97 protein-coding genes, 4 tRNA genes and 8 pseudogenes are annotated in these 109,205 nt (G+C 71.7%); 57 read left to right on the plus strand and 52 right to left on the minus strand.

The window, feature by feature from the left end; all coding sequences use genetic code 11:
- The 4 genes and pseudogenes from KYY02_RS21490 to KYY02_RS21505 all read right to left on the minus strand — a co-directional run.
- Window positions 1-372, minus strand: a pseudogene (locus KYY02_RS21490) (site-specific integrase); the annotation flags it as partial.
- Window positions 323-1,057, minus strand: a complete 735-nt coding sequence (locus KYY02_RS21495) for a replication initiator (RefSeq protein WP_371240275.1) — start codon at window positions 1,055-1,057, stop codon at window positions 323-325. The gene KYY02_RS21495 and the pseudogene KYY02_RS21490, both read right to left, overlap by 50 nt.
- Window positions 1,002-2,688, minus strand: a pseudogene (locus KYY02_RS21500) (ISAzo13 family transposase). Before KYY02_RS21500 ends, KYY02_RS21495 begins: the two are co-directional and overlap by 56 nt.
- A gap of 137 nt (window positions 2,689-2,825) precedes the next feature.
- Entirely contained in the window at window positions 2,826-3,344 is a 519-nt protein-coding gene (locus KYY02_RS21505) for a winged helix-turn-helix transcriptional regulator (RefSeq protein ID WP_371240277.1), read from the minus strand.
- 161 nt (window positions 3,345-3,505) lie between these two features.
- On the opposite strand from KYY02_RS21505, the gene KYY02_RS21510 reads away from it, so the two are divergent.
- The 3 genes from KYY02_RS21510 to KYY02_RS21520 all read left to right on the plus strand — a co-directional run bounded on the left by KYY02_RS21510 (window position 3,506) and on the right by KYY02_RS21520 (window position 6,514).
- Window positions 3,506-3,862, plus strand: coding sequence for a nuclear transport factor 2 family protein (locus KYY02_RS21510; protein WP_371240279.1), 357 nt, complete (start codon window positions 3,506-3,508; stop codon window positions 3,860-3,862).
- Window positions 3,863-3,915: 53 nt separating this feature from the next.
- Window positions 3,916-4,776: an SDR family NAD(P)-dependent oxidoreductase gene (locus tag KYY02_RS21515; protein WP_371240281.1), complete on the plus strand. Its 861-nt coding sequence runs from the start codon at window positions 3,916-3,918 to the stop codon at window positions 4,774-4,776.
- Window positions 4,777-5,848: 1,072 nt separating this feature from the next.
- Window positions 5,849-6,514 (plus strand): maleylpyruvate isomerase family mycothiol-dependent enzyme, encoded by a 666-nt coding sequence (locus tag KYY02_RS21520; protein WP_371240283.1) that lies wholly within the window; start codon window positions 5,849-5,851, stop codon window positions 6,512-6,514.
- 15 nt (window positions 6,515-6,529) lie between these two features.
- Here the strand turns inward: KYY02_RS21520 and KYY02_RS21525 are convergent, their stop codons facing one another.
- The 5 genes from KYY02_RS21525 to KYY02_RS21545 all read right to left on the minus strand — a co-directional run bounded on the left by KYY02_RS21525 (window position 6,530) and on the right by KYY02_RS21545 (window position 11,134).
- Window positions 6,530-7,099: a DM13 domain-containing protein gene (locus tag KYY02_RS21525; protein WP_371240285.1), complete on the minus strand. Its 570-nt coding sequence runs from the start codon at window positions 7,097-7,099 to the stop codon at window positions 6,530-6,532.
- Between the two features lie 124 nt (window positions 7,100-7,223).
- Entirely contained in the window at window positions 7,224-7,892 is a 669-nt protein-coding gene (locus KYY02_RS21530) for an SDR family NAD(P)-dependent oxidoreductase (RefSeq protein WP_371240287.1), read from the minus strand.
- Complete coding sequence (locus tag KYY02_RS21535; RefSeq protein ID WP_371240289.1) at window positions 7,889-8,368, minus strand: cupin domain-containing protein; 480 nt, start codon at window positions 8,366-8,368, stop codon at window positions 7,889-7,891. The genes KYY02_RS21530 and KYY02_RS21535 overlap by 4 nt, the downstream gene beginning before the upstream one ends.
- On the minus strand, window positions 8,365-8,967 hold the full coding sequence (locus KYY02_RS21540; protein ID WP_371240291.1) for a GNAT family N-acetyltransferase: 603 nt from the start codon (window positions 8,965-8,967) through the stop codon (window positions 8,365-8,367). Before KYY02_RS21540 ends, KYY02_RS21535 begins: the two co-directional genes overlap by 4 nt.
- Complete coding sequence (locus tag KYY02_RS21545; protein WP_371240293.1) at window positions 8,960-11,134, minus strand: penicillin acylase family protein; 2,175 nt, start codon at window positions 11,132-11,134, stop codon at window positions 8,960-8,962. Before KYY02_RS21545 ends, KYY02_RS21540 begins: the two co-directional genes overlap by 8 nt.
- A gap of 76 nt (window positions 11,135-11,210) precedes the next feature.
- Between KYY02_RS21545 and KYY02_RS21550 the strand changes: the two genes are divergently transcribed.
- The 3 genes from KYY02_RS21550 to KYY02_RS21560 all read left to right on the plus strand — a co-directional run bounded on the left by KYY02_RS21550 (window position 11,211) and on the right by KYY02_RS21560 (window position 13,451).
- Window positions 11,211-11,933 carry a siderophore-interacting protein gene (locus KYY02_RS21550; protein WP_371240441.1) on the plus strand — a complete coding sequence of 241 codons (723 nt, stop codon included), beginning with the start codon at window positions 11,211-11,213 and terminating at the stop codon, window positions 11,931-11,933.
- 474 nt (window positions 11,934-12,407) lie between these two features.
- Entirely contained in the window at window positions 12,408-12,704 is a 297-nt protein-coding gene (locus tag KYY02_RS21555; RefSeq protein ID WP_004943146.1) for a type II toxin-antitoxin system VapB family antitoxin, read from the plus strand.
- A 135-nt stretch (window positions 12,705-12,839) separates the two neighbouring features.
- Window positions 12,840-13,451, plus strand: coding sequence for a LytR C-terminal domain-containing protein (locus KYY02_RS21560; protein ID WP_371240443.1), 612 nt, complete (start codon window positions 12,840-12,842; stop codon window positions 13,449-13,451).
- A 37-nt stretch (window positions 13,452-13,488) separates the two neighbouring features.
- On the opposite strand, the gene upp is transcribed toward KYY02_RS21560, so the two are convergent.
- Complete coding sequence (gene upp, locus KYY02_RS21565; RefSeq protein WP_217128816.1) at window positions 13,489-14,124, minus strand: uracil phosphoribosyltransferase; 636 nt, start codon at window positions 14,122-14,124, stop codon at window positions 13,489-13,491.
- A gap of 137 nt (window positions 14,125-14,261) precedes the next feature.
- Between upp and KYY02_RS21570 the strand changes: the two genes are divergently transcribed.
- From KYY02_RS21570 to KYY02_RS21605, 8 genes are all read left to right on the plus strand, one after another.
- Complete coding sequence (locus tag KYY02_RS21570) at window positions 14,262-14,465, plus strand: hypothetical protein (protein ID WP_371240295.1); 204 nt, start codon at window positions 14,262-14,264, stop codon at window positions 14,463-14,465.
- A gap of 347 nt (window positions 14,466-14,812) precedes the next feature.
- Window positions 14,813-15,352 (plus strand): tRNA adenosine deaminase-associated protein, encoded by a 540-nt coding sequence (locus KYY02_RS21575; protein WP_371240445.1) that lies wholly within the window; start codon window positions 14,813-14,815, stop codon window positions 15,350-15,352.
- A 56-nt stretch (window positions 15,353-15,408) separates the two neighbouring features.
- On the plus strand, window positions 15,409-15,840 hold the full coding sequence (gene tadA / locus KYY02_RS21580) for a tRNA adenosine(34) deaminase TadA (RefSeq protein ID WP_030820370.1): 432 nt from the start codon (window positions 15,409-15,411) through the stop codon (window positions 15,838-15,840).
- A gap of 45 nt (window positions 15,841-15,885) precedes the next feature.
- Window positions 15,886-15,970, plus strand: a tRNA-Ser gene (locus KYY02_RS21585).
- Window positions 15,971-16,060: 90 nt separating this feature from the next.
- Window positions 16,061-16,237, plus strand: a complete 177-nt coding sequence (locus tag KYY02_RS21590; RefSeq protein ID WP_371240297.1) for a hypothetical protein — start codon at window positions 16,061-16,063, stop codon at window positions 16,235-16,237.
- Window positions 16,237-16,530, plus strand: coding sequence for a Dabb family protein (locus tag KYY02_RS21595; RefSeq protein WP_371240299.1), 294 nt, complete (start codon window positions 16,237-16,239; stop codon window positions 16,528-16,530). Before KYY02_RS21590 ends, KYY02_RS21595 begins: the two co-directional genes overlap by 1 nt.
- 177 nt (window positions 16,531-16,707) lie before the next feature.
- Window positions 16,708-17,634 (plus strand): RNA polymerase sigma factor SigF, encoded by a 927-nt coding sequence (locus KYY02_RS21600; protein ID WP_371240447.1) that lies wholly within the window; start codon window positions 16,708-16,710, stop codon window positions 17,632-17,634.
- Between the two features lie 247 nt (window positions 17,635-17,881).
- The gene (locus tag KYY02_RS21605) at window positions 17,882-18,784 is read left to right on the plus strand and encodes an RNA polymerase sigma factor SigF (protein ID WP_371240301.1); all 903 of its coding nucleotides are present in this window, start codon (window positions 17,882-17,884) and stop codon (window positions 18,782-18,784) included.
- A gap of 189 nt (window positions 18,785-18,973) precedes the next feature.
- On the opposite strand, the gene KYY02_RS21610 is transcribed toward KYY02_RS21605, so the two are convergent.
- The gene (locus KYY02_RS21610) at window positions 18,974-19,168 is read right to left on the minus strand and encodes a hypothetical protein (protein ID WP_371240303.1); all 195 of its coding nucleotides are present in this window, start codon (window positions 19,166-19,168) and stop codon (window positions 18,974-18,976) included.
- A 287-nt stretch (window positions 19,169-19,455) separates the two neighbouring features.
- Here KYY02_RS21610 and KYY02_RS21615 point away from each other — a divergent pair, with 287 nt between their 5' ends.
- From KYY02_RS21615 to KYY02_RS21625, 3 genes are all read left to right on the plus strand, one after another.
- On the plus strand, window positions 19,456-19,947 hold the full coding sequence (locus tag KYY02_RS21615; RefSeq protein ID WP_371240305.1) for a MarR family winged helix-turn-helix transcriptional regulator: 492 nt from the start codon (window positions 19,456-19,458) through the stop codon (window positions 19,945-19,947).
- 85 nt (window positions 19,948-20,032) lie between these two features.
- Complete coding sequence (locus KYY02_RS21620) at window positions 20,033-22,525, plus strand: MFS transporter (RefSeq protein WP_503167870.1); 2,493 nt, start codon at window positions 20,033-20,035, stop codon at window positions 22,523-22,525.
- A 108-nt stretch (window positions 22,526-22,633) separates the two neighbouring features.
- A complete protein-coding gene (locus KYY02_RS21625) occupies window positions 22,634-23,452 on the plus strand; it encodes a YceI family protein (protein ID WP_371240309.1) in 819 nt (272 codons plus the stop codon).
- Between the two features lie 9 nt (window positions 23,453-23,461).
- Here KYY02_RS21625 and KYY02_RS21630 read toward each other — a convergent pair whose 3' ends face one another.
- Window positions 23,462-24,193 (minus strand): ANTAR domain-containing protein, encoded by a 732-nt coding sequence (locus KYY02_RS21630; RefSeq protein WP_371240311.1) that lies wholly within the window; start codon window positions 24,191-24,193, stop codon window positions 23,462-23,464.
- Between the two features lie 246 nt (window positions 24,194-24,439).
- On the opposite strand from KYY02_RS21630, the gene KYY02_RS21635 reads away from it, so the two are divergent.
- Window positions 24,440-24,796 (plus strand): STAS domain-containing protein, encoded by a 357-nt coding sequence (locus KYY02_RS21635; protein ID WP_371240313.1) that lies wholly within the window; start codon window positions 24,440-24,442, stop codon window positions 24,794-24,796.
- A 9-nt stretch (window positions 24,797-24,805) separates the two neighbouring features.
- Complete coding sequence (locus KYY02_RS21640; RefSeq protein WP_371240315.1) at window positions 24,806-25,288, plus strand: PPOX class F420-dependent oxidoreductase; 483 nt, start codon at window positions 24,806-24,808, stop codon at window positions 25,286-25,288.
- 47 nt (window positions 25,289-25,335) lie between these two features.
- On the opposite strand, the gene KYY02_RS21645 is transcribed toward KYY02_RS21640, so the two are convergent.
- The 12 genes and pseudogenes from KYY02_RS21645 to KYY02_RS21700 all read right to left on the minus strand — a co-directional run bounded on the left by KYY02_RS21645 (window position 25,336) and on the right by KYY02_RS21700 (window position 35,613).
- Window positions 25,336-27,459, minus strand: coding sequence for an ArnT family glycosyltransferase (locus tag KYY02_RS21645; protein ID WP_371240317.1), 2,124 nt, complete (start codon window positions 27,457-27,459; stop codon window positions 25,336-25,338).
- Window positions 27,456-28,958, minus strand: a complete 1,503-nt coding sequence (locus KYY02_RS21650; protein WP_371240319.1) for a bifunctional glycosyltransferase family 2/GtrA family protein — start codon at window positions 28,956-28,958, stop codon at window positions 27,456-27,458. Before KYY02_RS21650 ends, KYY02_RS21645 begins: the two co-directional genes overlap by 4 nt.
- 14 nt (window positions 28,959-28,972) lie before the next feature.
- Window positions 28,973-30,544: a sensor histidine kinase gene (locus tag KYY02_RS21655; RefSeq protein ID WP_371240321.1), complete on the minus strand. Its 1,572-nt coding sequence runs from the start codon at window positions 30,542-30,544 to the stop codon at window positions 28,973-28,975.
- Complete coding sequence (locus KYY02_RS21660) at window positions 30,541-31,281, minus strand: response regulator transcription factor (RefSeq protein ID WP_371240323.1); 741 nt, start codon at window positions 31,279-31,281, stop codon at window positions 30,541-30,543. The genes KYY02_RS21655 and KYY02_RS21660 overlap by 4 nt, the downstream gene beginning before the upstream one ends.
- A gap of 386 nt (window positions 31,282-31,667) precedes the next feature.
- A complete protein-coding gene (locus tag KYY02_RS21665; protein WP_371240325.1) occupies window positions 31,668-32,540 on the minus strand; it encodes a DUF2797 domain-containing protein in 873 nt (290 codons plus the stop codon).
- Between the two features lie 754 nt (window positions 32,541-33,294).
- Window positions 33,295-33,705 (minus strand): VOC family protein, encoded by a 411-nt coding sequence (locus KYY02_RS21670; protein ID WP_371240327.1) that lies wholly within the window; start codon window positions 33,703-33,705, stop codon window positions 33,295-33,297.
- Between the two features lie 76 nt (window positions 33,706-33,781).
- A complete protein-coding gene (locus KYY02_RS21675) occupies window positions 33,782-34,141 on the minus strand; it encodes a helix-turn-helix domain-containing protein (protein ID WP_371240329.1) in 360 nt (119 codons plus the stop codon).
- Window positions 34,142-34,225: 84 nt separating this feature from the next.
- Window positions 34,226-34,354: pseudogene (locus tag KYY02_RS21680) on the minus strand (transposase family protein); the annotation flags it as partial.
- Window positions 34,351-34,500 (minus strand): annotated as a pseudogene (locus KYY02_RS21685) (transposase); the annotation flags it as partial. The pseudogenes KYY02_RS21685 and KYY02_RS21680, both read right to left, overlap by 4 nt.
- A gap of 45 nt (window positions 34,501-34,545) precedes the next feature.
- The gene (locus KYY02_RS21690) at window positions 34,546-35,097 is read right to left on the minus strand and encodes a YcxB family protein (RefSeq protein WP_371240330.1); all 552 of its coding nucleotides are present in this window, start codon (window positions 35,095-35,097) and stop codon (window positions 34,546-34,548) included.
- Between the two features lie 163 nt (window positions 35,098-35,260).
- Window positions 35,261-35,333, minus strand: a tRNA-Arg gene (locus KYY02_RS21695).
- A gap of 189 nt (window positions 35,334-35,522) precedes the next feature.
- Window positions 35,523-35,613, minus strand: a tRNA-Ser gene (locus KYY02_RS21700).
- Window positions 35,614-35,843: 230 nt separating this feature from the next.
- On the opposite strand from KYY02_RS21700, the gene KYY02_RS21705 reads away from it, so the two are divergent.
- A complete protein-coding gene (locus KYY02_RS21705) occupies window positions 35,844-36,326 on the plus strand; it encodes an SSI family serine proteinase inhibitor (protein WP_371240449.1) in 483 nt (160 codons plus the stop codon).
- A gap of 274 nt (window positions 36,327-36,600) precedes the next feature.
- Window positions 36,601-41,280: a hybrid sensor histidine kinase/response regulator gene (locus KYY02_RS21710; protein WP_371240331.1), complete on the plus strand. Its 4,680-nt coding sequence runs from the start codon at window positions 36,601-36,603 to the stop codon at window positions 41,278-41,280.
- 12 nt (window positions 41,281-41,292) lie between these two features.
- Here KYY02_RS21710 and KYY02_RS21715 read toward each other — a convergent pair whose 3' ends face one another.
- Entirely contained in the window at window positions 41,293-41,871 is a 579-nt protein-coding gene (locus KYY02_RS21715; RefSeq protein ID WP_371240332.1) for a TetR/AcrR family transcriptional regulator, read from the minus strand.
- Window positions 41,872-42,001: 130 nt separating this feature from the next.
- Between KYY02_RS21715 and KYY02_RS21720 the strand changes: the two genes are divergently transcribed.
- Complete coding sequence (locus tag KYY02_RS21720) at window positions 42,002-43,237, plus strand: MFS transporter (protein ID WP_371240334.1); 1,236 nt, start codon at window positions 42,002-42,004, stop codon at window positions 43,235-43,237.
- A 133-nt stretch (window positions 43,238-43,370) separates the two neighbouring features.
- Here the strand turns inward: KYY02_RS21720 and KYY02_RS21725 are convergent, their stop codons facing one another.
- The 3 genes from KYY02_RS21725 to KYY02_RS21735 form a co-directional block, all read right to left on the minus strand.
- Window positions 43,371-45,026 carry a long-chain fatty acid--CoA ligase gene (locus KYY02_RS21725; protein ID WP_371240336.1) on the minus strand — a complete coding sequence of 552 codons (1,656 nt, stop codon included), beginning with the start codon at window positions 45,024-45,026 and terminating at the stop codon, window positions 43,371-43,373.
- Window positions 45,027-45,151: 125 nt separating this feature from the next.
- Entirely contained in the window at window positions 45,152-45,718 is a 567-nt protein-coding gene (locus KYY02_RS21730) for a SigE family RNA polymerase sigma factor (protein WP_371240338.1), read from the minus strand.
- Window positions 45,719-45,985: 267 nt separating this feature from the next.
- The gene (locus KYY02_RS21735; protein WP_371240340.1) at window positions 45,986-46,309 is read right to left on the minus strand and encodes a hypothetical protein; all 324 of its coding nucleotides are present in this window, start codon (window positions 46,307-46,309) and stop codon (window positions 45,986-45,988) included.
- Window positions 46,310-46,665: 356 nt separating this feature from the next.
- On the opposite strand from KYY02_RS21735, the gene KYY02_RS21740 reads away from it, so the two are divergent.
- The 3 genes from KYY02_RS21740 to KYY02_RS21750 all read left to right on the plus strand — a co-directional run bounded on the left by KYY02_RS21740 (window position 46,666) and on the right by KYY02_RS21750 (window position 49,670).
- Window positions 46,666-47,538 carry a bifunctional DNA primase/polymerase gene (locus tag KYY02_RS21740; protein WP_371240342.1) on the plus strand — a complete coding sequence of 291 codons (873 nt, stop codon included), beginning with the start codon at window positions 46,666-46,668 and terminating at the stop codon, window positions 47,536-47,538.
- Window positions 47,539-47,614: 76 nt separating this feature from the next.
- Window positions 47,615-47,875: a hypothetical protein gene (locus KYY02_RS21745; protein ID WP_371240344.1), complete on the plus strand. Its 261-nt coding sequence runs from the start codon at window positions 47,615-47,617 to the stop codon at window positions 47,873-47,875.
- Between the two features lie 538 nt (window positions 47,876-48,413).
- Window positions 48,414-49,670 (plus strand): hypothetical protein, encoded by a 1,257-nt coding sequence (locus KYY02_RS21750; protein ID WP_371240346.1) that lies wholly within the window; start codon window positions 48,414-48,416, stop codon window positions 49,668-49,670.
- Between the two features lie 296 nt (window positions 49,671-49,966).
- On the opposite strand, the gene KYY02_RS21755 is transcribed toward KYY02_RS21750, so the two are convergent.
- Both KYY02_RS21755 and KYY02_RS21760 read right to left on the minus strand, forming a co-directional pair.
- Window positions 49,967-50,392 carry a hypothetical protein gene (locus KYY02_RS21755; RefSeq protein WP_371240348.1) on the minus strand — a complete coding sequence of 142 codons (426 nt, stop codon included), beginning with the start codon at window positions 50,390-50,392 and terminating at the stop codon, window positions 49,967-49,969.
- Window positions 50,393-50,537: 145 nt separating this feature from the next.
- Window positions 50,538-51,137 (minus strand): annotated as a pseudogene (locus KYY02_RS21760) (tyrosine-type recombinase/integrase); the annotation flags it as partial.
- Between KYY02_RS21760 and KYY02_RS21765 the strand changes: the two are divergent.
- Both KYY02_RS21765 and KYY02_RS21770 read left to right on the plus strand, forming a co-directional pair.
- Window positions 51,138-51,368 (plus strand): annotated as a pseudogene (locus KYY02_RS21765) (YdcF family protein); the annotation flags it as partial.
- 475 nt (window positions 51,369-51,843) lie between these two features.
- On the plus strand, window positions 51,844-52,038 hold the full coding sequence (locus KYY02_RS21770; protein WP_371240350.1) for a hypothetical protein: 195 nt from the start codon (window positions 51,844-51,846) through the stop codon (window positions 52,036-52,038).
- Window positions 52,039-52,159: 121 nt separating this feature from the next.
- On the opposite strand, the gene KYY02_RS21775 is transcribed toward KYY02_RS21770, so the two are convergent.
- The 3 genes from KYY02_RS21775 to KYY02_RS21785 all read right to left on the minus strand — a co-directional run bounded on the left by KYY02_RS21775 (window position 52,160) and on the right by KYY02_RS21785 (window position 55,006).
- Window positions 52,160-52,978 (minus strand): hypothetical protein, encoded by an 819-nt coding sequence (locus tag KYY02_RS21775; RefSeq protein ID WP_371240352.1) that lies wholly within the window; start codon window positions 52,976-52,978, stop codon window positions 52,160-52,162.
- Between the two features lie 386 nt (window positions 52,979-53,364).
- A tRNA-Ser gene (locus tag KYY02_RS21780) sits at window positions 53,365-53,451 on the minus strand.
- A gap of 64 nt (window positions 53,452-53,515) precedes the next feature.
- The gene (locus KYY02_RS21785; protein ID WP_371240354.1) at window positions 53,516-55,006 is read right to left on the minus strand and encodes a S1C family serine protease; all 1,491 of its coding nucleotides are present in this window, start codon (window positions 55,004-55,006) and stop codon (window positions 53,516-53,518) included.
- 288 nt (window positions 55,007-55,294) lie between these two features.
- Between KYY02_RS21785 and KYY02_RS21790 the strand changes: the two genes are divergently transcribed.
- The 3 genes from KYY02_RS21790 to KYY02_RS21800 all read left to right on the plus strand — a co-directional run bounded on the left by KYY02_RS21790 (window position 55,295) and on the right by KYY02_RS21800 (window position 58,289).
- Window positions 55,295-56,125, plus strand: a complete 831-nt coding sequence (locus KYY02_RS21790; protein WP_371240356.1) for a glycerophosphodiester phosphodiesterase — start codon at window positions 55,295-55,297, stop codon at window positions 56,123-56,125.
- A 295-nt stretch (window positions 56,126-56,420) separates the two neighbouring features.
- Entirely contained in the window at window positions 56,421-56,936 is a 516-nt protein-coding gene (locus tag KYY02_RS21795) for an ATP-binding protein (RefSeq protein ID WP_371240451.1), read from the plus strand.
- Between the two features lie 387 nt (window positions 56,937-57,323).
- Window positions 57,324-58,289: a DUF5926 family protein gene (locus KYY02_RS21800; protein WP_371240358.1), complete on the plus strand. Its 966-nt coding sequence runs from the start codon at window positions 57,324-57,326 to the stop codon at window positions 58,287-58,289.
- A 498-nt stretch (window positions 58,290-58,787) separates the two neighbouring features.
- Here the strand turns inward: KYY02_RS21800 and KYY02_RS21805 are convergent, their stop codons facing one another.
- Window positions 58,788-59,453: a bifunctional DNA primase/polymerase gene (locus KYY02_RS21805; RefSeq protein WP_371240360.1), complete on the minus strand. Its 666-nt coding sequence runs from the start codon at window positions 59,451-59,453 to the stop codon at window positions 58,788-58,790.
- A gap of 504 nt (window positions 59,454-59,957) precedes the next feature.
- On the opposite strand from KYY02_RS21805, the gene KYY02_RS21810 reads away from it, so the two are divergent.
- On the plus strand, window positions 59,958-61,472 hold the full coding sequence (locus KYY02_RS21810) for a PP2C family protein-serine/threonine phosphatase (RefSeq protein WP_371240362.1): 1,515 nt from the start codon (window positions 59,958-59,960) through the stop codon (window positions 61,470-61,472).
- A 109-nt stretch (window positions 61,473-61,581) separates the two neighbouring features.
- Window positions 61,582-63,039 carry an aminopeptidase P family protein gene (locus KYY02_RS21815; protein ID WP_371240364.1) on the plus strand — a complete coding sequence of 486 codons (1,458 nt, stop codon included), beginning with the start codon at window positions 61,582-61,584 and terminating at the stop codon, window positions 63,037-63,039.
- Between the two features lie 43 nt (window positions 63,040-63,082).
- Here the strand turns inward: KYY02_RS21815 and KYY02_RS21820 are convergent, their stop codons facing one another.
- A complete protein-coding gene (locus KYY02_RS21820) occupies window positions 63,083-63,556 on the minus strand; it encodes an ATP-binding protein (RefSeq protein WP_371240366.1) in 474 nt (157 codons plus the stop codon).
- Between the two features lie 220 nt (window positions 63,557-63,776).
- Here KYY02_RS21820 and KYY02_RS21825 point away from each other — a divergent pair, with 220 nt between their 5' ends.
- From KYY02_RS21825 to KYY02_RS21865, 9 genes are all read left to right on the plus strand, one after another.
- Window positions 63,777-64,574, plus strand: coding sequence for a hypothetical protein (locus KYY02_RS21825; protein WP_371240368.1), 798 nt, complete (start codon window positions 63,777-63,779; stop codon window positions 64,572-64,574).
- Between the two features lie 180 nt (window positions 64,575-64,754).
- Window positions 64,755-65,507: a YcnI family copper-binding membrane protein gene (locus tag KYY02_RS21830; RefSeq protein ID WP_371240370.1), complete on the plus strand. Its 753-nt coding sequence runs from the start codon at window positions 64,755-64,757 to the stop codon at window positions 65,505-65,507.
- Between the two features lie 90 nt (window positions 65,508-65,597).
- Window positions 65,598-66,254: an SCO family protein gene (locus KYY02_RS21835; RefSeq protein ID WP_371240372.1), complete on the plus strand. Its 657-nt coding sequence runs from the start codon at window positions 65,598-65,600 to the stop codon at window positions 66,252-66,254.
- The gene (locus KYY02_RS21840) at window positions 66,251-66,700 is read left to right on the plus strand and encodes a copper chaperone PCu(A)C (protein WP_371240374.1); all 450 of its coding nucleotides are present in this window, start codon (window positions 66,251-66,253) and stop codon (window positions 66,698-66,700) included. The genes KYY02_RS21835 and KYY02_RS21840 overlap by 4 nt, the downstream gene beginning before the upstream one ends.
- 13 nt (window positions 66,701-66,713) lie before the next feature.
- Window positions 66,714-68,618, plus strand: a complete 1,905-nt coding sequence (locus KYY02_RS21845) for a copper resistance CopC/CopD family protein (protein WP_371240376.1) — start codon at window positions 66,714-66,716, stop codon at window positions 68,616-68,618.
- A gap of 6 nt (window positions 68,619-68,624) precedes the next feature.
- Window positions 68,625-69,911, plus strand: coding sequence for an iron uptake transporter deferrochelatase/peroxidase subunit (gene efeB, locus KYY02_RS21850; protein ID WP_371240378.1), 1,287 nt, complete (start codon window positions 68,625-68,627; stop codon window positions 69,909-69,911).
- A gap of 72 nt (window positions 69,912-69,983) precedes the next feature.
- Window positions 69,984-70,916 (plus strand): prephenate dehydratase, encoded by a 933-nt coding sequence (pheA, locus tag KYY02_RS21855; protein ID WP_371240380.1) that lies wholly within the window; start codon window positions 69,984-69,986, stop codon window positions 70,914-70,916.
- 548 nt (window positions 70,917-71,464) lie between these two features.
- Window positions 71,465-72,742 (plus strand): serine--tRNA ligase, encoded by a 1,278-nt coding sequence (gene serS, locus KYY02_RS21860; RefSeq protein WP_371240382.1) that lies wholly within the window; start codon window positions 71,465-71,467, stop codon window positions 72,740-72,742.
- Window positions 72,739-73,551: an HAD family hydrolase gene (locus tag KYY02_RS21865; protein WP_371240384.1), complete on the plus strand. Its 813-nt coding sequence runs from the start codon at window positions 72,739-72,741 to the stop codon at window positions 73,549-73,551. The genes serS and KYY02_RS21865 overlap by 4 nt, the downstream gene beginning before the upstream one ends.
- 381 nt (window positions 73,552-73,932) lie before the next feature.
- Here the strand turns inward: KYY02_RS21865 and KYY02_RS21870 are convergent, their stop codons facing one another.
- The 4 genes from KYY02_RS21870 to KYY02_RS21885 all read right to left on the minus strand — a co-directional run bounded on the left by KYY02_RS21870 (window position 73,933) and on the right by KYY02_RS21885 (window position 77,679).
- Window positions 73,933-74,652, minus strand: a complete 720-nt coding sequence (locus KYY02_RS21870; RefSeq protein WP_371240386.1) for an ABC transporter permease subunit — start codon at window positions 74,650-74,652, stop codon at window positions 73,933-73,935.
- Window positions 74,653-74,662: 10 nt separating this feature from the next.
- A complete protein-coding gene (locus KYY02_RS21875; RefSeq protein WP_371240388.1) occupies window positions 74,663-75,574 on the minus strand; it encodes an ABC transporter ATP-binding protein in 912 nt (303 codons plus the stop codon).
- Window positions 75,575-75,797: 223 nt separating this feature from the next.
- Window positions 75,798-76,715 carry an ABC transporter permease gene (locus KYY02_RS21880; protein ID WP_371240390.1) on the minus strand — a complete coding sequence of 306 codons (918 nt, stop codon included), beginning with the start codon at window positions 76,713-76,715 and terminating at the stop codon, window positions 75,798-75,800.
- Window positions 76,705-77,679: an ABC transporter ATP-binding protein gene (locus tag KYY02_RS21885; RefSeq protein ID WP_371240453.1), complete on the minus strand. Its 975-nt coding sequence runs from the start codon at window positions 77,677-77,679 to the stop codon at window positions 76,705-76,707. Before KYY02_RS21885 ends, KYY02_RS21880 begins: the two co-directional genes overlap by 11 nt.
- A gap of 200 nt (window positions 77,680-77,879) precedes the next feature.
- On the opposite strand from KYY02_RS21885, the gene KYY02_RS21890 reads away from it, so the two are divergent.
- From KYY02_RS21890 to KYY02_RS21905, 4 genes are all read left to right on the plus strand, one after another.
- A complete protein-coding gene (locus KYY02_RS21890; protein WP_371240392.1) occupies window positions 77,880-79,664 on the plus strand; it encodes an SDR family oxidoreductase in 1,785 nt (594 codons plus the stop codon).
- Between the two features lie 160 nt (window positions 79,665-79,824).
- On the plus strand, window positions 79,825-80,373 hold the full coding sequence (locus KYY02_RS21895; RefSeq protein ID WP_371240394.1) for an RNA 2'-phosphotransferase: 549 nt from the start codon (window positions 79,825-79,827) through the stop codon (window positions 80,371-80,373).
- Window positions 80,374-80,436: 63 nt separating this feature from the next.
- Window positions 80,437-81,339 carry an LLM class flavin-dependent oxidoreductase gene (locus tag KYY02_RS21900; RefSeq protein ID WP_371240396.1) on the plus strand — a complete coding sequence of 301 codons (903 nt, stop codon included), beginning with the start codon at window positions 80,437-80,439 and terminating at the stop codon, window positions 81,337-81,339.
- Between the two features lie 87 nt (window positions 81,340-81,426).
- Window positions 81,427-82,314, plus strand: coding sequence for an HAD family hydrolase (locus KYY02_RS21905; RefSeq protein ID WP_371240398.1), 888 nt, complete (start codon window positions 81,427-81,429; stop codon window positions 82,312-82,314).
- Window positions 82,315-82,325: 11 nt separating this feature from the next.
- On the opposite strand, the gene KYY02_RS21910 is transcribed toward KYY02_RS21905, so the two are convergent.
- The 5 genes from KYY02_RS21910 to hisC form a co-directional block, all read right to left on the minus strand.
- Window positions 82,326-83,384, minus strand: a complete 1,059-nt coding sequence (locus KYY02_RS21910) for a M23 family metallopeptidase (protein WP_371240400.1) — start codon at window positions 83,382-83,384, stop codon at window positions 82,326-82,328.
- 150 nt (window positions 83,385-83,534) lie between these two features.
- Window positions 83,535-87,029: a thiol reductant ABC exporter subunit CydD gene (gene cydD / locus KYY02_RS21915; protein ID WP_371240402.1), complete on the minus strand. Its 3,495-nt coding sequence runs from the start codon at window positions 87,027-87,029 to the stop codon at window positions 83,535-83,537.
- A 12-nt stretch (window positions 87,030-87,041) separates the two neighbouring features.
- Entirely contained in the window at window positions 87,042-88,046 is a 1,005-nt protein-coding gene (gene cydB / locus KYY02_RS21920; protein WP_371240404.1) for a cytochrome d ubiquinol oxidase subunit II, read from the minus strand.
- A gap of 20 nt (window positions 88,047-88,066) precedes the next feature.
- Window positions 88,067-89,572 carry a cytochrome ubiquinol oxidase subunit I gene (locus KYY02_RS21925; RefSeq protein WP_371240406.1) on the minus strand — a complete coding sequence of 502 codons (1,506 nt, stop codon included), beginning with the start codon at window positions 89,570-89,572 and terminating at the stop codon, window positions 88,067-88,069.
- Between the two features lie 239 nt (window positions 89,573-89,811).
- Window positions 89,812-90,891, minus strand: coding sequence for a histidinol-phosphate transaminase (gene hisC / locus KYY02_RS21930; protein WP_371240408.1), 1,080 nt, complete (start codon window positions 90,889-90,891; stop codon window positions 89,812-89,814).
- Between the two features lie 439 nt (window positions 90,892-91,330).
- Between hisC and KYY02_RS21935 the strand changes: the two genes are divergently transcribed.
- The 3 genes from KYY02_RS21935 to KYY02_RS21945 all read left to right on the plus strand — a co-directional run bounded on the left by KYY02_RS21935 (window position 91,331) and on the right by KYY02_RS21945 (window position 95,052).
- The gene (locus KYY02_RS21935) at window positions 91,331-92,443 is read left to right on the plus strand and encodes a LacI family DNA-binding transcriptional regulator (protein ID WP_371240410.1); all 1,113 of its coding nucleotides are present in this window, start codon (window positions 91,331-91,333) and stop codon (window positions 92,441-92,443) included.
- Between the two features lie 476 nt (window positions 92,444-92,919).
- The gene (locus KYY02_RS21940) at window positions 92,920-93,999 is read left to right on the plus strand and encodes a metallophosphoesterase family protein (RefSeq protein WP_371240412.1); all 1,080 of its coding nucleotides are present in this window, start codon (window positions 92,920-92,922) and stop codon (window positions 93,997-93,999) included.
- 183 nt (window positions 94,000-94,182) lie between these two features.
- Entirely contained in the window at window positions 94,183-95,052 is an 870-nt protein-coding gene (locus KYY02_RS21945) for a hypothetical protein (protein WP_371240414.1), read from the plus strand.
- An 80-nt stretch (window positions 95,053-95,132) separates the two neighbouring features.
- Here the strand turns inward: KYY02_RS21945 and KYY02_RS21950 are convergent, their stop codons facing one another.
- Window positions 95,133-96,548 (minus strand): VWA domain-containing protein, encoded by a 1,416-nt coding sequence (locus tag KYY02_RS21950; RefSeq protein WP_371240416.1) that lies wholly within the window; start codon window positions 96,546-96,548, stop codon window positions 95,133-95,135.
- Window positions 96,549-96,659: 111 nt separating this feature from the next.
- On the minus strand, window positions 96,660-98,456 hold the full coding sequence (gene thiC, locus KYY02_RS21955) for a phosphomethylpyrimidine synthase ThiC (RefSeq protein ID WP_371240419.1): 1,797 nt from the start codon (window positions 98,454-98,456) through the stop codon (window positions 96,660-96,662).
- A gap of 254 nt (window positions 98,457-98,710) precedes the next feature.
- Here thiC and KYY02_RS21960 point away from each other — a divergent pair, with 254 nt between their 5' ends.
- Window positions 98,711-100,141, plus strand: coding sequence for a YibE/F family protein (locus KYY02_RS21960; RefSeq protein ID WP_371240421.1), 1,431 nt, complete (start codon window positions 98,711-98,713; stop codon window positions 100,139-100,141).
- 67 nt (window positions 100,142-100,208) lie between these two features.
- Here the strand turns inward: KYY02_RS21960 and KYY02_RS21965 are convergent, their stop codons facing one another.
- From KYY02_RS21965 to KYY02_RS21980, 4 genes are all read right to left on the minus strand, one after another.
- Window positions 100,209-100,643, minus strand: coding sequence for an SsgA family sporulation/cell division regulator (locus KYY02_RS21965; protein WP_371240423.1), 435 nt, complete (start codon window positions 100,641-100,643; stop codon window positions 100,209-100,211).
- Between the two features lie 98 nt (window positions 100,644-100,741).
- Window positions 100,742-101,455 carry an IclR family transcriptional regulator gene (locus KYY02_RS21970; RefSeq protein ID WP_371240455.1) on the minus strand — a complete coding sequence of 238 codons (714 nt, stop codon included), beginning with the start codon at window positions 101,453-101,455 and terminating at the stop codon, window positions 100,742-100,744.
- Between the two features lie 307 nt (window positions 101,456-101,762).
- Entirely contained in the window at window positions 101,763-101,975 is a 213-nt protein-coding gene (locus tag KYY02_RS21975) for a DUF5326 family protein (RefSeq protein WP_003991465.1), read from the minus strand.
- A gap of 149 nt (window positions 101,976-102,124) precedes the next feature.
- Window positions 102,125-102,442, minus strand: a complete 318-nt coding sequence (locus KYY02_RS21980; RefSeq protein ID WP_030820180.1) for a cupin domain-containing protein — start codon at window positions 102,440-102,442, stop codon at window positions 102,125-102,127.
- A gap of 60 nt (window positions 102,443-102,502) precedes the next feature.
- On the opposite strand from KYY02_RS21980, the gene KYY02_RS21985 reads away from it, so the two are divergent.
- The 5 genes from KYY02_RS21985 (at window position 102,503) to KYY02_RS22005 (ending at window position 106,227) form a co-directional block, all read left to right on the plus strand.
- Window positions 102,503-102,880: a phage holin family protein gene (locus KYY02_RS21985; RefSeq protein WP_371240425.1), complete on the plus strand. Its 378-nt coding sequence runs from the start codon at window positions 102,503-102,505 to the stop codon at window positions 102,878-102,880.
- Window positions 102,881-102,885: 5 nt separating this feature from the next.
- Window positions 102,886-103,377, plus strand: coding sequence for a low molecular weight protein-tyrosine-phosphatase (locus tag KYY02_RS21990; RefSeq protein ID WP_371240427.1), 492 nt, complete (start codon window positions 102,886-102,888; stop codon window positions 103,375-103,377).
- On the plus strand, window positions 103,374-104,543 hold the full coding sequence (locus KYY02_RS21995; protein WP_371240429.1) for a cystathionine gamma-lyase: 1,170 nt from the start codon (window positions 103,374-103,376) through the stop codon (window positions 104,541-104,543). Before KYY02_RS21990 ends, KYY02_RS21995 begins: the two co-directional genes overlap by 4 nt.
- Before the next feature lie 210 nt (window positions 104,544-104,753).
- Window positions 104,754-105,659, plus strand: a complete 906-nt coding sequence (locus tag KYY02_RS22000; protein WP_371240431.1) for a LysR family transcriptional regulator — start codon at window positions 104,754-104,756, stop codon at window positions 105,657-105,659.
- A gap of 85 nt (window positions 105,660-105,744) precedes the next feature.
- Entirely contained in the window at window positions 105,745-106,227 is a 483-nt protein-coding gene (locus KYY02_RS22005; RefSeq protein WP_371240433.1) for an NUDIX domain-containing protein, read from the plus strand.
- Window positions 106,228-106,237: 10 nt separating this feature from the next.
- Here the strand turns inward: KYY02_RS22005 and KYY02_RS22010 are convergent, their stop codons facing one another.
- A complete protein-coding gene (locus KYY02_RS22010; RefSeq protein ID WP_371240435.1) occupies window positions 106,238-106,867 on the minus strand; it encodes an HAD family hydrolase in 630 nt (209 codons plus the stop codon).
- A gap of 203 nt (window positions 106,868-107,070) precedes the next feature.
- On the opposite strand from KYY02_RS22010, the gene KYY02_RS22015 reads away from it, so the two are divergent.
- A complete protein-coding gene (locus tag KYY02_RS22015; RefSeq protein WP_371240437.1) occupies window positions 107,071-107,937 on the plus strand; it encodes a GNAT family N-acetyltransferase in 867 nt (288 codons plus the stop codon).
- A 46-nt stretch (window positions 107,938-107,983) separates the two neighbouring features.
- Here the strand turns inward: KYY02_RS22015 and KYY02_RS22020 are convergent.
- A pseudogene (locus tag KYY02_RS22020) lies at window positions 107,984-108,177 on the minus strand (heme-binding protein); the annotation flags it as partial.
- 30 nt (window positions 108,178-108,207) lie between these two features.
- Between KYY02_RS22020 and KYY02_RS22025 the strand changes: the two are divergent.
- Together KYY02_RS22025 and KYY02_RS22030 are read left to right on the plus strand one after the other, a co-directional pair.
- Window positions 108,208-108,671: pseudogene (locus KYY02_RS22025) on the plus strand (MarR family winged helix-turn-helix transcriptional regulator).
- 9 nt (window positions 108,672-108,680) lie between these two features.
- Window positions 108,681-109,133, plus strand: coding sequence for a GNAT family N-acetyltransferase (locus KYY02_RS22030; RefSeq protein WP_371240439.1), 453 nt, complete (start codon window positions 108,681-108,683; stop codon window positions 109,131-109,133).
- Window positions 109,134-109,205: the final 72 nt, after the last annotated feature.

A 109,205-nucleotide genomic window follows, 5' to 3' on the forward strand; every position in this document is an offset into this window, starting at 1 on the left:
CCGCTCGGGGCAGTAGTCGGCCTTCCGGTCACACGGCTTGGCGCCGCAGCCGTGCGCGTACTCGGGGCGCAGCCGGTTCCTACGGACACGGACGTACCCCGCGTCCAGGTCGACGTCTTCCCAGTGCGGGCCAAGCGCCTCGCCCTGGCGGAGACCGAGCGCCAGGGCGACGGCCCGACGCACGCTGCTGCGGAGCTCGGCCGCTTCGACGAGCAGGCTCTCTACCTCTTCGATCGTGCACGGCTCGATGTCCTCCCCCTCGAGGCGGGGAGCCTTGGCGATCTCGGCCGCGTTCATGACGACGTGCCCACTCCGGACGGCTTCACCGAGGGCGACCGGCTCCTGGCCGTCGTTGAAGTCGGCGGAGCGCATGGTGCGTACGTCGGGCCGGCGGCCGGGGGCGAGAGTGTGGACGCGGCCGTCGATCACGGGACCGTCGACCCGGGGGGGCGGTGGCGGCGGCGCGGGTGGCGTCGGTGAGCAGCTCGGCGGTGGCCCAGACCGGGAGCGGGGTGTCACCGCCTTCCGGGCCGTCGCTGCGGATCACGGCGTGGGAGTGGACGGCGCCGCGCTTCTGGTACTCGGCGACCTTGGCGAAGGAGACGCGCGCGTACTCGCGGAAGGCCCGCTGAGCGAGGCCCGCACGCTTGGCGTCCTCCCGGCCGAGGCAGATCGAGAAGCGCCGTCGGAGCAGGCCGGCGTGCGCGTTCCACGGAACGGCCGTCTCGTAGTCGTAGGTGTCCGCATCGAGCGCGGTGCCGAGAGCGGGGTCGTCGGGGGTGTGGAGGGTGCCACAGCGGCAGGGGCAGCGGCAGCGGCAGCGGCAGCGGCAGCGGCAGACGATGCGGGCTGGGCCCGGCTGGACCAATGGGGCGGTTGTGGACGGGGCCGAAGCCGGGTCGTGGCCCTTCCCGCGCCGGAAGCTGTCGTCGTGCTTCAGCAGGAGGGCCGGGACGTAACGCCGTACGCAGGGCAGGCAAGCCTTTAGGGCTTGCCGGGAATCAACACGTTGATTTGATCTTGATGCTGCCGGGGGCAAGGAACCGGGCGATGTCATCTGGTGTGCGGAAGCGGGCTGTTGAGGCGAAGACTCGAACGCCTTGGGCGGCCAGGAGCGGGCGGACGTCTTTCGCAGCCCGGCTGACCGTCATGGCGGTGGTGTTGAAGAGCTGACCCAGGAGGTCCATGGTCGCGCTCTTCCGCAGGTGGAGCACGGTGACCAGGACCTTATCGGCTGGGGTGAGCTTGGCCTTGGCGCCCGCGCCGGGGGCCACCAGGCGCTCGTGGCCTCGACGTGTGCGGAGCACTTGCTCGCGTTGAATCTCCATCGCCGGGGTCAATGCGTCGATGAGTTCGCTGAGGTGCTGACGGGTCGTCCCGGTCAGTTCCGGGTCCTGGAGCGCACGCCGGGAGATGCACGTCGGTCTGTCTGTCTGGCAGGGCATTGTCTGGAGGGCTGCCGGTGGTCGCGGCGTCCATCGGACGCTGGGGGTGGAGGGTGTAGTTCCAGTCGCCGTGGAAGCGATGGCGAGTGATGGGCAGGGCGGCGATCTCGTCGTCGCTGATGCGGATGCCGGTGGGGTACTCACCGTGGTCAAGTTCGGCATGGACGGTGAGGCCGGTGCGGCTGGTGGTCGCGGCGATCGTCTGGAGCATGACTTCGTGGCTGGTCAGGGGTCTGCCGCGCCAGTTCATGGTGATGTGGGAGAACAGCCGGTGCTCGATCTTGTTCCACTTCGAGGTGCCTGGCGGTAGGTGACACACCGTGATCTCAAGGCCGCTCTCGGCAGCGAGGTCGGCGAGCTGGGTCTTCCAGCCGCGGGTGCGGTAGCCATTGGAGCCTCCGCCGTCGGCGGTGATGAGCAGTCGGCGGGCGCGGGGGTAGTCGTGCCGGCCGCGGGCCTGCCACCAGTTCCGGATCGAGGCGACGGCGAACGCCGCGGTGTCGTGATCGTTTCCGATGCTGACCCAGCCGGCGTTCGCGGCCATGTCGTAGATTCCGTACGGGATCGCCTTCTCGGCCTGGCCGGGGAAGTCGTGCGTCTTGACCTTCACGGGTTGTGCTGCGGGCCGCCATTCCTGCCCGGCGTTCTTGCAGTCGCCGATCAGCTCCTTCTTCTTGCCGTCCACGCTGATCACCGGGTCATCGGCGTCCCGGTGCTCTCGGGCCTGCTCGTTGAGGTATCGGAACTGGGCATACCTGTCGGGGTGTTGAGCGCCCTCGATGGTCTTGGCGTTGGCCTGCAGACTGAAGCCTTCCTCCCGCAGCAGGCCGGCGACCGTGTCGGCGGAGACCCGGTGGCCCTGCCGGGTCAGCTCCGCTGCCAGTTTCCGCGTCGACTTCGTCGTCCACCGCAGCGGTGACATCGGGTCACCGCGTTCGTCGGGCTCGACCAGCGCAAGCAGAGCCGGTCGCAGCCCTGGATCAAGGTCCACGGCTTTCTTCCGACCCCCGCCAGGCCGGCGGATCCGCCCCAGCGGGGCCTGCCCGGAGTCCAGTTCAGCCGCTCCGCGAGAGACCGTGCCTTCCCGAACCCCGGCTGCGGCAGCGACGAGCCGGATCCCGCCATGCCCCAGCGACAGTGCCTCCGCACCTATGGCCAGCCGACGCTGGCGCTCATCCAGATGCGGCAGCAACGCCTGGAACTTCGCAGCCAGGACGTCCTCGATCCCCTCCGGTCTCCCCATACCAGAACAACGAGTTCCGCAGCAGGAAGCCACGACTTGTTTCCCGGCAAGCCCTTAGAACTCCTAACGAAATGATCTTCTGGGTGGTGTGGGGCCGGTTTCCTGCGCTTGAAGGTGGTGGTGAGGACCGGGCGCGCCTACTGCGCGTCAGCCTTGCTCATGCGCTGGCTCCGCAGCTCCGCATACCTCGAGCGCATAGCGGCGCTCGCGGCGGGGCCGGCAGCGAAGAAGAAAGCCTCGCTGTCATCGAGGCTTCTCCCTGTGCGGGCGTCGACCAGGACCGGCTCGACCTCTTCACCGCTGGCGGCGTCCACCAGGATCATGGATCGCTCCTGCGGTGCCAGGCGCTGGTTCCCCCAGGCCGCCAGGGCCACGATCACCGGCCGGAGGGATCGGCCCCGCTCGGTGAGGACGTACTCGTAACGGGGTGGCTTGTCCCGGTAGAGCCGCCGTTCCAGCAGATCGTCCTCGACCAGCGTCTTCAGCCGTGCGGTGAGCATGCTCGTGGAGATGTCCAGATTCCGCTGGAACTGGTCGAAGCGCGTGAAGCCGTCGAAGGCGTCATGCAGGATCAGCAAAGTCCACCACTCGCCGACATGCTGCACCGTCGTGGACAACGGACACTCCCGGTCCTCCAGCCGTATGCGACTCGGCATGCCACCCTCCCGAGGTTACTGCTAATGTAGAAGTTACTAACTTTCATTTTAGCAGTTTCCGAGTGCTGTGATGATGCGCGCACGCCGGGCAAGGCATGCGCATATCCGGCATCGGCAGCAGCCGCCTCCCGCACTGCTTGCACCGGCATACAGGAGAACCAGTGACCGAGGGCCCGACGTCGATCGACCTCACCGACCTGCCCGAAGCGATCACCCGATACCTGACGGGCCGCGCCGCCAAAGACGCCTCCGCCGCCGCGCCGGCCTTCGCGGCGCACGCCACTGTCACCGACGACGGACACACCTACGAGGGGAGCGAGGCCATTACCCGATGGCTCGGGCAGACCGACACCGAGTACAGCTACACCACCACGACCACCGGTGCCGAACGCAACGCACCCGACCGGTACACCCTCCACCAGCACCTCGAAGGGAACTTCCCCGGCGGGACGGTTGACCTGCGCTGCCGCTTCGTCCTGACTCACGGACTGATCAGCGAACTCAGCATCGCCCCCTGACCGGCAGCCCGCCACCCCTTGCGCACCCGATTCCCGACAGGAGCACGCACAGCATGAGGACCTGGCTCATCACCGGCGGCACCCCCGGCGGATTCGGCATGGCCTACGCCGACGCCGCCCTGGAACTGGGCGACAACGTCGTCCTCACCGCCCGCCGCCCCCACCTGCTCGACGACTGGGCCGCCCGCCACGGCGACCGGGTGCTCGTCCTCCCCCTGGACGTCACCGACGCACCGCAGACCCACCAGGTCGTCCGGGCCGCCGAAGACCGCTTCGGCCGTATCGACGTCCTGGTCAACAACGCCGGCCGGGGATGGTACGGCTCCGTCGAGGGCACGCCCGACAGTGACGTCAGGTCCTCCTTCGAGCTGAACTTCTTCTCCGTGACGCAGATGCTCCGCGTCGTCCTGCCGGGCATGCGAGAGCGCCGCAGTGGGTGGATCATCAATATGTCCTCCGTCGCCGGACTGCGCAGCGTGCCGGGCTTCGGCTACTACAGCGCCGCCAAGTACGCCGTCGAAGGGCTCACCGAGGCACTGCGCCACGAGGTCGCCCCGTTCGGCATCAAGGTCCTGGCCGTGGCGCCGGGCGCTTTTCGCACCCACGCCTACGCGTCATTCACCGACGAAGCCGTGAGCGAGACGGTCGACGCCTACCTGCCTTTGATCCACTCCGTCCGTTCCTCCATGATCGAACAGGACGGCCAGCAGCCCGGTGACCCTCACCGCGGAGTGCGCGCCGTACTGGACGTCATGAACAGCCCCACCCCGCCTCGCCGTATCGTCCTGGGCGCCGACGGCCACGCCGCCGTCCAGGAACAACTGACGGACATGGTGGCAGAACTGCGCTCTTTTGAAGCCGCCTCGCGCAGCGCGGACTTTCCCCAGTACTCCCCGGGGGCCCTACAGGACTAACTCGAGGCGCCGCCAGCAGATGAGTGCACGTCCGAGAGTGAGAAGGGCCGCGTCGTGCCCTCTCAGGCTAACCAGACGAAGCGGGATGTCCCACCCAAGGCCGACAGAGAGGGCGGCACCGGCCGCGAGTCGCTCCCGCTCCTGGGCCTCCTTGTGCTGCCGCGGGATTTTGATCAGCGGGACGGGTCGGCCGATGGTGCGCCGTCCGGCTCGGGACCTGGTGGACTCGCGTTCGCGCCGGGTCTGCTCCCGCGCCGGGCATCCGCACCGCGTCCATGACCTCGACTCGACCGGCGACGGCGGCACGTGCTGGGTGTTCCGCACGTCCTGGTCCGGCACCACGCGGACGACGTCCGGTGGCGGGCTTTCTGGGCGGTGACGCCGCCTCCGGAGCCCACGGCACCGGTCGAGGCCACCCCACCGAGTGAGCCCGCACCCGCACCCGCCCCCCGAAACGCACCGCGCCACCGCCTGCCAAGCCCTCGGCCGCGTCGAACCCCCGCCTCGCCCTCTCCGGCGCCGACCGCAACGCCCTCGTCGGCCCGGTCGTGCCCTGGCCCGGACGAGGGGCCGGTCCCGTCTCCCCGATGCAGGCCCTCACCACCGGCCTGCCCGACCCCGTGCACGCCCCGCGCGGGTTCGCCGCTCACCGCCTGCGGAACAAGCCGCCGCCCGTGCCGCAGCCCTCCGCAGCCCCGGAGACGTAGCCCGACGCCTCCGACCCCGCCTCCTCGGCCGTCTCATGCCGGAGTGCGCCGGGTGTGGCGTCCCGGGCCGTCCGGCCGCCTTCGTCGGCGGCCTGTGCCGGGGCTGCCGTGCCACCCCGCCGGGCCACGGAACGCGGCCCGGCGTCCCACGGCCCCGCCGCCCTTGCCCGCGAAGCCGTACTCGCCGCCCACGACCGCCGGCGACCGGCCGCACACCGCCAGTCCACGGCCCTGCGGTGGAAGACCGCCCACCCGCGATGACTTCACCCCGGAGCGGAAGTCTCCTCCAGGACCGCCCTCGCCGGACGCCCGCTGTCCTGGCCGGGGGTTCCGCAGACCACGCCCCCGACAGGAGTCCAGCCCTCATGACTGATCCGGCACCGACGACGGACCGCCCTCGCGGGACCGGGACATGGCCCTTGATCCACACCGAGCGAGCGGCGCTGGCCGACGAACTCGCGGGCCTGACGGACGAGCAGTGGGAGACGCCCTCGCTCTGCGCCGGTCTGACGGTGCGTGAGGTGCTGGCGCACCTGACCGCGGGGGCGAGCCTCGACACCGTGCGCTGGCTGGCGGGTGTGGTCCGCTGCCGGTTCGACTTCGACCGGCAGGTGGCCGTGCGACTGGCCGAGCAGCTCGGCGCGTCCCCGGGCGAGACCCTCGAACGCTTCCGGCGCATCGTCTTGGGCACGACCAAGCCTCCCCTGCCCGCCGTCGCCATGCTGGGCGAGACGATCGTGCACGGGGAGGACATCCGGCGCCCGCTGGGCATCCGCCGCGACCGTCCGGTCGACGTCGTCACCCGGGTGGCCGAGTACTACCGGGGCTCGGACCTCGTGGTCGTCGCCAAGGGACGCATCGGCGGTCTGCGACTCGTCGCGGACGACGGTCCGTTCACGACCGGTTCCGGGCTCCGCGTGTCCGGCCGCACCCTGGCTCTGGTCATGGCGATGACGGGGCGCGCGACGTACTGCGACGACCTCGAGGGCGACGGCGTGGAACTCCTCCGCGGACGCTGCGGGCCGTCGTGACACGGTGCCGTGACGTCAGACGCGGGCGAGTTCCGCCGCTCCGAAGGAGACGTCGAAGCGGTCGCACCAGATGCTGACGCTTGTGTAGCGGGACGGGTCGACGTCCTCGGGCACGGTGTAATTCTGGCTTCCCTTGTTGCCCTTGAGCTTGCCGAGGTTGACGTACCGGCCGTCGTCGAAGACGTGCCAGCCGGCGCGTCCTTCCTTCACCGGCGCGTCGGTCAGCCACACGCGCAGGTCGGGGCCGTTGCTGGTGTCGAGCCCCTCCAGGCGCACCACATGGCTGCCGTCGGCCAGCCGCACGAACGTCACCGTGCCGGACGTCGGATGCTCGTGGCTGATCAGCTCACCGCTCGCCAGCGTCGTCGGGCCGGCCGGAGGCGGAGCGGCCGTCGCCCCGGACGGTCCCCCGGCAGACGGTGCCGAGACGGCCGCCGTGACCTCGGGCAGCGCCTCCCGCACCGTCTCGTCCTGCCACAGCTTCCACGGTTGGAACCAGTACAGTCCGAAGCCGCCCACGACGACCGCCACCAGCAGCGCTCCGGCCGCCCACGGCCCGGTCAACGCACCGCGTACGCGTTCCATGTCGCCCCGCCCTTCCGGGAGTCACCCGTCTCGGCTCCCATTCAACGGCATGGCTCGGCCATCCGGAACGTGTGGCGGATGACGAGAGCCTCACGGCTCCCGGCATCGACGGCGTGACACGGGTTCAGCGGGCGACCTCCACCCGGCGGACCTCGCTCACCTGGTCCGCCTCGGAGGCCCGGACCGTCCGTTTCATCGTCCAGGTGCCTTCGAGGGGGAGGCCGAGGTCGTTGGTGGCCCGGTAGCCGCCGCGGTCGGTCAGCCCGGCGTCGATGGGGCCGACGTCCTCCGCCGCGAGGGGGAAGGAGACGCGGAGTTCCGGGACGGAGGTCAGGGCGCTCCGGGGGCCGAGGAGCACCGCCTGGAGGCCGTTCTCGCCGCCCCGGCCCGGGTCCGTCGTGAGCTGGACCGTGCTCCGGCCGTCGGGGGTGCCCGCGTCGTAGGGCATCGTGAACGCCTCCGCCCCGGGCAAGCCGGCCACCTGCGGCTCGGGGGCCCGGGCCGCCTCGGCCTCCGCGCGTGCGGGGAGGGCGCCGGTCAGCACCGTGGTGGCCAGCAGGACGACCACCGCCACGACGACCTCGGCCAGTACGGAGCGGCGCGGGACGACGGCCGCGCCGCCCGCCTCCCGGATGCGGTCGGCGGTCTCCCGCGCGGACGCCACCGCCGTACGGCAGTGCAGTGCGACGGCCGCGCCCTCCTCGGCGAACCTCCGCGCGACGCCCCGGCCGATGCCGCCGCCCGCGCCCGTGATCAGGGCGACCTGGCCGTCGAGCCGACCCCTTCGGCTCATGGGCGGCAGAGTTCCGCGATGAGCGCCGCCCGGTCGGGGTGGCGCGCCGTCAGTTCCGCCGCGTCACCGTGCTCGTAGCCCTCGTAGGTGAAGCCGGGCGCCATGGTGCAGCCGAACAGCGTCCAGGCGCCGCCCACCGCCACCCGCGCGCCCGTCCAGGTGCCGGCGGGGACGGTGAGCTGGACGTGCTGGCCGCCGAGGACGTCCGGGCCGAGCACGGGGGTGCGGGCGGTGCCGTCGGGGGCGAGGAGGAGCAGGTGGAGGGGGTCGCCGAGGTAGTGGTGCCAGATCTCGTCGGCGGGCAGCCGGTGCAGGGCGGAGAAGTCGCCGGGGGCGTCGGTGAGCAGGGCGACGATCGCGGTGCCCTCGGGGCGGCCGTCGGGGCGGGCGGGACCGGCCCAGGTCCGCCGGAACCGGCCGCCCTCGCGGGGGACGGGCTCCAGTCCGTAGTGGGCGACGAGGTCGTCGGGGGTCACCCGCCGAAGGCTACCTCGCGGGTGAGGAAAGCGAGTCGGGCCTTCTTCTCCGGCAGGTACACGTCCGGGAGGTCGATCTCCGGCAGGACGACCTCGGGGCCGGCGGTGAAGCCCTGCCGGAGGAAGCGGGCGACGGCCTTCTCGTTGGCCACGTCCGGGTCGACGACCACGCGCTTCCGGTCCAGGCCCAGCAGGACGTACGCGATGACGACACCCACCAGCGCGGCGGTCCAGCCGGGGCGCGGGCTTCCGGCGGGGGCGAGCAGCAGGTGGACGCCGATGTCGCCGGGTTCGACGGGGTAGCAGTCGCCGACGCGGTCGGCCTGCGGTTCGTACGTCTGGAGCAGCGCGGCGGGTTCGCCGTCCTTGAGGACGAGGTACGCGTGATGGGTGTCGAGCGTGTCCATGTGGGCGTAGACCTCGGCGACCTGCTGTGCGGTGAGGCCGTTCATGCCCCAGAAGACGGCGCGTTCCTCGCTCACCCAGCGGTGCAGGAGAGGCGCGTCGGCGGCCGGGTCCAGCGGCAGGACGCGTACGGCGCCGAAGCCGTCGACCGTCTGCTCGTGGACGGCGGTGCGGGAGGCGTACGGGTCAGACATCGGTCTCCTTCGTCAGCTGCGCCCAGTCGGTGAGGACCGGGACCAGGTCTCCGGCGAGCCACAGGGGCTGCTGGTCGCGGTGGTGGGGCGAGCCGGGCACGCCGGACGCGCCCAGCGGCACCACCCAGCGGCTGTTCTCCCGGTCGGCCAGGTCCCAGACGTAGCGGGCGGCCGGGCCGCGCGCGGCGAGGTCGGTGAGGCCGGGCACGGGGGAGGTGCACAGCACGCAGTCGTGGTCGCCGGAGAGGCCGGGTTCCTCGGACGGCTCCGCCGGCGGCAGCGCCCGCCAGGGGGCCAGGCGGTGGGTGTCGCCCCAGGTGCCGGCGGGCGGCCGGGCGGCCACCTCCTCCAGGGCCGCGCGGACCACCGCGGGGCGGTCGACGCCGAACAGGTCCTCGGTGGAGAGGAGGTGTTCGAGGGCGTGGCCGATGCGCGGGACGAGGGCGAGCCAGGGGCGGAAGACCTCGGGGTACGGGGGCTGCGTGGCCGCCGCGGCGAAGGCGGGCTGCGCGGCGAGCCGGCGTACGACCGCGCTCCGCACGGCCGCGAAGGCGGCCGCGTCGGTGCTGTCCGCGTCCATCCGGCGGTCCCAGCGCAGGAGGCGGTCGCGCAGGGCGGCGGCGGGGGCGCTCAGACCTGCGGCGGAAGTGTCGGACGCGGCGGTGGCGGGGCCGTCGAGGGCAGCGAGGAGGTCCAGCAGGGGAGCGGCGGAGGCGAGGTGGGTGTCCATGTGGAGGGCGGGCATGTCGGCGGCGGACCAGTGGGTCCGCCGCGCCAGCAGTGCGGTGATGCGGTCGGCGCGGTGCGACGGGGCGAACTCGACTCCCAGCGGGGTGGCCGGGCCGCGCTGGTTCGCCATCACGGCGACGCCGTCGGTCAGTCCGGCGCGCGGCGGCTCGTGCCAGCCCCGCCACTCGTGGCCGGGTTCCCACGCCGGCACCAGGCGGGTCCGGTTGGCCTCGGAGCGGACCGGGACCCGGCCGGCCACCCGGTGCAGCGTGCCGCCCTCGGTGTCGGCGGCCATGACCACGTTGACCGGCTCGGCCCACAGGTCGACGGCGCGGTCCACGTCGGCGGCCCGGCGGGCCCGCAGCAGCGGCAGCAGGGCGCCGAAGCCGAGGTCGCCGGTGACGCGGGGCGGGTGACGGAGGGCGACGGCGAGCGGGGGCCCGCCGGGTTCGGGCACGCCGTCGTCGAGGCCCTCGGGGCCGCCGATGACGACGGGGCCCCGGTCGGTCTCGATGACCTCGACCTCGACCGGCTCCTCGCCCGCCACCTCGACGGTCTCGGTGTGCCGGGCGGCCCGCCGCCACGTCCCGTCCGGGCCGAGCGCCTCCACGCCCGCGCCGGTGCGCCGCAGTTGCTCGCGGTAGAGGTCCTGGTAGTCGGCCATGGCGTTGGTGATGGCCCAGGCGACCGTGCCGGTGTGGCCGAAGTGGGCGATGCCGGGGACGCCGGGCACGGCGAGGCCGACGACGTCGAACTCCGGGCAGGACAGGCGGATCTGCTGGTAGACGCCGGGATCCTCGATGAAGCGGTGCGGGTCCCCGGCGATCACCGCGTGCCCGGTGACCGTGCGCTGTCCGGCGACCAGCCAGCCGTTGCTGCCGGAGGTGCCGGGCCCGTCGGAGGCGAACAGGCCGACGGCGTCCGCGCCGAGGTGGGCGGTGACGTGCGTGCGCCAGAGCTTGGCGGGGAAGCCGGCGAACAGGATGTGAGTGGAGAGCCAGAGCGCGAGCGGGGTCCAGGGCTCCCAGCGGCCGGGACGGAGTCCCGCGCGGGCGAACTCGGGGGCGGCCCCGGACGCCGGGTCCCCGCCGCCGGCCGGCGGGCCGGAACCGGGGTCCTCGGCGGCTGCCAGGCCGTCGTTCACCCCGGACACGTACGCCCGTACCCACTCCGCCGTCTCCGGGTCCGTCCGTCGCAGTTCGGTCCAGCAGCGGCGGGCCGTGTCGGCCAGACGGGCGCGGCGGACGAAACGGTCCCAGGGGAGCGCCTCGGGGCCGAGGAAGGAGGCCGAGGTGCCCTGCGCGCGGTGCCGTTCGACCTCGAGCTGCCAGGCCCGGTCGAGGGCGGTGACCCGGCCCTGGGCGTACGCGAGCCCGTTCGCGCTCTCCGCGCGCAGATGGGGGATGCCCCAGGGGTCCCGGAAGATTTCGCCGCCCACTGCGCCCTCATTTCCCATTAGGTTAGGCTCCCCTAAGTAAATCGTGGCGAAATCGTACGCGAAGGGCGAGGGCGCGATGGGACAGGGGCGGGGTTGGGAGGGCGCGGTCCTCAAGCTGTTGCGCGCGAAGGACTTCGCGTTCACCGTGACCGGCGCGGAGGACGTCACCACCGACTACCGGCGGGTGCACTTCACCGACGGCGGGATGCTGGCGGCGACCGGCGACCACCCGACGATGTGGGTGCGGCTGTGGTTCGACAACGCGGGCAGGCCGCACCAGCGGGCGTACACCCTGGTCGACCCCGACCCGGTGGCCGGCACCTTCAGCCTGGAGTTCGCGCTGCACGAGGGGTGCGCCAGCGACTGGGCCAGGGCGGCGAAACCCGGCGACACCATCGAGGCGACCGTGCAGGGCACGGGTTTCGAGGAGCCGGACCCCGGCCCCTCCCACCTCTTCGCGATCGGCGACCCGGCCTCGCTGCCGGCCGTCAACTCGCTGCTCGGCGCGCTGTGCGCGGCCCCGGCGACCGTCTGGTTCGAGGGCGCCCTCGCCGGGCTGCCCTTCCGGGGCGACCCCGACCGGGTCGAGGTGCGCGAGGTGCCCCGGTCGGGGGCCGGGGCGGCACTGCTCGAACGGGTCCGGACCGACCTGCCCGAGCTGCTGCGGTCCACCCCTGACCCGTACGTGTGGATCGCCTGCGACACCGCGACCACCCGCGCGCTGTCGGCGTTCGTGCGCAAGGAACTGGGCGTGCCCGGGCAGCGGGTGAACGCGCTGGGGTACTGGCGCGCGAACTGAGCCGAAACGCGCGACCGCAGGGGCGCGGACGCGGCCTCCCTCCCCGTCCGGTCCCGACGCCGAGGCGCCGAGCGGGCCGCGGCCCGCTCGGCGCGGGCGGTCCGGACGCGCACGGGAGCGGCGTACGGGCCCCCGGTGACCGCCGCGCGCCGGTACCCGGCGGGCGCGGCCACGGCGACGCCGGGACCGCCCGGCGGAACACCGCCGGCCACGAGGGCCCGGTGCCCCCGCCGGACTCCGGGCTCGCACCCGGAGCGCGAGCGCCCCGGAGGCTTCCTGGAAGCGGGCCGAGAACCCCCTCGCGGAGGACGGACGAACGGCGGGACGCCTCGGAATCGGTGGCCGCCGGCCCGGCCCCACGACCGGCCGCACCGGACCGCCGTACCGTTTCGTCCGGTATTCGGGTGTCTTTTCCGGTGTCGCACTGCGTCGCCATGGCTGCGCCCGGAACGCGTTGACCGGTAGGCTTTCCGTGTGATCTTCAAGCGCATCGGAAACGGCCGGCCGTACCCCGACCACGGCCGGGAAAGCACCCGGCAGTGGGCGGACGTCGCGCCGCGCCCGGTCCGCCTCGATCAGCTCGTGACGACCAAGCAGCAACTCGACCTCGAGACCCTCCTCGCCGAGGACTCGACCTTCTACGGCGACCTCTTCGCGCACGTCGTGAAGTGGCAGGGCGATCTGTACCTGGAGGACGGGCTGCACCGCGCGGTGCGGGCCGCGCTCCAGCAGCGCCAGGTGCTGCACGCCCGCGTGCTCGAACTGGACTGACGCCCGGCCGGCGTCCCCCGCACGGCTCGGTTTGACCCTTTCGAGTCGGACTGCACACGGCCGGATGATCATCTGGTATGCATTACCGCTCGAGCGCACTACGCTGCGCCCATGAGCATGCTCACTCCACCCGGCATGGGCGGCCAGTACCGGATCACGGGTGACAAGTACCCGCGGATGCGCCGTCCCCGGCGACGCGGCAGGCTCGTCGGCCTCACCGTCGCCTCCGCGGCCGTGCTCGGCGTGGGCGGCTGGGGCACGCTCCAGCTCATCGACGTGTTCGCCGGCGGCGACGACCCCGCTCCCGCGAGCGGCACCAAGGCGGCCTGCGCCGACACGGTGAGCCGCACGGTCGCGCCGAAGGCGCTGCCCGCTCCCGGGACCGTCACGGTCAACGTCCTCAACGCCACGACCCGCGGCGGACTCGCCCAGAAGACCGCCGACGAGCTGAAGAAGCGCGGCTTCAGGATCGGTGAGGTCGGCAACGCGTCCAAGGAGTACGACAAGAAGGTCAAGGGCGCCGGCGTGCTCCTCGGACCCGCCACCGCTCTGGACACCTCGCTGCCGGTGCTCGGCACCCAGCTCGCCGACGCCGAACGCCGTACCGACCCCGCCCGCAAGGGCGCCGAGGTCGACCTGATCATCGGCGACGGGTTCAAGGACCTGACGAAGAAGGCGGACGCCGACCGGGCCCTGACCGCACTGGCCGAGCCCGAGGCGACGCCCGCCCCGAAGAGGAACTGCTGAACCGGAGGGGAACCGCCGGGCCGTGGACCCGCGGGCCCTACTCCGCCGCCCCGTACATCCGGTCCCCGGCGTCGCCGAGGCCCGGCACGATGTAGCCGTGCTCGTTGAGCCGCTCGTCGACCGACGCCGTCACCACCGTCACCGGGGTGCCGGCCAGCTCGCGTTCCATGACCTCGACGCCCTCGGGCGCGGCCAGCAGCACCACGGCGGTCACGTCGTCCGCGCCGCGCCGGATCAGCTCCTGGATCGCCGCGACCAGCGTGCCGCCGGTGGCGAGCATCGGGTCCAGGACGTAGACCTGGCGTCCGGAGAGGTCCTCCGGCATCCGGGTGGCGTACGTCGAGGCCTGCAGCGTCTCCTCGTTGCGGATCATGCCGAGGAAGCCCACCTCGGCGGTCGGCAGCAGCCGCACCATGCCGTCCAGCATGCCGAGGCCGGCCCGCAGGATCGGCACCACCAGCGGGCGCGGGTGGGAGAGCTTGACACCCGTGGTCCGCTCGACCGGCGTCTGGATGTCGACCTGTTCGGTGCGCACGTCGCGCGTGGCCTCGTAGGCGAGCAGGGTGACCAGTTCGTCGGCGAGACGGCGGAAGGTCGCGGAGTCGGTGCGCTGGTCGCGCAGCGTGGTGAGCTTGTGGGCGACCAGGGGGTGGTCGACGACGTGGAGACGCATGGCGTCAACATTAACCGGGCCCGGTGGGCCCGGCGTCCCCGCACACGGCAAGCCCCCTCTGCGCCCGCCACTCCTTCGCTGGCGTCAAACCGTCCGTCCGGGGGAAGGTGAGAGGGACGGACTGGGGTGGTGAACCGATGCCTGAGCAGGACGACCGAGACATTCCGTCACCGCGCGGGACACCCGATCCGGCGGAGACGGAGGCCGAGCGGCGGCGCCGCCGCGCCCGGTTCCTGCGCGAACTCGCCGAGGCCCGGGCGCTGCGTGACCGGGTCCAGCCGCGCCGCGCCAAGGCCGCCCGGCTGCGCCACGCGATGCGCATGCGCACCTTCCGCTGGTAGCCGGCAGCGGGGGAGAAGATCCCACCCCGCAGCAGGGGAGACCCCACCCGGCCGCGGGAAGATCGCGCCACACCCACACGTTTGCCGAAGTGCCCGTGCGGAGAAGGCGCGTGAGTCCGCGTACGATCCGCACGTGGCGGCAAGGAGTGCGCTGGTGGGTCCTGCGTGGGCGCACTCGGCTCATTACGATCAGAATGCCGGACACAGGGAGCCGAAGACGTCCCCTGATGGCCTTGTTTCTGCCACGATTCCGAGTGGGTGGGGCTCGAAGCACCGTCCCCCCGCCCGCGACACCTCCGCCGGGGGGACCTCCAACCGGCACGCCTATGACCAGTGGGAGAGTCACGGTGTACTTCGCCGCACTGCTCGCGCGCACCGAAGACGGGTGGGAAGCGAGCGACACGGAGCTCGATGATGTGGAAACCCTGCCGGATCTGGCCGACCTGGCCCGGGAGGCCTCTCCCGACGAGGACACGGTGCTCGTGTTGATCGAGCAGGAGGGCGGCTGGTTCGGCGTCGTCCGCGTGGACGGCGAGGAGGACCCCCGGGTCTACGTCTCCGACGCCGCAGCCGCCGCCCGCAGCGGCTACGGCGAGATCCTGCTCACCGACGAGCTGCTCGGCCGGGAGCCCGGGGCCGACGGCCCCGACCTGGACGCCCTCGACCTCGACGGCACGGAGGACGGTGAACCGGACGATGCCGACGTCGGCGTCGGCGCCGCGTCCGCCGGTGGCGCCGACGCCGTGCCGCACGGACCGGTCGGTGACGCGCAGATCCTGGAGGACCTGGGCGTGAGCGAGAAGGAGTTGCGTTCGATGACCGAGGACGCCGTCACCGAGATCGCCGACGCCCTGGGCGCCTCGGAGGTCCTGGAGACCGTCCGCTGACCGTGCGGGACGCACCGGGACCGCCGGACCCGGTGCGCGACCCCTGGCGGCCCGCGATGCGCCTCGCCCTGGACGAGGCCGAGCGGGCCGTCCGGGGCGGGGACGTCCCCGTCGGCGCCGTCGTGCTGGCCCCGGACGGCACCGCCGTGCTGGCCGCCGCCCACAACGAGCGCGAGGCCGTCGGCGACCCCACGGCCCACGCGGAGGTCCTCGCCGTCCGGCGGGCCGCCGCGCGGCTCGGGGAGTGGCGGCTGTCCGGCTGCACCCTGGTGGTGACGCTGGAGCCGTGCACGATGTGCGCGGGCGCGATCCAGCAGTCACGGGTGGACCGGGTGGTCTACGGCGCCCGGGACGAGAAGGCGGGCGCGGTCGGCTCGCTGTGGGACCTCGTCCGTGACCGGCGGCTCAACCACCGTCCCGAAGTGATCGAGGGCGTGCTCGCCGACGAGTGCGCCCGGCTGCTCACGGAGTTCTTCCGGAACCGGTGAATACCGATTTCGAACCACGCCCCACCTTGCTGTAGGGTCTCCCTCGGTAGCGTGTCCGAGCGGCCGAAGGAGCTCGCCTCGAAAGCGAGTGTGGCGCAAGTCACCGAGGGTTCAAATCCCTCCGCTACCGCAGCTGAAGGGCCCCGTCGCCAGACGGGGCCCTTCGTGCGATCATGGGCCCGCTCGATGCCGATGTGACACCAGTGACAGGGGGGCCGCGATGGCGGTGAACGCGAAGAAGGCCGCCGTCTACATCCTTGTGGTCTTCGTGCTGTACCTGATCATCACGGACCCGGCCAAGGCGGCCGACTACGTCCAGATAGGGTTCGAGGGCATATCGGACGCCGCGAAGGCCGTCGGCGACTTCATGACCTGGCTGGCCAACGGAGGAAAGTGATGATCCGCCACCTGGTGCTCTTCCGGCTGAACGAGGGCGTCGAGCGCGACGACCCGAGGGTCGTGGAGGGCGTGGAGGCCTTCCGCTCCCTGGACGGCAAGATCCCGGAGATCCGCTTCTGGGAGTGCGCCTGGAACATCAGCGACCGCCCCGTCGCCTACGACTTCGCCATCAACTCGGCGTTCGAGGACGCGGACGCGCTACGCCGGTACGTGGAGCACCCCGAGCACCAGGCGGGTGTCGGACTGTGGCGCGGGTTCGCCACGTGGGTGATCGCCGACTACGAGTTCTGACGCTCCGTCCCTCTGGGCCCCTCGCCACGACGGCGGGGGGTTTCGCCGTGCGTTATGCCCTCTTCTGGCGCTCAACACGGAATATGCGGTGCTTGCGCACGGCGAGTCAGTCTTGTGATGCTATGACCGCTTTTGACGGATGGGTTGACGAACAATGTGAGCGACGAAGAGGTGGCGTTGACCGTGTCGGCCAGTACTGCGCCGCCCCAGGACGAGGTGCCCCCCGACGCGCTCCGGGCCCCGTCCTCCGCCCCGCCCTCCCCCGGCACCCCCTCTCCCGTCGACGCCCCCTCCTCGGGCCCGGACGAGACCGCCGACCGGCCGGTGAGCCCCGCCAAGCGGCGCGGCGCCGACACCCGGGCCCTGACCCAGCTGCTCTTCGCCCAGCTCAAGGAGCTGGAACCCGGCCTGCCGGAGCACACCCGCGTGCGCACCGCGCTCATCGAGGCCAACCTGCCCCTGGTGCGCTACGCCGCCGCCCGCTTCCGCTCCCGCAACGAGCCGATGGAGGACGTCGTCCAGGTCGGCACCATCGGGCTGATCAACGCCATCGACCGCTTCGACCCGGACCGGGGCGTGCAGTTCCCGACGTTCGCGATGCCGACGGTGGTCGGCGAGATCAAGCGGTACTTCCGGGACAACGTCCGCACCGTCCACGTACCGCGCCGGCTGCACGAGCTGTGGGTGCAGGTCAACAGCGCGACCGAGGACCTGACGACCGCCTTCGGGCGCTCCCCGTCGACCGCCGAGATCGCCCAGCGGCTGCGCATCACCGAGGAGGAGGTGCTGTCCTGCATCGAGGCCGGACGGTCGTACCACGCCACCTCGCTGGAGGCCGCGCAGGAGGGCGACGGGATGCCCGGGCTGCTGGACCGGCTGGGGTACGAGGACCCCGCCCTGGACGGCGTCGAGCACCGCGACCTCGTCCGGCACCTGCTCGTCCAGCTGCCCGAGCGGGAACAGCGCATCCTGCTGCTGCGTTACTACAGCAATCTCACCCAGTCGCAGATCAGTGCGGAACTCGGCGTCTCGCAGATGCACGTGTCCCGTCTGCTGGCGCGCAGCTTCCAGCGGCTGCGGTCCGCAAACAGGATCGAGTCGTAACCGGGAAGAGCGAATCGCCCAACGGTGCCGTTCTGCGCGTTTCTGATCTGAAAGCCTGCCAGACCCCTTGTTTCCAGGCCTGATTCACATCTCAGATGTCGACATGTCACTACAGCGCGTTGCCGACATGTGACATTCTGCGGGAAGTGCGTTTGCCGGAGCTCCGGCGCCGGTATTCCAGGTGATGGCTGCGTTCCCCGATCGGGGAGCGTCCGCCGCGACCGTCCCGCGACCCAAAGGGGGTGGCATGTCCGCAGAACAGGGCAGCTCGAAGGTGCTCACGCTCGCGGAGAGCGAAACAGCTCCCCATGCTCTCGACGCACTCGGCCCCATCGACGAGGGCCCGGCCCTCCCGACCACGCCTGCTCCGGAGCTCCCGGACACGGCGGCCCTCGACACCCGCACCCTGTCCCGCTCCCTGTTCCTGCGGCTCGCCGTACTGGCCGAGGACAGCCCGGAGCGCGCCTACGTCCGGGACACCCTGATCGAGCTCAACCTGCCGCTGGTGCGGTACGCGGCGGCGCGGTTCCGCTCGCGCAACGAGCCGATGGAGGACATCGTCCAGGTCGGCACCATCGGGCTGATCAAGGCGATCGACCGATTCGACTGCGAACGGGGTGTGGAGTTCCCGACGTTCGCGATGCCGACGGTGGTCGGCGAGATCAAGCGCTTCTTCCGCGACACGTCGTGGTCGGTGCGGGTGCCGCGCCGGCTGCAGGAGCTGCGCCTGGCGCTGACGAAGGCCGGCGACGAACTCTCCCAGAAGCTGGACCGCTCCCCGACGGTTTCCGAACTCGCCGCCGTGCTCGGCGTGTCGGAGGAGGACGTCGTCGACGGCCTCGCGGTCGGCAACGCGTACACGGCGTCCTCGCTGGACTCCCCCGCTCCCGAGGACGACGGCGGCGAGGGCTCGCTCGCCGACCGCCTCGGCTACGAGGACACGGCGCTGGAGGGCGTGGAGTACCGGGAGTCACTCAAGCCGCTGCTGGCCAAGCTGCCGCCCCGGGAGCGGCGGATCATCATGCTGCGCTTCTTCTCCAACATGACCCAGTCGCAGATCGGCGAGGAGGTCGGCATCTCCCAGATGCACGTCTCGCGGCTGCTCACCCGCACGCTCGCCCAACTGCGGGAGGGCCTCATCGCGGACTGAGGCACGACGGGGGCGGAGCGCCCGAGGGACGCTCCGCGCGTGACAACGGTTCCGTGGCCGCCGGGGCGCCTCGTACGGGCGCAACGGCGGCCGCCGCGTTCCCAGTGCCCCCGCACCTGCCGGGCCGCCGCCGTCACGCCGGCGTGGCCCGCGACGGCGGGCGCACGCCGCCACGGGCCCCGGGACGCGCTACTTCAGCGCGAGCCAGGCCACCGCGGCGACGACCGCCACGGCGACGACGATGCCGACGATCAGGCCGATCCGCGGGCCGCCGCCGGTCGCGGCGGCCTGCCGGGCCGGAGGTTCCTCGTCGACGAACGCGCGGAACATCTGAGTGCTGCCGGCGGGGTCGTGGTTGCCCTGCGGGCCCTGGGAGTTAGCCATGTCCCGAGACCCTAGCGAATGCCCGGTGAGGCGCCCAAGCGGGGGCGCGAACCAGGGGGCGCCGCGCGGTTCGGGCCGGCTTCGGGGAACGGCCCCCCGGCAGGATCCGAACGGCACCCCGGGGATCGCCGGGCGGCCCGGACAGGGCGGCCAGGACCCGGGCCTGCGGGTTTACTTCCGCGATTACTTGCCTTTGCCAAGTTTTTGAGCCGAGAAGTCTCTTTTTTGTTTGCCTGCGGCAACCATCCATTCTTATTGTTGCTCTAAGCAATCAAGTGGGAGGTGTCATGGCCGAGCAGGCGCAGTACGAGGAGCTGGTACGACAGTTCAGCGCCTTCGGCGCGGTCAAGCGGGAGATGAACCGGATCATGCCGGCCGACTGCCCCAGCGGCTCCGCCGCCGTGCTGACGCTGCTCGGCCGCCACGGCGACATGCGGATGAGCAAGCTCGCCGAGCTGTTGTCCGTGGACATGTCGGTCACCAGTCGCCACGCCGCCCATCTGGCCGAGCGCGGCTGGATCGAGCGGTCCCCCGACCCCGCCGACAAGCGGTCCCGCATCCTGCACCTCACCGCCGCCGGCCAGACCCAGCTCGACGAGCTGTTCCGGCGGACCACCCAGCTCCTCGCGGAGCGCCTGGAGGACTGGTCCGACGACGAGGTCGGCCGGCTCACCCAGCTGATGACCCGGCTCAGGGACAGCTTCGGCGACTGCCGCTCGGCGCCCCGCCCGACAGCTCCCGCACCCGAACGAACCACCCGTACACCCGCAAGCGCATAAGAGAAGGAAGGCCATGGCAACGACCACACCGAACGGTGTGCGGGCTCATGCCAAGCACGGGGGAGGCTCCTCCACGGACGCTCCGATGACCCATCGGCAGATCATGGAGGCGCTCTCCGGGCTGCTGCTCGGCATGTTCTGCGCCATCCTGTCGTCGACCATCGTCACCAACGCCCTGCCCGAGATCGTCTCCGACCTCGGCGGCGGCCAGAGCGCCTACACCTGGGTCGTCACCGCCTCGCTGCTGACGATGACCGCCTCCACCCCCCTGTGGGGCAAGCTCGCCGACCTCACCAGCAAGAAGATCCTGGTCCAGGCGGCCCTGGTCGTCTTCGTCATCGGCTCCGTCGTGGCCGGTCTGGCGCAGAACCCGGCCATGCTGATCACCGCCCGCGCCATCCAGGGCCTGGGCGCCGGCGGTCTGTCCGCCCTGGCACAGATCATCATGGCCGCGATGATCTCCCCGCGTGAACGCGGGCGTTACTCCGGCTACCTGGGCGCGACCTTCGCCGTCGCGACCGTCGGCGGCCCGCTGCTCGGCGGCGTGATCACCGACACCAGCTGGCTCGGCTGGCGCTGGTGCCTCTACGTCGGCGTACCCTTCGCGATCATCGCGCTGATCGTGCTGCAGAAGACGCTGAACCTGCCCGTGGTCAAGCGGAAGGCCAAGGTCGACTGGGCCGGCGCGTTCTTCGTCACCGCGGCCGTCTGCCTGCTGCTCGTCTGGGTCACCTTCGCCGACGACAAGTACGACTGGATGTCCTGGCAGACCGGCGTCATGGTCGGCGGCGCGGTCGTGCTGACGCTGGTCTTCCTCTTCGTCGAGTCGCGGGCGAGCGAGCCGATCATCCCGCTGCGCCTGTTCAGGAACCGCACCATCACCCTGGCCTCGCTGGCCTCGCTGTTCGTCGGCATCGCGATGTTCGCGGGCACCGTCTACTTCAGCCAGTACTTCCAGCTGGCCCGGGGCAAGTCCCCGACGATGTCGGGCGTCATGACCATCCCGATGATCGGCGGCCTGTTCATATCGTCCACGGTCTCCGGCATCGTCATCACCAGGACCGGCAGGTGGAAGAGCTGGCTGCTGGCCGGCGGCGTCCTGCTGACGGCGGGCCTGGGCCTGCTCGGCACCATGCGCTACGACACCCCCTACTGGCGCATCGGCGTCTTCATGGCGCTCATGGGCCTCGGCGTCGGCATGATGATGCAGAACCTGGTCCTGTGCACGCAGAACCAGGTGGACCCCCGCGACCTGGGCGCGGCCTCCTCCGTCGTGACCTTCTTCCGGTCCCTCGGCGGCGCGGTGGGCGTCTCCGTGCTCGGCTCGGTCATGTCCAGCCGGATCAGCGGCTACGCCCAGGACACCATCGGGCAGCTCAGCCCGCAGGAGCAGGCGGCGGCCGCCAAGACCTCCGGCAGCGGCACCATCCCCGACATGGACCTGCTGCCCCCGTCCATCCGCACCTGGCTGGAGAGCGCCTACGGGCACGGCATCGCCGACATCTTCCTGTACGTCGCGCCGGTCGCCCTGCTCGCCTTCCTGGTGACGCTGTTCATCAAGGAGGTCCCGCTGCGGACCTCGGGCGCGCCGGCCCAGGCCGCGGAGGCCTCGGCCGAGACCGCCCCGGAGGCGACGCCGGGCCCCGCCGGAGCCACCCGCGTCACCGACGAGCCGGTTCCGGCCGGTACGACTGCGGCCGCGGCACCGGCGCCCCCCGCCGCCTCGGACACCCCGGTCGCCGGGGCCGCGACGACGCAGCGGCTCACCGCCGTCGCCACGGCCACCGGCCCCGGTGAGCCGGCAACGCCCGCCTCCGGCGGCATCCCGGTGCGCGGTTTCGTGCGGGGCGCCGACAGCGCGCCCGTGCCGCGGGCCGCCGTCACACTGATCTCGCTGGGCGGGCGTCAGCTGGGCCGGTCGGTGGCGCAGGCCGACGGCGCGTACGCGGTGGACGTGCCCGGGGCCGGGTCGTACGTCCTGATCGCCGCCGCCGACGGCCACCAGCCGCAGGCGTCCACGGTCGTGGTGAACGGCGAGCCGGTCGCCCACGACATCCTGCTCAGCGGCACCAGCGGGCTGACCGGGCTGGTCCGCACCGCCGGCACCGGGCTGCCGGTGCCGGACGCCATAGTGGTCGTCACCGATGTGCGCGGGGATCTGCTGGCCACCGGGAGCACCGGTGAGCAGGGCGAGTTCTCGTTCGCCGGACTGGTGCCGGGCGCGGTGACCGTGGCGGTGAACGCCGCCGGGTACCGGCCGCGCGCCCTGCCCGTCGAGGTGGGCGGCACCGGGACCACCCGGGTCGAGGTCGATCTGGAGACCGGCGCCCGGGTACGGGGCGTGGTCCGCGCCCCGCACGGGCCGCTGGCCGACACCCGGGTCACCCTGGTCGACGCGGCGGGCAACGTGGTCGGCACCTCGACGACCGGTGCGGACGGGGCGTACGCCTTCGCCGATCTGGACGGCGGCGAGTACACCGTGATCGCCACGGGCTACCCGCCGGTGGCGACGGCGCTGACGGTCACCGGCGCCGGTGCCGACGACCACGACATCGAGCTCGCCCACCCGGGCGAGTAGCCGAACCCCGGCCCGTGGCGGGCGGGCGCGTCCTGTAGCGGAGACGCGCCCCCGCCACGGGCCGGTCCCATCCGGCCATTTCGTACGTGTTTGCAGGGAGAGAACGGGATGTCACTGACCGCGAGGATCCGCACCCGGGACGGATGGGCCGTGTCGCACGCGGTCGTCACGGTGACCGACGGGACCGGCACGCAGGTGCTGCGTGCCGAGGCGGACCCCGAGGGCGCCGTCCGGGACACCACCGCGCTGGCGCCGGGGGCGTACACCGTGATCGTCACCGCGGTCGGGTACGCGCCCGCCGCCGCCAGCGCGATCGTCACCGCGAGCGGGCGGGCCGAGGTCGGGACGGTGACGCTGGCCCGGCAGGGCGGCACCGAGCTGCCGCCGCCGGGCCCGTGGACCGTGGACCCGGCGCATTCGAGCGTGGCGGCCGTCGCCCAGCACCTGGGCATCTCCAGCGTGCGGGGCCGGTTCACCGAGTTCGCGGCCCTGGTGGAGATCGCACCGGACGTCGCCGAGTCGCGGGTGGAGGCGGTGATCCGGGCCGCGTCCATCGACACCGGCAACGGGATGCGCGACACCCACCTGCGGTCCCCGGACTTCCTGGACGTCGAGCGGTACCCCGAGATCACGTACCGGTCCACCGGCCTGTCCGGGGCGGGCTCCGACCGCTGGACGGTCCACGGCGAGCTGGCCATGCGGGGGGCGGTCCGGCCCATCGACCTGGACCTGGCCTACCTCGGTACCGGGGCGGACCCCTGGGGCGGCACCCGGGCGGCCTTCCGCGCCACGGCCGAACTGCGGCGCGAGGACTTCGCGATGAACTACAACCAGGTCGTCCAGGCCGGCGTCGCGGCCATCGGCGCCACCCTCCGGGTGGAGCTGGACGTCCAGGCCGTCCAGGGGACGTCGCTTCCGGCCGTGTGAGGCCCCCCGTCAGGGGGCGCTGTGCGGGTCGACGATGCGGCGGGCGAGGTCGCGCAGTTTGACGTTCTCCCGCTGCGAGGCCCGCACCAGGCTGTCGAAGGCGCCGGCCGCGTCGATGTCCATGCGTTCCATGAGGATGCCTGTGGCCTGGCCGATCAGGTCCCGGGTGCGCATGGCCTCGGTGAGCTGCTCGCGCACGGTGGCGGAGTCGAGGGCGATGCCGACGTGGGTGGTGAACAGCCGGCCGATCCGCAGCGCGGTCTCGTCGAAGGCGCGCGGCTTGCGGGCGTAGGCGGTGAGCACGGTCAGCCGGCGGCGGTCGGCCCGCAGCCGCAGCGACAGCGCGGACCGCAGGCCGAGTCCGGCCAGCGCGCCGTCGCCCTCGCCGTTCTCGCTGTCCTCGACCACGGCCACGGGGGCGGTCCACAGACGGTGCCAGTACGGCCGGTGCCCGGCTTCGGAGCCGGGGTCGCCGCTCCCCTCGGCGGTGCGCACGACGTCGTCGGTCCAGGCGAGCGTGGAGCGCCGGTCGTCCCGTTCCACGGCGGAGATGCCCGCGTGGTCGGCGCCCGGCACGAGATCGACCGCAAGACGGACCGCGGTCTCCAGGGTGCTGTCCGGGGTGGACGTCTCGTGCAGACGACGTGCCGCTTCCGTGAGCGCTTCCGCCAGATCCAACCCGGCCGGGAAACGGGGCAAATCAGAAAACTGGGACGTATCCACCACGAACCTCTTCGGCATGCACGGCACCACGGCCATGCGCAGGAGAGCTCCGCAGCACATTCCCGACTGCGAGCAAAGGACGCACAGAACTCTATCTGTTCGGTTGCGATGAGGTGACGTCCGGACCTGCGGTATCGACATCCCGGCCCGATCGCCTCCCCGATCCGCTTCCACCGGCGTCCTCCGGCGTGATGCAATGGGCGGACGGGTCAGGAAGCGGCCTTACCGGATTCCCGGACGACACACGTCTGCCAGGTGAGCGCCGTGACCTTCCCGCCGAACCCCTCCGAGCCGCGTGACGCGTCCGCGCACGCGCTGCTCCGGTTCCCCCCGGAGATCGACTCCTCCAACGCCGGGGACCTCCTCGGCACCATCGTCTCCAGGACGCGTACCGGCGACGGCCAGCAGCCCCGGGTCCTGGTCCTCGACCTCACCGCGACCCTGTTCATGGACTCCCAGGGCGTCCGCCTCATCAACGACGTACGCCGGCTGCTGCGCCCCGCCACCCGCGTGTACGTGGTGGCCCGCCCGGACAGCGTGGCGGGCCGCGTGCTGGAACTGACGGGCCTGCGCCGCGACGTCCCCGTGTACGACAACCTTCCGGAGGCCATGGCGGCCTAGGCTGACGCCATGGCACCCGACATCGCGACGAACACCCGTGTCTCCCTCGACGAGCTGCTGGACTTCGTACGGCCCCGGCACCGGGCGATCCTGCTGACCCGGCGGGCCGACGGCGGCCCCCAGGGCTCACCGCTGACCTGCGGGATCGACGACTCGGGCCGGATCGTGGTCTCCACGTACCCCGAGCGTGCCAAGACCCGCAACGCCAGGCGGGACGGCCGGGTGAGCCTGATCGTCCTCAGCGACGAGTGGAACGGTCCGTGGGTGCAGATCGACGGCACCGCCGAGGTGGTGGACTCGCCCGAGTCCGTGGAGCCGCTGGTGGAGTACTACCGGAACATCGCCGGCGAGCACCCGGACTGGGACGAGTACCGCGCCGCCATGGTCAAGCAGGGCAAGTCGATCATCCGGATCACTCCGGAGCGCTGGGGCCCGGTGGCGACCGGCGGTTTCCCGGCGCGGCTGGCAGAGGGGGAGCAGGAAAGCGCGTGAGGGCGGTGACACGGGTGTCACCGCCCCCACCCCTCGTCGGGGGGCCGTCAGCCGTCGGTCGCCTTCCGTGTGAGGTCGTAGAAGGTGGCCGAGCCGGCCGTCACCTCCTCGAAGTTCTCCTGCACCCAGGCGGAGATCTGCCCGGAGCTGCCGGAGTCCCCGCCCATGCCGCCGCCCATACCGCCGCCGGCGACGAAGTAGTGGATCCTCCCTTCGGCCACGTACTCCTTGAATCGGGCGAGCGTCGGGGACGGGTCGGTTCCGTTGAAGCCGCCGACCGCCATCACGGGCTCACCGGTGGTGAGCTGGTAGCTCGCGGCGTTCTGGGCCCCGATGGCCGCGGCGACCCAGGTGTAGTCGCCGGCGTCGGTCTCCAGCAGTTCCTTCGCCTCGGAGTCGACGTCCGCGCCGCCGAGCAGACCGCCCATGCCACCGCCGGGCATACCGCCCTCGGCGCTGCCGCCGGTTCCGTTCTGCGGGGCGCCCTGGCCGCCCTGGCCGGTGGGGCCGCCGGGGAAGCCGCGGGCGCCGTTGCCGACCCCGCCGGGCGGGGTCCGGCCCTGGCCGCCCTGCGGGTTCTGCCCGCCGGGCCCGCCCCCGCCGGGACCGCCGCCCCTGCTCGCCCCGGCCGGACCGGCGGTGACGATCGAACCGGTGTGTCCCTCCTCCACGGTGCTCAGCGTGTACGCCGTCGGACCGGCCAGCGCGGCCACCAGACCCAGCCCCGCCGCCGCGAGCGCCACCCGCCGCCCCACCCTGCCCGCGAAGACCAGCCCGAGGGCGGCGACCAGGCCGCCGACCAGGACCAGCCACTTCAGCCACGGCAGGTAGTCGGGTGTGCGGTTGAGCAGCACGTACCCCCAGGCCGCCGTGGCCGTGACGGCGGCCGCCAGGGCCGGCGAGGCCCACAGCTCCCGCCGCTTCTCCCACAGCGCCGCCGCGCCCATGCCGACCACGGCCGCGAGGTAGGGAGCGAGGGCCACCGTGTAGTACTGGTGGAAGATGCCGGCCATGTAGCTGAAGACGACCATGGTCATCAGCAGCGAGCCGCCCCACACCAGGAACGAGGCGCGGGCGAGGTCGGTCCGCGCGGCCTTCCGGGTGAGGACCAGGCCGGCGACGAGCAGGAGCAGCGCGGCGGGCAGCAGCCAGGAGACCTGGCCGCCGATCTCGGAGTTGAACATACGGTCCCAGCCGGTCTCGCCCCACTGTCCGCCGCCGCCCGTACCGCCGCCGCCGACGCTGCCGGTCTCCTCGCCGTTGAGCCGGCCGAGACCGTTGTAGCCGAAGGTCAGCTCCAGGAAGCTGTTGTTCTGCGAACCGCCGACGTACGGGCGCGACGACGCCGGCCACAGTTCGACGACCGCCACCCACCAGCCGCCGGAGACGACCAGTGCGACGGTGGCCAGGGCCAGCTGCCCCAGCCGCTTCCTCAGCCGCACGGGCGCGCAGACGCCGTGGACCAGCGCGAGGGCCGGGAGGATCAGGAAGGCCTGGAGGGTCTTGGCGAGGAACGCGAAGCCGATCACGGCCCCGGCCCACACCAGCCACTTCGTACGGCCGTCCTCCAGGGCGCGGACGACGAGGTAGCAGGCGACGGACATCAGCAGCGCCAGCATCGCGTCCGGGTTGTTGAACCGGAACATCAGCGCCGCGACCGGGGTGAGCGCGAGGACCGCACCCGCGATCAGACCGGCCGCCGGGCTGAAGCGGCGGCGGACGGCCGCGTACACGACGGCGACCGTGCCGACGCCCATGAGCACCTCGGGCACCAGGATCGCCCAGGAGTTCAGGCCGAAGACCCTGACCGACAGCTCCATCGGCCACAGCGAGGCCGGGGGCTTGTCCACGGTGATGGCGTTCGCCGCGTCCAGCGAGCCGAAGAAGAACGCCTTCCAGGACTCGCTGCCCGCCTGGACGGCCGCCGAGTAGAAGGAGTTGGCGTACCCGGAGGCGCTCAGGTCGTAGAGGTAGAGCAGTCCGGTCACCAGCAGCAGGCCGAGGAGGGCGGGGCGTACCCAGCGGGGGTCCTCGGGCCGGCCGCGCCACGCTCTGCGGGCGAGGGATCCGCGGGGTTCGCCCGCACCGGGGGCCACGTGCCGGGCTCCCTCCGGGGGGCCCGAGGTGGCGGGGCCCCCCGGGGGACCCGTCTGGTCGTACTGCGTGGTCATCGGAAGTCCCTCGGTTCGTGGCCGGAAGGCCGGGACGGGCGGGTGGGGAGCGGCGAGCGGACCGGCTGGAGCGGCAGGGTCGCGTCCTGCCGGGCGGGGGCGGGGGAAGCGTCCTGCCGGGCGGGGGCGGGGGAACCGTCCCGCCAGGCGGGCGCGGGGGAAGCGTCCTGCTGGGCGGGCGCGGGGGAACCGTCCCGCCAGGCGGGCGCGGGGGAACCGTCCCGCCAGGCGGGCGCGGGGGCGGCGGTCCCGGGGGACCGGCCGCGGTCCGGGAACACCCACGCGCGAAGGAGCAGGAACCGCAGCACGGTCGCCGCGAGGTTGGCCGCGACGAGGACCGCCAGTTCGGTGGAGTGGGCGGGTTCGCTGGTGGCGGCGTTCAGCGCGGCGAGCGAGCCGCTGGTCAGGACGAGACCGATGCCGAAGACGACGAGCCCCTGCGCCTGGTGCCGTACGGCCCCGCCGCGCCCCCGCACGCCGAAGGTGAGCCGCCGGTTGGCGGCGGTGTTGGCGACCGCGGAGACCAGCAGGGCGAGCCCGTTGGCGGTCTGGGAGCCGGTGAAGGTGCGGAAGCCGCTGTAGAGCAGCAGGTAGAAGAGGGTGGACAGGGCGCCGACGACGCAGAAGCCGACCAGTTGGCGGGCCAGCCCCTGCGGCACGTCCTCGATGTTCCGGTCGCGCGGGTCGTCGCCGAAGGGGCGGGCGAGCCGGTCCAGCGGCAGCGAACCGGTGGCCAGGGCCTTGCCGACCCGCCAGACGCCCCTGAGGTCGTCGGTCGCCGTCCTCACGATGCGCACGGTGGAGTCGGGGTCGTCGACCCAGTCGACCGGCACCTCGTGGATGCGCAGGCCCGCGCGCTCGGAGAGGACCAGCAGCTCGGTGTCGAAGAACCAGCCGCTGTCCTCCACCAGGGGCAGCAGCACCTGGGCCACGTCACGGCGGATCGCCTTGAACCCGCACTGCGCGTCGGAGAAGCGGGCCTGCAGCGAGCCGCGCAGGATCAGGTTGTACGAACGGCTGATGAACTCCCGCTTGGGGCCCCGCACCACACGTGAGCTGCGGCTCAGCCGGGAGCCGATGGCGAGGTCGGAGTGGCCGGAGATCAGCGGGGCGACCAGCGGGAGCAACGCGTTGAGGTCGGTGGACAGGTCCACGTCCATGTAGGCGAGGACGGGGGCGTCCGAGGCGGACCAGACGGTCCGCAGCGCCCGGCCGCGTCCCTTCTGCTCCAGGCGCACCGACCGCACCTCCGGAAACCGTTCCGCCAGCCGGCCGGACACGTGCGGGGTGCTGTCCGTGGAGGCGTTGTCGGCGATCGTGATGCGGAAGGCGTAGGGGAAGGTGCGGGTCAGGTGCTCGTGCAGTCTGCGGACGCACGGCTTGAGGTCCTTCTCCTCGTTGTAGACGGGGATCACGACGTCCAGGACCGGCGTGCCCGCTCCGGCGGCCGGGAGGTGCTCCCGCGCCGGCAGGGTGCCGGGAGAAGAATCGGTTCGCATGGAACCGACTCTGCTCAGGCGCCCTGTCGTGCCCATGTGGTGGGACTGTGCTGTGGCTGTGAGTACGGCTCGGGCGCCAACTGAGTTTCGACAGCAGGTAGATGGAGTGTGAACGCGGTGTGTCCCGGCACGCTGTCGACGGTCACGGCACCGCCGTGCGCGGTCGCCACGGCCTGCACGATGGCCAGGCCCAGACCGGTCGAGCCGGTGGCACGGGTACGTGCCGAGTCGCCGCGCGCGAACCGTTCGAAGACGCGCGGGAGCAGCGCGGGCGGGATCCCCGGACCGTCGTCGACCACGTCGACGCAGAGCCAGGGCCCGTTGCGGCGCACCCGGGCGGTGACGGTGGTGCCCGGCGGGGTGTGGTTGCGTGCGTTGCCGAGCAGGTTGACGAGGACCTGCTGGAGCCGGGCGGCGTCGGCGCACACCGGCGCGGGCTCGTCGGGCAGTTCGAGCCGCCAGACGTGGTCCTGGCCGGCGGCGCGGGCGTCACTGATGGTGTCCACGACGAGCGGGACGAGATCGGTCTCCTCGAACTGCAGGGGCCGGCCCGCGTCGAGCCGGGCGAGCAGCAGCAGGTCCTCGACGAGCAGGGTCATCCGGCTCGCCTCGGACTCGATCCGCCTGAGCGCGTGCCGGGTGTCGGGGCCGACCTGTTCCCGGCCGCGCCGGGTGAGTTCGGCGTAGCCCCGGATGGAGGCCAGCGGTGTGCGCAGTTCGTGGCTGGCGTCCGCCACGAACTGCCGTACCCGGGTCTCGCTCTCCTGCCGGGCGTGCAGTGCCCCGTGGACGTGGTCGAGCATCCGGTTGAGGGCGGCGCCGACCCGGCCGACCTCGCTGTGCGGGTCGCACTCGGACGCGGGCACGCGCTCCTTGAGGTGCACCTCGCCGGTGTGCAGCGGCAGTTCGGAGACGCGGGTGGCGGTGGCGGCGACCTTGCGGAGGGGGCGGGTGGCGACGCCGACCAGGACGTACCCGGCGATCCCGGCGGCGATCAGTCCGGCGCCGGTGACGCTGACCTCGACCAGGATGAGGGTCCTGATCGTGTCGTCGGTGTCGTCGGTCGGCAGCGCGACGTAGAACTCGCCGTTCCGGCCGCTCGCGTACTGCACCCGGTACTCGCCCAGGCCCGGGAGGTACACGGTGTGCCGGCGGGAGTCGCGCGGAACGCCGGCGACGGCCGCGAGCTGGGCGTCGGTGAGCTGCGTCGCCTCGGACGTCGGGACGCCGTTCTCCGTCTTGTCCTTGCTGACGATCCCGTCGGTGACCTGGCCGCCCTGGATGGCCACGCCGATGGTGCCGATGCGCTGCGGGCCCTTGGTGACGAATTCGAGGGGATCCTCGCCCCTCGGCATCTGAGGAGGCGGCTCGCCGTTCCCGGGGCCGCCCGCCGCGCGCTTGGCCGCCTCGCCCACCTGACCGTCGAGCTGCTCGTACAGATGGGACCGCAGCGCCACCGTGGTCACCGCGCCGATCACCGCACAGACCACCGCGATCAGCACCACGGACGCGACGACGAGCCGCGTCCGCAGGGTGCGCGGGGTGCGCGCCCGCCGCCGCGGACGCGGCCGTCGTCGTCCGCTCACGAGACGGCGGGCTTGATCATGTAGCCGGCGCCGCGCCGGGTGTGGATCATCGGCTCCCGGCCCGCGTCGATCTTCCTGCGCAGGTACGAGATGTACAGCTCGACGACGTTCGCCTGCCCGCCGAAGTCGTACGACCAGACCCGGTCGAGGATCTGGGCCTTGCTGAGCACGCGCCGCGGATTGCGCATGAGGAAGCGCAGCAGCTCGAACTCGGTGGCGGTCAGGTGGATGCTGTCACCGCCGCGGGTGACCTCGTGGCTGTCCTCGTCGAGGGTGAGGTCGCCGACGACCAGCATCGACTCGGAGCGGCGGTCGGCCGCGCCGGAGCGACGGATCAGTCCGCGCAGCCGGGCGACGACCTCCTCCAGGCTGAACGGCTTGGTGACGTAGTCGTCCCCGCCGGCGGTCAGCCCGGCGATGCGGTCCTCGACGGCGTCCTTGGCGGTGAGGAACAGCACGGGCACGTCCGGCAGCTCGCGGCGCAGCCGGCCGAGGATGGCCAGCCCGTCCATGTCCGGCAGCATCATGTCCAGCACGACGGCGTCGGGCCGGAACTCGCGTGCGGTGCGGAGGGCGCCCTGGCCGTCCCCCGCGCTGCGGATCTGCCAGCCCTCGTACCGCAGGGCCATGGACAGCAGCTCGGTGATCGACTGCTCGTCGTCCACCACAAGCACGCGGACGGGGCTCCCGTCCGGCCTCAGCAGTTCGGTGCGCCCCTGGGGCGAGATCGTGGTCATACCGCACACGGTGTCCGGGGCCTCTGAGAGCGCCCTTTCGGGAACCTGTGTTTTGCCTGAGAAACCCGCGGACTCCGCTCAGCCGGGCGGGCCGGACCCGCGGAGCGGCGCGGCCCGTTCGTCCTCCCCCTTCCGGTGGGCGACCGGCCGCTCGACGCCGCCGGTCAGCGGTCCGCGCGTCGAAGCGGGCCCGCACCCGGCGCGGCACCCGCTCCGGCATGAAGTGCGGGGGCACGTCGACGAGTCCGGGCAGCCCGAGCCCTTCCCGGAAGCGCCGTACGTCGCCGGCCTCGGCGCGGATGCCGGGGCGCGGATACCGGGGTGCGCGGTCATGCCGCCCGCGATCACCCGGGACCGCGCCCCGGGTCCACGGGCGCGGCCCCGGGTCAGAACAGTCCGTCCTGCGCCGCCGCCCGCTCCCTGACCGCCCTGACCGGCACCGCGAACCCCCGCCCGCCGGCCGGGAGCAGTCCCCATCCGGTCAGCAGCCGGGTGTCCAGCACCACGATCCCCCTCTGCGTCGCCAGATGCAGATCGGGACCGGCGGCGGCCGCCAGCTCCCCGCTCACCGCGCCCCCGGCGACCAGCTCGCTCACCTCCCCCACGGCGGTCGGCACCCCCGACAGCCCGAACACCCCGACGTGGTCGACCGGCCGGAACGGCTCACGGGCGAGCGACTCCGGCCATCCGTCCAGGGCGACCGCCCGCGCGTGCAGTCCGGCGATCTCGGCCGCCCGGTCCCCTTCCCCCGCCGGGAGGGCCGCCCGCACCGCCCGCTTGTCGGCGTAGGGGATCCGGTCGGGCACGCGGAGCGCGGCACGCAGCAGCTCCTCGGCGCGCCGCGCCGCCATCAGCGGCCCGGTCCCCAGCCATCTGAAGCAGACCGCTCCCTGCTCCAGCAACCGCGCCGGCCCGCGCCGCACGGCGGTGATCCCGACCTTGGCCATCCCGGGCCCGAACCACGCCAGGTAGACGCGGTAGGGCCGCGGATCGTCCGCGAGGGTGTCGGCGGCCACCGAGTGCGCCCGGTCCAGCCGGGCGCACTCCTCGCAGCGCGCCCCCGTGCTCCGCCCCGGGACCGCCGCCCCGAGCGGACACGCGTTCCCCCGCGCCCCCACGCATGTCCGCCCTCCCCCTTCCCCGATCCCGAAGGCCACCCGCTTCCCCCGGGTCAGGGCGGAGCGCCGGCCGCCCTCCCACACCAGCACGGGACCGTCCGCCGACCACCGCAGCCCCGAGCACCTCCATGCCTGTGCCATCTCCGAGGAGACTAGGGGGTACCGCTGACAACGCCCGCGGCTCAGCCGCCAGTCCGCCCCACTCCCACGGGACGCACGTCCTGCGCGCCACCGCGCACCGCGGGTACGACGACCCGTCCGGGCTCCTCTCGCACCGCGGACCGCCCCCGGCCCCCGGCGAGCTCGTCGACCTCGACACCCTGCACTTCACGCTGGTCGCCCTCGCGGCCACCGGTTGCGGCGACATCGCCCCGCACGGGCGGGCGGCCCGTCCGGTGGCCGTCCCGCGGACCCTCCACAGCTTCGCCCTCCTCGCTGCGGCGGCCACCTCCCCGACCAGCCGCCTCCGCACCGTGCTCCGCCGCCACGGAAACCCCCGCCCTCCGGGTCGGCTCCCCCACATCGCGCAGGACCGTGATGTACATCACATCTGATGGAGCGGGGTTCGATCCCCGGGCCCCGGGCGGACGTCGGCCGATCCGCCGGTTCCGTCCGCCGCGGCCTGAGCCGACCGGCGCGTCGCCGTCACGACGAACACCGAAGGCCCCGTGGATCACTCCAAGGGGCCTTCGGATCACTGTGCACTCGGCAGGACTCGAACCTGCAACCTTCCGATCCGCAGCTCTATGTGGATGGTTCCGCACCGGTCATGCAGGCCTCCCGGCAGCCAATGGGTCTCACTGTGGTCTGCTACAGGTCACCGCGGTTGCTGTACTTCTGTGCCGTGCGCCGCCCGAGGTGTGACCGTTCGTGGATGTCGAAGCACCGGAACGTTTCAGGCCTTCGGCTGGGTGAAGCGGATGCGGTTGCCGAAGGGGTCACGCAGGCCGCAGTCGATCCCGTACGGGCGCTCGGTGGGCTCCTCGGTGAACTCCACCTCCTTCTCGAGCAGCGTCTCGTAGGTCTTGCGGCAGTCGTCCGTGGTGAGGATGAGCCAGCCGCCCATGGCTCCCTTGGTCACCAGCTCGCGCACTTGCTCCGCCGTCTCCTCCGACATCGCCGGCGCCCCCGGCTTCTCCAGAAGAATCTGCCGCTCGGGGTGGCCCGGTACGCCGACGGTCAGCCAGCGCATGAAACCCATGTCGACGTCTGCGGTGATCTCCAGGCCGAGCTTGCCGACGTAGAAGTCGATGGCCTCGTCCTGGTCGAGGACGTATATCTGCGACTGCGTGATGGCGTTGAACATGACACTGACACTAGCGATCAGCCAGGACGAGAACTTATCCAGAACTGCTCAGTGGACAAGACGTTCTGTCGTACCGTCAGGCATGCGGTCGAGTCCACGCCATCGTGAAGCACGTCGGCACGCCCGCGGCAACCGCTTCCTTGCGGTACGTCCGCGGCGACCGGCCGACGATGTCGCGGAACGTCCGGCTGAAGGTGCCCGGGCTGGTGAAGCCGACCTCGAAGCTGATGTCCGTCACGCTGCGGTCGGTCTCCCGTAGCAGGAACATCGCCCGTTCCACGCGGCGACGCTGCAGGTAGCGGTGCGGTGTCTCACCGAACGTGGCCCGGAAGGTACGCGTGAAGTGGGCCTGTGACACGTGTGCGACGCGGGCCAGGGCGGGGACGTCCAGAGGCTGCGCGTAGTCACGGTCCATCACGTCACGCGCTCGGAGCATACGGCGATTGGTCTCTTCAGCAGCACGGCTCACGGCACCATCTCATCACGGTCCACCCGGACAGGACCGGGGACGGCGGACCCTCATCGTCCAGCGGTGCCGGCCCGGCCGGGCGGAGGACTCGATGCCCTTGCGGGCGATGTGGTGCCGGATGCCTCGCTTGCTCAGCCATCGGCGCGGGTGGTCGCAGTCGTAACCCTGGTCCGCATGCAGCCCGTCGTGGCAACGAAAAAGATCGCGGCCAGCACCTCACGATCCCCGTACCGGTGCCGACCACCGCCCTACGTCCGCGACGGAGCAGGCGGCACCACCCGCTGGAACAGCTCCCACGACTCGTCCGGCACCATGCGCTCAACCATCACCACACGAGGCAGACTGCCCAACACCCCGAACGAGACGTCGTCCTACAGCCGCTTCAGGTTCCGGTCCAGGATCGCCCGGAGCCGGTCCACGTCCGCAGGGTCCTGAGCGCCTCGCTTGGGAAGCAGCGCGACTCCGGCCGCGCGGTCACCGCCAAGAAGCACGAACAGTCCAGGCGTCTCCAGATACTCCCGGAACACCGTCCAGTCCATGCTGAAGGACGCCCGCTCGCCGGTGGTGACCGCACTGCGGTCGTCGGCCACCATGCGGCACTGCCCGTACGGCTCCACCATGCTGAACATCCGGCGGGCCATGGTGCGCAGCCCTCGCACAGTGCCCCAGGACGCGATGACCGAGGAGAGCACCAGCCAGACAATCCACACAGGCAGCATGACATCGAGGAGAACCCCGAGGACGACCACGATGATGACCGCCATCAGCGGCGCCATGAGCGCCTGGGCCCGGCCCGCCGGTGACCGACGAGCTCGCGCACGGAGCGCCTCCTCGAAGTCCGCGGCCGTCGGCCGGTAGACGAACTCCACGGCCGTACCGCGCCCCGTGTCTTGATGTGAGGGATCCCCGCCCCTGGTGTCCATGAGCAGGGATTCTAGCCAGAGGGCGTCGGTGGATCGGGGCCGCCGTGCCAGGGTCCACCGGACACCCCTGATCCGCTCCCGGACGCGGTTGCCGTCGGACACTGCCGTCAAGGCAAAAAGCCAGAGGCCCTGTGGACTGTTCCACAGGGCCTCTGGTCTGCTGTGCACTCGGCAGGATTCGAACCTGCAACCTTCTGATCCGTAGTCAGATGCTCTATCCGTTAAGCTACGAGTGCCTGTCTCTTCAGTTTTCTCACCGCTTCCCGGCCCTTTCGGCCCGCTCGCGGCGACAGGAAGAACATTACATGACTGCCGCCGCCATGTGAAATCCGTTTGGCTCACCCCTTGTGACCTGCGAAAACGTGGGATCGGCGAGACGACAACGACGAAGCCCCGGCCGCAGGGGCCGGGGCTTCGTGATGAGGCGGAGGCGGAGGGATTTGAACCCTCGATGGGCTTTAAAACCCAAACCGCATTAGCAGTGCGGCGCCATAGACCGGACTAGGCGACGCCTCCATGCACAGAACCTTCCGCGCGTGAGCGCGAGCGGACTCGGTGCGTGCCGATGATGACACATCCACGTGGGGTGTCACCAATCGCCACCCACGGTACTAGGCGGGGAGCCCGCAGGGCAAAGCACTTCCCGTCGCGGCGTCGGCGTCGGCGTCGGCGTCGGCGTCGGCGTGGCACAACGTTCCGCGCGGTGGCGCGTTGGTCAGGTCATGTCGAAGGTCATGTTCAAGATCATGCCGAAGGTCGCCCCCCAGGCTCCCGTCCCCGCCCGCTCCGTGCTGCGGCGGCTCGTCGTCGGCGCCGCCGTCTCCGCCGCCGCGCTCAGCTCGCTGTCCGCCGCGCCCCCGGCGGCGTACGCACAGGACGCGCCTCCGCCCGGTGACCGCCTCACCGTCACCGTGCGCGACGCGGGCGGCGGGACGGACGGGACGTACGAGGTGCGGTGCCGGCCCGACGGCGGCAGTCACCCCGACCCCGCCGGGGCCTGCGCGGCCGTCGAGCGGAACACCCGATGGGGGCGGGACGCCTTCGCCCCGGCGCCGCGGGACGCCGTCTGCACCCTGCAGTACGGCGGGCCCGCCACCGCCCGCGTCACCGGCACCTGGGCCGGCCGTCCCGTCGACGCGACCTACACCCGTACGAACGGATGCGAGATCGACCGCTGGGACCGGCTGGTGCCGCTGCTGCCCGACGTGCGCGCCGCGGGGCGCGCGTGAGGGCGACCGGGAGCGACGGGGGGCGCGCGACGGCGAGTCGGGGCACAGGGGGCGTAAAGGTCCCGCGAAGGTTCACGGCGCGTCGGCGCAGGCAGTCACGGGTTCCGGACGTACCGGACGTCACACCGCCGTCACTTCCCGGTGCGATGTCCGTCCCGTCCGGCGTCGCGAGCGCAATCGCAGCCCTTAGACTCCCTCGCGTGACACGCTGCGGGCAGGTTGGCAAGATGGCCCGAGCGGTCGGCACGTCGCGGTAACAGGGAGGAAGCGTCTCGTGAGCAGCAGGCCATCCCGAGGCACTGCTCGCCTCGCAGCCATACTGGACGCGCTTCCGGACGCCCTGGTGCTGGTCAACGCCAACGGAACGGTCGTCAACGCCAACGCCATCGCCCTGGAGGCCTTCGAGACCCCGGGCACGGCGCTGGTGGGGCGGGGACTGCTGGACCTGCTGCCGCAGTTCGACTCCAGGCTCATCCCGGGGTCCATGCGGCGGCCCGACCACATCGATCCCCGGGCGCGCACCAAGCCGACACGGATGGTCGCCCGGCGGACCGACGGGACCGAGTTCCCGGTCGAGGTCACCAGTGCGAATCTGGAGAACGGCCAGCAGGCGTACGACAGTTACGGTTACACCGGCGACGAGCTGCTGATGCTCGTCGTCCGCGACCTCTCCGGCACCGTCGACACCGAGGCCGAGCTCGCGCGTTCGCAGCGGCAGACCGAGATGATCCTGCGCGCCGCCTCCGAGGGCGTCGTCGGGACCGACACCGACGGGCGGATCGTCCTCGTCAACCCGGCCGCCGCCCAGATACTGGGCTACCGGGCCGGCGAACTCGGCGGACGCGAACTGCACACGCTCGTCCTGCACTCGCGCGCCGACGGCTCCCCCTTCCCGTACGACGAGTCCCCGCTCGCCGACACCCTGCGCTCCGGGCGCAAGCACCGGGTACGCGGCCAGGTGCTGTACGCCAAGAACGGCGACCAGCTGCCGGTCGACCTGACGACCGCGCCGGTGCGCGACGGCGACCAGCTCGTCGGCGCCGTCATGACGTTCCTCGACCGCCGCCCCTACGACGCGCTCGTCGAGGAGAAGGAGAAGGCCGAGCGGGAGCACGCCGAGGAGCTGGAGCGACTCGCCGAGGAACACGCCTCCGAACTCACCGCCCTGCGCCAGGGCCACGTCACCGAGCTGGAGGAGCTGCGCGAGCAGCACGCGGAGGAACTCGCCGCGAACGAGGAGCGGTACGCCGCGCTCGGCGAGCGGGAGAAGGACCGCTACGAGGCCCTCGCCGCACGGCACGACCAGCTGCTCACCCTGCTCGGGCGGTCCCTGCGGGGCCCGCTGGACGAACTGCGCCGCGAGCTGTCCGCGCTGGCCGCCGACGACGCCGGGCAGCTGTGGCCCGAGGCCAACCAGGTGCTCCACCACCTGTCGGCCGGCTACGCCCGGATCACCACCCTCATCGACAACGTCCTCGGCTACCAGCGGCTCGACGCCGGGAGCGAGCAGGTCGCCCGTACGAAGGTGATGCTCGACGCCGTCGTCGGCGCCGGGATCGACGGCGCCGTGGAGCTCGTCGGCCCCGGGCGGGTGCAGTTCGCCGTGCACGCGCCGCCCATCGAGGCCGAGGTCGACCCGCGGCTGCTCGCGACCGCCCTCGCACACCTCGTCGCGGACGTCGCGGGCGTCGACGCGACCGGCAACACGCCCGTGGCGGCCGGCGGTTACCTGGACAACACGGTCGTGGTCGCGGCGGCGCAGCGCGGCGAGGTCGTCCGCATCGAGGTGCGCGGACCGTACGGCGGCGGCGACCCGGTGCACGAGCCGATCGTGCGCGGGATCGTCCGGGCGCACGGCGGTGTGCTGCAGACCCACGAGGTGCCCGGGACGAGCGGCAGCGCGTTCGTCCTCGAGGTGCCCATCGGGGGTGGGGCGGGATCCGTGGCGGCCGTCACGGACACGGCGGTTCCGGCCGAGGAGACCGCCCCCGCCGATCCGGCCCCCGATGGCGGGCGGCGCCGGGCTCGGCGTGTGTCCGTGGACGCCTTCCTGGGGAGCGAGGTGCCGGGCACGGACGACGGCTCCGGTGCGGAGTCCGCGCCCACCGGCCGGCGCAGGCGCCGGGCCGCCGCCGACGACGAGCCCGCGCAGGCACAGCTTCCGGAGCCGGCGCAGCTCCCGGAGCCGGCGGCGCAGGCGGCGTCCAGCGGTACCGGGCGGCGGCGCGGTCGGCCGGCCGAGGGCACGCCGGCCGGAACGGGTGCCGAGGTCGAGCTCGCCGGGGCGGCCGGGGTGTCCGAGGGCGCCGTCGTCACCGCCGCCGAGCACGCGGCGGGGGCCGCCGCGTCGAACACGGGGCTGGGCGGGACCGTACCGCCGCAGGGGGTGCCGACGCCGTCCGGGCGTCGTGCCCGGCACGGGTCCGGCGAGGAGGGCGAACAGCACGCGTTGCCGCCGGCGCTGCCCGCGCCGTCCGGCGGGGACGGCACGGCCGGCGCGCCCCAGGCCGGGGTCGCGGTACACGTTCCGGCCCAGGCTTCGGGCCAGTCGCAGCCGACGGGACGGCGTCGGCGGGCGCTGGCCGCCGCCACCGAGCGGGCGGCGGCGCAGGAGGCCGCGCCCCGCACGGTGTTCGCCCTGCCACCGGCCGAGGCGGACCAGGAGCAGCAGGCCGGCCAGACCGCACAGGCCGGGGCGGCTGGACAGGCCGGGGTCGTCGGGGGGGCCGGGGTCGACAACGGCCGCCATGACGCCGCTCCACTCGACCAGACCGACGACCACACTCCGCCGCAGCCGCATCCCACCAGCGCGCCGACGGGCCGCCGGCGGCGGGCCGTCGCCCAGCCGTCGGAGGCCGACGGTGCCCCCGCCGAGGTTTCCGCTCCGGCCGCGCAGGCGGCGGCCGCCCAGGCTCCAGGGACTTCGGCACCGTGGGGAGCGGCGCCTGCGCAGGGGACTCCGGTTCCGCCGCAGGGCGCTTCCACCGCACCGCAGGGGACCCCCGTACCCGCACAGACTGCAGCCGTCCCCCCGCAAGGAGTTCCCGTACCCGCACACGGCGCTGCGGTCCCCCCGCAAGGCGCCCCCGTCCCCCCGCAGAACACCGCACCCCCGGCACCCAGCACACCCGCACCCGCACCCGCACCCGCACCCGCACCCGCACCCGCTCAAGGCACGGCCGTCCCCCCGCAAGGGGTTCCCGTACCCGCACACGGCGCTGCGGTCCCCCCACAAGGCGCCCCCGTCCCCCCGCAGAACACCGCACCCCCGGCACACAGCACACCCGCGCCCGCGCCCGCGCCCGCTCAAGGCACGGCCGTCCCCTCACAAGGGGTTCCCGTACCCGCACACGGCGCTGCGGTCCCCCCACAAGGCGCCCCCGTCCCCCCGCAAGGGACCCCTGTCACACCGCAAGGGACCCCTGTCACACCGCAAGACGCGCCCGCGCCCGCACAGACTGCAGCCGTCCCCCCGCAAGGGGTTCCCGTACCCGCACACGGCGCTGCGGTCCCCCCACAAGGCGCCCCCGTCCCCCCGCAGAACACCGCACCCCCGGCACACAGCACACCCGCACCCGCACCCGCACCCGCACAGACTGCGGCAGCGCAGCCGCTTCCCGCCGCGCAGCCGCTTCCCGCCGAGGCCTCGCCCGAAGGCGCCCCCGCCCCGCAGCAGTGGCCCGCCGCCGGTGACGCCGCCGGTGCAGGTACGGCCTCGAGCCCGGCGCAGCCGACGCCCGCCGCCGGTACCCCGCTGCCGCCCGAGGACGCGCCGGTGCAGCGGGCCGCTCAGCCGTTGCCCGCGGAGGCCGCGGTACCGGTCGATCCGAACTCCACGCAGGGGCGGGCGATCAGCGTACGGACGCTGGGGCAGGGCGTGCCGTTCAACCGGCAGGCCGCCCAAGTGCAGCCGTTGCCGTCGGCCACACCTCCCCCGCACCAGCCGGGCGGATCCGGCCGGCGCCGCAAGCTCGGCACGCGCCCCGACCCGGCCGCGGGCAAGGAGCAGAACGCGCGCCCCCACCCGCCGACCGAGCCCGTACCCGCCCATGCGCACGCGCCGACGCAGTCCCGGCTCGCGCCGGCGACCGAGGGCACTGGACGGTCGTACGCCATAGGGGCGCCCGACGCGGACGCCGCCGAGGGGCCCGAGCCGCTGGACGGTCCGGGCGGGGCCGTCGAGGTGGCGGACCCGCCGCGTCCGCAGCCGATGGACGACGAATTGCCGCCGGAGCCGCTGGACAACCCGCGTCGGCTGCTGGTGTGGCCCGCGCCGGACGTCACCACGCAGCAGGCGCTGAGCGACCGCGGCTACCGGCCGGTGATCGTGCACTCGCGCGAAGAGGTCGACGCACAGATCGCGGCGTTCCCCGCCGCGCTGTTCGTGGACCCGCTGACCGGGCCGATCACCCGTACGGCCCTGCAGTCGCTGCGGCAGGCGGCGGTGGCCGCCGAGGTGCCGGTGCTGGTCACGGCCGGGCTCGGGCAGGCCTCGCGCGACGCCGCGTACGGCGCCGACCCCGCCGTACTGCTGAAGGCGCTCGCGCCGCGCGACAGCGATCAGCACCCCCCGCGCGTGCTGCTGATCGAGGAGCACGCGGAGATCGCGCTGGCGTTGACCGGGGCACTGGAGCGGCGCGGGATGCAGGTCGCGCGGGCCGCGAGCGACACCGACGCGGTGGCGCTGGCAGGGCAGTTCCGGCCGAACCTGGTGGTGATGGACCTGATGCAGATCCACCGGCGCCAGGCCGGGGCCGCCGGGATCGTCGACTGGCTGCGGGCGAACGGGCAGCTCAACCGCACCCCGCTCGTCGTCTACACGGCCGCCGTCGACCAGGCGGACCTGCCGCGGCTGGCCTCCGGCGAGACGGTGCTGTTCCTGGCGGAGCGGTCCACCAGCGAAGAGGTGCAGGAAGGGATCGTCGACCTGCTGTCGCGGATCGGGACCAACTGACCCGCGCCGCCGTCAGCGGGCGACCAGGCGGCGGGCCGCCTCCTTCACGGACGCGCGCAGCCGGGCGCGGTCGTCGGTCTCCTCGCCGACCAGGATGCGGCGCATCTGCGGGACGACGGCGGTCCAGTTGGCCAGCGCGGTCAGCAGGAACAGCAGGTCGCCGGCCGGGATGGCGTCGGTGATGACTCCGCGCTCCTGGCCGTCCCGGAGCAGGGCGACCTTGCGGACGTAGTGCTCCTGGCGTTCGCCCTCGTGGGGCAGCGCGCCGGTGCCGTACTCCAGGCCCTCCCAGAAGAGCAGGCGCAGCAGTTCGGGGTGGGCGGCGTGGTAGTCCATCAGCCGGTCGACCCAGCTCTCGACGTCGTCCGGGTCGATGGGGACGGACTCGGCGAGGTCCAGCATCTTCCGCTCGAGGACGATCGCGAACAGCTCCGCCTTGTTGCCGAAGTAGGCGTAGATCAACTGCTTGTTGGCCTTCGCCTCGGCCGCGATGCGGTCGATGCGGGCGCCGGCGATGCCGTGGCGGGCGAACTCGGTGACCGCCGCCTCGAAGATCCGGGCCTTGGTGGCCTCGGGGTCCCTTACTGCCATGGGGACAGGGTAACGCCACTTGTAACCAACCGTTTGGTTGACAGGGAATCCAGCACGGACGCAGACTGTTCCCCCCGTCATCCAACCAACCAGTTGGTTGTTGAAGCGGACTCGAAGGGATGCCCCACTCATGTCCTCAGTGCCCAGCGTCACCACCGGCCTGCGGGCCCGCAGGCCACCGCTCGCCGCTCCCGGCCGGGGCCAGGGGACCGCCCCGGGGCCGTCCCGCGGCTCCGGGGCGTTCCTCATACTCATCGCCGTCTGCACCGCGGTCACGGCCGCCAACATCTACCTCGCCGCGCCCCTGCTCTCCCTGATCGCCCGCGACTTCGGTTCCACGCCGTCGGCCGTGGCCTGGATCGCTTCGGTCGCCCAGCTCGGATACGCCGTCGGGCTGCTCTTCTTCGCCCCGCTCGGCGACACCGCCGACCGGCGCCGACTGGTCACCGTCCTCACCCTGGTCACCACCGCCGCCCTGGTCGCCAGCGCCGTCGCCCCGGGCACCGGCGCACTGGCGGTCGCCGTGTTCGTCGCCTCGGCCGGGACCGTCGTACCGCAGCTGCTCGTCCCGCTGGTCGCGGAACGCGCTCCCGCCGCCCGCCGCGCCCGTCACGTCGCCGCCGTGATCGCCGGCCTGTTCACCGGCATCGTCGCCGCCCGGGTCCTCGGCGGCCTCGCCGGGCAGGCCTTCGGCTGGCGGTGGGTGTTCGCGGGCGCGGCCGTCCTCACGCTCGCCCTGGGCGTCGTCACCGCCCTCGTCCTGCCGTCCGGGCGGCGCCGCGACGGCTCGCCGTTCGGCGGCCTCGCCGCGCTGCCCGGAGTGCTGCGCCGCTCGCCCGACCTGTGGCGCGCGTCGGTGCGCCAGGCGGGGATGTTCGGCGCGTGGAGCGCGCTGTGGACCTCGCTCGCCCTGTTGCTGACGGGCCCGGCCTACGGTCTGTCCACCGCCGCCGCCGGACTGTTCGGCCTCTTCGGGCTCGCGGCGAGCGCGGTGGCGCCGCTGGCGGGCGGGCTGGTCGACCGCTTCGGCGCCGCCCGGATCGTGCGGGGGGCGTATCTGCTCGCGGCCGTCTCCGTGCCGCTGTTCCGGCTGGGCGGGCAGGCCGTCTGGGCGCTGTCCGTCGCCGCGGTCACGATCCACGCGGCCCTGGTCGCCTCCCACGTCGCCAACCAGACCCTCGCCCTGACCACCACCTCCAGCCCGGCCGTCGCCAACACCGCCTACGTCGTCTCCGGCTTCGCCGGCGGCGCCACCGCCTCGGCCCTCGCGGGCGCCGCCTTCACCCACTTCGGCTGGGGCGGGGTGTCGGCGGTGGCGGCGGCCTGGCTGGCGCTGGGCTGGGGGAGCACAGCGATACGGCGCTGACGACCGCCACCGCCGTACGACCGGTACGACCGGGACGCTCGCCGTCCGCGCACCCGGCGTCGGATCCGCACACCGCCGGACGGCGTGCGGTGAGGCCCGCCCACCGTCCGGCGCATCCGGCGCACGCCGGTTGTCAGAGCCGGGTGACGTCCAGCTCGCCCTCGGCGTACTGCCTGCGCAGCACCTTCTTGTCGAACTTTCCGACGCTGGTCTTCGGCACCGACGCGATCACCGTCCAGCGTTCCGGGAGCTGCCACTTGGCGATCTTCCCCTCCTCCTGGAGGAAGGCGCGCAGGGTGATGAAGTCGGCGGTGGAGCCCTCCTTGAGGACGACCGTGGCCAGCGGGCGCTCGCCCCATTTGTCGTCCGGGACGGCGACGACGGCGGCCTCGGCGACGTCCGGGTGGGCCATCAGCGCGTTCTCCAGCTCGACCGAGGAGATCCACTCGCCGCCGGACTTGATGACGTCCTTGGCCCGGTCGGTGAGGGTGAGGAAGCCGTCGGGGGAGATCGTCCCGACGTCGCCCGTCTTCAGCCAGCCGTCCTCGCTGAACTTGTCGGCCGGGCGCAGGAGCTCCGCTTCGGGTCCGTTGTAGTAGGCGCCGGCGATCCAGTTGCCGCGGACCTCCAGCTCACCGGCGGACTCGCCGTCCCAGGGGAGGCGTTCGCCGCCGGGGCCGGTGAGGCGGGCCTCCACGCCGGCCGGGAAGCGGCCCTGGGTCAGCCGGTAGGCGAACTCCTCCTCGGTGCCCACGGCGTGGGCCGGCGGGCGGGCGATGGTGCCGAGCGGGGAGGTCTCCGTCATGCCCCAGGCGTGGCAGACCCGCATGCCCAGCTTGTCGAACGCCTCCATCAGGGAGGGCGGGCAGGCGGAGCCGCCGATGGTGACCTGGGTGAGGGAGGAGACGTCCCGGGGCCTGGCGGTCAGCTCGGCGAGCAGTCCCTGCCAGATGGTGGGGACGGCGGCGGCGTGGTCCGGCCTCTCGCCCTCGATCATCTCGGCGAGCGGGGCGGGCTGCAGGAAGCGGTCCGGCATCAGCATGTTGACGCCGGTCATGAAGGTGGCGTGCGGCAGGCCCCAGGCGTTGACGTGGAACTGCGGTACCACCACCAGCGAGGTGTCCTGGTCGGTCAGGCCCATCGACTGGGCCATGTTGACCTGCATGGAGTGCAGGTAGATCGAACGGTGGCTGTAGACCACGCCCTTGGGGTCGCCGGTGGTGCCGGAGGTGTAGCACATGGCGGCGGCGGCGCGCTCGTCCAGCTCCGGCCAGTCGTAGGCGACGGGCTGTCCGGCGAGCAGGTCCTCGTACTCGTGCACCCGCGCGGCGGCGTCCGCCAGCGCGGAACGGTCGCCGGGTCCGGAGACGACGACGTGCTCGACCGTCTTCAGGTGCGGCAGCAGCGGGGCGAGCAGGGGGATCAGCGAACCGTTGACGATGACCACCCGGTCCGCGGCGTGGTTGACGATCCACGCGAGCTGCTCGGCCGGGAGACGGAGGTTCAGGGTGTGGAGGACGGCGCCCATGCAGGGGATCGCGAAGTACGCCTCGACGTGCTCGGCGTTGTTCCACATGAGGGTGGCGACCCGGTCGTCGCCGGTGACGCCGAGGTCGTCGCGCAGGGCGTGGGCCAGCTGGGCCGCCCGGGCGCCGATCTCCGCGTAGGAACGGCGGTGCGGTTCGCCCTCGCCGGTCCAGGTGGTCACCTGCGAGGTGCCGTGGATCGTCGACCCGTGGGCCAGGATCCTCGAGATCAGCAGCGGTACGTCCTGCATGGTGCTCAGCACGGCGTCCTCCTAGGCGACATTGCCTGCGCGGTGGTACGGGTTGCGTTGATTCTGCGCACATACCGCGCGGTATGTCACTAGGGGAGTGAATGATCGATCACTCCGTGCCGGAGGACCGGCGCGTCTCAGCTGCGGACGAGCTCCAGTTCGGCGTCCTCGCGGAGCTTGCCGAGCGCCCTCGACACGGCCGACTTCACCGTGCCCACCGAGACGCCGAGCACCTCGGCCGTCTGGACCTCGCTGAGGTCCTCGTAGTAGCGCAGCACGACCATCACCCGCTGCCGCGCGGGCAGCCGCATGATCGCCCGCCACATCGCGTCGCGCAGCGCCTGCCGCTCGGCCGGGTCGTCGCCGCCGGGCACCGGGTCGGGCTCGGGCAGCTCGTCGCAGACGAACTCGTCGACCTTGCGCTTGCGCCACTGCGAGGTGCGTGTGTTCAGCAGCGCCCGGCGCACGTACCCGTCGAGCGCCCGGTGGTCCTCGATGCGCTCCCAGGCGACGTACGTCTTGGTGAGCGCGGTCTGCAGCAGGTCCTCCGCGTCGCTCGGATTGCCGGTCAGCGACCGGGCGGCACGCAGGAGCACCGGCTGGCGAGCCCTCATGTACGACGAGAACGACGAGTACGGGAGGGTCTGCGCCGCTGTCGCTGGAGTGGCGGCTTTCGAAGCGCTGGTGCAGACGGGTGTGGTCATGACTCAACGCTATGAGCGGGGCCGGTCCGACGGATCGCCCGCAGGTCCCGAAGGCGAGTCCCCCTCAGGTTGTAGGGGTGGGGCCCGCTCCACCTCCTGAAGGTGGACGAGCGGATGAGGGGGACTGCGGGTCGGCCCCTGAGAGGACCCCGGGCCTCCGGACCCCCGGGTGTCCGCGCCCCGGACCGTCCGGGGCGGTGCCGAAGCACCACCGCCCCGGACGCCCCGCACCCCACGAAGCACCCCCGCACGGTCAGGACGCCGGCCTCACCACAGCGGGCTGAAGCTGACAGCCACGTTGTCGTTGCCCTGGTTGACGGCCGTGAAGGCGGAGCCGTTGACCTGGGCGGTGTTGTTCTGGTTCGTGGCGCCGGGTCCGGTGGCCTGCTGCTGCGAGGTGGCCGAGTTGCCGAAGTTGTCGCCGCCGACGCCGGTGCCGAGGGCGTCGACCTCGGAACTGGTGGCCGTCGCGTTCGATCCGTCGTCCGCCAGGGCGCCGCTGTCCGCCGCCGCGACGCCGGTGAAGAGGGCGGCCGCGAGCGGAAGGGCGGAGACAGCGGCGACGAGGCGGGCGGTACGGGTGCTTGCCATGTTGTGTTCCCTCCAGAACAAGGACGCACCGGCTCATGGCCGTGTGCGTGTGAACCAAGGCTGCCACCGGGGAAGTCGTCCCCCCACCCCGGCGCTGTGCACGACGTCGCGGGATCAGGGTTGCCCAGGGGATCGCCGGCGAACCACCCCGAACATCGTCATTCGCACGCAAGCGTGAAAACAAGGCGGTAAACCCCCGTACACCCCTGGCACCCCCTCCCCGCCGAGAGGAAATCCCCCAGTCCGCCCCCCGCAAGGGAGGAAGCGTTTCGTCACTTCTCCCACCGACGTCCGCGCCCCGGCGCGTCGTGTCCCACCCCCTTCCTTTCTTCGAACGCAAGTACGAACATGGAGGCATGGCCGCCACTGACCGGCAGGCCACGACGCCGGTCCTCGCGCACGCCCTGTCAGCCGCCGAGCGCGGTCTGGCCGTCATCCCCCTGTCCCGGACGAAGCTCCCGGCCCTGCGCTCACCGCACCGCGACACCCCGGAGCCGGCGGGTCCGCCCTGTCACGGCGAGTGCGGCCGCTTCGGCCACGGCGTCCACGACGCCTCCAGCGACCCCGCCCGCATCCGCGAACTGTTCGCCGCCGCACCCCGCGCCACCGGTTACGGCATCGCCTGCGGGCTGCCCCCGCACCACCTCATCGGCGTCGACCTGGACACCAAGTCCGGTACGGACCCGTTCACCGCCCTGCGCGAACTGGCCCGGCGCCACCTGTTCACGATCCCCGCCACGGTGATCGTCCTGACCCCGAGCGGCGGCCGTCACCTGTGGCTGAGCGGCCCGCCGGATGTCGTCGTCCCCAACTCCGCGGGCCGCCTCGCCCCCGGCATCGACATCCGGGGCACCGGCGGCTACCTCGTCGGTCCCGGTTCCCGCACCGACCGGGGCCCGTACACCACCGCTCCGGGCACCTCGCGCCTGGCCCCGGCGCCCTGTCCGCCCACCCTCCTGCGCCTGCTCCTCCCGCCGCCCCGCGCGCACCATCCGACGCCCCCGCCGACCGGCGGGCACGGCCAGGGACTCGTCCAGTTCGTGCTCGCGGCGCACGAGGGCCGACGCAACACCCGCCTGTTCTGGGCGGCCTGCCGCGCCTACGAGGACGGGATCGGTCCGGCCCTGGCGGACTCCTTGGTCGGCGCGGCCATCAGCACCGGCCTGTCCGAACGGGAAGCCCGCGCGACGGTCGCGTCGGCGGCGCGGATGACGGGGCACCACCCCTGACCCCCTGTTCCCCTGCCCCCACCCGTCCGTGTTCCCCGGCGAAAACCGAGAGGCCCCGATGCACCACTGTTCCGAAGTGCCGACCGGGTCACTCGCCCGCGCCCTCCTCGGCTCCGGCCGCCCGGCCGACCTCTGCGAACTGCGGACGTCGTCGCCGTACGGCGGGCTGCCCGAGGGCTGCCCGTGGAGGCCCCTCAGCGACCGGAAGACCGACCGGCTGCTCCGGCCCGCCGAGCGCGCCTTCCCCGGCGCTCCGGCCCACCTGGTCCCGCCTTCGCGTGAGCACCCCGACCAGTACGCGGGCGCCTCGGTCCCGTGGAGGCGCTGCCCGCCGTGACGTGCGCCGGCCGTTTCCGGTCCGAGGCGCTCGACCCGGCCCGCGGCCGTTCCCTGTACCGCTCCCGCCTCACCGTCGTCCGGTTCCAGCCCTCCCCGCGCGTACCGTCCGGCGGGGTCGCGGAACCCTCGCTGCGGAGGCCGTCCGGGGAACGTCCGGCCGAGGACGAAGAGCTCTGAGGACCGGCGTCCGGATCACTCCGGGCGCACGGGGTGACGGTCCTGCGGGATGATGCACACGTACGGAGGGGCTGCACTCCGAGCGCCACCACACGTACGGGTGAGTGTCAGGCCCCGTCGCCGGGGCACGAAGCCGCTGTCCCAGGCTCCGCGGAGACCTGACCCGATGACGGCTCCGGAGACGAGAAAGCCTGGTGGCGAGGGGTCGTGCGAAAGAAAACGATGTAACGGAAGGCGTTTTCGATCATCTGCTGTCAATGGCGTGCGCGTGTCTACACCGCCCCAAACGTTCTGATTGTCCAGAATGTTGCCCACTGCCCCAGTTGAAACTATGAAGTTTCATTGCCGAGGAGCATGACATGCAGGTTCGCAGGTGGCTCCCAGACCAGCCCACCCGTATCGGCCGCCACGACTGGCCGGACGAGGGGGACAACGGAACGCACATGCGACTGCGGGCCGGCTCCATCGTGGTATTGGACCGGCAGGGGTGGCGGATCCTGGAGATCAACGGCTACCCGAACGAATGGTGGCCGGAATCCTACGAGAAGGCGTGGCGCGACCACGTGGAACTGTGGTGGCACGCCAACGAACTGCGGCGGGCCAACAACCAGGCGGTCAAACCGGCTCCCGAACGGGCCGAGTTCTACAAGCGCCCGGTGGTGCTGGTGCTGCGCAACGAGAACCTGCCCCGTTCCACGCCGAAGCACTGGTGCGCCCCGGCCAGTCACGACTGGCGGGTCCTCCCCGAGCACTATGCCGTCTGCCGCGCCTGCGGTGAGCTGCCGCCCTGCCGCCACGGGGAGTACCGCTGGGAGGGCGGCCCCCGCTGGCCGGAGCAGGACGGCGGCATCCCGCTCATGGTGCCGGAGGGCTGCTGCATGGGGTGCGCCGAGCCGATCAGGCCGCGGGTGCGGACCGTGCGCTTCCCGGGCCCGAACCTCTGGTACCCGGACCTGGGGGAGGACACGGCCGTCTTCCACGCCCGCACCGCCTGCGCCGACCAGGTCGACCGCTACCGCATGCAGTGGCAGGCCGAGTACAGCCCGCGTTCCTCCACGCACTCCGCCACTCCCTCGTTCCCGGGTTTCGAGCACTTCGTGCTCCCCCGGACGCGTCACACACCGGACGCCCCCCCGCACGACCGGCTCACCTCCCAGGACCCGCCTCCCGTGCCGGCCGTGCCGTCGCGGCCGGGAGAAGAGGAATGCGCCTCCGTGACCGGTGACTTCGGCGTCCCCCCCGCCCCGTTCGACGGGCACCGGGGAGAACCGGGGGCCGGCACGCCGCCGACCGGTCCGTCGGCACCACCGGTCGCGTCCGAGCCGGCGCCCACGGGCACCGGCGCACCCGTGACGGACCCGGTGCCGCCGGGGCCTCTTCCCCCGGCCGTCACGAGCGCGCCCGCCGCCGCGGCCGAGGCGTCCACACCCGTCTCCCCCTCCGCCGAGGTCCTCGAGCCGGCCCTGCGGTCCGCGCAGGAACTGGACCTGGCACTGGCGGGCGGCCCGTCCTTCCACAACGCCGAACAGGCGGCCCGGGTGATCGAGGAACTCACCGCCGCGGTCCGGAACATCGCGCTCTGCCTGAACAACCCGGCCGCACGCGAGCGCTCCTGATCCACGGACGGACCGGCCGGTCCACGACCCACCCGTCACGCACCGGCCGCACACGCCCGCGGAAAGCAGCAGAAGGGGTACCCCTCATGGAGGGGTACCCCTTCTGCCCTGCCATGTCTACGACCTGCGCGGAGGCGGTGGGTTTGAGCCCACCGTGACATCGCTGCCACGACGGTACCCAAGACCTTTCGCCGATCCGGTGAGCCGACCGCTTCCCCGCGGGTCAGTCGAGTACGAACACCCCGACGAGGCCGTAGTCGACGTCACCGCGCCCGCTACGTGCCCCAGGGGCACCGTCATGCCCGCCGAGCCTCACGCCGTACCCGGCGCATCTCCCTCGCAGTGAGCCATCCGGCAGCGGCTGTCCCCATGGCGGGGAGAAGCGGAGCCAGCACCCAGACACCCCACGCGACGAAACCCGTCTCCACGGGTTCGTAGCCGCCCCACGGTTTACGTACCGCTCGAACGACCTCTCCGGGGCGGCCTTCGTACGAGATCTCCACCGTGTGCGTCTCGTCGCCCACCTGAGGGCCACTGCATACGGAGCGGCTTCCTGCACGCCCCGCGCTCTCGTCGTGGCACTCCGTGAGCCGGACCAGAACGGCATCACCCAACAGGTCCAGCCGCGCGAGGCCGGTGACCACGGTCCAGACCATCGCTGCGACAGCCATCAGGGTGAGCAGGCTGTAGCCGACGGTCGCGCGCACCCGTCCCTTCGTCATAGGCACAGCATGCCGCCCGACCACCTGGGCAGGCGGTCCGCCTCCCGCAGAACGCCAGAACAACGCCCCCTGACCGACCTTCCTGATCAGGGGACGTCGCTTCGAGGAGTGGGAGTCGCCAGGTGACCTGAACCCACCTCACAGGTCATGTGCGGATAGGCGCCCCGGTGGAGCCGTCGTCATCGCCTCTGTGTCCGACGAACCACGAGTACGCCGCTTCGGCCACCTGGTCGTCACGACCGGAAACCGGCCGGGCGTAATGGCGAGTGGTCACGCTCGCGTGGGAGTGGCCGAGCCGATGAACGGCGTTCCTCACGCCGTACCGGTCGGCGACCCAGGTGCCGTGCGAGGCGCGGAGGTCGGGCGGGGTGACGCCGGTCGTCCCGGCAGCCGACACGGCGGGGTCGCAGTACGCCCCGCGCCACTGGTTGTAGCGCAGCGGCTTGCCGCCGGCTGTGGTGAACAGGAGTGCGTCATCCCCGCCGGGCAGGTTCTCCAGGTGCCGGCCGACCCGTTCCGCGAGCGACGGGCCGACCCGAAGCAGCCGCTTCCGGTGTGACTCGGGGACGCCGAAGACCAAGGCGCCGTTGGCTTCGACGAGGTTGTCGTCGACCAGGACGAAGCCACCGGAGACGTCGACGCCCGTCCGCCGGAGGGCGAACGCCTCACCCACCCGCAGGCCCGCGTACGCGAGGAGGGCGACCTGCAGGTCATGCGGCTTGGCCGTACTCCGGACGATCCGCGAGTCGTCAGCGCTTCCACCCCGATGACGCTCGATGAGTACGTCGACTCCATCGGCGACGCCCGCCTGGTGATCGACATGCTGGTCGGTGCGCTTCAGCGACTGATGATCTACCCCGAGCAGGGATTCATGATCGGCCAACCGGTGTCCGCCGACGTGCTCAAGACATGCGAGCACCTGTGCCGAGCCGGATTCACGAGCCGACTCCTGATCACTGACGTGCCTTCGGCCTGACCGGGGTAAGAGCGAGAGCTGTTACAGGTTTCTCTATCTCATCAAGTGCCCGCGCGAGGCGCGGGCTGGCCCCTTGGGCTCGGCCCCTCTGCGCCTTCGGCGCCGGGGCCGGCCCATGGGGCCGCGGCGAAGCAACGGTCCGAGGGTAGAGCCCGCATAGCGCGGTGACGGGCAAGGCAATGCCTCCGGCGGGGCATCGGCCGGCACCGGGATGGAGGGGGCGCCGTCGCCGACTGCGGGACCGTAGGGGCGTGCGTGGGGTGCTCCCATCCCGTCCACCGTCGACCCAGACGGAGCCGAGCAGACGCGGCCCAGGGCGTCCAGGTCGTTCGTACAGTGGCGCGCTCCACCTGGACGCCCTGAACCACGCCCGCTCCACGGTGTGTGGGTCGACGGCGGACGGGATGGGAGCTGGGGAGAGTGGGGGTTGGGGAGGGGATCGACCGAGCCTTCCGTGCTTCGGGTAAGGGTTGTCATGATTAATCAAAGCTGGTGCGACGACAGCGACTACCAGAGCACAGTCGAGCAGTTCGAAAAAATTACCCAGGTCGTACGGAAAGCGATCGCGGCTGCGCCGGCACTGATGAGCATTGCCGCCATTACTGTCGCCGTTCTCTGCTTGACCGTCGACATCAGCGCGATCCACTTCATGTTGGTTGTCAGACCGTAGCGCATCGTCGGGCTTGTCAGGAGGGTTCCACTACTCCGCTCCATTCGAGCCTCACTCGGACGACGCGCCATCTCACATCAGGGCGAACATCGCCTAATACCTTCCCACGTCTGGAAAGGACTCACTGAGCCGCGAGGACCTCTTGCGCGATCTGCAACTCCGAGACCGCTTCAGACGGCGCAACCACGCGGAACGACTCACCGAAGTCGCTGAACGATTCATCGAGGTCCGTGGCCGGATAGGTGACCCACAGGAGGAGCGGGCTGCCCTCAGCGGCGACATAGAACTCCAGCGGTCCCCCCGCACGCTCATACGTGATTTTGATGGCCTTTCGTTTCTGCACCGTCACCGACTGCTGACTCGGATTTTCTTCGGCAAGATGGTTCAGAGAAGGAATGCGTTCCTCCAGCCAGTTTCGGCGAGTTGTCGACTCACACATCTCACCCATGACCTCGGACATGACGGCGCCACGCTTCACCCACCGGTCAGCCATCACTTCTATCTGCACCGGGTCTGCTTTTCCTTCAGGTGACAGTTCGAGGGCCTCTTTGCTGCCTCGCGTGTAGAGCGCGGATTCGGTGACGATGAAGTCGAGGTACCCAGAGCCCTTTCGGGAGTGTGCCTCACATGCCGCCCTGTCACCGCCCAGGGCAATACGCAGAGTGGTTGTCCCCTCGGTCTTGGTACGCCGGGTCGAGCTCAGGTACTCCTGATCGAAAGTCGCGTCGAGCGACCTGTGAACAAGCGCGGCGGCCTCGGCGCCGCTGCCGGACGATGCGCCGGCTGCTGACGGCTCCGGAGTACGTGTCTCGCCGCTCGCCTCTGTGTCACTTGCACCCGAGCTGCATCCGGCCAGTGCAATAAGCGCGACGGCTGCGCCCGCGACGGCTGTCGTCGTTCTTCGGGTGCGTCGGCCCAGCGTGCTGTTGGTAGCTGGCATGCAGATCTCCCTTGAAGGCGCCACGAATGGTGGGCCAATGATGCACCCACCTGGCAGCTCGCGTTCTCGGCGGGCATGTGTCGCCGTCTGAACGGCCATACGCGTGGCGCGCGATCAGCGCCCGGAGGAGACCTCACCAGACCCCGGCTGTACAACAACTACCGCAACCGGCCCCGGCCCGGGGCAGTCCTTCGAGGACGGTGCACGGCGGGGATAACCATCCTTGCCGGCTTCATGCAGAGCCACAGATCAGGAAGTGGCCGTGCCCCAACCGTGCCCGATTGAGCGGGGAACCATGGGGAGCACCGGGCCGTCGCGGTATGCGGACGTGAGAACGGCCCCTGACCGGACATCCAGGTCAGGGGCCGTTCTCACTGCTCATCGCGCGGAGGCGGTGGGATTTGAACCCACGGTGACATCGCTGCCACGACGGTTTTCAAGACCGTTCCCTTCGGCCGCTCGGGCACGCCTCCCCGCGCCTGCCGGTGATCGGCGGCGCGGGGACAAGGGTAACGGGTCCGGGGGCCGGGAGTGAGGTCAGCTGTCGCCCGTGCGGGAGCCCAGGGTGAGTTCCGCGGTGCGCTCCTTGCCGTCGCGCTCGTAGGTGATCGTGACCTCGTCGCCCGGCTTGTGGGTCCAGATCTCCCCGATCAGGGTGGGACCGGAGTCGATGACCCGGTCGTCGAGCTTGGTGATGACGTCGCCGGGCTGCAGACCGGCCTTGTCGGCGGGGCCACCGGGGTCGACGGGCTCGGAGCCGCCCGCGCCCTGTTCGGTGATCTTCGCGCCGTTCGTCGTGTCCTCCAGGGAGACCGACGCGCCGATCTTGGCGTACACCGGCTCACCCGTCTCGATCAGTTCCTGGGCGACGTACTTGGCCTGGTTGATCGGGATGGCGAAACCAAGGCCGATCGAGCCGGCCTGCCCCGTGCCGAAGCCGCCGTTGCTGGTGGACTGGATGGCGGAGTTGATGCCGATCACGTTGCCCTGGGCGTCGAGCAGCGGGCCGCCGGAGTTGCCCGGGTTGATGGACGCGTCGGTCTGCAGGGCGCTCATGTACGACGCCTGGCTGCCGGTGCCGTCGCTGGAGGCGACCGGGCGGTTCTTCGCGCTGATGATGCCCGTCGTCACCGTGTTGGACAGGCCGAAGGGCGCGCCGATCGCGATCGTCGAGTCGCCGACGGCCACCTCGTCGGAGTTGCCGAGGGTGAGCGGCTTCAGGTCCGAGGGGGCGTTCTTCAGCTTGATGACGGCGACGTCGTAGCCCTGGGCGTGACCGACCACCTCGGCGTCGTACTTCTTCCCGTTCGGGAAGGTCGCCGAGACCTTTCCGTCGTCGACGGCGTCCGCCACCACGTGGTTGTTGGTGACGATGTGGCCCTGGGTGTCGAAGACGAAGCCCGTTCCGGTGCCGCCCTCGCCGCCGCGGCCCTCGGCCTCGATGGTGACCGTGCTCGGCAGCGCCTTGGCGGCCACGGCGGCGACCGTGCCAGGGTCGCGCCTCACATTGCCGCCGCTGGTGGACGCCGAGACGGTCGTCGAGCCGTTGCTGTCGTTCTCCTTGGCCAGCGTGTAGCCGAGACCGCCGCCCGCGCCGCCCGCGACCAGCGCGGCCACCAGGACCGCGGCGAGCATACGGCCGCGCCCGCCGCCGTTCTTCGGCGCCGGCTGCTGCGGCGAGGAACCCCAGCCGCCCTGACCGTACCCGGCGCCGCCGTCGCCGTACGACGGGGTGGACGGCGGAGGGGGCGGGGGCCAGGAGGCGTCGGGGGAGGAGGAGGAAGGGGTGGGGTCCTGGCCTCCAGGGGTGCCGTGCGGGTCCCAGCCGGTCCCGCCCGCCGGGTTCTGGGGGGTGGATCCGTGTCCCTGGTCCGCGCTCCGTGCGGGCGGTGCGGCCCAGCCCGGGTCCGGAGCCGTCCCCGGGGCCGGGTGCCCCTGGTGTGCCGAGGCAGCGGGAGCGTCCACCGGCGCGGGCGACGGTGCGGACGGGGCGGGGGGTACCGCGTTGCCCTCGTTCTCGGTGCTCACAGCTTCTCTCCTCGATCCACGGCTGTTGTTATCGGTCGCACTCGGTCACGCTCGTTCACGCCCGTCCACGAGTCCGGCGCGATGCAGCTGTGCGTGTCCCTTTGTATGACGTCAGCTTTTCCCACGGGCCGTCAGGGCACCATAAGCCGTTCCTGTGGGTCCGGGGCCACTCTTTATATAGGGCATTACTCATGTAAGGTGCGCCACTCGACGCCTCCGACCGGACGGCGACACCGTTCACGCCACTCCGAGCACCCGTCTACCCGTGCACGGTGGCACCATGACGCGGTGACCCACGCACGGCAGCGCCCGATCCAAGTCGTCGCACACCGCGGGGCCTCCGAGGAGGCTCCCGAGCACACCCTGGCCGCATATCGCAAAGCGATCGAGGACGGTGCGGACGCGCTCGAATGCGATGTGCGCCTGACCGCCGACGGTCACCTCGTGTGCGTTCACGACCGCCGCGTCAACCGTACGTCCAACGGTCGCGGCGCGGTGTCGGCGCTCGAGCTCTCCGATCTGGCCGCCCTGGACTTCGGCTCCTGGAAGAGCCGCGACGCCTCCGGGAGGCCACGCGTCGAGGAGCCCGACTGGGAGCACCGCCCGGAGGACCGGGAGGCCACCTCCGTCCTCACCCTGGAGCGGCTGCTGAAGCTGGTCTGCGACGCCGGGCGCCGGGTCGAGCTGGCGATCGAGACCAAACATCCCACCCGGTGGGCGGGGCAGGTGGAGGAGCGGCTGTTGCTCCTGCTCAAGCGGTTCGGCCTCGACGCGCCCACCGCCGCGGAGGACTCCCCGGTGCGCGTGATGAGTTTCTCCGCGCGGTCGCTGCACCGCGTGCGCGCCGCCTCGCCGACGCTGCCCACGGTCCATCTGACGCAGTTCGTCTCGCCGCGGCTGCGCGACGGGAGGCTCCCCGTCGGCGTGCGGATCGCGGGGCCCTCGATCCGCATCGTGCGCGGACACCCCGCGTGCATCGAGCGTCTGAAGCAGTCCGGTCACCAGGTGCACGTGTGGACCGTGAACGAGCCGGAGGACGTGGAACTCTGTGTGCGTCTCGGCGTGGACGCCATCATCACCAACCGCCCCCGCGCGGTGCTCGATCAGCTCGGCCGCTGACCGCGCGGCGACCCACCCGTCCCACCTCCCCCAGGAGGGGCGCGCACGCGTCTTGACCCGGTGCCCGACTCCGACGCATCCTCACCTCTCGGCCACAGCGACGAAATCCAGCCACCTGGATACGGGGTGCGCTCCGGCGCGTTCGGTGCGTACTCGATCGCTTGGAATGCGTCACCGCTGACGGATCGGCCGGTTTCCGGTTCGGGCCCATGGGGCATCCACACCGTGGCGTGGGGCGAAGGAGGTCTCGGGGGTGGCGTTGGTGGTGGCACAGGAGGTGCCCACGTCGTCGTGCATGGCCGTACCCCATGGCCCTGCGGGCGTGGGAGAGGCGAGGCGCCGCATGCGTGCGCAGCTGCGCGACGGCGGGGTGTCGGACTCGGTCGTCGACGACGCCGTACTGATCCTTTCCGAACTGCTGAGCAATGCGTGCAAACACGGCCGCCCTCTCGGCGAGGCCCTGGCCGGGGACGGAGACGTACGCGCCGCCTGGCGGGTGGACCCGTGCGGACGGCTCGTCGTGGAGGTCACGGACGGCGGTGGTCCGACCCGTCCGGCGCCGGCCACCCCGTCGGTCACGGCACACGGCGGCCGGGGGCTGAACATCATCACCGCGCTGGCCGACGACTGGGGCGTACGCGACGAGGTGCCGGGCGAGGTCACGGTGTGGGTCGTCGTCCACGACGACGTGTACGACCCGGACGCCGGAGCCCGGCACCGACGCGAGGACTTCGCCGCGCGGGTGACGGCTCCCGCGGTCTCCCGCCTGCCCGGGCTGGACTTCGCGGACGTCTTCGACGACCTGGGCTGAGGGCGGCTCCGGCCGAAAGCGGCCCTGACCGGGGACGCCCTTGACCGGGGACGCCCTTGACCGGGGACGGCCTTGACCGGGGACGCCCTTGACCGGGGACGGCCTTGACCGGGGACGCCCTTGACCGGGGACGGCCTTGACCGGGGACGGCCTTGACCGGGGACGGCCTTGACCGGGGACGGCCTTGACCGGGGACGGCCTTGAGCGGGGACGGCCTTGAGCGGGAGCCGACCCGGCCGAGGGCTACGGGGACGGCACCGCTCCGGCCCCGTGTCCGCCCGCGATGTCCCTGGGGTCGGCACGTTGTCCACAGGTTCCCGTCGGCCGTGGCGTGAACGGCTAGGCTCACGCCCGTACGAGACGAGCCGTAACCGGGAGACACCCACGATGGCCAAGAAGCGACCCCAGACGAAGGCCAAGCGCCCGCAGCCCACGGACGGGCGGATCCCGGTCGTCGGCGCCCGCGAGCCCTGCCCGTGCGGCAGCGGCCGCCGGTACAAGGCCTGCCACGGCCGGGCCGCCGCGCACGCGGTGACCGAGCTGGTACACCGCCCGTTCGAGGGCCTGCCCGGCGAGTGCGACTGGGTGGCGCTGCGTGAGCTGGTGCCGGCCGCCACCGTCGAGCTGACGCTCAAGGGCGGCCTGCCCGAGGGCGTCCCGTCGGTCACGCTGGCCACGGTCCTGCCGATGGCCTGGCCCGCCCTGCGCCGCGACGACGGCTCGGTCCTGCTCGGCCTGCAGAACGAGACCTCCTCCGGCGACATCAGCCGCGACCTCGCCGACACGCTGCAGCGCGCGCTCACCGCGGACCCGGGCACGCCGGTGCAGGCCCGGCGGGCTCCCGCCGACGGCCCCCGGCTGCAGGACCTGCTCGACCCCGATGGCGCTTTCGAGCCGGTCGTGCACAGCGGGTTCGAGTTCTGGGTCCCGGACCCGGAGAACGCCACGCCGGACGTCGCCGCCTCCCTGGAGCGGGCCAACGCCGCGGCCGTCCCGACCGTCAAGCTGTCGGGCGCGGACGCCGCGTACTGGTGCGAGACGCCCGAGAAGAACCATCTGCGGTGGGTCATGCCGCACCCCGAGGAGCGGCTTCTGGACGGTCTCGCGCGGCTGCACGCGGCGGGGAGCTCCTCCCTCGGCGAGGGCACCCGTCTTGTGGGCTCCTTCCGCGCTCACGGGCTCACCGTGCCGGTCTGGGACCTGCCCGGCGGGATCGGTGCCGAGGACGTGGAGAAGCCGGCGGCCGAGTTCGCCGAGCGGCTCGCCGCCGCGCTGGCCACGGACGCGCCGCTGACCGCCGATGAGCGCCGCGCGCGCGGCGGCCTGACGAACCGCCAGGTCACGCTGAGCTGAAGCACGACCGCGCTCCGTGTTCCGTCGGCCGCCCGGCCGACGGAACCGCCGTGTCGCGCACCATCGGCCCATGCACAACTTCCGGCCCGGGCAAGGCAATCGGTGACCGGAAAGCCGAGACCGAATTTGCGAACCGCCGATCTCTTGTTACCGTTCCAGTAGCCCGGTTGCTGGTGCATCCCCCGTCGCCAGCAACCGGGTCTTTGCGTGCCGGCCACTGCTCACGGAACGCGGTTGCTCACCAACTGCCAGTTGTGGCTTGGGAGTTGTTTCCGGACGGCAGCTTCTGCAATCCCTTGCGGCGCCACCGGCAAGGCCCGGCGTCCCGCGCGGCGGCGGCCCGTTCCCGGCACGGTGCTTCGGTTGCCGCGCGGCGGGCCGTACGGAACCGGTGAGGCCCTCGGGCCGGGGGCGTGGCCCCCGCCCGCGGCAGCACGGACGTCAGCCGCGCCCGCGGGAGAGGCGGACGCCCCGGCCGGGGCGCCGTACGCGCGCCCGCTACAGCTCGGGCGCGCTCACGCCCGTACGGGTGAGGGCGTCGACCACGGCGTCCACCACCGCCTCGACACCGGGCACCCACGGTGAGGCCGAGCCGGGCAGCGGTGCGCGCTCCCAGCGGATCCCGCCCTGCGCGGTCTCGGACGGGGGCAGCGCGATGTAGCCGCCCTCGCCGTGGAAGCGGAGGGAGCCGGGGACGAAGTCCTTGGCGTACAACAGCTCGCCCAGCTGCTCCATGGAGTACGGCTTCACCAGGATCGACCAGCGGGCCGACGAGGCGACGACCGGGCCGAGCCGCATGCCGCGGCGGTCGAGCGCGGCGAGGGCGTGGGCGGCCGGCAGGGCGGGCAGGGACACCGCGCAGGGAGCCCTGCCCCCGGTGGCGAGGATGATCGGCGCCGTCGGCCGGTTCCCCCACCACCAGCGCACCATGCGTGCGTCGGTGGTGGCGGCGAGGATGCCGGGGTCGAACGGGTGGGCCCCCGGCACCGTGCACTCGGGGTCGGGGCAGGCGCAGCGGGACCGGCCCTGCGGGTCCGCCGCCACGCCCGGGAGTACGGGCCACTGCCAGTCCGCGGCGAAGGTCAGGGCCGCGCCGATCAGATCGGGCCCTCCGTCGCCGCGCCGGGACAGGAGCCTGCGTCGCCTTCCGAGGATCTCGCGCATGAGCGCTCGTTCCTTTCCGTTGCACGCCTGGCAACACCGTGGTCCAGATCACGTCATGTGTCGATCACTTCACTGTGCGTACCTATGGGCGCATCACACCCCCGCACCGGACAGGGGGAACCCCAGTGGGCCGAGCATGGACTGCCTCCGCGGCCGCTCCACCCGTACCGCGTCTATCAGAAGTACGGGTGTGGCGTGGGGGTGGCGAAGTCCGGCGTTTGCCGTCGCGCGTGTTTCTCTCCGCCTCCGCCACGGGAGGATGGGGCACGGTCGTCAGTGGTTAAGACGCCCGGGTCGGTCGCCAGGTTCCCGAGTGGTTCTCCACCACCCCTGGCCTTCACCGAGTACGTACCCATCACGACCGTTGTGACGCTCCGTCGAGCAGGGCCAGTCGACCGCAACAAGCCTCCCCCTGAGGCAGTTTCAAGCCAACTTCACCTTTGGGCAAGAGGTCCGCAGGGAACTCCCTTCAGCCCCACGGACACCAGGAATCCCAGCAGGACAATGCTGGACATCTCCTCACGAGTACGTGTACATGTGGAGACACTGCCGGCGACGCAGAATGACATGGGGGTTTGCGATGCTTTCGAGCAGTACGTACCGGTCGGAAAGCCGGACACCATGAACGCCCCGCACCCTTCGAAAGTGGCCGGAATCGATTCAACGGTTCCCTCACCCGCACACACTGTCGCGTCCGTCACCGCGGGTACCTCCCCGGCTCCCCCGGCAAACCTCCACAGCGCGCCGGGCGCGCTGCTCCAGGACCGGCTCGCCGGCTGGGTCTCCGACCTCACGACCCTCCATGAACTCACCGAACGTCTGGCCCGCGCGAGCACGCTCGAGGAGGCGCTCCAGGAACTGCTGCGCGCGGGAGCCGTCCTGGTGGGCGCGCGGCGCGGTCTCGCCGCCCTGGAACCCGCCGACGGTCTCGGTCCGTCCCCCACCATCGGCCTGGGACTGGCCCGCGCGGATCTCGGCCACATGGAGACGGTGCCGCGCGGCTCACTGCCGTACGGCAGGATTCTCGACGGACTGCCCGGCGCCGACGGCGGCATCGCCGAACCCGACCTGTCCGCCGGGAAAGGGCTCGATCCCCGGCACCGCGAGGTCGCCGCCCGCCTCGGCTACGCCGCCAGCTTCGCCCTTCCCCTCGCCACCGGGACCGCCGGACGCCTGGGGGCCGCGGTGTGGCTCTACGACGAGCCGGCCGAGCCGTCGAAGCGGCAGCGCCACCTCGTGGGCCTGTACGTCCGCCACGCCGCCGAACACCTGGCCCGTCTCCTCGAACTCGAGCGCACGCGCGCGTCCATGGCCACGATGGCCGAGGAACTGCTGCCCTCCCGTCTCCCCCGGGTCGCCGGCGTCCGGCTCGCCGCGCGGCACCGCACCTCCCCGCACGGGGGCGGTGACTGGTACGACGCGCTGCCGCTCCCGGACGCCGCCCTCGGTCTCGCCGTCGGCTCCGTCACCGGGTCGGGGGCCGGCGCGGTCGCGGCGATGGGCCGGCTGCGGGCGTCGCTGCGCGCGTACGCCGTGATGGAGGGCGAGGACCCGGTCGCCGTCCTGTCCGACCTGGAACTGCTGCTCCGGCTCACCGAACCCGCACGGTCGGCCACCGCCCTGTTCGGCTACTGCGAACCCGCGCTGCGCCGGATCACGCTGGCCGGTGCCGGGCACAGTCCGCCGCTGCTGCTCGGCGAGCGCCGCACCGAGTTCGTCGAGACGTCGGTCTCCGCCCCCCTGGGCATGCTCGCCTGCTGGGAGGCGCCGAGCGTGGAGGTCCAGGCGGAGCCGGGAGAGACGGTCCTGCTCTACACCGACGGGCTGCTGCACCGCACCGGTGACCCGACCGACCGCGCCTTCGCGCGGCTGCACGCGGCGGCGGCCAAGGTGCCGAAGGCCCTGCGCCGCGACCCCGGCGCCGTCGCCGACCACGTCCTGCGCGCGGTGCTGCCCGAGGGCGCGGACACGGCGGACTCCAGGGAGGACGTGGTGCTGCTGGCGGTGCGGTTCGACTAGCTCCCACAGGTCTCCCGCTCCTCCTCCGTCACAGGTCCGCGCCCCGTTCGGCCGTCTCCACACGACCGTACGATGGGAGTGGTCCAGTGCCGTATCAAGGAGGATGACCGTGGCCGAGGAGCTGCCGGAGACCCCGGAGACTGCCGAGGAAGAACCCGTGAAGCAGCGCAAGAACGGCCTGTACCCGGGCGTGTCCGACGAGCTGGCGGAGAACATGAGGAGCGGCTGGGCCGACACCGAGCTGCACGATCTGCGGCCGATCCCGCAGGCCGCGCAGACCGCCGCCCGCCGCGCCGCGCTCTCCGCCCGTTTCCCGGGTGAGCGTCTGGTCGTCCCCGCGGGCAACCTGAAGACGCGGTCGAACGACACGGAGTACCCCTTCCGCGCGTCGGTCGAGTACACCTACCTCACCGGCGACCAGACCGAGAACGGCGTCCTCGTCCTGGAACCCACGACCGACGGCCACAGGGGGACGATCTACCTCCTGCCCCGCTCCAACCGTGAGAACGGCGAGTTCTGGCTGGACGGCCAGGGCGAGCTGTGGGTCGGCCGCCGCCACTCCCTCACCGAGGCCGAGCAGCTGTACGGCATCCCCGCCTCCGACGTCCGCGAGCTGGCCGGCGCGCTGCGCGAGGCCACCGGCCCGGTGCGGGTCGTGCGCGGCTACGACGCCGGGATCGAGGCGGCGCTGACCGACAAGGTCACCGCCGAGCGCGACGAGGAGCTGCGCGTCTTCCTCTCCGAGGCGCGGCTGGTCAAGGACGACTTCGAGATCGGCGAGCTGCAGAAGGCCGTCGACTCCACCGTGCGCGGCTTCGAGGACGTCGTGAAGGTCCTCGACAGGGCCGAGGCGACCAGCGAGCGCTACATCGAGGGAACGTTCTTCCTGCGCGCCCGCGTGGAGGGCAACGACGTCGGCTACGGCTCCATCTGCGCCGCGGGACCGCACGCCTGCACCCTGCACTGGGTGCGCAACGACGGCCCGGTCCGCTCCGGCGACCTGCTGCTGCTCGACGCGGGCGTGGAGACCCACACGTACTACACGGCCGACGTCACGCGCACCCTGCCGGTCAACGGCACGTACAGCGAGCTGCAGAAGAAGATCTACGACGCCGTGTACGACGCCCAGGAGGCCGGCATCGCGGCGGTGAAGCCGGGTGCCAAGTACCGCGACTTCCACGACGCCGCCCAGCGCGTGCTGGCCGAGCGGCTCGTCGAGTGGGGCCTGGTCGAGGGGCCGGTGGAGCGGGTGCTGGAGCTGGGTCTGCAGCGCCGCTGGACGCTGCACGGCACCGGACACATGCTCGGCATGGACGTCCACGACTGCGCCGCCGCGCGGACCGAGACGTACGTCGACGGCACGCTGGAGCCCGGCATGGTGCTCACCGTCGAGCCGGGTCTGTACTTCCAGGCCGACGATCTCACCGTGCCCGAGGAGTACCGCGGCATCGGCGTCCGCATCGAGGACGACATCCTCGTCACCGCGGACGGCAACCGGAACCTGTCCGACGGGCTGCCCCGCCGGTCGGACGAGGTCGAGGCGTGGATGGCCGCCCTGAAGGGCTGACGCACGACACGACGGCCGGGCACGCCCGCGTGCCCGGCCGTTGCTACACCGCGACGAGCGGGGCGTTCTCACGCCACTTGAGGATCTTGTCGAAGCTCACCACCGCGCCGCCCCGTCCCGGCTTGTTGCCAATGTGGACGTGGTCGGCGAGCTCCTGGATGAGCCACAGGCCCCGTCCGTGCTCGGCGTCACAGGGCACGGAGCGGGTCGGCGGGCGGAAGCGGTTCCCGGTCGCGCCGGGGAAGCCGGGGAAGCCGGGGCCCGCGTCGGCGACCTCGATGCGGCACTTCTCGCCGTCGAGGTAGGCGGTCACCCGGAACGCCTCCGAGGTGCCGCCCCGCGCGGTGTCCCCGCCGTGCTCGACCGCGTTCGCGCAGGCCTCGCTGAGGGCGACGGAGAGGTCGTAGGAGATGTCGGGGTCGACGCCCGCGGTCTCCATGGCGCCGAGCAACAGGCGCCGGGCAAGCGGCACGCTGGCGGCATCGCGCCGCAGACGGAGTGACCACCAGATGCTCATGCTCCAGCCTCCTGGCCGCGGCTCGACATACCGTTACCTATTGCCCTGAGTCCTTGTCCGTAAGCGTGGAGTTCACGTGGCACCGCCCGTATGGCGGGTGCGTCGTGGAGTCGGCGGGTGTATGCGGGGCGCTCCGCGACAGAAGCGATCATCCGCTCGTACCTCATTTTGCGGACCTGCCGTACGGCCACTGGTGGGCTGGTGCGATGATGAGCGCGCCATGACTGCCCCCCACCCGCGCACGGCGCGCTCCGGACGAGGGGTCCGGACCCTGCGGGCCGCGGTGTTCGCCGCGGTCTGCGCCGTGCTGGCCGGGGCAGGTCACACCCTCGCCTCCCACGCCGCCGTACCGCTGTGGACGCTGGGCGCGGGCTTCCTCGGGATCCTCGCGGTCGCCGCTCCGCTCGCCGGACGCGTGCGGTCGCTGCCCGGGATCACGGTGCTGTTGGCGTGCGGCCAGACGGCCCTGCACACACTGTTCGGCCTGGGACAGCATGGCGCACCCGCCGCGGGGCCGTCGTCCGCGCTCTCCGACGCCACGCTGGTCGAGCGGGCCGCGCGGCTGCTGTGCGGAACCACCGCGGCGGGGCTCAGCCCCGCGCAGGCCGAGCGCGTCCTCATCGAAGCGCGCGTCCCCCGCACCAGGACCGCCGTCCACACGGAAGCCGCAGCGGACGCCCCGGCCTCCCTGCTGCCGTCACTGCCGATGCTGCTCGGCCACGTCTTCGCGGCGCTGGCCGCCGGATGGCTGCTGCGCCGCGGTGATCTGGCCCTGTTGCGCCTGGCCGAACTGGCGGCGCACGGTGTCGTCGAGGGCGCCCTCGTACGGTCCCTGCGCGCGGCGCTCGCCCTGGTGCGTGCCCTGCGCGCCGGGCTCCCGGGAACACCGGAAGGGGCCCCGCGCATGGCGCGCACCGCGCTGCCCGCCCCGCTCCCGCCCCGTTCCGCCGAGCTGCGCCACACGGTGATCCGCCGGGGCCCGCCGGCCACCGCCACCGCACTCGCTCTCGCCGCCTGACGCCGGGCGACCGCCACTCCGGGTTTCCCGACCGCGGAGAGGGGCGCCGACGCGCGGCATGCGCGCGTGCGGCCGTTCCCGTGTGCTCCCGGCCTCCCGGCCCGAAAGGCCCGTCCGGGCGTACGCACGGCACATCCCTCACCGTCAATGAAACCTCAACCGAAGCGGAGTGCTTCTGCCATGAAGGCTTCCCGTATCACCGCCGCCGGCGCCGCCGCCGGCGCCGCCGTCCTCGCCGTGTCCACCCCCTGCTTCGCCCACGTCACCGTGCAGCCCGAGAGCGAGGCCGCGAAGGGCGGTTACGCGGTCGTCGGCTTCAAGGTCCCAAACGAGCGGGACAACGCCTCGACCACCAAGCTCGAGGTCACCTTCCCCACGGACCACCCGCTGGCGTCCGTGATGCCGCAGCCGGTCGAGGGCTGGGACGTCGAGGTCACCAGGTCCAAGCTGGACAAGCCCCTCGAGACACACGGCAAGAAGATCAACGAGGCGGTCTCCAAGGTGACCTGGACCGCCAAGGGCGACGGCATCGAGCCCGGCTTCTTCCAGAAGTTCCCGGTGTCCGTCGGCACGCTTCCCGAGGACGCCGACGAACTCGTCTTCAAGGCCCTGCAGACGTACTCCAACAAGGAGGTCGTCCGCTGGATCGAGGTGCCGCAGGAGGGCCAGGAGGAGCCCGACCACCCGGCTCCCGTCCTCACCCTGTCCGAGGCCTCCGAGGACGGCCACTCGCACGGTACCGCGGACGACGAGACCTCCGACGACACCGCGGCGGCCGGTAACGCCTCCGTCGAGACCTCCGCCTCCGACGACGAGGGCGGCTCCGGCGGCACCGACACCACCGCCCGTGTCCTGGGTGTCGTCGGCATCGTGGTCGGCGCCGTGGGCGTCGCCTACGGCATGCTCGCCGGGCGTCGGCGCACCACCGCCTGACCCCTCCCCCTTCTCGACGGCGCGCACCGGGCCGCCCACGGCCCCGTGGTCCCCGGTGCGCGCCGGAACACTCACCTCTCAGGACCATTCATGCGCAAGAAGACCTTCATGGCCGCGGCCCTGCTCGCCGTCGCCTCCCTCACCCTGTCCGCCTGCGGCAGCGGGTCCGGCGACAACGGTGAACCCCTCGCCGTGGTGTCCGAGGAGGCCGGCGCCCAGAAGGCGGCCACCGTCCTCGACAGTCCGTTCCGGAAGCCGGACCTCGTCCTCACCGACACGAACGGCGAGAAGTACGACCTCCGCGAGGAGACCGCGGGCAAGCCGACCCTGATCTACTTCGGCTACACGCACTGCCCCGACGTCTGCCCGCTGACGATGAACAACCTCGCCGTGGCCAAGAAGCAGCTGCCCCGGGAACAGCAGGACGAACTGCGGATCGTGTTCGTCACCACCGACCCGGAACGTGACACCTCCGCCGCGCTGGGCACGTGGCTCAAGGGCATCGACTCCCAGGTCGTCGGCCTGACCGGCGACTTCGGCACCATCCAGGCCGGCGCCCGTACCCTCGGCATCTCGATCAACCCGCCGCGCAAGGACGACAAGGGCAAGACCGTCTCCGACCACGGCACCCAGGTCATCGCCTTCTCGCCGAAGACCGACGGCGGTTACGTCCTCTACGGCGAGGACGCCACCGTCGAGGACTACACCGAGGACCTCCCCAAGATCATCAAGGGGGAGAACCCGTGAGGCGCCCGGCAGCCACGGCCCTGATCGTCGCCGGGGCGCTGGCCCTGGCGGGCTGCGGCGGCTCGGACGACGGCACGGCGGACCTGTCCGTCGGCTCCGCGTACATGCCGCAGCCGGTCTCCGACATGGCCGCCGGCTTCCTCACCATCACCAACGAGGGCGATTCCACGGACCGGCTGACCTCGGTCAGCAGCGACGTCGCCGGCCAGGTCACCGTGCACGGGACCGTCGACGGCGCCATGCGGGAGGTCGAAGCCCTCGACATCCCGGCCCACGGCAGCCTGGTGCTCGAGAGCGGCGGCAACCATCTGATGTTCGAACAGCTGAAGCGGAGGCCGAAGCAGGGCCAGAAGGTCACCGCCGAGCTGCGCTTCGACCGGTCCGCCCCCGTCACGGTCGAGATCCCGGTGAAACCGGCCACCTACGTCCCGAAGACCGGACACTGAGGGAGACACCCCTGTGACCCCGACCACCGCCCCCCGCGTGCGGACCCTGGTGCTGCTGCTCCTGGCCGTCACCGGCGCGCTCCTCGCCGGAGCCGCTCCCGCCTCCGCGCACGCCGCGCTGACCGGCAGCGACCCCGGCCGGGGGGCGGTGGTCGACACGGCGCCCACCCAGGTCTCGCTCACCTTCTCCGAGCAGGTCGCGGTGAGCGACGACGCCGTGCGCGTCCTCGACCCCAAGGGCGAGCGGGTCGACAAGGGCGACCCGGTCAACCCCAGCGGCACGACGTACACCGTGCGGCTGCTCAGCGGGCTGCCCGACGGCACGTACACCGTGGCCTACCAGGTGGTGTCCGCGGACAGCCACCCCGTCGCCGGCGCCTTCACCTTCTCCGTCGGCGCACCCTCCGAGACCTCCGTCTCGGTCTCCGCGCAGGCCTCCGACGACGGCCTGATCGGCCTGCTGTACGGCTTCGGCCGCTACGTGTCGTACGCCGGCTTCGTCGTCATGACGGGCGGGGCCGCCTTCGTGCTCGCCTGCTGGGGACGCGGTTCCGGGGTGCGGGCGGTACAACGGCTGGTCGTCTCCGGCTGGCTGACGCTCACCGCGGCCACGCTCATGCTGCTGCTCCTGCGCGGCTCCTACACCACCTCCGGCACGGTCGGCGACGTCTTCGACCTGTCGCTGCTCGGGAACGTGCTCCAGACGAAGACCGGCGCGGCACTGGTGTCCCGGCTGCTGCTGCTCGCCGCGGCGGCCCTGTTCATCGCGGTGCTGTTCGGCGCCTATGACAAGCGGGAGGCCGAGGAGAAGCGGGACCTGACCTTCAGGCTCGCGATCGGCGGGACGGTCGTGGCAGCCGGGCTCGCCGCCAGCTGGGCCATGTCCGAACACGCCTCCCAGGGGCTCCAGCCCGGTATCGCCATGCCCGTCGACGTGGTCCACCTGCTGGCCGTCGCCGCCTGGCTCGGCGGACTCACCGCCCTGCTCGTCGCCCTCTACCGGGCACCCGCCGACACCCCGGTCGGCCAGGACGCCGTCCAGCGGTTCTCCCGGATCGCCTTCGGCAGCGTGGTGACGCTGGTCGTCACCGGCGTCTACCAGAGCTGGCGGCAGCTCGGCTCCTGGTCGGCGTTCACCGACACCCGGTACGGACAGCTGCTGCTCGCCAAGATCGGTCTCATGGTGGTGCTGGTCGCGGTCGCCTCCTCCTCACGGCGCTGGACGGCACGGCTGGCCGAGGCGCCGGCGCCGGCGCCGGCCCCGGCGGCGCGCGAGGAGAAGAAGCAGCCGGCTGCGGGCGGAACCACGGAGGCCCGGAAGAGCGACGACGCCCGGGCCGTTCAGCTCGCCCGGCAGCGGGCCGCGATGGAGAACGCCCGGCAGAAGCGGCTGCGCGACGCCGACCCCCACCGCTTCGGTCTGCGCCGCTCCGTACTCGCCGAGGCGGGCGTCGCCGTCGTCCTGCTCGCCGTCGCCACCGCACTGACGCAGACCGAGCCGGGGCGTACCGAGCAGGAGGCCGAAGCGGCTGCCTCCGCCTCGTCCTCGTCATCCGCCTCGACCGGTCAGGGCACCGGCGCGGTGACGCTGAACATGCCCTTCGACACCGGCGGTGAGAACGGCAAGGGCGTCGTCACGGTCGGCCTCGACCCCGCCCGGACCGGCGACAACACCCTGCACGTCTATGCGGAGGGCCCGGACGGCCGGGCCGTCGACCTCCCCGAGGTGAAGGTCGCCCTCATCCTCTCCGCCAAGGACATCGGACCGCTGCCCGTCGTCCCCGACCGCATCACCACCGGACACTGGTCGGCGAGCGGAGTACAGATCCCCATGACGGGTGACTGGAAGATCGAGGTGACCGTGCGGACCTCCGACATCGACCAGGTGACCGTCTCGAAGAACGCGAAGATCGGCTGAACCACCATGCCTGACCAGTCCACTCCGCAGCTCCGGAACACCGAGGCACCCCAGGGGGAGCCCGGGGACCGGACCGCAGGGAACGGCATCTCCCGACGCCGGCTGCTCGGCACGGCCGGCGCCACCGGGCTCGTGCTCGGGGCGGCGGGCGGAGCCGCGGGATACGCGTCGGCACCCGCCGCAGCCACCCCGCTGACGTCGGTGGGCGACAGCCGCGTCGGGTTTCACGTGAAACACCAGCCCGGCATCACCCAGCCGCTCCAGGCCCGCGGTCACCTCATCGCCTTCGACCTCGCCCCCGGAGCCGGACGCAAGGAGGCGACCGCACTGCTGCGCCGCTGGTCGGACACCGCCCGCCGACTGATGGCGGGCGAGCCCAGCGCGCAGGACGACACCGGCGTGGCCCGCGATGCCGGCCCCTCCTCACTGACCCTCACCTTCGGCTTCGGCCACAGCTTCTTCGGGCGCACCGGCCTGCAGAAGCAGCGCCCCGTCGCCCTGGAGCCGCTGCCCGACTTCTCCTCCGACCGCCTCGACAAGGCCCGCAGCAACGGTGACCTGTGGGTGCAGATCGGCGCCGACGACGCCCTCGTGGCCTTCCACGCCCTGCGCGCCGTCCAGAAGGACGCGGGCTCGGCGGCCAGGGTGCGCTGGCAGATGAACGGCTTCAACCGCTCGCCCGGCGCCACCGCCCGCCCCATGACCGCCCGCAACCTGATGGGCCAGGTCGACGGCACCCGCAACCCCAAGCCCACCGACTCCGACTTCGACGAGCGGATCTTCGTCCCCGATCCGGGCGAGCCCGCCTGGATGGCGAACGGCTCCTACGTCGTCGTACGCCGTATCCGCATGCTGCTCGACGACTGGGAGAAGCTGCCGGTCGAGGAGCAGGAGAGCGTCATCGGGCGCCGCAAGTCCGACGGGGCACCGCTGTCCGGGGGCACCGAGACCTCCGAGATGGACCTGGAGAAGACGGATCCCCGGGGCAACCTGGTCGTCCCGATCAACGCCCACGCGAGGATCACCCGACCCGACCAGAACGGCGGCGCCGCCATGCTCCGCCGCCCGTTCTCGTACCACGACGGCATCGGCGCGGACGGGGTGCCGGACGCGGGGCTGCTGTTCATCTGCTGGCAGGCCGACCCGCTGCGCGGTTTCGTGCCGGTGCAGCGCAAGCTCGACCGGGGCGACGCCCTGACGCCGTTCGTCCGCCACGAGGCGAGCGGGCTGTTCGCGGTGCCGGGCGGCGCGGCGGAGGGGGAGTACGTGGGGCAGAGACTGCTGGAGGGGTGAGAACCGTCCCGCCTCGCCCCCTGCGTGCTCTCGCGGGACTGCCCCCGGCCGAGGGCCCATTAGGGTGAGGTCATGCCAGCGAGCTATGCGTATCTCGGTCCAGAGGGCACCTTCACCGAAGTCGCCCTGCGCACGCTTCCCGAGGCGGCCACCCGTGAGCTGATCCCGTACGTGTCCGTGCAGTCCGCGCTCGACGCGGTGCGCGTCGGCGAGGCCGAGGCCGCCTTCGTCCCCATCGAGAACTCCGTCGAGGGCGGTATCACCACCACCCTCGACGAACTGGTCGCAGGCACCCCGCTGATGATCTACCGCGAGGTGCTGCTGTCGATCACCTTCGCGCTGCTCGTGCGTCCGGGCACCAAGCTGTCGGACATCAAGACGGTCACCGCCCACCCGGCCGCCCAGCCGCAGGTCCGCAACTGGCTGAGGGCACACCTCCCGGACGCCGTCTGGGAGTCGGCCGCCTCCAACGCGGACGGTGCGCGACTGGTCCAGGAGGGCCGGTACGACGCCGCCTTCGCCGGCGAGTTCGCCGCCGCCCGGTACGGCCTGGAGACCCTGGAGACGAGGATCCACGACGCGGAGAACGCCCAGACCAGGTTCGTACTGGTGGGCCGTCCCGCCCGGCCCGCCGCACCCACGGGCGCCGACAAGACGTCCGTCGTGCTGTGGCAGCGCGACGACCACCCCGGCGGTCTGCGCGACCTGCTGGGCGAGTTCGCCACCCGCGGCATCAACCTGATGCTGCTCCAGTCCCGGCCGACCGGCGCCGGGATCGGCAACTACTGCTTCTGCGTCGACGCCGAGGGCCACATCTCGGACCGCCGGATGTCCGAGGCGCTGATGGGGCTCAAGCGGGTCTGTCTGCAGGTGCGCTACCTCGGTTCGTACCCGCGTGCCGATGCACGGCCCGACGAGGTGCGACCGCCGTTCCCCGGGACGTCGGACGAGGAGTTCACGGGGGCGGCGGACTGGGTCGCGCGGTGCCAGGACGGGCGGTTCTGACGGGCCGGGGGAAGGCGGGCCCGGTCCTACCTGCTGATTTTCGTTGTCCACAGGAGTTATCCACAGCCCTGCTTCCTTATCTGGGGACAAGTCGACACCGGAACCGCATTCGGTCGACACACCGCTCCACAGGACATCACCCCGTTCACCGTCCCGCGTACCGTGCTTCGTCCACCCTTTCCCCTTGATCAACCCTTCAGAGTGATCTCTTTCCACTCAAAAGTGGAGATAAAGGGAGCCACCCCTGGGGATTCCCGGCTTTGACCAGGCTTTCCGGAGCTCCACATACTGAAGTCCACAGATCTCCCCCACACCCTGTGGATAACCCCCCGGAAGTGTGGATGCCTGTGGACAACCGAAGCCCAAGTTCCTGGCCGCGCAAGGAACTCCGGTCAACCGACCGCCTCCGAACCAACCCGTTCCAGAGGAAGCGCACTATTCGTTGACCTTGAGGAACATTGCGCGCAATTCCCTCGTACCGGAAAGCGCGTCGCCGCACCGCGACAGTGGGTCGTGGGGCGTCACCCCGCACCGGTAGCCTTGACCGCGTGATTGACCTTCGCCTGCTTCGTGAGGACCCCGACCGTGTGCGTGCTTCGCAGCGCGCCCGTGGAGAGGACGTCGCGCTCGTCGACGCCCTCCTGTCTGCCGACGAGCGGCGCAGGTCGTCCGGCGTCCGCTTCGACGAGCTGCGCGCCGAGCAGAAGTCCCTCGGCAAGCTCATCCCCAAGGCAGCCGGCGACGAGAAGGCCGAGCTGCTGAAGCGGGCCGGCCAGCTCGCCGCCGAAGTCAAGGCGGCCGACGCCGACCGGGACGCCGCCGCCGCGGAGACGCAGGAGCTCCTGGCCAAGCTGAGCAACCTCGTCCACCCCGACGTGCCCGTCGGCGGCGAGGAGGACTTCGTCACGCTGGAGACGCACGGCAGCATCCGCGACTTCGACGCCGAGGGCTTCGCACCCAAGGACCACCTGGAGCTCGGCCAGCTCCTCGGCGCCATCGACGTCGAGCGCGGCGCCAAGGTCTCGGGCTCCCGCTTCTACTTCCTGACCGGCGTCGGCGCGCTGCTCGAGCTCGCCCTGGTGAACGCCGCGATGGCCCAGGCCACGGCCGCCGGCTTCACCCCGATGCTGACCCCCGCGCTGGTGCGCCCCCAGTCGATGGCGGGCACCGGCTTCCTCGGCCAGGCCGCCCAGGACGTCTACCACCTGGACAAGGACGACCTCTACCTGGTCGGCACGTCCGAGGTGGCGCTGGCCGCATACCACATGGACGAGATCCTCGACGCCGACCGGCTGCCGCTGCGGTACGCGGGCTTCTCGCCCTGCTTCCGCCGTGAGGCCGGCTCGCACGGCAAGGACACCCGGGGCATCTTCCGCGTGCACCAGTTCGACAAGGTCGAGATGTTCTCGTACGTCGCCCCGGAGGAGTCCCAGGCGGAGCACCAGCGGCTGCTGGAGTGGGAGAAGCAGTGGCTGACCTCGCTGGAGCTGCCGTTCCGCGTGATCGACGTCGCCTCGGGCGACCTGGGCTCCTCGGCCGCGCGCAAGTACGACTGCGAGGCGTGGATCCCGACCCAGGGCAAGTACCGCGAGCTGACCTCCACCTCGGACTGCACCGAGTTCCAGTCGCGCCGGCTGTCGATCCGCGTCCGTGAGGACAAGAAGGTGCGCCCGCTGGCCACGCTCAACGGCACGCTGTGCGCCGTACCGCGCACGATCGTGGCGATCCTGGAGAACCACCAGCAGGCCGACGGCTCCGTGCGCGTGCCGGAGGTGCTGCGTCCGTACCTGGGCGGCCGGGAGCTCCTGGAGCCGGTCACCAAGTGAACACCGCCCCCGCGCCCTTCCCGTACCGGCTCATCGCCACCGACCTCGACGGCACGCTGCTGCGGGACGACCACTCGGTCTCTCCCCGCACCCGTGACGCGCTCGCCGCGGCCACCGCGGCGGGCGCCGCGCACATCGTCGTCACCGGTCGCGCGGTGCCCTGGACCCGCCCCATCCTCGACGACCTCGGCTACGAGGGCCTGGCCGTCTGCGGCCAGGGCGCCCAGGTGTACGACGCCGGGACGCACCGCCTGCTGACGTCGGTGACCCTGGACCGGCAGCTGGCCGGAGTGGCGCTGGCCAAGATCGAGGCGGAGGTCGGCCCGCTGCACCTGGCGGCCAGCCGTGACGGGCTGGACGGCGAGGTGCTGGTCGGTCCTGGTTACGAGGTCGTGGGCGGGCTGCCCGCGACGCCGTTCACGGACGCGGCGGACCTGTGGACGGCGCCCCTGAACAAGCTGTACATCCAGCATCCGGACCTGACCTCGGACGAGCTCGCCGATGCGGCCACCCGCGCGGCGGGCGGGTTCGTCACCGTCACCATGGCGGGCGAGGGCATCGTCGAACTGCTCCCGCTCGGCCTGTCCAAGGCCACGGGGCTGTCCCTGGCGGCGCGCCGGCTGGGCATGAGGGCCGCGGAGACGATCGCCTTCGGCGACATGCCCAACGACATCCCGATGTTCGCCTGGTCCGCCCACGGCGTGGCCATGGCCAATGCCCACGAGGATCTGAAGACGGTCGCCGACGAGGTGACGGCTTCCAACGAGGACGACGGCATCGCGGTGGTCCTGGAGCGCTTGCTGGCATAGCTGCGGGCAGTCGTGTCGCTGGGCGACGGGGCCCCCGCTCGAGCGAGGTCGGGAGCGGGGGCGGGCGCACCGGCGCCTCACGGCGCCGAGCCGCGCGACCCCACCCGTCCCGCCGCGACACAGCCGCGCCCCTGTGAGGAGGCGAAAGCAGGGAGGGCGGCCCACGCGACAACAGACGTGCGCGTGCTCGAAGCGGCCGCCCCGGGCAGTTCCCCGCAGGAGCGGACTGGACGCAGCGGTGGGAACCGCTGCGGAGTCCGCCGCGGGCTGCCCCGTCCCGGTGTGGTGGACGACATCACTGTGCCCGCCGGACGGGTCGGGCGCCACCGAATAGAACCGGCGGACGGCGCCACCCGACCCGTCGCCCGGCGGGCGGACGTCTCACTCCTCGCCGGCCAGCGTCAGCGACCGCAGCTTCTGTCCGGCGTACCAGGTGGCCAGCACGGTGACCGCGGCCAGCAGCACCGTCGCGGTCGTCAGGCCCACGTCCGAGGTGACCAGGTCACCGCCGGAGACCTTCTGCGCCACCGCCAGCGACCACTGCTGGACGCTCAGCGTGCGCGCGCCGGGCACCAGGGAGCCGAACAGCGCCTCCCAGACCAGCGCGTAGACCAGTCCGAACACCACCGCGTGCCGTGAGACCGTGCCGAGCAGCAGGAAGAGCGCCGAGTACGCGATGGAGGCGACCAGAGCTGCCACGGTGTAGGCGACGGCGACCTGCTGGCCGTTGCCGTTCAGGACGAAGCCCGCGATCAGGGTCGGCACCGCCGAGAACACCATGGTGACGGCGATCGCGACGATCAGCTTGGTACAGATGATCGTGGGCCGTTTGATCGGCTTGGACAGCAGGTACACCACCGAGCCGTCGTCGATCTCGGGGCCGATGGCACCGGTTCCGGCGATGACGCCGATGATCGGCACCATGGTGGCGAGCGCGAACCCGCCGAGGACGTCGGCCGCCGTCTGGTCGTCGGCTCCGCTGAGGGCGCGCACGGCCACGGAGATCACGATCAGCAGCAGGGGCAGCGCGCCCAGGATGAGGGCCCGGCGACGGCCGAGCAGGGCCCGGTAGGTGAGCCGGGCGACTGTGGGGTCGTACATCTTCGGCCTCCTACGCCGCGACGAGATACGAGAAGACGGACTCGAGGGACTCGTCGGACGGCGAGACCGTGAGCAGCCGGATGCCGTGCTCCTTGGCGACCTTCGGCAGCAGGGCCGTGAAACGGCCGAAGTCGACGGCCTGGACGCGCAGCGCGCCCTCGGCGTGGTCGACCTCGATGCCGGACGTCGACGGGTCGGCGATCAGCGCGGCCGCGAGCGCGCGGTCGTCGCTGGAGCGCACCAGGTAGCGGTGCGGGCGGTCCGTCATCAGGCGGCGGATCCTGCGGAAGTCGCCGCTGGCGGCGTGCCGGCCGGCGACGACGACCTCGATGTGCCGGGCGAGCTGCTCGACCTCCTCGAGGATGTGGGAGGAGAACAGCACCGTGCGGCCCTCGTCGCCCATCCGCCGCAGCAGGTCCATCAGCTGCATGCGCTGGCGCGGGTCCATGCCGTTGAAGGGCTCGTCGAGCAGGAGCAGCGACGGCTGGTGGACCAGCGCGGACGCCATCTTCACGCGCTGGCGCATGCCCTTGGAGTACGTGGCGATCTTGCGGTCCTGCGCGTACTCCATCTCGACCGTGGCGAGCGCCTGCTGGGCGGCCTTGGCGCCCAGGCCGTGGAGTTCGGCGTTGGCGAGGACGAATTCGCGGCCGGTGAGGAAGTCGTACATCGCCTCGCGTTCGGGGACGATGCCGATGTGCCGGTAGATGGCCTCGTTGCGCCACACCTGCTGTCCGTCGAGGGTGACGGTGCCGGTGGAGGGGGCGAGGAAGCCGCCCATCATGTTGATGAGGGTGGACTTGCCGGCGCCGTTGGGGCCGAGCAGGCCGGTGACGCCGGGGCCGACGGTCATGGTGATGTCGTTGACGGCGACCACGTTGCCGAACCAGCGGGAGACGTGGTCGATGTTGAGCGTGGTCACCTGAGCCTCCGGAGGGCTTCCTGATTCTGGGCGTGGCACGGCCCGGACCTGCTGTACGCTCGCGGCGTGCTGAGCGAGAACCAAGCCAGCACAACGCCCTCCATTCCGTTGGGGAACCGGGCTGATTCCAACCCGGCCGGTGTTGATCGTGTAGGACTCGATCGCTCGCTGAGCGGCCGAGCGGTGTGAGCCGGGAATCCTCCTTGTTCGCAAGGGGGAGGGTTCAAAGGCCCACCTTCTTGTAGCGGCGCATCAGCAGTCCGTAGCCGGCGGCGATGAGACCGAGGACGGCCAGGACGTACACCACGCCCTCGCCGGTCGAAGGACCCACCCCGCCGGGGAAGGCGGAGCTCGCGCCCAGGAAGGCCGACTGCACGCCGTCGATGAGGGTGATCGGCGAGAACAGGCCGATCCAGGCGATGGCGGTGTTGCCGCTGCTCTGGACCTCCGCGATCGCCTGGAGGGTGGAGACCGCGCCGTAGGAGATGGTCAGTACGGCGATGACGGCCGCGATGCCGAAGCCGCGGCGCGGGGTGACCGAGGCGATGACCAGGCCGATGCCGGCGAAGAGCAGCGAGAGCAGTGCCACGGAGACGAGTCCCTGCGCGAATCCCTTGGTCTGGTCGGTGAAGTCGAGCTTGGCCAGCAGCGCGCCGATGTACAGCACCAGCAGGGGAGCGGCGGTGAGGATGAACAGGGCCGACGCCAGCGCGGCGAACTTGGCGCGTACGTAGTCGGCGGTCTCGATGGGCCGTGAGAAGTACAGCGGCACGGTCTTGAAGCGCAGGTCGCGGGAGACGGACTGGGGTGCCTGCGAGGCGACGTACAGGCTGATGACGGCCTGCATGACGATCGCGTAGCGCGTGTAGTCGAGGGGCAGTTCCCTGGCCTTGGTGGCGACGGCGACGGCCACCATGATGGCGGCGGGCACACACATCACCACGAACAGCAGCATCGGCAGCACCTTGGACTTCACCGAGCGGCCGAGGCCGTAGGAGCCGCGCAGGGACTGCGAGTACAGCGAGAGCCTGGCGTAGGAACGGCCGAGGCGGGGGCCGTCGTAGGAGCGGTAGCCGATGTTGTGGATGCGGGTGTCGTCCGGCGCAGTGGCCGGTGTCCGCATGGACTGCTCAGTTGCCATGGCCGACCGCTTCCTTCCGCTGCTCGTCGCTGCTTGCGTCGTTGTTCCTGAAGACCTCGGAGATGTGGTGCCGGCGCTGTTCCATGCGGACCAGGCCGAGGCCGAGGTCCGCGATGACGTCCCGGACCAGGTCGTAGGTGTCCTCGCCCCGCGCGGTGAGCAGCAGGGTGTGTCCGGCGCCCGGCAGTCCGCTGCCGTCCTCGACGGTCACTCCGCGCGCGTGGAGCGCGTCGCGCACCGCGCGGGTGCCGTCCGGGTGCTCCTCGGTGTCGGTGACCTCGATCGCGAGGGTCGTGGTGGTCTGGGTGAAGTCCGTGGTGGAACTGGAGCGCAGCAGCTTGCCGCCGTCGACGACGACGACGTGGTCGCAGGTGCGTTCCAGTTCGCCCAGCAGGTGGGAGGTGACCAGGACCGAGATGCCGAAGTCGGTGTGGATGCGGCGGATCAGGCCGAGCATCTCGTCGCGGCCGACCGGGTCGAGGCCGTTGGTGGGTTCGTCCAGGAAGACCAGCTGGGGGTCGTGGACGAGGGCCTGCGCGAGCTTCACGCGCTGCTTCATGCCGGTGGAGTAGCCCCCGATGGGGCGGTAGCGCTCCTCGTACAGGCCGACGTGGCGCAGGGTGTCCGCGGTGCGTTCCCGCGCGGCGGTGGGCGGCAGGCCGGACATGCGCGCCATGTGGACGACGAACTCGGTGGCCGAGACGTCCGGCGGCAGGCAGTCGTGCTCCGGCATGTAGCCGACCCGTTCGCGGATGGCGGCGCCCTCGGTGGCGACGTCGAGTCCGAGCACTTCGGCGCGGCCCTCGGTGGCGGGGGACAGACCCAGCAGGATCTTGATCAGTGTGGACTTGCCGGCTCCATTGGCTCCGACGAGTCCGGTCACACCGGGCCCGACGTCCACGGAGAGCCGGTCAAGAGCGGTCACCCGGGGGAACCGCTTGCTCAGGCTTTCGGTCGCGATCACAGTCACGTCCTCGACAGTAGTGACCCGTACCACTGGGGTCGTCAGACCGGAGAGCCGTCTTGATGTCCATCTGGAGTTGTACGGGCCCGTAGGGGCACCTCCTTCCCCGGAGTTATCCACAGCCCTGAGAACCGCCCTTGACGGGGTTGCGGCCGACTGCGAGATTCACTCGTGTCACGTTACGGACACGTAGCGCGTCCATGACCGCAAGGGGTGACGGCTTGTCGGGGACGGTGTGGGCGGGAGCTCGTGAGCGCCGGGTGCGTACGGGCGGGGTCGAGCTGTGCGTGGCCGAGCTGGGGGAGCCCGGGCGGCCGACGGTCGTCCTGGTGCACGGCTATCCGGACAGCAAGGAGGTGTGGTCCGAGGTCGCGTCCCGGCTCGCCGGGCGTTTCCACGTCGTGGCGTACGACGTCCGGGGCCACGGCCGGTCCACGGCGCCCCGTCCGCTGCGCGGCGGGTTCACCCTGGAGAAGCTGACCGACGACTTCCTGGCCGTCGCCGACGCGGTCAGCCCGGACCGGCCGGTGCATCTGGTGGGGCACGACTGGGGTTCGGTGCAGGCCTGGGAGTTCGTCACGGTCGGGCGCACGGCGGGGCGGGTCGCCTCCTTCACGTCGGTGTCGGGGCCGTCGCTCGACCACTTCGGGCACTGGATCCAGCGGCGGACGAAACGGCCGACCCCGCGCCGGGTCGGCCAGTTGCTGGGCCAGGGCGCCAGGTCCTGGTACGTCTACCTGCTGCACACGCCCGTGCTGCCGGAACTGGCCTGGCGCGGGCCGCTCGGCAGGGCCTGGCCGCGGATGCTGGAACGCGCCGAGAAGGTGCCCGGGGACGGCTATCCGACGTCGTCCCTGCCGTCGGACGCGGCCCACGGCGCCTGGCTCTACCGGGACAACATCCGCCGTCGGCTGCGCGGCCCGCGTGCCGATGCCCACGCGCACGTCCCCGTACAGCTGATCACACCCCTGAAGGACGTGTTCCTCTCCGAGAGGCTCTACGACGATCTGGAGGAGTGGGTGCCGCGGCTGACCCGGCGGACGCTCCCGGCAAAGCACTGGGTCCCGCGCAGCCGTCCCGACCCGCTGGCCACGTGGATCTCCGACTTCGTCGTGTCCGTGGAGGACGGCAGGCCGCAGGCGTCGGCTCCGGGCCGGCACGCCGACCGCTTCGGCGGACGGCTGGTCCTGGTCACCGGGGCGGGCAGCGGCATCGGGCGGGCGACCGCGCTCGCGTTCGCGGAGGCGGGCGCACGCGTGCTGGCGGTCGACCGGGACGCAAAGGCCGCGGCCCGTACCGCCGGGGAGGCCCGCGGTCGCGGAGCGGCGGCGGCCTGGGCCAAGACGGCGGACGTGTCCGACGAGCAGGCCATGGAGAAGCTCGCCGAGCGGGTCACCACCGAGTACGGCGTGGTGGACGTGCTGGTGAACAACGCCGGCATCGGGCTGGGCGGCTCCTTCTTCGACACCACCCCAAAGGACTGGAGGAAGGTCCTCGACGTCAATCTGTGGGGGGTGATCCACGGCTGCCGGCTCTTCGGGCGGCGGATGGCCGAACGCGGACAGGGCGGCCACATCGTCAACGTCGCCTCGGCGGCGGCGTTCCAGCCGTCCAGGGCGCTGCCCGCCTACAGCACGTCCAAGGCGGCGGTGCTGATGCTGAGCGAGTGCCTGCGGGCGGAGCTGGCGGGCCGGGACATCGGTGTGACGGCGGTGTGCCCCGGGTTCGTGAGCACCCCCATCACCTCCGCCGCGCGCTTCGCGGGCGTGGACGCGGAGGAGGAGCGGCGGCTGCGGAAGCGGGCGGCACGCCTGTACGGGCTGCGCGGCTATCCGCCGGAGAAGGTCGCCGCCGCGATCCTGCGGGCGGTGGCGCGTGACGAGGCGGTGGTGCCGGTCACCCCGGAGGCGCGGGCCGCGTACGCGCTGTCGCGGTGGATGCCGGGGGCGCTGCGGAGGATCGCTCGGGTGAAGCCGCCGGTATGAGGGAGGCAGAGGTGCATCCGGTCGGCAACGCCCCTTCTTCGAAGGCTGGTTGTCCACAGCTGATGTCAATTTCCCTGTGGATAAACATACTTGGCTGTGGATCAAACCTCCGGAGCTAAATCGATCGCGTGATGCTCGTCTCTCCCGGCAGTCTGGACGGATGGAGGAAAGACGCACCGCGAAGGTGTCGAAGTACCTCGCCAAGCATCTGCGCCATCAGCCCGAGAAGATCGGGCTCACGCTCGACGAGGGCGGCTGGGCCGAAATCGACGCGTTGGTCACCGCGGCGTCCGCGCACGGCTTCCGGTTCACCCGGGAGGAGCTGGACCATGTCGTCGCCGTCAACGACAAGCGGCGCTTCGCCATCGAGGGCACCCGGATCCGCGCCAGCCAGGGCCACAGCGTCGAGGTCGTTCTCGGACTGGCACCGGCCACCCCGCCGCCGTACCTGTACCACGGCACCGTCGCCCGGAACATGGAGGCGATCCGCACCGAGGGGCTGCGGTCCATGAACCGGCACGACGTGCACCCCTCCGCCGACCGCGAGACGGCGACCCGTGCCGGCGCCCGCCGGGGCCGTCCGGTCGTCCTGTCCGTGGACGCGGCCGCCATGCACCGGAACGGCCATGTCTTCCACGTGAGTGCGAACGGTGTCTGGCTGACCCGGGCCGTGCCGAGCCGGTACCTGCGGTTTCCCGCACGTCACTGAGGCGGGACGCGAACGGCGTGATCGTTTCACGTGAAACACGGCTCGCCGCATAGGCTCGGTGGCATGACACTGCGCCTGAGCACCGTGATCCTCCCGTACCGCCGCTGGCACGAGGGCAGCCGTTCGGCGTGGGTGCGTGCCGAGGAACTCGGCTTTCACGCGGGGTACACCTACGACCACCTGTCCTGGCGCAGTTTCCGGGACGGCCCCTGGTTCGGCGCCGTCCCCACCCTGACCGCCGCCGCGGCCGTGACCGACCGGATACGGCTGGGCACGCTGGTGACCTCACCGAACTTCCGGCACCCGGTGACCCTCGCCAAGGAACTCATCTCCCTCGACGACATCTCCGGCGGGCGCGTCATGCTCGGGATCGGCGCGGGCGGCACCGGCTTCGACGCCACCGCGCTCGGCCAGGAGCCCTGGACACCGCGCGAGCGCGCCGACCGCTTCGCCGAGTTCGTCCCTCTGCTCGACCGTCTGCTCACCGAGGACTCGGTGTCGTACGAGGGTGACTTCTACGCGGCGCACGAGGCGCGCACCATCCCGGGTTGTGTGCAGCGGCCCCGGCTGCCGTTCGCCGTGGCGGCCACCGGACCGCGCGGGCTGCGGCTCGCGGCACGCCACGGGCAGGCCTGGGTGACCACGGGTGATCCCCGGCTGTACGAGGACGGCACGCCCGAGCAGTCGGTTCAGGCCATTCGCGGCCAGGCGGAGAAGCTGGCCGACGCCTGCGCCGAGCTCGGCCGGGACGTGACCGGGCTGGACAAGATCCTGCTCACCGGATTCACCCCGGAGCGGGGCCGTCCGCTGGAGTCCCTGGACGCCTTCGTCGACTTCGCGGGCCGCCACCGCGAGCTGGGGTTCACCGAGATCGTGATCCACTGGCCCATCCCCGACTCGGACTTCGCCGCGGACCAGAAGGTCTTCGAGCGGATCGCCATGGAGGCACCGGCGCAGCTGCGGTGACTCCGGCCGTCCCAAGGCGCGGGAGAAACCGCTGGTGACGACGTCAACCACTCAGATGCGCGGACTTCCGCACGACCGTGCGGGCATATGCGGGACAATGGCCGGGTGACCTCAGCGACCCGACAGCCCGAGACCCAGGCAGCCGCCACTCGACCGCGGCTCATCGCCACCGACCTCGACGGCACCCTGCTGCGCGACGACAAGTCGGTGTCCCCGCGCACCGTCGCCGCGCTCGCCGCCGCCGAGGAGGCGGGCATCGAGGTCTTCTTCGTCACCGGCCGCCCGGCCCGCTGGATGGACGTCGTCAGCGACCACGTCCACGGCCACGGCCTCGCCATCTGCGGCAACGGCGCGGCCGTCGTCGACCTGCACGGCGGCCCCGGCGCGCACCGCTTCGTGAAGGTGCGCGAGCTGCCCCGGGAGAACGCGCTGGACGCCGTACGGCTGCTGCGCGAGGCCGCACCGGGCACGGTGTACGCCGTGGAGCAGACCTTCGGTTTCAACCAGGAGCCTGCGTACCCGAAGCTGCACATGGAGGTCCCGGACACGCTCGCTCCCGCCGAGGACCTGCTGGCTCCGGACTCCCCCACCGCCGGTGAGCCGGTGCTCAAGATCCTCGCCCACCACCCCGAGCTCGACCCCGACGCCTTCCTGACCCTGGCCCGGCTCGCCGTCGGCGACCGCGCCAACGTCACCCGCTCCAGCCCCAGCTCCCTGCTGGAGATCAGCGGACCCGAGGTGTCCAAGGCCAGCACGCTCGCCCTGTGCTGCGCCGAGCGCGGTGTCTCGCACGAAGAGGTCGTCGCCTTCGGCGACATGCCCAACGACGTCGAGATGCTGACCTGGGCCGGCCGCTCCTACGCGATGGGCAACGCCCACCCGGACGTGATCGCCGCCGCCTCGGGCCGCACGGTCGCCAACAACGACGACGGGGTGGCCGTGGTGATCGAGCGGCTGCTGAACGAGCGGTCGTAACCGCTCGGGGCTCAGAGCGACACCCCGCGCCGCGCCAGCCAGGGCACGGGGGCCACCGCCGACCCCGTCTCCGGCGTGACCCGCGCCTCGAAGTGCAGATGCGGGCCCGTGGAGTTGCCGCTGGTGCCGGACTGCCCGATCCACTGCCCGGGCCACACCTGTTCCCCCTGGTCGACGGCGACGGCGGCGAGATGGGCGTACTGCGTGTAGTAGCCGTCCTCGTGCCGGAGCACGATCTCGATGCCGAAGGCGCCCCCGCAGGACACCTTCACCACCGTCCCCGCGCCCACGGCCCGCACCGGCGTGCCGATCGGCACCGCGAAGTCCTGCCCGGTGTGCCGGTTCGCCCACCGGGCGCCGCCGCTGCCGTAGGAGGCGGACAGTTCGTACGTCTCCACCGGCGCCACCCAGCTGGTGGTGAACCGTGTCCGGGGCTGGTCGAGGCGGACCGCACCGCGGCAGGCGCCGGCCGTGACGGAGGCGTCCGCCTGCCCCTGGAGCTTCCACCGAGCCGCTTCGAGCTTCCGCTCGATGGCCCGCCGCAGGGCGGCGAGTTCCGTGTTCCGCTTCTCCAGCCTCTCCCACGCCGCCGCGGCCTTCGCCTCGTCGCGGGCGAGCCGGGCCTCGGCCCGTTCGCTCCTGTCGATCGCCTTGTCGAGCGACATCTCCGCCTGCCGCACCGCCCGCTGACCGCGCATCAGCTCCTCGGGGTCGTCGGCGAGCAGCATGTGCGCGGTGAGCGGCAGCCCGCCACCGTCCCGGTACTGGGAGCTCGCGATCCGGCCCAGGTCCTCGAGCAGCCCGGCCGACTCCCGCCGCTCCCGGTCGAGCCGCTCCTCCAGCCGCCGGGCCCTGGCCCGCTGCTCCTCGGCCTCACGCCGACCGGCCTCGTACCGCTCCGTCGCCGTCGCCGCCTCCTCGTACAGCCGCGCCACCTCCGCGCCGACGCCGGACGCGGAGCCGTGGCCGGAGAAGTGGGAGCCGTCGCCGTCGGCGGGCCGGGCGGCGAGCACGGCGAGCGCGCACAGCAGCACGGCGGTGGACAGCGGGTGGCGGCGGGTGAAGCGCATGACTGCGATCCTGGACCCCGCCCCGGCGCGCGGTCCTGTTCACGTCGTACACATGGGGGACCACTGGCCCCGGACGGACCAGTGGTACCGCCGAACAGACGTCCTTTCCCGGATGCTTGACGTCCCGTCACAGGAGGGGTGCCCACCGGACTAGCAGGTTGCCGACAGGAGCCCGGCCTGCTCCTCCCTGCGCGCCATCGCCCGCAACGGACCGTCCGCCGCGACGAGTTCGGCGTACGGTCCGTGCTGCACCACCCGTCCCCCGTCCAGCACGACCACCTCGTCCACCGCCTCCAGACCGGCCAGCCGGTGGGTGATGAGCAGCGTCGTACGGCCCTCGGTGGCGGCCAGCAGGTCGGTGGTGAGCGCGTCGGCGGTCGGCAGGTCGAGGTGTTCGGCGGGTTCGTCCAGCACCAGTACGGGGAAGTCCGCGAGCAGCGCCCGAGCGAGCGCCAGCCGCTGCCGCTGCCCGCCGGACAGCCGCGCCCCGTGCTCACCCACGAGCGTGTCGAGCCCTTCGGGCAGGCCGTCGGCCCACTGCAGCAGCCGGGCCCGGCGAAGTGCGTCACGCAGCTCGTCCTCGGTCGCGTCCTTCCTGGCGAGCAGCAGGTTCTCCCGTACCGAGCTGTTGAAGAGGTGCGCGTCCTGCGCACACAGCCCGACCAGCCGCCGCACGTCGTCGCCGGCCAGGGCGTACGCGTCCACTCCGGCCAGCGTGTAGGCGCCCGCGCCCGGGTCCAGGAACCGCAGCAGCACCTGTGCGAGGGTCGTCTTCCCGGAGCCGGACGGGCCGACCACCGCGATCCGTCGGCCCCGCTCGAGCGTCAGGTCCACCCCGGCGAGCGCGTTCCGGTCCTGCCCGGGGTGCCGGGCGGCCAGCCCCTTGACCACGAGCGGGAACGGCGACGCCGGCGCCTTCCGGGGCGCCTCCGGCTCCCGTACGGGGACCGGGGCGTCCAGGACCTCGTACACGCGCTCGGCGCTGCGGCGCACCCGCTGCCGGTACTGCACGGCGAGCGGCATCCCGAGGACGGCCTCGAACGCGGCCAGAGGGGTGAGGACGACGACGGCGAGGGCCACGCCGTCCAGCCGGCCGGTGACCACGGCCTGGACGCCGACGAGGGCGGCGGCCGCGACGGTCAGCCCGGAGATCAGCGCGGTGAGCCCGTCGCCGAGCGCGGTGGCGGTGGCGGCGCGCGAGGCGATCCGGGTGAGCGTGCCGTCGGCCCGGCGCGCCTCGGCGGTCCGCGCGGGCAGGGCGCCGGTGACGGTGAGCTCCGCGGTGCCGGTGAGCAGATCGGTCACCCGGGCCGCGAGGGCGCCGCGCGCCGGTGCCAGCCTGCGCTCCGCGCGCCGGGCCACGGCACCGGTCAGCAGGGGCACCCCGGCGCCCGCCGCGAGCAGTCCGGCCGCGAGCACGGCCCCGGCCTCGGGCAGCAGCCAGGCGGTGAAGCCGACGGACAGGGCGGAGACGGCGACGGCCGCACCGGCCGGCAGCAGCCAGCGCAGCCAGTAGTCCTGGAGCGCGTCCACGTCGGAGACGAGCCGGGAGAGCAGGTCGCCCCGGCGGGCGCCGCGCAGACCGGCGGGCGCCAGCCGCTCCAGCCGGCGGTACACCGCGACCCGGGTGTCGGCCAGCATGCGCAGGACGGCGTCGTGCGACACGAGCCGCTCGGCGTAGCGGAACACGGCCCGGCCGATGCCGAAGGCGCGGGTCGCCGTCACGGCCACCATCAGATACAGCACGGGCGGCTGCTGCGAGGCCCGGGAGATGAGCCAACCGGAGGTCGCCATGAGTCCGACGGCGCTGCCCAGGGCGAGGGTGGCGAGCAGCAGCGCGAGAGTGATCCGCCCCTGCCGGGCGCCGGACAGGGCACGGACGCGGGCGAGGACACCGCCCGGGGACCGTCCCCCGTCCTCGCGCTCGGCAGGCCCGCCGTCCGGTGCGGGGCCCGTTTCGACGGCCGCCGCGCTGCGGACCTCTCGGCGCGGGGACTCCCCGGGGGCCGCGGGAGCCGGTTCGGCGAGCCGCACCACCCGGTCCGCCACGGCCAGCAGCGCCGGCCGGTGCACCACGAGCAGCACCGTCCGGCCGGCCGCCAGGCGCCGTACCGCCGCCACGACATCGGCCTCGGTGGCGCCGTCCAGCGCCGCCGTCGGCTCGTCGAGCAGCAGGACGGGCCGGTCCGCGAGGAACGCGCGGGCCAGCGCGAGCCGCTGCCGCTGCCCGGCCGACAGTCCCGCTCCGTCCTCGCCGAGCACGGTCCGGGCGCCGTCGGGCAGCGCATCCACGAACTCCAGCGCCCCGGCGTCCCGCAGGGCACGCCGCACGGCGTCGTCGTCCGCGTCGGGCCGGGCCAGCCGTACGTTCTCGGCGATCGTCCCGGCGTACAGGTGCGGCCGCTGCGGCACCCAGGCGACGCGGCCGTGCCACTCGACGAGATCGAGTCCGCCGAGGTCGGCTCCCTCGATCCGCACCCGGCCTCCGGTGGGGCGGACGAACCCGAGCAGCACGTTCAGCAGGGTCGACTTGCCCGCGCCGCTCGGTCCGACGAGCGCGACCGTCTCGCCGGGGGCGACGGTGAAGGACACGTCCGTCACCGCGTCCGTGGACCGGCCCGGGTAGCGGACCGTCACGTCCTCGAAGACGAGGGCGCCCGTCGGCACCGCCGCCGTCCCCGGAGCGGGCACGGGCGTCTCCAGCACCGAGAAGATCTCCTCGGCCGCCCCGAGCCCCTCGGCGGCCGCGTGGTACTGGGCGCCCACCTGCCGCAGCGGCAGGTAGGCCTCGGGCGCCAGGACCAGGACGAGCAGGCCGGTGTAGAGGTCCATCTCGCCGTACACGAGCCGCATGCCGACCGTCACCGCGACCAGCGCCACCGAGAGCGTGGCGAGCAGTTCCAGCGCGAAGGAGGAGATGAAGGCGATCCGCAGCGTCCGCATGGTCGCCCGCCGGTACTCGGCGGTGATCCGGCGGATGGACTCCGCCTGGGCCTTGGCCCGCCCGAAGACCTTCAGCGTCGGCAGTCCGGCGACGACGTCCAGGAAGTGGCCGGACAGCCGGGACAGCACCAGCCACTGACGGTCCATGTGGGACCGGGTGGCCCAGCCGATCAGCACCATGAAGACCGGGATGAGCGGCAGGGTGCCCACGATGATCGCCGCCGAGACCCACTCCTCGGTGACGATCCGCGCGAGCACCGCCACCGGGACGACCACCGCGAGTCCCAGTTGGGGGAGGTAGCGCGAGAAGTAGCCGTCGAGGGCGTCGACCCCACGGGTGGCCAGGGCGACCAGTGAGCCGGTGCGCCGGCCGTCCAGCCATCCCGGTCCCAGCGCCGTCGCCCGCTCCAGCAGCCGTTCCCGCAGCTCCGACTTGACCGCGGCGCTCGCCCGGTGGGCGGCCAGTTCGGTCAGCCAGCCGACCAGACCGCGGCCGGACGCCACGACGACGAGAAGCAGCAGGGGAGTGCCGAGCGCTCCGACGGACAGTCCGTCCTGGAACGCGCCCACCACGATCTCGGCGATGAGCATGGCCTGGGCGATGAGCAGCACCGCGCCGACGGCGCCGAGGCCGACGACCGCCGCCAGGAAGCCACGGGTGGCGCGGGCGTACCGGAGGAGACGCGGGTCGATCGGTTTCACGTGAAACACACCTCAGTGCACGGGATCGGCGATGTGCTGGGTGCCGATCCGCTTGCGGAACACCCAGTACGTCCAGCTCTGGTAGAGCAGCACCACCGGAGTGGCGATCGCCGCGAGCCAGGTCATGATCTTCAGGGTGTAGGGGCTGGAGGAGGCGTTGGTGACGGTCAGGCTCCAGTCCGCGTCCAGCGTCGACGGCATGACGTTCGGGAACAGCGTCAGGAAGAGCATCGCCACGGCGGCCACGATGGTGACGCCGGACAGGGTGAACGACCACCCCTCGCGCCCCGCCCGGTTCGCCAGCAGGGCGGCGGCCAAGGAGGCGACCGCCACGGCCAGCGCGACCAGGCTGGCGCCGTCGCCGTGGTCGGCCTGCGTCCAGAGCAGGAAGGCCGGCGCCAGCACGGCGGTGACGAGCCCCACGCGCAGGGCCAGCTTCCGCGCCCGCTCCCGGATCTCGCCGACCGTCTTCAGCGCCGTGAACACCGTGCCGTGGAAGGTGAACAGCGTCAGCGTGACCAGGCCGCCCAGCAGGGCGTACGGGTTGAGCAGGTCCCAGACGTCGCCCACGTACTCGAACTCGGCGTCGATCTTCACGCCGCGGACGATGTTCCCGAAGGCCACGCCCCACAGGAAGGCCGGGATCAGCGAGGTCCAGAAGATCGCCGTCTCCCAGTTGCGCTGCCAGTCCTCCTCCGGCCGCTTCGCCCGGTACTCGAAGGCGACACCGCGGATGATCAGACAGACCAGGATGACCAGCAGCGGCAGGTAGAAGCCGGAGAAGAGCGTGGCGTACCACTCGGGGAAGGCGGCGAAGGTCGCGCCACCTGCGGTGAGCAGCCACACCTCGTTGCCGTCCCAGACGGGACCGATGGTGTTGATCAGCACCCGCTTCTCTGCCCGGTCGCGGGCGAGCAGCCGGGTGAGGATGCCGACCCCGAAGTCGAAACCCTCCAGGAAGAAGTAGCCGGTCCACAGGACGGCGATCAGGACGAACCAGACGTCGTGCAGTTCCATGACGGTGCAGCTCCCTCGGCCTAGTACGAGAAGGCCATCGGCTTGTCGGCGTCACGAGCGTCGCCGCCGAGCTTCGTGGGCGGGTTGAGGTCGGAGTCACCGATCTGGGGCGGGCCCGCCTTGACGTACTTGACGAGCAGCTTGACCTCGATGACGGCCAGGACGGCGTAGAGCAGGGTGAAGACGGACATCGAGATGATGACCTCGGCCGTGGACACACCGGGGGAGACCGCGTCCTCGGTCCGCATCACGCCGTAGACCACCCAGGGCTGCCGGCCCATCTCGGTGAAGATCCAGCCCCAGGAGTTGGCGATCAGCGGGAACGCCATGGTCCACAGCGCCAGAAGCCAGTACAGCCGGGTGAGCCGGGAGCCGAGCGGCCTCTTGAGCAGCACCAGGCGTGGAACCTCGTTCTCGCCGGTGCGGTGGGCGGCCGGCAGCAGGAACTTCTTGCGGGTGAGCCACAGGCCGAGGAGGCCGAGCGAGAAGGAGGCCATACCGAAGCCGATCATCCAGCGGAAGCCCCAGTAGGCGACCGGGACGATGGGCTTGTAGTCACCGGGGCCGAACTTCTCCCGCAGCGCCTCGTTGGTGTCGTTGATGCCGGGCACGTACGACTCGAAGTCGCTGTGCGCGAGGAAGGACAACAGGCCGGGTACCTCCAGGGCGACCTTGTTGTGGCCCTCGTCGACGTCCCCATAGGCGAACACGGAGAAGGGGGCCGGTCCCTCGCCGTCCCACAGGGCCTCGGCGGCGGCCATCTTCATCGGCTGCTGCTCGTACATGACCTTGCCCAGGGTGTCGCCGCTGACCGCGGTGAACAGGCCGCCGACCACGAGGGTGACCAGGCCGAGCCGGAGGGAGGTCCGCATCACCGGGATGTGCTTCCTGCGCACCAGATGGAAGGCGGCGATGCCCACCATGAAGGCGCCGCCGGTCAGGAAGGCCGCCGAGAAGCTGTGGAAGACCTGGTTGAGCGTGGTGTTCTGGGTGAGCACCAGCCAGAAGTCGGTGAGCTCGGCGCGGCCCTTCTCCTCGTTGATCCGGTAGCCGACCGGGTGCTGCATCCAGGAGTTGGCGGCGAGGATGAAGTACGCCGACAGCAGGGTGCCGATCGCGACCATCCAGATGCAGGCCAGATGGATCTTCTTGGGCAGCTTGTCCCAGCCGAAGATCCACAGTCCGATGAAGGTGGACTCGAAGAAGAAGGCGATCAGGGCCTCGAAGGCGAGCGGGGCGCCGAAGACGTCACCGACGAACCGTGAGTAGTCGGACCAGTTCATACCGAACTGGAACTCCTGCACGATGCCGGTGACCACCCCCATCGCGATGTTGATCAGGAAGAGCTTGCCCCAGAACTTCGTCGCCTTGAGGTACTTCTCCTTCCCCGTGCGCACCCAGGCGGTCTGCAGCCCCGCGGTGAGGGCGGCGAGCGAGATCGTCAGGGGAACGAAGAGGAAGTGGTAGACGGTGGTGATACCGAACTGCCATCGCGCCAGGGTCTCCGGCGCCAGAGCCAGATCCACGTCGTCGCTCCTTACTTCGCCGTGGTCGCGGCGGCCGCTTGATCCCGTTCACCACCCGACATCCAGGGCGAAAACGGGATGCGCTTGTGAAAGCGTTCACATTCACAAGCAATTATGACCTACTGCTTTTCCGGCCGGGAAGGGGGGTCCCCTGTGATGTCAACCCCATTGCGCGGACTTCCCGCGCACACGAAGGCGGCCGACGGCAGAGCCGTCGGCCGCCCGGACGAACGCGCCGGTCAGAGATCCTTGCGGAAGCCTTCCGCCACCTTCAGGAAGATGTCGTTCGCCTCGGTCTCGCCGACCGTGACGCGCACGCCCTCACCGGCGAACGGCCGGACGACCGCGCCCGCCCGTTCGCACGCTTGCGCGAACGCCGTCGTACGCTCCCCCAGCCGCAGCCAGACGAAGTTGGCCTGGGTCTCGGGCACCGTCCAGCCCTGCTCCCGCAGCGCCTCCAGCACGCGGTTGCGCTCACAGACCAGCGAGCCGACCCGGCCGATCAGCTCGTCCTCGGCGCGCAACGAGGCGATCGCCGCGTCCTGCGCGATCTGGCTCACCCCGAACGGCACCGCCGTCTTGCGCAGCGCCGCCGCCACCGGCTCGTGGGCGATGGCGAAACCGACGCGCAGCCCTGCCAGGCCGTACGCCTTGGAGAAGGTCCGCAGGACGCAGACGTTGGGCCGCTCGCGGTAGATCTCGACGCCGTCCGGCACCTCGGCGTCCCGGACGAACTCACGGTAGGCCTCGTCGAGCACCACCAGGACGTCGCTCGGCACCCGGTCGAGGAAGCGCTCCAGCTCGGCCCGCCGCACGGCCGTGCCGGTCGGGTTGTTGGGGTTGCAGACGAAGACGAGCCGGGTCCGGTCGGTGACCGCCCCGGCCATCGCGTCCAGGTCGTGCACGTCGCCCGGGGTCAGCGGCACCTGGACCGAGGTGGCACCGCTGATCTGCGTGATGATCGGGTAGGCCTCGAAGGACCGCCAGGCGTAGATCACCTCGTCGCCCGGACCCGACGTGGCCTGCAGCAGTTGCTGGGCGACACCGACCGAGCCGGTGCCGGTGGCCAGGTGGGACGCCGGGACCGCGAAGCGCTCGGACAGCTCGCCCGTCAGCGCCGTACAGGCCATGTCCGGGTACCGGTTGAAGGAGGAGGCCGCGGCCGTCACGGTCTCCATCACACCGGGCAGTGGCGGGTAGGGGTTCTCGTTGGAGGACAGCTTGTACGCCGCCGGTCCGCCGGCCGCCGCCGGCTTGCCCGGCTTGTACGTGGGGATCCCCTCCAGCTCGGCGCGCAGCTTGGGGCTCGTCTCGCTCACCGCAGTCCTCCTCGCGAAGACCGGCGGCACCCGTGTCCGCCGCCGACATCCAATACTGCTCACCCTATGAGGATTGGGTGCCGCTGCGTAGAGGAGCGGCACGTGCTCACCGGCCCCGTACGTCACAGAGACAACAAAGGCAACAGAACCCGAAGGTGCACAAAGGGCGTGCGGGCCAGGGGCGTGCCGTACATATATCTATGCGCCGGTGGCTTGCGCCGTGGCGCGCGTCCCCCGTGCAGGTGAGTTGAGACCTCTTCGCAACATCACACCCTCGACAGGTCCACATGAGCCGACACATCAGGTCCCGACATGGGAACGTTCAACATCCTTTACTTATAAGGTAGTTGAGTGCTAATGATCATGCAGAAACGTGCCTGTCAACGCGTGCATATGCGTCCGCCCTACCCCACCGCATGAGCCCTACTATCGGCTCGCCATGACAGCAGCAGGGAAGCACCAGGTGAGCCGCGCGGAAACCTCACGCCGAGGCAGCCGGCCGGGTCGAGCGGGCATCAGGGACGTGGCCGCCGCCGCCGGAGTCTCCATCACGACCGTCTCCGACGCCCTCAACGGCAAGGGCAGGCTCCCGGACGCCACCCGGCGCCACGTCCGCGAGGTGGCCGACAGACTGGGGTACCGCCCCTCGGCCGCCGCCCGTACGCTCCGCACCGGGAAGTCCGGACTCATCGGCCTGACCGTGACGACGTACGGGGATGAACCTTTCACCTTCACCGAGTTCGCGTACTTCGCCGAGATGGCGCGCGCCGCCACCTCCGCCGCACTCGCCCGCGGCTACGCCCTCGTCATCCTGCCCGCGACCTCCCGCCACGACGTGTGGTCCAACGTCGCCCTGGACGGCACGGTCGTCATCGACCCCTCCGACCAGGACCCGGTCGTCAGCGAGTTGGTCCGTCAGGGCTTACCGGTCGTCTCCGACGGCCGGCCGGCCGGCTCGCTGCCGGTCACCGCCTGGGTCGACAACGACCACGAGGCCGCCGTGACGGGCATCCTCGAGCACCTCGCCGACGCCGGCGCCCGCCGCATCGGCCTGCTCACCGGCACCACCACCGACACGTACACCCACCTGTCGACCACCGCGTACCTGCGCTGGTGCGAGCGTGTGGGCCAGGACCCGGTCTACGAGGCCTACCCCGCACACGATCCGTGCGCGGGCGCCGTCGCCGCCGACCGGCTGCTCGCCCGCCCCGACCGGCCCGACGCCGTCTACGGCCTGTTCGATCCGAACGGGACCGACCTGCTCGCCGCCGCCCGCCGCTACGGCCTGCGCGTCCCGGACGACCTGCTGCTCGTCTGCTGCAGCGAGTCCACGGTCTACGCCAACACCGAACCGCCCGTCACCACGCTCTCCCTCAAACCGCGCCGCATCGGCACGGCGGTGATCCAGCTGCTCATCGACGCCATCGAGGGGATCGACTCGGACCAGCCGGTGGAGCAGGTCATACCGACCGAGCTGATCGTCCGGTCCTCCTCGCAGCGGCGTCCGCCCCGTACGACGGTCAGCCCGCCGAGGTCGCCGAAGGGATCGTGACACGGGGCCCCGGCGGGGACGTGCTGCGGCCCGGGGTGCGGGGCTTCCGCTTCCGAGGGGAAGGCGGCGGCCACGCCGGCCGGCCGCACCTCGGAAGCGGTCGTGTCACGCACACCGGGCCGGCGCCCGGGGCTCTGGGCGGCGCCGCCTTCGCTTCCGAGGATCTCGTGCGGGTGGTTCCGGACTCCGCGGGGAGGGTTCCGCCTCCGCAGGAGGACGCGAGGATGTGCCCCCGGACGCCCCTCCGGGGGAAACGGGCCGGGCTCCCGGAGGGGGAGGGCCCGCCGACGGCGGAAGGTACGCGGCCGGGACCGTCGAATACCCCTCAAACAGGGCGAAAGCCACGGTGAACCGGAGTCTTGCTCCGATTCACCACCCCTGGGTCGTCACACGGCGCGATCCGCGTTCCTATGATGGGCCCACGACACCGCGGGCCGCTGCGACCAGGCAGTCCGACGCGGTGCAGAAGCGGCGCGATGGTGGAGGGGTCGATGACTCAGGGGGCCGGTCAGGGACCCGAGGTGGAGCGGACGGCGACGCTGCGCGACTTCCGGGTACCCGCGTACGTCCACGAGACCGGTCCGTACGCCCAGAGCACGCACCCCGGTGACGTCGTCCCGCCCTCCGAGGAGGCCTATCCGGAGGGATACACGCCCACCCAACGGGACCTCCCCATCATCAATCGGGGTGACACCGTTCAGGTGACCGTCGACCCCGCGTCCGTCCCCGCCACCGGCCAGGGGCCGCTGTACGTGGTCGGCGACGTCCACGGCTACCTCGACGAGCTGGTGGCCGCCCTCCAGGAGCAGGGACTGCTCGACTCCGCGGGCCAGTGGTGCGCCGGCACCGCGCGGCTGTGGTTCCTCGGCGACTTCACCGACCGCGGCCCGGACGGCATCGGCGTCATCGACCTCGTGATGCGGCTGTCCGCCGAGGCCGCCGCCGCCGGCGGCTACTGCAAGGCCCTCATGGGCAACCACGAGCTGCTGCTGCTCGGCGCCAAGCGGTTCGGCGACACCCCCGTCAACTCCGGCGCGGGCACCGCCACCTTCCAGGCGGCCTGGCTGCTCAACGGCGGGCAGAAGACCGACATGGACCGCCTCCAGGACCACCACCTGCAGTGGATGGCCCGCCTCGACGCCGTCGAGGCGGTCGACGGCCACCTGCTGCTGCACTCCGACACCACCGCCTATCTCGACTACGGCCGCTCCATCGAGGAGGTCAACGACACCGTCCGCGAGACGCTCACCCGCAACGACGCCGACGAGGTCTGGGACCTGTTCCGCAAGTTCACCAAGCGGTTCTCCTTCCGCGACGAGGGCGGCGCCGACGCGGTGCGCTCCCTGCTGGATACGTACGGCGGCACCCGGATCGTTCACGGCCACAGCCCGATCCCCTATCTGACGGGCGAAGTAGGTTCCGAGGACGGTGAGGAGGAGGGCGGCCCCGTGGTCACCGGACCCCACGTCTACGCCGACGGACTCGCCATCGCGATGGACGGCGGGGTCACCATGGCCGGAAAGCTGCTGGTCCAGCAACTGCCGCTGGGCTCCTGACGGCGCGGCGGGCCGTGACCGTGCGGCCCGCAACCGCACCGTGCACGTGCCAATTTCGGTAAACCCCCTGTCACCGCGCGCCGTCACCGCTCTACCATCGGCTTATCCGTAGCAGGCTCCCCTCCGTTTCTGCCCGACGGCTCGTCAGCATGCCGAGCCCCAAGCCCTACGGAGCATCGGGGGATGCACATGAACAGCGTTCCGCAGCACCTGCTGAGCGAGGACCGCCAGGAGTACGAGCGGGTTCTCGATGAGGCGCTGCGCTCCGCACCACACCACCCGGAACTGGCCGCGGTCGGACAGCGGCTCAACTCGGAACAACTGCGCACGATGGCGCTCAACGCCACCGCCGTCATCACGGCGGCCGCGGCGACGGAGTACCAGCACTACGTGAAGGTCCGCGAGAAAATGCGCCGGCCACCGGCGTCGTCCGCCCCGTCCGTCCGCGAGTCCGGTTCCACCGAGCCGGGCACGAACACGGTGGGGATCGCCGCCACCGTGGGGGAGGTCGCCGAGACCGCCGGGGCCGGTGCCGTCGCCGTCGTCGCCGTCCTGGCACCCGTCCTGGCCGGAACCGCGGCCGCGATCTTCCTGTTCGTCGGCTACGTCCTGCGGATGCTCGATCCCGGTGCCGCGTTCGCCCGGACCATGCTCACCACGGGATGGGTGTTCGGCGCGGTGACGGCGGTCGCCATCCTCGTCGCCGCCGTGGGCCTGCTGCTCACCGCGCTGCGCAACAAGCCCTCGGTGCTCGACGGGTCGTACCGCGAACTCGACGGGGAGGTGACCCGGGCCAGGGACGCCTGGTGCGAGGCCCTGCTGGAGCGGGGGATCCTGCCGTTCCTGCGGGACGCGCTCACCGACCCGGCGACGGTCACCGCACTGCAGCACGCGGCGCCGCCCCCGCCGGCCGGACGTATCCCGCGCCTGGGGTACGACCGGCCGGGTTTCTCCAGCCCGGAGGAGGGGACGGCCCGTGGCACACGGCCGAGCTACTCCAGTCCGGACTACTCGAGCCCGGACTTCGGGGGACCGGAGCACCAGCCGGAGTAGCCGGGCGGCCCGTCCGTCGGCTCGCGCCTTCCTGCCGGAAGCGCGAGCCGAGTGGCCGGGGCGGGCGAACGGGCCGGGCCTCAGAGAATCCCCGCCCGCCCCGCGGCCGTGATCCACTGCGGGAATTCGGACAGCAGGCGGTCGTACAGCTCAGCGTCCGGCACGGTGCTGATGTCGTCGACGGCGAAGAACCCGACGTTGTCGACGCGGCGTCCCGGCAGGGTGTCGAACCGCTCCAGCACGCCGTAGTCGGACCTGCCCAGCCCCACGAACTGCCAGAAGACCGGCTCCTCCACCGCCTCACGGAGCTCGCGCTCGATCTCCTTGTTGCGGTAGACGCCGCCGTCGGAGAAGAACAGGACGAGGGTCGGAGCGGACGCGGGGTGGTCCCGGACGAACGCGCGCACCTCGGCGATGACCTTCTGCTCCTCGTTCTGGATGCCCACGTCCCGCATGTCGACCTGGCTGGGCTCCAGCCCTCTCTTCCGCCCGCGCCGGAACAGGCCCACCTCCCCCACGCGCACATGCAGCCGCAACCACTCGGGAAGCTCCCCCAGCCGCAGGTCCGGCAGCCGGGCCGGGTTCGAGGCGAAGGTCCAGGCCTGCATCTCGCCGTCGTCGTCCAACTGCGCCGCGACCGCCGCCATCCGTTCGACGACATCGGCCACGACCCCCTTGGAGTACAGGAAGGACATGGACCCGGAGGCGTCGAGCACGAGGACGACCCGCGCGGTGGCCTCGGCGGCCCCGTGCTTGCGCAGGCTGACCGCCACCTGCTCCTTGCGCAGCGACAACCGCTTGCGCATGTCGACGGGCAGTCGCTCCTCGCCCTTGGTGAGCCGCGGAGCACCTGGGCGGGGGCGGGGCGCGGAAGGCTGCCGGGCGGGTGCGACCGGCACGGCGGGAGGAACGGGCGGGGGTGGCGGGGCCGGGGCCGCGGGGGAAGCGGACGGAACCGGGGGCGCGTCGTCCACGGTGATGCCGAAGTCCGTGGCCAGGCCCGCGAGCCCGGCGGCGTATCCCTGCCCCACCGCCCGGAACTTCCACTTCCCCTGCCGTCGGTACAACTCGCCGCCGATGAAGGCGGTCTCCGTCCCCGCCGCCATGTCGAACCGGGCCAGTTCGGCCCCCGCCCCGGTGTCGAGCAGCCTGAGCACCAGTCCCGGCACCTGCCCGAACGTCCCGCCGTCCGCCGACGCGCACAGCACGATCCGCTCGACGACTCCTTCCACGGCGTCCAGATCCACTTCGACGGTGTCGGTCGTTTCCCGCGCGCCGTGCTGTTTCCCGAGATGCGTCACGGCGCCGGACGCGTGACGAGACTGGTTGTAGAAGACGAAGTCCCCGTCGCCCCGCACCCGCCCGGCCTCCGTGAGGAGCAGTGCCGAGGCATCGACGTCGGGCACACCGGTCCCGGCCGTCCAAGCGAGCTCAACGCGCACCACGCGGGCATCGACGGGACGATTGGACCCCTTGCTCATCGGACTCGCTGTCATGGGGCCAGTCTGCCCACCCTTCCGGGTGAAGGGGAGGGACGATCACATCCTGCCGCCCGTGGGGACGGCGCCCGCCGCGGGCACCGCCCCCACGCCGCCTGTGGCGAACGCTCAGTCCGCGATCGGCAGGTACACGCGATTGCCCGCCTCCGCGAACTCCTTCGACTTCTGAGCCATTCCCTCCTCGATCTCGTCCCGGCTTCCACCGTGTTCACGACGGATGTCCTGGGAGATCTTCATCGAACAGAATTTCGGTCCGCACATCGAGCAGAAGTGGGCCGTCTTGGCGGGTTCCGCCGGCAGGGTCTCGTCGTGGAACCCGCGTGCCGTGTCCGGGTCGAGGGCCAGGTTGAACTGGTCCTCCCACCGGAACTCGAAGCGGGCGTCGGAGAGCGCGTCGTCCCACTCCTGGGCACCCGGATGGCCCTTGGCCAGGTCGGCGGCGTGAGCGGCGATCTTGTAGGTGATGACGCCGGTCTTGACGTCGTCGCGGTTGGGCAGGCCCAGGTGTTCCTTGGGCGTGACGTAGCAGAGCATGGCCGTGCCCCACCAGGCGATCATCGCGGCGCCGATGCCGGACGTGATGTGGTCGTAGGCGGGCGCGACGTCCGTCGTCAGCGGTCCGAGCGTGTAGAACGGGGCTTCGTCGCAGATCTCCTGCTGGAGGTCGATGTTCTCCTTGATCTTGTGCATCGGAACGTGTCCCGGGCCCTCGATCATGGTCTGAACGTTGAAACGCTTCGCGACCGTGTTGAGCTCCCCGAGCGTGCGCAACTCCGCGAACTGCGCCTCGTCGTTGGCGTCCGCGATGGACCCCGGCCGCAGACCGTCGCCGAGCGAGTACGTGACGTCGTACGCGGCGAGGATCTCGCAGAGCTCCTCGAAGTTCTCGTAGAGGAAGGACTCCTTGTGGTGCGCCAGGCACCACGCGGCCATGATCGAGCCACCGCGGGAGACGATGCCGGTCTTGCGGTTGGCGGTGAGCGGCACGTACGCCAGGCGTACGCCCGCGTGGACCGTCATGTAGTCCACGCCCTGCTCGGCCTGTTCGACGACCGTGTCCTTGTAGATCTCCCAGGTCAGTTCCTCGGCCCGGCCGTCGACCTTCTCCAGAGCCTGGTAGAGCGGCACGGTGCCGATGGGGACGGGGGAGTTGCGCAGTACCCACTCGCGGGTGGTGTGGATGTTGCGTCCGGTGGAGAGGTCCATGACCGTGTCGGCGCCCCAGCGGGTCGCCCAGGTCATCTTCTCGACCTCCTCCTCGATGGAGGACGTCACCGCCGAGTTGCCGATGTTGGCGTTGACCTTCACCAGGAACCGCTTGCCGATGATCATCGGCTCGATCTCCGGGTGATTGACGTTGGCCGGCAGCACCGCCCGGCCCGCCGCGATCTCCTCACGGACCACTTCGGGGGAGACGTTCTCCCGGACCGCCACGAACTCCATCTCGGGTGTGATCTCGCCGCGGCGCGCGTACGCCAGTTGTGTGACCGCCCGGCCCGCGCGCCCTCGGCGCGGCAGGCGCGGACGGCCGGGGAACACGGCGTCGAGGTTGCGCAGGCCCCCGCGCGGAGAGGTGTGCTTGATCCCGTCGTCCTCGGGGCGGACGGGACGGCCCGCGTACTCCTCCGTGTCGCCGCGGGCGATGATCCAGTTCTCCCGCAGCGGAGCCAGGCCCCGGCGGACGTCGGTGTCGACGAGCGGATCGGTGTACGGGCCCGACGTGTCGTACAGCGTGACCGACTGCCCGTTGGTGAGGTGCACCTGCCGGACCGGCACCCGCAGGCCGGGGCGTGAGCCCTCGACGTACGCCTTGTGCCAGCCGACGGACTTCCCGGCCTCCCCGTTCGCCGACGTCTCCGTCGGGTTCTGTGTGGAGGCAGGCGTGCGTGCGTCCTTGTTGGTCATGAGACCTACTCCCTACGCCGGCATTACCCGGTAACAGGTTCGGCGGTCGACGCAGCGGTTTCCGTCTACCGACGTTCCATGTGAAACATCACTCATCGATCGGTGATGTTTCATGTGAAACATCGCTGGGACGGAGGTCAGCGCCCTCTCAGCCCGGTGCTCCGAGCTCCCGCGTGTACAAAAGCGCCTCCACGCTAGCGTCATTTCTGGCGCGGTGCACAGAGGGCCCGTCCGGTTCTTGCGATGATCGGGCGGTGACCCCCACTCAGCCTCCCCCGTACCAACCGCCCGAACCACCGCACGCATCCGGTGCCGGAGACGACGGTGGTCACGGCCACGCGCACGGACACGGGCACAGCCACGGTCACGGCCCGGCGGCTCCCGTCTCCCAGCACCTGCGCAAGGTCATCGCGGCGATCCTGATCCCGTTCGCGACGGCGGTGCTGATCGGACTCGCCGTGCTGTGGCCGGGCGGCGCCCCGGCGCACGAGCGCACCGGCGTCGGATTCGACCGGCAGACACAGCACGCCACGGTCACGAAGGTGGTCGAGGTGAGCTGTCAGTCCGTCAACGCCTCCGGGGGCGCCCCGACCGGTGACACCTCCACGGCCGAGGGCTCGTCCGCCCAGCAGCAGGCGGACGGCACCTGCAAGAAGGCGACGATCCGGGTCGACACCGGCGACGACAAGGGTCGTACGTTCGACGAGATCGTGCAACCGGACCAGTCGCGGCAGCTGAGCGAGGGCCAGAAGGTCGTGGTCGCCTACGAGCCCTCCGCACCCGAGGACCTCCAGTACTCGGTCACCGACGTGAACAGGCGCTTCCCTCTGACGCTGCTCGCCGGCGTCTTCGCGCTCGCCGTCGTGGCCGTGGGGCGGCTGCGTGGCGTCATGGCGCTGGTCGCGCTGGCGATCAGCTTCCTGGTGCTCACCTTCTTCATCCTGCCCGCGATCCTGCAGGGGTCGAACCCTCTGGTCGTGGCGGTGGTGGGGGCGAGCGCGATCATGCTGATCGCCCTGTACCTGTGTCACGGGCTGTCTGCACGCACCTCGGTGGCGGTGCTCGGCACGCTGATCTCGCTGCTGCTGATCGGTGTCCTGGGCTCGTTGTTCATCGAGTGGGCCGCGCTGACCGGCAACACCGACGACAACACCGGCCTGATCCACGGGCTGTACCCCGGGATCGACATGAGCGGTCTGCTGCTGGCCGGCGTCATCATCGGTTCGCTCGGCGTCCTCGACGACGTGACGGTCACCCAGACGTCCGCGGTCTGGGAGCTGCACGAGGCCAACCCGTCGACGGGCTGGCGAGGGCTGTACCGCGCGGGCATCCGCATCGGCCGCGATCACATCGCGTCGGTGGTCAACACGCTGGTCCTCGCCTACGCGGGTGCCGCGCTGCCGCTGCTGCTGCTGTTCTCCATCGCGCAGAGCGGCGTGGGGACGGTCGCCAACAGCGAGCTGGTCGCGGAGGAGATCGTACGCACCCTGATCGGCTCGATCGGCCTGGTGGCCTCGGTGCCGGTGACCACGGCCCTGGCCGCGCTGGTGGTCTCGGCCGACCGCCCGGCGGCTCAGGCACGGACGCAGGGGCACGGACCGGCACGGACACAGGAGGCCGGGCAGACACCGGATGCGCGGTCGACCGCCGGGCGCGGCGGCCGGGGCAGGCGCCGTAAGCGCTGATGTCCCGCGTGGCGGGCGGAGCGCGCTGAAGCGTTCCGCCACCGGCCCACCCGGCTGGCGTAACGCTTCAGCCGGCGCTCTGCTCCGCCAGGATCCGGTCCAGCGCGTCGTCGAGGTGGGCGTCGAAGTCGGCGAGCGCCCTCTCCTGGCCCAACGGCACCAGTTTGTCGGTGCGGTCGAGGAAGGCCACGAGCGGTGCGGTCGACGAACGGAACAGCGCCTGGTCGCTGCCGACCTGGAGCCGGATCAGCACCTCGCCCAGCGCGTCGGGGTCCACCGGCGAGACGCGTACGTCGCCCTCCCCGCACGGTCGGCCGACGCCGTCGATCAGCAGTTCCCGGCCGAAAGCCCAGGTCACGGGAGCATCCCCCGGCAAGTGGAAGGTCAGCCGCACGGCGTAGGGATCACAGGTGTCGTAACGGAGCTCCACCGGGATGCGGAAGGACAGCTCCTCCGACACGAGAAAGCTCATCATGACCTCTGCCTGTACGGTTTCGCGCATCGCCTACCCCGTCATTCGCCACGGACTGGCCGGGCATGGACCCTGACACCAGAGGGAATCTTGCTGAACGTACACAGCAGATCACAAGGAGTGAGTTTTCAGATACTGATAGACAGCGAGAGCGACCCGACGAGACGTCCCATTTCGGCCTGCAGTCGCTGTGCCGCGGGGACGAGCCGGTCGGCCTGGTGTGCGGGCAGCGAGATGGCCACCGACCCCGGCGTGCTGCCGACGGTGAGGGGGACCGCCGCGCACACCGTCCCCAGGGCGTACTCCTGCCGCTCCGTCACCGGATCCATCCGTCGCGTCCGCTCCAGGCGCCTCAGCAGACGGTGGGCGTCGCGCACGGTGTAGGGCGTGACGGACCGCACGGGATGGCGGTCGAGATGGTCGCGGCGCGCCTCCTCGTCGAGCTGTGAGAGCAGACACTGCCCGATCGCGTGGGCGTGTCCGGTCTCCCGGAAGTCGGCCCACTCCTCGACCGCGGGGTGGGCGGGAGCGTCGGAGACGCAGACGACGTCGATCTCGCCCTCGCGGTACACGGCGTAGTACACGGGGGTGCCGACCGCGTCCCGCCAGCGGGCGAGGGTGTCGACCACCGTGCTGCGACGTTTCTGCTCCGCTCCGTTGCTGCTCAGCCGTTCTGCCGCCTCCCCCAGGAAGAACAGCCCCTTGTCGCGGCGCAGATAGCCCTCGTGCACCAGGGTGCGCAGCAGGTGGTACGTGGTGGGGAGCGCGAGGCCGGTCTCCCGGGCCAATTGCTTGGCGGGAGCCCCGTAGTGGTGTCCGGCGACGGTCTCCAGCAGGCGCATGGCCCGCTGGACGGAGCCGATGAGGGTCGCGGTGGGCGGCGGCGCGGGGGCCGGCGAGCGGGGCTGCGGAGGAACCGCGGTCAGCTGCGCGGAGCCGGTGCCAGTCCTGGCCAAGGGGCACTCCCGAAACACGAGGGGGCAGCCCGTGCGAGGAACACGGGTGAGGGTCGCCGCTCACGGGGATCGCCCCCGCGTCGAGTTCCGGACTCTAACCGGCTGTCACCGCACGCAGGCGGTCCGCCGGAGAAACTTCCCCCGCCCGGGGGAACCGGAGATTCCCATTACCGCCTCACCGGTCCCCCTCGGTTCACCAGTCGCTGCGTGACGAGGAACTCGACGTGAACTTCCGCACGACGTAGATCAGTCCGCCGACCAGCGCCACGAAGACCAGCACCTTAAAGAGCAGCCCGATCACGAAGCCGACCACGCTCGCTATCAGCCCGCCGAACACGACCAGGGCGATGACCGGCACCGCGACCCACTTCACCCACCACGGCAGTCCCGCGAAGATCTCTCGCATCGCCCTCGTCCTTGCCTCTCCGCCCGCCGAGTGCCGGGTCGCGTCGATGATGTCCTGCACTCGATGCTAGGGCTGCGGGTGCTCCGGCGGGGGCCTCGGATCCCTTGTCCTCCCCTGACCGTTCCCCTAGGGAACCCCGGCAGCGTCCCTCAGCTCTCGGGGGGAGAGAACACCACCAGGACCCGCAGGTCCTCGCTGATGTGGTGGAACTTGTGGGCCACCCCGGCCGGCACGTACACGACGCTGCCGCGCGCCACCTGGGTGGTCTCCATGCCGACGGTGATCGCCGCGCGGCCGCTGACGACGAAGTACACCTCGTCCTGACCGTGCGGCTGCTGCGGGTCCTGGGCGCCGGCGTCCAGGGCGTAGAGGCCCACGGACATGTTCCGTTCGCGCAGGAACTGCAGGTACGCCCCGTCGTTGGCGGCGCGCTCCGCCTCCAGTTCGTCCAGCCGGAATGCCTTCATCGCCTTGTCCCGCCCCTGCCTCGCTGCCCGCGTCCGATCGTGTCTGTCACGATCAGACACATGATGAATTTCCTAGTCAAGACGATCGCCAACGCGGGCGCCCTGGCGGTAGCGGTGTGGCTGCTCGACGACATCACCCTGACCGGTGACAGCACGGGCAAGGAGATCGGCACGCTGCTCCTGGTCGCGTTGCTCTTCGGGTTGGTGAACTCCCTGGTCAAGCCGGTGGTGAAGCTGCTGAGTCTCCCCCTGCTCATTCTGACGCTGGGGCTGTTCACCCTGGTGGTGAACGCGCTGATGCTGCTGCTCACCTCCTGGCTCGCCGACCGGCTCGACCTGAGCTTCCATGTGGAGGGCTTCTGGACGGCCGTACTGGGCGGCCTGATCGTCTCCGTCGTCTCCTGGGCGCTCAGCGTCGTCCTGCCCGACGAGGACTGAGCACGATGACCTACCGCGTCTGCTTCGTCTGCACCGGCAACATCTGCCGCTCCCCGATGGCCGAGTCCGTCTTCCGCGCACGGGTGGCGGAGGCCGGACTCGACGATCTGGTCGAGGTGGACAGCGCCGGTACGGACGGCTGGCACGAGGGCGAGGCCGCCGATCCCCGCACGGTGACCGTGCTGCGGGAGAACGGCTACGGCACCGGCCACACGGCCCGGCGGTTCGCCCCGTCCTGGTACGCCCGCCTCGATCTCGTCATCGCGCTCGATTCCGGCCACCTCAGGGCGCTGCGCCGCCTCGCGCCCACGGAGCGGGACGCCGACAAGGTGCGTCTGCTGCGCTCCTACGATCCCGCCGTCGGCGACGACCCCGACGTGCCGGACCCCTACTACGGGGGTGCGGACGGATTCGACGCGTGTCTTGAGATGGTGGAGGCGGCGAGCACCGGACTGCTCGCCGCGGTACGTGAGCAGGTGAAAGGACGAGCGGCATGAACGATTCGACGACGGGCGCGGGCCACGGGCCGGCGCTGGCGGGCGGGGCGGGCGACGGCACCCGCGCGGTGCGGGCCGGGCTGCCCGAGCCGGTCAAGCACGAGCCGACCCTGCCCGGACCGGTGTTCGCCGCCCACTTCCACCTGCCGGGCGATCCCACCGGCCCGTACACCTACGGCCGGGACGAGAACCCCACCTGGACGCTGCTGGAACGGGCCATCGGCGAGCTGGAGGCGCCCGGCCGGAACGACGTCGAAGCCCTGGTGTTCGCCTCGGGCATGGCCGCGATCTCCTCGGTGCTCTTCTCCCAGCTGCGCGCCGGGGACGCGGTCGTCCTGCCGAACGACGGCTACCAGGCCCTGCCCCTGGTGCGGGACCAGTTGGAGACGTACGGCATCGAGGTGCGGACCGCGCCGACGGGCGGCGACGCCCAGCTCGACGTCCTCGACGGCGCGAAGCTGCTGTGGATCGAGACGCCCTCGAATCCGGGGCTCGACGTGTGCGACGTACGACGGCTGGCCGAGGCGGCACACGCGCGCGGCGCCCTGGTCGCCGTCGACAACACCCTCGCGACGCCCCTCGGCCAGCGTCCGCTGGATCTCGGCGCCGACTTCTCGGTGGCCAGCGGCACCAAGCAGCTCACCGGACACGGCGACGTGCTCCTGGGGTACGTCACCGGCCGGAACACCGAGGCCATGGCCGCCGTCCGCCGCTGGCGCAAGATCGCCGGCGCCGTTCCGGGGCCCATGGAGGCCTGGCTCGCGCACCGTTCGATCGCCACGCTCCAACTGCGCGTCGACCGGCAGAACGCCACCGCGCTGACGCTCGCCCGGACACTGAGCGAGCGGCCCGAGGTCACGGGGCTGCGTTATCCGGGGCTGCCCGACGACCCCTCGCACGAGATCGCCTCGCGGCAGATGCGGCGCCACGGGTGCGTGGTGTCCTTCACGCTGCCCACGCGCGAGCGTGCGAACCGTTTCCTCGACGCGTTGCGGCTCGTGGACGACGCGACGAGCTTCGGCGGCGTACGGTCCACGGCGGAGCGGCGCGGACGCTGGGGCGGGGACGCGGTGCCGGAGGGCTTCATCCGTTTCTCCGTGGGAGCCGAGGACCCGGAGGACCTGATCGCGGACGTCCTGCGTGCCCTGGACGAATCAGCCGGCTGACCGGTCGGTCCGGCAGGCGCCCAGCACCCTGCGGCGGACGGTCCGAGCCTCCCCCCTCGTGGCTCGGACCGTCCTCGGTTCCACGCGCGAAGAACCGCGTCACCAAGGCTAGTTGACTCAGTGTCAGTGTCCAATCACGGTAGCGACAGCGACCTATCGACTTATTTATGGTTGGACATCCGGAGCAGGGTCGGCGAGGGAGGGTGTGGCGTGGATCTGGCCTTGCTGCGGACCTTTGTGACCGTGCACCGGGCCGGTTCCTTCACCCGTGCCGCCGCTCTGCTCGGCCTCTCCCAGCCGACCGTCACCTCGCAGATAAGGACGTTGGAGCGGCAGTTGGGGCGACCCCTGTTCCTTCGGCAGGCGCGCGGTGTGACACCGACGACCATCGGGGACGAGCTCGCCCACAAGGCGGCGCCACACCTCGACGCCCTGGTGAAGATAGCCGAGTCCGGGCTGGAGGAGGACTCCTCCCTACGGACGCTTCATCTGGCCGGCCCTTTGGAGTTCACCGCCGAACGGGCACTGCCCGCGCTCACGGAGCTGACCGGCGAGGACGGTCAGGGCTTCGCCCTGCGTACCTCCTTCGGCACCGCCGAGGAGGTCCTGGAGGGACTGGCCACCGGACACCATGATCTGGCCATCAGCACGGTCCAGCCACGCGGCGCCCTGCTCTCGGCGACTGCACTCTGCGACGAGGAACACGTCCTGGTCGCCGCCCCGCGCTGGGCCGAACGTATCGGCTCCGGCACGCTCCTCCGCACGGGGCCGTCTGCCCTGACACACATTCCGGTGGTCGAGGTGCACGAGTCGCTGCCCTTTGTCACCCGCTACTGGGCCTCCGTCTTCGACTCCCGCCCTGTCGTCCCGGGCACCGTCATCGTCCCGGATCTACGCGCGGTGCTGGCCTGCGCCGCTGCGGGAGCGGGACTGGCGGTACTGCCCCGCTACCTCTGTACAGGCGCACTCGAGCAGGGCGATGTGGTGGTCCTGTACGAACCGGCGGTGCCTCCGCTGCGTACGTACTTCCTGGTGGTCCGCACCGGCACGCTGGCGATGCCGCACGTCGCGCGGGCCCACGAGTGGCTGGAGCGGGCGGCCGCCGGTTGGTGCTGACCCCCAGGGCAGTGACCACCGCGGGAAGCCGGCCGCTGCCCTCCCGCGATGTTTCACGTGGAACCAGCCGGGCCACATTCCCTCCATGACCGTCCGACCCGTGGTCAAGCGCACCGCCCGAGCCGTCCTGCTGGACGGCGAGAACCTGATTCTGATCAAGCGCACCAAACCCGGCGTGGATCCCTACTGGGTCACCCCTGGTGGCGGGGTCGAGCCGGAGGACTCGACCGTCGTCGACGCCCTGCACCGCGAGGTGTACGAGGAGCTCGGTGCGAAGATCACCGATGTGGTGCCCTGTTTCGTGGACACCGTGGAGCACATCGATGAGGACGGCGGTGCCGCCGGCGTGAAGGTGCAGCACTTCTTCGCATGCCGCCTGGAATCCATGGACCCGTCCCTGCGCCACGGCCCGGAGGTCGACGAACCAGTCGGCGAGTACGAGATCGTCCGTGTGCCGTTCACCCGCGTCGGGATCGCCTCCGTCCACCTGGTGCCACTGTCGCTGCGGCACTATCTGGACGGCAACATCGAGGGTGTACGCGCCATGCACGCCTCGGACCTGGGGTGACGCCCACCTCTTACAGGGCTCGCACCAGTTCGCAGGCCTCCCAGAGGTCCCGCCCCGTGTAGGAGTGGGTCGCGAGGCCGGTCAGATGCCGATCCGCGTTGACCGCGACGGAGACCGGCACCACGCCGAACAGGTCCTTGTCCGACATCGAGTCGCCATAGGCGACGCAGTCCGCGCGGGTCACCCCGAACTCCGCGCACAGACGGTCGGCGATCCGGACCTTGGCCGCCGCGCTGAGGACGCCGGCCGGGTCCACGGGCTCCGTGAACGGCACGGCGGGAAAGCGAGAGCCGTACGCCGCGTGCGCACCCCAGTCGGTGAGACGCTCCACGAAGAAGGACGGGGACAGCGAGACAACGGCGCAGTAGTCACCGTTCCGCGTGAGCTCTGCCCAGACCTCGCGGATCCGGGCCAGCCATGGAGCCGCTTCGAACGCTGCCGCCACATGTTCCTCCGTGAGGCCCGCCCAGAGCGTGTGCACCTGTGTGGCGTACTCGGGTGGCCCGATGAGACCGGAGGAGATCGCCCGGTCGAGAGCCGCCGTCTCGGCTTCCAGTCCCAGTTGCCGCGAGATCTCCACGGGAGCCGAGCTGCCGTGGAGCAGAGTGCCGTCGAGATCGAAGAGATGAAGCCTCGCCATGAGCCAGGAGGTTAACCGGCCCTGTTCCCTTCGTCTGCCGACCAAGGGAAAGGAATCGACCACGTACCGTTCTCGCATGTTTCACGTGAAACATCCCGCGCCCGTGTTCCCTCTCCGCCCATGCCCCCGGCATGGCCGAAAGCTCGCACGAGTCACCCGAAACGGGTGGACGCCGAAGCCCTCCGTCGGACAGCCTGACCTGCGTGCCGACACCTTCCCTTGCTTCTCTGCCCATCCGCCGTCTGACGCTCCGCGACCTCAACGCCTGCGCCGACCTGTCCGAGGACCGGGGATGGCCACGGGAGGAGCACAAGTGGGGGCTCCTCCTCACGGCCGGGAAGGGGTACGGCATCGACGACCCCGGCGGTGGTCTGGTGGCCGCCTGTGTCGTCACCGAGTACGGGCCGCGGGAACAGCCCGCTCTCGCGGCCGTCGGCATGGTCCTGGTCGCCGGACGGCATGCCCGCCGGGGCGTGGGACGCCGGCTCATGCGGCACATCGTCTCCGCGATGGGTGCCACACCCCTCACCCTGCACGCGACCTCATGCGGCCGACCGCTCTACGAGGAACTCGGTTTCAAGGTCATCGGCCGCGCCGAGATGCTGCGCGGACGCTTCGTCCCCACGGGCGACCGGCCAGAGGTCGCCACCCGGGCCGCGACCGCGGAGGATCTCCCCGAGGTCGCCCGGCTCGACGAGGAGGTGTTCGGTGCCGACCGGACGCCCATCGTCACCCGCCTGCCCGCCTTCGCCGATCACCTGCGTGTCGCCGAGGAGAACGGACGGATCATCGGTTACGCGGCCGCCTGGCCCAACATGGAGACCCATGTCGTGGGTCCACTCATCGCCCGCGACACGACCACGGCCGAGGCACTGCTCGCTTCGCTCGCCGCCCGCACGGACCGGCCGCTGCGCACCGACATCGATGTGCGTCACGAAGAACTGCTGAGCTGGGCGAAGGCGCACGGACTGGCGTCCGTCACGTCGAACGCCGTCATGGCGTACGGGATCACGGAGTTGCCCGGGGACCGGAACCGACGGTTCGCCCCGGTGACGGTCGCTGCGGCCTGACGCCCGTCGGCCCTGGCCTCGGGACCGACGGGCGTCGGCATCGGACGAGGACCTCCACCGCGTCCGTGGCGAAGGCGTGGTCCTGCTCCGGGGTGCCACCACCGACACCGATCGCACCAGTCAACCGGCCGTCGCGCCGGACGGGCGCGCCCCGGCGATGAACAGCAGCAGCCGGTCGAGTGCGGTGAGCGGGGTGTGGGAGGGGCTTCCGGGCTGCACGGTGTCCACGAGGTCGTCGATGAGCGCGCTCATCTGGAACGCGAAACGCCCATGACAGCCATGAATCCCACGCTCACCGCCCTCGCTCAGGGCTGGTGCGCCCTCTCCCTGCTGCACGGGAGAATCGGGCCCACATCGAGCGCGCCCTTCAGGCCCGGCACGACCTGAGCGTGCGGGAGCACTCCCTGCTCGGCGTACTGAGCCGACAGCACGACGGTGACGGGGGCCACCTGCAAATGAAGCAGGTCGCCGACGCGGTCGTACTCAGCCAGAGCGCCACCACGCGCCTGGTCACCCGCCTCGAGGACCGTGGGCTGCTGGAGCGCTACCTGTGCCCCACCGACCGCCGGGGCATCTACACCAACGTCACCGAGGCCGGTCTCAAGCTGCTGGACGAGGCACGGCCGATCAGCGACACGGCCCTGCGCGAGGCTCCCGGCAAGGCGGCGGAGGATCCCGAACTCGCTCCCCTGGTCCGGGCCGTGGAGACGCTGGAGGCGCCGGTGCCCGCGTAGGGTGCCGGTATGGAAGATCTGGAGATAAGGGCCGCGGTCGCCGACGACGTTCCCGCGATCGTCGGCATGCTCGCGGACGACCCCCTGGGTGCGCGGCGTGAGTCGCCGGACGACCTCGGCCCGTACCTGACCGCCCTGGAGCGGCTCAGCGCCGACCCGAACCAGCACCTGGTCGTCGCGGTCCGCGAAGGCCGCGTCGTCGGCACGCTTCAGCTCACGGTCGTTCCCGGGCTCTCCCGCCGCGGCGCCACCCGGTCGATCATCGAAGCGGTCCGCGTCCACGCGGACGAGCGCGGCAGCGGCCTGGGAAGCCGGCTCGTCGAGTGGGCGATCGACGTCTCCCGCCGCGAGGGCTGCCACCTGGTCCAGCTGACCTCCGACAACACCCGGACCGATGCCCACCGCTTCTATGAGCGGCTCGGCTTCACGGCCTCCCATGTGGGCTTCAAGCTGGCGCTGTGACAAGGAACCGGGGTTCTGTTCCCCCTGGAACAGAACCCCACGCCCACTGCCTGACCGCCGGGGGGCTAGCCG

The sequence above is a fragment of the Streptomyces pimonensis genome (assembly GCF_041380215.1).
Taxonomy (GTDB): domain Bacteria; phylum Actinomycetota; class Actinomycetes; order Streptomycetales; family Streptomycetaceae; genus Streptomyces; species Streptomyces pimonensis.

Coding starts and splice junctions, on each gene's coding strand:
- KYY02_RS21650 (WP_371240319.1), bottom strand. CDS start 28,958: ATGCGAACCGATTCTTCTCCCGGCACCCTGCCGGCGCGGGAGCACCTC.
- KYY02_RS21775 (WP_371240352.1), bottom strand. CDS start 52,978: ATGCCAGCTACCAACAGCACGCTGGGCCGACGCACCCGAAGAACGACG.
- KYY02_RS21880 (WP_371240390.1), bottom strand. CDS start 76,715: ATGGCAACTGAGCAGTCCATGCGGACACCGGCCACTGCGCCGGACGAC.
- KYY02_RS21505 (WP_371240277.1), bottom strand. CDS start 3,344: ATGCCGAGTCGCATACGGCTGGAGGACCGGGAGTGTCCGTTGTCCACG.
- KYY02_RS21550 (WP_371240441.1), top strand. CDS start 11,211: ATGGGACAGGGGCGGGGTTGGGAGGGCGCGGTCCTCAAGCTGTTGCGC.
- thiC (WP_371240419.1), bottom strand. CDS start 98,456: ATGACCAACAAGGACGCACGCACGCCTGCCTCCACACAGAACCCGACG.
- KYY02_RS21975 (WP_003991465.1), bottom strand. CDS start 101,975: ATGCGAGAGATCTTCGCGGGACTGCCGTGGTGGGTGAAGTGGGTCGCG.
- KYY02_RS21805 (WP_371240360.1), bottom strand. CDS start 59,453: ATGCGCGAGATCCTCGGAAGGCGACGCAGGCTCCTGTCCCGGCGCGGC.
- KYY02_RS21570 (WP_371240295.1), top strand. CDS start 14,262: ATGCCTGAGCAGGACGACCGAGACATTCCGTCACCGCGCGGGACACCC.
- KYY02_RS21625 (WP_371240309.1), top strand. CDS start 22,634: ATGTCACTGACCGCGAGGATCCGCACCCGGGACGGATGGGCCGTGTCG.
- KYY02_RS21520 (WP_371240283.1), top strand. CDS start 5,849: ATGACTGATCCGGCACCGACGACGGACCGCCCTCGCGGGACCGGGACA.
- KYY02_RS22010 (WP_371240435.1), bottom strand. CDS start 106,867: ATGGCGAGGCTTCATCTCTTCGATCTCGACGGCACTCTGCTCCACGGC.
- KYY02_RS21495 (WP_371240275.1), bottom strand. CDS start 1,057: ATGACATCGCCCGGTTCCTTGCCCCCGGCAGCATCAAGATCAAATCAA.
- KYY02_RS21970 (WP_371240455.1), bottom strand. CDS start 101,455: ATGCGCCTGCTGGAGACCGTCGCCGGACACCACTACGGGGCTCCCGCC.
- KYY02_RS21525 (WP_371240285.1), bottom strand. CDS start 7,099: ATGGAACGCGTACGCGGTGCGTTGACCGGGCCGTGGGCGGCCGGAGCG.
- KYY02_RS21870 (WP_371240386.1), bottom strand. CDS start 74,652: ATGTACGACCCCACAGTCGCCCGGCTCACCTACCGGGCCCTGCTCGGC.
- KYY02_RS21905 (WP_371240398.1), top strand. CDS start 81,427: ATGCGGGACAATGGCCGGGTGACCTCAGCGACCCGACAGCCCGAGACC.
- KYY02_RS21750 (WP_371240346.1), top strand. CDS start 48,414: ATGCAGGTTCGCAGGTGGCTCCCAGACCAGCCCACCCGTATCGGCCGC.
- KYY02_RS21895 (WP_371240394.1), top strand. CDS start 79,825: ATGGAGGAAAGACGCACCGCGAAGGTGTCGAAGTACCTCGCCAAGCAT.
- KYY02_RS21670 (WP_371240327.1), bottom strand. CDS start 33,705: ATGTTCAACGCCATCACGCAGTCGCAGATATACGTCCTCGACCAGGAC.
- KYY02_RS21890 (WP_371240392.1), top strand. CDS start 77,880: ATGACCGCAAGGGGTGACGGCTTGTCGGGGACGGTGTGGGCGGGAGCT.
- pheA (WP_371240380.1), top strand. CDS start 69,984: ATGCCAGCGAGCTATGCGTATCTCGGTCCAGAGGGCACCTTCACCGAA.
- KYY02_RS21735 (WP_371240340.1), bottom strand. CDS start 46,309: ATGGCAAGCACCCGTACCGCCCGCCTCGTCGCCGCTGTCTCCGCCCTT.
- KYY02_RS22030 (WP_371240439.1), top strand. CDS start 108,681: ATGGAAGATCTGGAGATAAGGGCCGCGGTCGCCGACGACGTTCCCGCG.
- KYY02_RS21830 (WP_371240370.1), top strand. CDS start 64,755: ATGAAGGCTTCCCGTATCACCGCCGCCGGCGCCGCCGCCGGCGCCGCC.
- KYY02_RS21590 (WP_371240297.1), top strand. CDS start 16,061: ATGGCGGTGAACGCGAAGAAGGCCGCCGTCTACATCCTTGTGGTCTTC.
- KYY02_RS21640 (WP_371240315.1), top strand. CDS start 24,806: ATGGCACCCGACATCGCGACGAACACCCGTGTCTCCCTCGACGAGCTG.
- KYY02_RS21995 (WP_371240429.1), top strand. CDS start 103,374: ATGAACGATTCGACGACGGGCGCGGGCCACGGGCCGGCGCTGGCGGGC.
- KYY02_RS21690 (WP_371240330.1), bottom strand. CDS start 35,097: ATGGACACCAGGGGCGGGGATCCCTCACATCAAGACACGGGGCGCGGT.
- KYY02_RS21900 (WP_371240396.1), top strand. CDS start 80,437: ATGACACTGCGCCTGAGCACCGTGATCCTCCCGTACCGCCGCTGGCAC.
- KYY02_RS22005 (WP_371240433.1), top strand. CDS start 105,745: ATGACCGTCCGACCCGTGGTCAAGCGCACCGCCCGAGCCGTCCTGCTG.
- KYY02_RS21530 (WP_371240287.1), bottom strand. CDS start 7,892: ATGAGCCGAAGGGGTCGGCTCGACGGCCAGGTCGCCCTGATCACGGGC.
- KYY02_RS21940 (WP_371240412.1), top strand. CDS start 92,920: ATGGTGGAGGGGTCGATGACTCAGGGGGCCGGTCAGGGACCCGAGGTG.
- KYY02_RS21945 (WP_371240414.1), top strand. CDS start 94,183: ATGCACATGAACAGCGTTCCGCAGCACCTGCTGAGCGAGGACCGCCAG.
- KYY02_RS21560 (WP_371240443.1), top strand. CDS start 12,840: ATGGGCGGCCAGTACCGGATCACGGGTGACAAGTACCCGCGGATGCGC.
- cydB (WP_371240404.1), bottom strand. CDS start 88,046: ATGGAACTGCACGACGTCTGGTTCGTCCTGATCGCCGTCCTGTGGACC.
- KYY02_RS21715 (WP_371240332.1), bottom strand. CDS start 41,871: ATGGCAGTAAGGGACCCCGAGGCCACCAAGGCCCGGATCTTCGAGGCG.
- KYY02_RS21980 (WP_030820180.1), bottom strand. CDS start 102,442: ATGAAGGCATTCCGGCTGGACGAACTGGAGGCGGAGCGCGCCGCCAAC.
- KYY02_RS21965 (WP_371240423.1), bottom strand. CDS start 100,643: ATGCGCGAAACCGTACAGGCAGAGGTCATGATGAGCTTTCTCGTGTCG.
- KYY02_RS21800 (WP_371240358.1), top strand. CDS start 57,324: ATGGCCAAGAAGCGACCCCAGACGAAGGCCAAGCGCCCGCAGCCCACG.
- KYY02_RS21985 (WP_371240425.1), top strand. CDS start 102,503: ATGATGAATTTCCTAGTCAAGACGATCGCCAACGCGGGCGCCCTGGCG.
- KYY02_RS21615 (WP_371240305.1), top strand. CDS start 19,456: ATGGCCGAGCAGGCGCAGTACGAGGAGCTGGTACGACAGTTCAGCGCC.
- KYY02_RS21795 (WP_371240451.1), top strand. CDS start 56,421: ATGGCCGTACCCCATGGCCCTGCGGGCGTGGGAGAGGCGAGGCGCCGC.
- KYY02_RS21705 (WP_371240449.1), top strand. CDS start 35,844: ATGCCGAAGGTCGCCCCCCAGGCTCCCGTCCCCGCCCGCTCCGTGCTG.
- KYY02_RS21770 (WP_371240350.1), top strand. CDS start 51,844: ATGATTAATCAAAGCTGGTGCGACGACAGCGACTACCAGAGCACAGTC.
- KYY02_RS21645 (WP_371240317.1), bottom strand. CDS start 27,459: ATGACCACGCAGTACGACCAGACGGGTCCCCCGGGGGGCCCCGCCACC.
- KYY02_RS21950 (WP_371240416.1), bottom strand. CDS start 96,548: ATGACAGCGAGTCCGATGAGCAAGGGGTCCAATCGTCCCGTCGATGCC.
- upp (WP_217128816.1), bottom strand. CDS start 14,124: ATGCGTCTCCACGTCGTCGACCACCCCCTGGTCGCCCACAAGCTCACC.
- tadA (WP_030820370.1), top strand. CDS start 15,409: ATGCGCCTCGCCCTGGACGAGGCCGAGCGGGCCGTCCGGGGCGGGGAC.
- KYY02_RS21630 (WP_371240311.1), bottom strand. CDS start 24,193: ATGCCGAAGAGGTTCGTGGTGGATACGTCCCAGTTTTCTGATTTGCCC.
- KYY02_RS21515 (WP_371240281.1), top strand. CDS start 3,916: ATGAGGACCTGGCTCATCACCGGCGGCACCCCCGGCGGATTCGGCATG.
- KYY02_RS21620 (WP_503167870.1), top strand. CDS start 20,033: ATGACCCATCGGCAGATCATGGAGGCGCTCTCCGGGCTGCTGCTCGGC.
- KYY02_RS21595 (WP_371240299.1), top strand. CDS start 16,237: ATGATCCGCCACCTGGTGCTCTTCCGGCTGAACGAGGGCGTCGAGCGC.
- efeB (WP_371240378.1), top strand. CDS start 68,625: ATGCCTGACCAGTCCACTCCGCAGCTCCGGAACACCGAGGCACCCCAG.
- KYY02_RS21660 (WP_371240323.1), bottom strand. CDS start 31,281: ATGACCACGATCTCGCCCCAGGGGCGCACCGAACTGCTGAGGCCGGAC.
- KYY02_RS21720 (WP_371240334.1), top strand. CDS start 42,002: ATGTCCTCAGTGCCCAGCGTCACCACCGGCCTGCGGGCCCGCAGGCCA.
- KYY02_RS21540 (WP_371240291.1), bottom strand. CDS start 8,967: ATGTCTGACCCGTACGCCTCCCGCACCGCCGTCCACGAGCAGACGGTC.
- KYY02_RS21740 (WP_371240342.1), top strand. CDS start 46,666: ATGGCCGCCACTGACCGGCAGGCCACGACGCCGGTCCTCGCGCACGCC.
- KYY02_RS21730 (WP_371240338.1), bottom strand. CDS start 45,718: ATGACCACACCCGTCTGCACCAGCGCTTCGAAAGCCGCCACTCCAGCG.
- KYY02_RS21820 (WP_371240366.1), bottom strand. CDS start 63,556: ATGAGCATCTGGTGGTCACTCCGTCTGCGGCGCGATGCCGCCAGCGTG.
- KYY02_RS21665 (WP_371240325.1), bottom strand. CDS start 32,540: ATGGCACAGGCATGGAGGTGCTCGGGGCTGCGGTGGTCGGCGGACGGT.
- KYY02_RS21605 (WP_371240301.1), top strand. CDS start 17,882: ATGTCCGCAGAACAGGGCAGCTCGAAGGTGCTCACGCTCGCGGAGAGC.
- KYY02_RS21825 (WP_371240368.1), top strand. CDS start 63,777: ATGACTGCCCCCCACCCGCGCACGGCGCGCTCCGGACGAGGGGTCCGG.
- KYY02_RS21935 (WP_371240410.1), top strand. CDS start 91,331: ATGACAGCAGCAGGGAAGCACCAGGTGAGCCGCGCGGAAACCTCACGC.
- KYY02_RS21990 (WP_371240427.1), top strand. CDS start 102,886: ATGACCTACCGCGTCTGCTTCGTCTGCACCGGCAACATCTGCCGCTCC.
- KYY02_RS21910 (WP_371240400.1), bottom strand. CDS start 83,384: ATGCGCTTCACCCGCCGCCACCCGCTGTCCACCGCCGTGCTGCTGTGC.
- KYY02_RS21755 (WP_371240348.1), bottom strand. CDS start 50,392: ATGACGAAGGGACGGGTGCGCGCGACCGTCGGCTACAGCCTGCTCACC.
- KYY02_RS21610 (WP_371240303.1), bottom strand. CDS start 19,168: ATGGCTAACTCCCAGGGCCCGCAGGGCAACCACGACCCCGCCGGCAGC.
- KYY02_RS21835 (WP_371240372.1), top strand. CDS start 65,598: ATGCGCAAGAAGACCTTCATGGCCGCGGCCCTGCTCGCCGTCGCCTCC.
- KYY02_RS21675 (WP_371240329.1), bottom strand. CDS start 34,141: ATGCTCCGAGCGCGTGACGTGATGGACCGTGACTACGCGCAGCCTCTG.
- KYY02_RS21810 (WP_371240362.1), top strand. CDS start 59,958: ATGCTGGACATCTCCTCACGAGTACGTGTACATGTGGAGACACTGCCG.